The 115,343-nt window shown below is 68.9% G+C and carries 97 protein-coding genes and 1 pseudogene (2 of these 98 cut by a window edge); 37 read left to right on the forward strand and 61 right to left on the reverse strand.

Annotated features, from left to right (window positions below; genetic code table 11):
- Both ypfJ and DBV35_RS31330 read right to left on the reverse strand, forming a co-directional pair.
- Positions 1–670, reverse strand: the 5' portion of a protein-coding gene (gene ypfJ, locus DBV35_RS24315; protein WP_108662991.1) for a KPN_02809 family neutral zinc metallopeptidase. The gene continues 275 nt to the left of window position 1, outside the view; only the first 670 of its 945 coding nucleotides appear in the window; its start codon is at positions 668–670; its stop codon lies beyond the left edge, outside the window.
- A 90-nt stretch (positions 671–760) separates the two neighbouring features.
- The gene (locus DBV35_RS31330; RefSeq protein ID WP_281262244.1) at positions 761–883 is read right to left on the reverse strand and encodes a hypothetical protein; all 123 of its coding nucleotides are present in this window, start codon (positions 881–883) and stop codon (positions 761–763) included.
- 187 nt (positions 884–1,070) lie between these two features.
- On the opposite strand from DBV35_RS31330, the gene DBV35_RS24320 reads away from it, so the two are divergent.
- The 4 genes from DBV35_RS24320 (at position 1,071) to ettA (ending at position 7,371) form a co-directional block, all read left to right on the forward strand.
- The gene (locus tag DBV35_RS24320; RefSeq protein WP_108663449.1) at positions 1,071–1,337 is read left to right on the forward strand and encodes a helix-turn-helix domain-containing protein; all 267 of its coding nucleotides are present in this window, start codon (positions 1,071–1,073) and stop codon (positions 1,335–1,337) included.
- 92 nt (positions 1,338–1,429) lie between these two features.
- Positions 1,430–4,756 (forward strand): carbamoyl-phosphate synthase large subunit, encoded by a 3,327-nt coding sequence (carB, locus tag DBV35_RS24325; RefSeq protein ID WP_108662992.1) that lies wholly within the window; start codon positions 1,430–1,432, stop codon positions 4,754–4,756.
- 82 nt (positions 4,757–4,838) lie between these two features.
- Positions 4,839–5,312 carry a transcription elongation factor GreA gene (gene greA, locus DBV35_RS24330; RefSeq protein ID WP_108662993.1) on the forward strand — a complete coding sequence of 158 codons (474 nt, stop codon included), beginning with the start codon at positions 4,839–4,841 and terminating at the stop codon, positions 5,310–5,312.
- Positions 5,313–5,718: 406 nt separating this feature from the next.
- Entirely contained in the window at positions 5,719–7,371 is a 1,653-nt protein-coding gene (ettA, locus tag DBV35_RS24335; RefSeq protein WP_108662994.1) for an energy-dependent translational throttle protein EttA, read from the forward strand.
- Positions 7,372–7,431: 60 nt separating this feature from the next.
- Here the strand turns inward: ettA and DBV35_RS30735 are convergent, their stop codons facing one another.
- On the reverse strand, positions 7,432–8,220 hold the full coding sequence (locus DBV35_RS30735) for a cell division protein ZapA (RefSeq protein ID WP_108662995.1): 789 nt from the start codon (positions 8,218–8,220) through the stop codon (positions 7,432–7,434).
- The gene (locus tag DBV35_RS24345; protein WP_425428496.1) at positions 8,217–8,489 is read right to left on the reverse strand and encodes a DUF4164 family protein; all 273 of its coding nucleotides are present in this window, start codon (positions 8,487–8,489) and stop codon (positions 8,217–8,219) included. Before DBV35_RS24345 ends, DBV35_RS30735 begins: the two co-directional genes overlap by 4 nt.
- Before the next feature lie 124 nt (positions 8,490–8,613).
- Between DBV35_RS24345 and tkt the strand changes: the two genes are divergently transcribed.
- Entirely contained in the window at positions 8,614–10,626 is a 2,013-nt protein-coding gene (gene tkt, locus DBV35_RS24350) for a transketolase (protein WP_108662997.1), read from the forward strand.
- Positions 10,627–10,728: 102 nt separating this feature from the next.
- On the opposite strand, the gene leuD is transcribed toward tkt, so the two are convergent.
- The 3 genes from leuD to DBV35_RS24365 all read right to left on the reverse strand — a co-directional run bounded on the left by leuD (position 10,729) and on the right by DBV35_RS24365 (position 12,550).
- The gene (gene leuD, locus DBV35_RS24355) at positions 10,729–11,334 is read right to left on the reverse strand and encodes a 3-isopropylmalate dehydratase small subunit (protein ID WP_108662998.1); all 606 of its coding nucleotides are present in this window, start codon (positions 11,332–11,334) and stop codon (positions 10,729–10,731) included.
- 14 nt (positions 11,335–11,348) lie between these two features.
- A complete protein-coding gene (locus DBV35_RS24360) occupies positions 11,349–11,879 on the reverse strand; it encodes a hypothetical protein (RefSeq protein ID WP_108662999.1) in 531 nt (176 codons plus the stop codon).
- 89 nt (positions 11,880–11,968) lie between these two features.
- Positions 11,969–12,550 (reverse strand): peroxidase-related enzyme, encoded by a 582-nt coding sequence (locus tag DBV35_RS24365; protein ID WP_108663000.1) that lies wholly within the window; start codon positions 12,548–12,550, stop codon positions 11,969–11,971.
- Between the two features lie 88 nt (positions 12,551–12,638).
- On the opposite strand from DBV35_RS24365, the gene DBV35_RS24370 reads away from it, so the two are divergent.
- Both DBV35_RS24370 and DBV35_RS24375 read left to right on the forward strand, forming a co-directional pair.
- The gene (locus DBV35_RS24370) at positions 12,639–17,507 is read left to right on the forward strand and encodes an NAD-glutamate dehydrogenase (protein ID WP_108663001.1); all 4,869 of its coding nucleotides are present in this window, start codon (positions 12,639–12,641) and stop codon (positions 17,505–17,507) included.
- A 104-nt stretch (positions 17,508–17,611) separates the two neighbouring features.
- Positions 17,612–18,727: a site-specific DNA-methyltransferase gene (locus DBV35_RS24375; RefSeq protein ID WP_108663002.1), complete on the forward strand. Its 1,116-nt coding sequence runs from the start codon at positions 17,612–17,614 to the stop codon at positions 18,725–18,727.
- 6 nt (positions 18,728–18,733) lie between these two features.
- Here DBV35_RS24375 and DBV35_RS24380 read toward each other — a convergent pair whose 3' ends face one another.
- The 8 genes from DBV35_RS24380 to DBV35_RS24415 all read right to left on the reverse strand — a co-directional run bounded on the left by DBV35_RS24380 (position 18,734) and on the right by DBV35_RS24415 (position 26,768).
- Positions 18,734–19,243, reverse strand: a complete 510-nt coding sequence (locus tag DBV35_RS24380; protein WP_245944074.1) for a (2Fe-2S)-binding protein — start codon at positions 19,241–19,243, stop codon at positions 18,734–18,736.
- Positions 19,233–19,934: an ABC transporter ATP-binding protein gene (locus DBV35_RS24385; protein WP_108663004.1), complete on the reverse strand. Its 702-nt coding sequence runs from the start codon at positions 19,932–19,934 to the stop codon at positions 19,233–19,235. The genes DBV35_RS24380 and DBV35_RS24385 overlap by 11 nt, the downstream gene beginning before the upstream one ends.
- Positions 19,934–20,686 carry an ABC transporter ATP-binding protein gene (locus DBV35_RS24390; protein ID WP_108663005.1) on the reverse strand — a complete coding sequence of 251 codons (753 nt, stop codon included), beginning with the start codon at positions 20,684–20,686 and terminating at the stop codon, positions 19,934–19,936. The genes DBV35_RS24385 and DBV35_RS24390 overlap by 1 nt, the downstream gene beginning before the upstream one ends.
- The gene (locus DBV35_RS24395; protein ID WP_108663006.1) at positions 20,683–21,669 is read right to left on the reverse strand and encodes a branched-chain amino acid ABC transporter permease; all 987 of its coding nucleotides are present in this window, start codon (positions 21,667–21,669) and stop codon (positions 20,683–20,685) included. Before DBV35_RS24395 ends, DBV35_RS24390 begins: the two co-directional genes overlap by 4 nt.
- A 2-nt stretch (positions 21,670–21,671) precedes the next feature.
- Positions 21,672–22,586: a branched-chain amino acid ABC transporter permease gene (locus DBV35_RS24400; RefSeq protein WP_108663007.1), complete on the reverse strand. Its 915-nt coding sequence runs from the start codon at positions 22,584–22,586 to the stop codon at positions 21,672–21,674.
- A gap of 66 nt (positions 22,587–22,652) precedes the next feature.
- On the reverse strand, positions 22,653–23,825 hold the full coding sequence (locus DBV35_RS24405; protein WP_108663008.1) for an ABC transporter substrate-binding protein: 1,173 nt from the start codon (positions 23,823–23,825) through the stop codon (positions 22,653–22,655).
- Between the two features lie 89 nt (positions 23,826–23,914).
- On the reverse strand, positions 23,915–24,463 hold the full coding sequence (locus DBV35_RS24410) for a 3-hydroxyanthranilate 3,4-dioxygenase (RefSeq protein ID WP_108663009.1): 549 nt from the start codon (positions 24,461–24,463) through the stop codon (positions 23,915–23,917).
- Between the two features lie 70 nt (positions 24,464–24,533).
- The gene (locus tag DBV35_RS24415; protein ID WP_108663010.1) at positions 24,534–26,768 is read right to left on the reverse strand and encodes a xanthine dehydrogenase family protein molybdopterin-binding subunit; all 2,235 of its coding nucleotides are present in this window, start codon (positions 26,766–26,768) and stop codon (positions 24,534–24,536) included.
- A gap of 99 nt (positions 26,769–26,867) precedes the next feature.
- Between DBV35_RS24415 and DBV35_RS24420 the strand changes: the two genes are divergently transcribed.
- Positions 26,868–27,833, forward strand: a complete 966-nt coding sequence (locus DBV35_RS24420) for a LysR family transcriptional regulator (RefSeq protein WP_108663011.1) — start codon at positions 26,868–26,870, stop codon at positions 27,831–27,833.
- Between the two features lie 1,560 nt (positions 27,834–29,393).
- Here the strand turns inward: DBV35_RS24420 and DBV35_RS24425 are convergent.
- The gene (locus DBV35_RS24425) at positions 29,394–30,623 is read right to left on the reverse strand and encodes a glycosyltransferase (protein WP_108663012.1); all 1,230 of its coding nucleotides are present in this window, start codon (positions 30,621–30,623) and stop codon (positions 29,394–29,396) included.
- Between the two features lie 428 nt (positions 30,624–31,051).
- Here DBV35_RS24425 and DBV35_RS24430 point away from each other — a divergent pair, with 428 nt between their 5' ends.
- Positions 31,052–34,117: a Calx-beta domain-containing protein gene (locus tag DBV35_RS24430; RefSeq protein WP_108663013.1), complete on the forward strand. Its 3,066-nt coding sequence runs from the start codon at positions 31,052–31,054 to the stop codon at positions 34,115–34,117.
- 46 nt (positions 34,118–34,163) lie between these two features.
- On the opposite strand, the gene DBV35_RS24435 is transcribed toward DBV35_RS24430, so the two are convergent.
- The 8 genes from DBV35_RS24435 to DBV35_RS24470 all read right to left on the reverse strand — a co-directional run bounded on the left by DBV35_RS24435 (position 34,164) and on the right by DBV35_RS24470 (position 41,511).
- A complete protein-coding gene (locus tag DBV35_RS24435) occupies positions 34,164–34,673 on the reverse strand; it encodes an L-2-amino-thiazoline-4-carboxylic acid hydrolase (RefSeq protein WP_205648850.1) in 510 nt (169 codons plus the stop codon).
- Positions 34,670–35,374: an ABC transporter ATP-binding protein gene (locus DBV35_RS24440; protein WP_108663014.1), complete on the reverse strand. Its 705-nt coding sequence runs from the start codon at positions 35,372–35,374 to the stop codon at positions 34,670–34,672. The genes DBV35_RS24435 and DBV35_RS24440 overlap by 4 nt, the downstream gene beginning before the upstream one ends.
- Entirely contained in the window at positions 35,374–36,126 is a 753-nt protein-coding gene (locus DBV35_RS24445; RefSeq protein ID WP_108663015.1) for an ABC transporter ATP-binding protein, read from the reverse strand. Before DBV35_RS24445 ends, DBV35_RS24440 begins: the two co-directional genes overlap by 1 nt.
- A complete protein-coding gene (locus DBV35_RS24450) occupies positions 36,123–37,163 on the reverse strand; it encodes a branched-chain amino acid ABC transporter permease (RefSeq protein ID WP_245944076.1) in 1,041 nt (346 codons plus the stop codon). The genes DBV35_RS24445 and DBV35_RS24450 overlap by 4 nt, the downstream gene beginning before the upstream one ends.
- Positions 37,156–38,070, reverse strand: coding sequence for a branched-chain amino acid ABC transporter permease (locus DBV35_RS24455; protein WP_108663016.1), 915 nt, complete (start codon positions 38,068–38,070; stop codon positions 37,156–37,158). Before DBV35_RS24455 ends, DBV35_RS24450 begins: the two co-directional genes overlap by 8 nt.
- A 64-nt stretch (positions 38,071–38,134) precedes the next feature.
- Complete coding sequence (locus DBV35_RS24460; RefSeq protein ID WP_108663017.1) at positions 38,135–39,247, reverse strand: ABC transporter substrate-binding protein; 1,113 nt, start codon at positions 39,245–39,247, stop codon at positions 38,135–38,137.
- Between the two features lie 98 nt (positions 39,248–39,345).
- Positions 39,346–40,722 carry an NAD(P)/FAD-dependent oxidoreductase gene (locus DBV35_RS24465; RefSeq protein WP_205648851.1) on the reverse strand — a complete coding sequence of 459 codons (1,377 nt, stop codon included), beginning with the start codon at positions 40,720–40,722 and terminating at the stop codon, positions 39,346–39,348.
- Between the two features lie 39 nt (positions 40,723–40,761).
- On the reverse strand, positions 40,762–41,511 hold the full coding sequence (locus DBV35_RS24470) for an aspartate/glutamate racemase family protein (RefSeq protein WP_108663453.1): 750 nt from the start codon (positions 41,509–41,511) through the stop codon (positions 40,762–40,764).
- Between the two features lie 159 nt (positions 41,512–41,670).
- On the opposite strand from DBV35_RS24470, the gene DBV35_RS24475 reads away from it, so the two are divergent.
- Both DBV35_RS24475 and DBV35_RS24480 read left to right on the forward strand, forming a co-directional pair.
- Positions 41,671–42,150, forward strand: a complete 480-nt coding sequence (locus tag DBV35_RS24475) for an Lrp/AsnC family transcriptional regulator (RefSeq protein WP_108663018.1) — start codon at positions 41,671–41,673, stop codon at positions 42,148–42,150.
- Positions 42,147–42,878 (forward strand): aspartate dehydrogenase domain-containing protein, encoded by a 732-nt coding sequence (locus tag DBV35_RS24480; RefSeq protein ID WP_108663019.1) that lies wholly within the window; start codon positions 42,147–42,149, stop codon positions 42,876–42,878. The genes DBV35_RS24475 and DBV35_RS24480 overlap by 4 nt, the downstream gene beginning before the upstream one ends.
- 10 nt (positions 42,879–42,888) lie before the next feature.
- On the opposite strand, the gene DBV35_RS24485 is transcribed toward DBV35_RS24480, so the two are convergent.
- The 18 genes from DBV35_RS24485 to DBV35_RS24570 form a co-directional block, all read right to left on the reverse strand.
- Entirely contained in the window at positions 42,889–46,206 is a 3,318-nt protein-coding gene (locus DBV35_RS24485; RefSeq protein WP_108663454.1) for a molybdopterin-dependent oxidoreductase, read from the reverse strand.
- A 61-nt stretch (positions 46,207–46,267) separates the two neighbouring features.
- Positions 46,268–46,615: a TIGR04076 family protein gene (locus tag DBV35_RS24490; RefSeq protein ID WP_108663455.1), complete on the reverse strand. Its 348-nt coding sequence runs from the start codon at positions 46,613–46,615 to the stop codon at positions 46,268–46,270.
- Positions 46,616–46,631: 16 nt separating this feature from the next.
- Positions 46,632–47,696: an aldo/keto reductase gene (locus DBV35_RS24495; RefSeq protein WP_108663020.1), complete on the reverse strand. Its 1,065-nt coding sequence runs from the start codon at positions 47,694–47,696 to the stop codon at positions 46,632–46,634.
- Positions 47,697–47,698: 2 nt separating this feature from the next.
- The gene (locus tag DBV35_RS24500; protein ID WP_108663021.1) at positions 47,699–48,967 is read right to left on the reverse strand and encodes an ABC transporter substrate-binding protein; all 1,269 of its coding nucleotides are present in this window, start codon (positions 48,965–48,967) and stop codon (positions 47,699–47,701) included.
- Entirely contained in the window at positions 48,964–49,944 is a 981-nt protein-coding gene (locus DBV35_RS24505; RefSeq protein WP_108663022.1) for a branched-chain amino acid ABC transporter permease, read from the reverse strand. The genes DBV35_RS24500 and DBV35_RS24505 overlap by 4 nt, the downstream gene beginning before the upstream one ends.
- Positions 49,941–50,840, reverse strand: coding sequence for a branched-chain amino acid ABC transporter permease (locus DBV35_RS24510; protein ID WP_108663023.1), 900 nt, complete (start codon positions 50,838–50,840; stop codon positions 49,941–49,943). The genes DBV35_RS24505 and DBV35_RS24510 overlap by 4 nt, the downstream gene beginning before the upstream one ends.
- Entirely contained in the window at positions 50,837–51,562 is a 726-nt protein-coding gene (locus DBV35_RS24515) for an ABC transporter ATP-binding protein (protein WP_108663024.1), read from the reverse strand. The genes DBV35_RS24510 and DBV35_RS24515 overlap by 4 nt, the downstream gene beginning before the upstream one ends.
- Positions 51,559–52,314, reverse strand: coding sequence for an ABC transporter ATP-binding protein (locus tag DBV35_RS24520; RefSeq protein ID WP_108663025.1), 756 nt, complete (start codon positions 52,312–52,314; stop codon positions 51,559–51,561). Before DBV35_RS24520 ends, DBV35_RS24515 begins: the two co-directional genes overlap by 4 nt.
- A gap of 299 nt (positions 52,315–52,613) precedes the next feature.
- Positions 52,614–53,279 (reverse strand): GntR family transcriptional regulator, encoded by a 666-nt coding sequence (locus tag DBV35_RS24525; protein WP_157961955.1) that lies wholly within the window; start codon positions 53,277–53,279, stop codon positions 52,614–52,616.
- A gap of 150 nt (positions 53,280–53,429) precedes the next feature.
- Positions 53,430–54,254: a phosphodiesterase gene (locus DBV35_RS24530; protein WP_108663027.1), complete on the reverse strand. Its 825-nt coding sequence runs from the start codon at positions 54,252–54,254 to the stop codon at positions 53,430–53,432.
- Positions 54,254–55,294, reverse strand: coding sequence for an ABC transporter ATP-binding protein (locus DBV35_RS24535; RefSeq protein WP_108663028.1), 1,041 nt, complete (start codon positions 55,292–55,294; stop codon positions 54,254–54,256). The genes DBV35_RS24530 and DBV35_RS24535 overlap by 1 nt, the downstream gene beginning before the upstream one ends.
- Complete coding sequence (locus tag DBV35_RS24540) at positions 55,291–56,094, reverse strand: ABC transporter permease (protein ID WP_108663029.1); 804 nt, start codon at positions 56,092–56,094, stop codon at positions 55,291–55,293. Before DBV35_RS24540 ends, DBV35_RS24535 begins: the two co-directional genes overlap by 4 nt.
- A 2-nt stretch (positions 56,095–56,096) precedes the next feature.
- Entirely contained in the window at positions 56,097–56,918 is an 822-nt protein-coding gene (locus DBV35_RS24545) for an ABC transporter permease (protein ID WP_108663030.1), read from the reverse strand.
- Between the two features lie 88 nt (positions 56,919–57,006).
- Positions 57,007–58,017, reverse strand: a complete 1,011-nt coding sequence (locus DBV35_RS24550) for an ABC transporter substrate-binding protein (protein WP_108663031.1) — start codon at positions 58,015–58,017, stop codon at positions 57,007–57,009.
- Entirely contained in the window at positions 58,014–59,081 is a 1,068-nt protein-coding gene (locus DBV35_RS24555) for a LacI family DNA-binding transcriptional regulator (protein ID WP_170135029.1), read from the reverse strand. Before DBV35_RS24555 ends, DBV35_RS24550 begins: the two co-directional genes overlap by 4 nt.
- A 133-nt stretch (positions 59,082–59,214) precedes the next feature.
- Entirely contained in the window at positions 59,215–60,564 is a 1,350-nt protein-coding gene (locus DBV35_RS24560; RefSeq protein WP_108663033.1) for a glycoside hydrolase family 15 protein, read from the reverse strand.
- 1 nt (position 60,565) lies between these two features.
- Positions 60,566–61,816, reverse strand: coding sequence for a glucoamylase family protein (locus DBV35_RS24565; protein WP_108663034.1), 1,251 nt, complete (start codon positions 61,814–61,816; stop codon positions 60,566–60,568).
- Positions 61,813–63,645 (reverse strand): ABC transporter ATP-binding protein/permease, encoded by a 1,833-nt coding sequence (locus DBV35_RS24570; RefSeq protein ID WP_170135030.1) that lies wholly within the window; start codon positions 63,643–63,645, stop codon positions 61,813–61,815. Before DBV35_RS24570 ends, DBV35_RS24565 begins: the two co-directional genes overlap by 4 nt.
- Before the next feature lie 223 nt (positions 63,646–63,868).
- Here DBV35_RS24570 and DBV35_RS24575 point away from each other — a divergent pair, with 223 nt between their 5' ends.
- Positions 63,869–66,007: a glycoside hydrolase family 3 N-terminal domain-containing protein gene (locus tag DBV35_RS24575; protein WP_170135031.1), complete on the forward strand. Its 2,139-nt coding sequence runs from the start codon at positions 63,869–63,871 to the stop codon at positions 66,005–66,007.
- Between the two features lie 3 nt (positions 66,008–66,010).
- Here the strand turns inward: DBV35_RS24575 and DBV35_RS24580 are convergent, their stop codons facing one another.
- The 8 genes from DBV35_RS24580 to DBV35_RS24615 form a co-directional block, all read right to left on the reverse strand.
- The gene (locus DBV35_RS24580; protein ID WP_108663037.1) at positions 66,011–66,709 is read right to left on the reverse strand and encodes a CBS domain-containing protein; all 699 of its coding nucleotides are present in this window, start codon (positions 66,707–66,709) and stop codon (positions 66,011–66,013) included.
- Positions 66,710–66,829: 120 nt separating this feature from the next.
- A complete protein-coding gene (locus tag DBV35_RS24585) occupies positions 66,830–68,155 on the reverse strand; it encodes an NAD(P)/FAD-dependent oxidoreductase (RefSeq protein WP_157961956.1) in 1,326 nt (441 codons plus the stop codon).
- Positions 68,148–69,137 (reverse strand): amidoligase family protein, encoded by a 990-nt coding sequence (locus DBV35_RS24590; RefSeq protein WP_108663039.1) that lies wholly within the window; start codon positions 69,135–69,137, stop codon positions 68,148–68,150. Before DBV35_RS24590 ends, DBV35_RS24585 begins: the two co-directional genes overlap by 8 nt.
- Positions 69,138–69,225: 88 nt before the next feature.
- Positions 69,226–69,573: an iron chaperone gene (locus DBV35_RS24595; protein WP_108663040.1), complete on the reverse strand. Its 348-nt coding sequence runs from the start codon at positions 69,571–69,573 to the stop codon at positions 69,226–69,228.
- A gap of 11 nt (positions 69,574–69,584) precedes the next feature.
- Positions 69,585–70,352, reverse strand: coding sequence for an SDR family NAD(P)-dependent oxidoreductase (locus DBV35_RS24600; RefSeq protein WP_108663041.1), 768 nt, complete (start codon positions 70,350–70,352; stop codon positions 69,585–69,587).
- 42 nt (positions 70,353–70,394) lie between these two features.
- A complete protein-coding gene (locus tag DBV35_RS24605) occupies positions 70,395–72,017 on the reverse strand; it encodes an acyl-CoA synthetase (RefSeq protein WP_205648852.1) in 1,623 nt (540 codons plus the stop codon).
- A complete protein-coding gene (locus DBV35_RS24610) occupies positions 72,014–73,183 on the reverse strand; it encodes an acetyl-CoA acetyltransferase (protein WP_108663043.1) in 1,170 nt (389 codons plus the stop codon). The genes DBV35_RS24605 and DBV35_RS24610 overlap by 4 nt, the downstream gene beginning before the upstream one ends.
- A 5-nt stretch (positions 73,184–73,188) precedes the next feature.
- A complete protein-coding gene (locus tag DBV35_RS24615; RefSeq protein ID WP_108663044.1) occupies positions 73,189–74,052 on the reverse strand; it encodes an IclR family transcriptional regulator in 864 nt (287 codons plus the stop codon).
- 195 nt (positions 74,053–74,247) lie between these two features.
- Here DBV35_RS24615 and DBV35_RS24620 point away from each other — a divergent pair, with 195 nt between their 5' ends.
- The 13 genes and pseudogenes from DBV35_RS24620 (at position 74,248) to cysG (ending at position 91,524) form a co-directional block, all read left to right on the forward strand.
- Complete coding sequence (locus DBV35_RS24620; RefSeq protein WP_108663045.1) at positions 74,248–75,252, forward strand: DctP family TRAP transporter solute-binding subunit; 1,005 nt, start codon at positions 74,248–74,250, stop codon at positions 75,250–75,252.
- Between the two features lie 57 nt (positions 75,253–75,309).
- Positions 75,310–75,792, forward strand: coding sequence for a TRAP transporter small permease (locus DBV35_RS24625; protein ID WP_108663046.1), 483 nt, complete (start codon positions 75,310–75,312; stop codon positions 75,790–75,792).
- The gene (locus tag DBV35_RS24630) at positions 75,785–77,116 is read left to right on the forward strand and encodes a TRAP transporter large permease (RefSeq protein WP_108663047.1); all 1,332 of its coding nucleotides are present in this window, start codon (positions 75,785–75,787) and stop codon (positions 77,114–77,116) included. Before DBV35_RS24625 ends, DBV35_RS24630 begins: the two co-directional genes overlap by 8 nt.
- 300 nt (positions 77,117–77,416) lie before the next feature.
- Positions 77,417–78,553 carry a glycosyltransferase gene (locus tag DBV35_RS24635; RefSeq protein ID WP_170135032.1) on the forward strand — a complete coding sequence of 379 codons (1,137 nt, stop codon included), beginning with the start codon at positions 77,417–77,419 and terminating at the stop codon, positions 78,551–78,553.
- 110 nt (positions 78,554–78,663) lie between these two features.
- Positions 78,664–79,257, forward strand: a complete 594-nt coding sequence (locus DBV35_RS24640) for an ANTAR domain-containing response regulator (protein ID WP_108663049.1) — start codon at positions 78,664–78,666, stop codon at positions 79,255–79,257.
- Positions 79,254–80,513, forward strand: coding sequence for a CmpA/NrtA family ABC transporter substrate-binding protein (locus DBV35_RS24645; RefSeq protein WP_108663050.1), 1,260 nt, complete (start codon positions 79,254–79,256; stop codon positions 80,511–80,513). Before DBV35_RS24640 ends, DBV35_RS24645 begins: the two co-directional genes overlap by 4 nt.
- 251 nt (positions 80,514–80,764) lie before the next feature.
- On the forward strand, positions 80,765–82,144 hold the full coding sequence (locus DBV35_RS24650; protein ID WP_245944077.1) for a CmpA/NrtA family ABC transporter substrate-binding protein: 1,380 nt from the start codon (positions 80,765–80,767) through the stop codon (positions 82,142–82,144).
- 71 nt (positions 82,145–82,215) lie between these two features.
- Positions 82,216–83,304 (forward strand): ABC transporter permease, encoded by a 1,089-nt coding sequence (locus DBV35_RS24655; RefSeq protein ID WP_108663051.1) that lies wholly within the window; start codon positions 82,216–82,218, stop codon positions 83,302–83,304.
- A gap of 12 nt (positions 83,305–83,316) precedes the next feature.
- The gene (locus DBV35_RS24660; protein WP_108663052.1) at positions 83,317–85,053 is read left to right on the forward strand and encodes an ABC transporter ATP-binding protein; all 1,737 of its coding nucleotides are present in this window, start codon (positions 83,317–83,319) and stop codon (positions 85,051–85,053) included.
- A 35-nt stretch (positions 85,054–85,088) separates the two neighbouring features.
- Positions 85,089–86,051 carry a GAF domain-containing protein gene (locus DBV35_RS24665; RefSeq protein WP_108663053.1) on the forward strand — a complete coding sequence of 321 codons (963 nt, stop codon included), beginning with the start codon at positions 85,089–85,091 and terminating at the stop codon, positions 86,049–86,051.
- Between the two features lie 10 nt (positions 86,052–86,061).
- Positions 86,062–87,354, forward strand: a pseudogene (locus tag DBV35_RS24670) (NAD(P)/FAD-dependent oxidoreductase); the annotation flags it as partial.
- Between the two features lie 56 nt (positions 87,355–87,410).
- Positions 87,411–90,086 carry a nitrate reductase gene (locus DBV35_RS24675; protein WP_108663055.1) on the forward strand — a complete coding sequence of 892 codons (2,676 nt, stop codon included), beginning with the start codon at positions 87,411–87,413 and terminating at the stop codon, positions 90,084–90,086.
- On the forward strand, positions 90,055–91,524 hold the full coding sequence (gene cysG / locus DBV35_RS24680) for a siroheme synthase CysG (RefSeq protein ID WP_108663056.1): 1,470 nt from the start codon (positions 90,055–90,057) through the stop codon (positions 91,522–91,524). The genes DBV35_RS24675 and cysG overlap by 32 nt, the downstream gene beginning before the upstream one ends.
- A gap of 28 nt (positions 91,525–91,552) precedes the next feature.
- Here the strand turns inward: cysG and DBV35_RS24685 are convergent, their stop codons facing one another.
- Both DBV35_RS24685 and DBV35_RS24690 read right to left on the reverse strand, forming a co-directional pair.
- Positions 91,553–92,368 carry a peptidyl-prolyl cis-trans isomerase gene (locus DBV35_RS24685; RefSeq protein WP_157961957.1) on the reverse strand — a complete coding sequence of 272 codons (816 nt, stop codon included), beginning with the start codon at positions 92,366–92,368 and terminating at the stop codon, positions 91,553–91,555.
- A 78-nt stretch (positions 92,369–92,446) separates the two neighbouring features.
- Positions 92,447–93,028 (reverse strand): TetR family transcriptional regulator, encoded by a 582-nt coding sequence (locus DBV35_RS24690; RefSeq protein ID WP_245944112.1) that lies wholly within the window; start codon positions 93,026–93,028, stop codon positions 92,447–92,449.
- Between the two features lie 142 nt (positions 93,029–93,170).
- On the opposite strand from DBV35_RS24690, the gene DBV35_RS24695 reads away from it, so the two are divergent.
- Together DBV35_RS24695 and DBV35_RS24700 are read left to right on the forward strand one after the other, a co-directional pair.
- Positions 93,171–94,514 carry an efflux RND transporter periplasmic adaptor subunit gene (locus DBV35_RS24695; protein WP_108663059.1) on the forward strand — a complete coding sequence of 448 codons (1,344 nt, stop codon included), beginning with the start codon at positions 93,171–93,173 and terminating at the stop codon, positions 94,512–94,514.
- A gap of 8 nt (positions 94,515–94,522) precedes the next feature.
- Entirely contained in the window at positions 94,523–97,696 is a 3,174-nt protein-coding gene (locus tag DBV35_RS24700) for an efflux RND transporter permease subunit (RefSeq protein ID WP_108663060.1), read from the forward strand.
- A gap of 40 nt (positions 97,697–97,736) precedes the next feature.
- On the opposite strand, the gene DBV35_RS24705 is transcribed toward DBV35_RS24700, so the two are convergent.
- The 3 genes from DBV35_RS24705 to DBV35_RS24715 all read right to left on the reverse strand — a co-directional run bounded on the left by DBV35_RS24705 (position 97,737) and on the right by DBV35_RS24715 (position 100,935).
- The gene (locus DBV35_RS24705; RefSeq protein WP_108663061.1) at positions 97,737–98,849 is read right to left on the reverse strand and encodes an NADH:flavin oxidoreductase/NADH oxidase; all 1,113 of its coding nucleotides are present in this window, start codon (positions 98,847–98,849) and stop codon (positions 97,737–97,739) included.
- 169 nt (positions 98,850–99,018) lie between these two features.
- Positions 99,019–100,095 carry a linear amide C-N hydrolase gene (locus DBV35_RS24710; protein ID WP_108663062.1) on the reverse strand — a complete coding sequence of 359 codons (1,077 nt, stop codon included), beginning with the start codon at positions 100,093–100,095 and terminating at the stop codon, positions 99,019–99,021.
- A gap of 96 nt (positions 100,096–100,191) precedes the next feature.
- On the reverse strand, positions 100,192–100,935 hold the full coding sequence (locus tag DBV35_RS24715) for a GntR family transcriptional regulator (protein WP_108663063.1): 744 nt from the start codon (positions 100,933–100,935) through the stop codon (positions 100,192–100,194).
- A gap of 349 nt (positions 100,936–101,284) precedes the next feature.
- Here DBV35_RS24715 and DBV35_RS24720 point away from each other — a divergent pair, with 349 nt between their 5' ends.
- From DBV35_RS24720 to DBV35_RS24755, 8 genes are all read left to right on the forward strand, one after another.
- Positions 101,285–102,079 carry an SDR family NAD(P)-dependent oxidoreductase gene (locus tag DBV35_RS24720; RefSeq protein WP_108663064.1) on the forward strand — a complete coding sequence of 265 codons (795 nt, stop codon included), beginning with the start codon at positions 101,285–101,287 and terminating at the stop codon, positions 102,077–102,079.
- 11 nt (positions 102,080–102,090) lie between these two features.
- Positions 102,091–102,990 carry an NAD(P)-dependent oxidoreductase gene (locus DBV35_RS24725; RefSeq protein ID WP_108663065.1) on the forward strand — a complete coding sequence of 300 codons (900 nt, stop codon included), beginning with the start codon at positions 102,091–102,093 and terminating at the stop codon, positions 102,988–102,990.
- The gene (locus tag DBV35_RS24730; RefSeq protein ID WP_205648855.1) at positions 102,987–103,409 is read left to right on the forward strand and encodes a hypothetical protein; all 423 of its coding nucleotides are present in this window, start codon (positions 102,987–102,989) and stop codon (positions 103,407–103,409) included. The genes DBV35_RS24725 and DBV35_RS24730 overlap by 4 nt, the downstream gene beginning before the upstream one ends.
- Complete coding sequence (locus DBV35_RS24735; protein ID WP_108663066.1) at positions 103,409–103,828, forward strand: hypothetical protein; 420 nt, start codon at positions 103,409–103,411, stop codon at positions 103,826–103,828. Before DBV35_RS24730 ends, DBV35_RS24735 begins: the two co-directional genes overlap by 1 nt.
- 21 nt (positions 103,829–103,849) lie before the next feature.
- Positions 103,850–104,827: a TRAP transporter substrate-binding protein gene (locus tag DBV35_RS24740; RefSeq protein ID WP_108663067.1), complete on the forward strand. Its 978-nt coding sequence runs from the start codon at positions 103,850–103,852 to the stop codon at positions 104,825–104,827.
- Positions 104,828–104,990: 163 nt separating this feature from the next.
- Positions 104,991–105,497 (forward strand): TRAP transporter small permease, encoded by a 507-nt coding sequence (locus DBV35_RS24745; RefSeq protein WP_108663068.1) that lies wholly within the window; start codon positions 104,991–104,993, stop codon positions 105,495–105,497.
- Positions 105,494–106,780 carry a TRAP transporter large permease gene (locus DBV35_RS24750; protein ID WP_108663069.1) on the forward strand — a complete coding sequence of 429 codons (1,287 nt, stop codon included), beginning with the start codon at positions 105,494–105,496 and terminating at the stop codon, positions 106,778–106,780. The genes DBV35_RS24745 and DBV35_RS24750 overlap by 4 nt, the downstream gene beginning before the upstream one ends.
- A gap of 140 nt (positions 106,781–106,920) precedes the next feature.
- The gene (locus DBV35_RS24755) at positions 106,921–107,631 is read left to right on the forward strand and encodes a sulfotransferase family protein (protein ID WP_108663070.1); all 711 of its coding nucleotides are present in this window, start codon (positions 106,921–106,923) and stop codon (positions 107,629–107,631) included.
- Between the two features lie 57 nt (positions 107,632–107,688).
- On the opposite strand, the gene DBV35_RS24760 is transcribed toward DBV35_RS24755, so the two are convergent.
- From DBV35_RS24760 to DBV35_RS24770, 3 genes are all read right to left on the reverse strand, one after another.
- Positions 107,689–108,261, reverse strand: coding sequence for a dihydrofolate reductase family protein (locus DBV35_RS24760; RefSeq protein WP_108663458.1), 573 nt, complete (start codon positions 108,259–108,261; stop codon positions 107,689–107,691).
- Between the two features lie 94 nt (positions 108,262–108,355).
- Positions 108,356–109,756 carry an MFS transporter gene (locus DBV35_RS24765; RefSeq protein ID WP_157961959.1) on the reverse strand — a complete coding sequence of 467 codons (1,401 nt, stop codon included), beginning with the start codon at positions 109,754–109,756 and terminating at the stop codon, positions 108,356–108,358.
- Between the two features lie 256 nt (positions 109,757–110,012).
- Positions 110,013–111,197 (reverse strand): fasciclin domain-containing protein, encoded by a 1,185-nt coding sequence (locus tag DBV35_RS24770; protein ID WP_108663072.1) that lies wholly within the window; start codon positions 111,195–111,197, stop codon positions 110,013–110,015.
- Positions 111,198–111,370: 173 nt separating this feature from the next.
- On the opposite strand from DBV35_RS24770, the gene DBV35_RS24775 reads away from it, so the two are divergent.
- Positions 111,371–111,895, forward strand: coding sequence for a TetR/AcrR family transcriptional regulator (locus tag DBV35_RS24775; RefSeq protein WP_108663073.1), 525 nt, complete (start codon positions 111,371–111,373; stop codon positions 111,893–111,895).
- Complete coding sequence (locus DBV35_RS24780; RefSeq protein ID WP_108663074.1) at positions 111,892–113,085, forward strand: MFS transporter; 1,194 nt, start codon at positions 111,892–111,894, stop codon at positions 113,083–113,085. The genes DBV35_RS24775 and DBV35_RS24780 overlap by 4 nt, the downstream gene beginning before the upstream one ends.
- Here the strand turns inward: DBV35_RS24780 and DBV35_RS24785 are convergent.
- The 3 genes in view from DBV35_RS24785 to DBV35_RS24795 are tightly spaced (at most 32 nt apart) and all read right to left on the reverse strand, a layout consistent with a single transcriptional unit that may run on beyond the window.
- Positions 113,073–114,104, reverse strand: a complete 1,032-nt coding sequence (locus tag DBV35_RS24785; RefSeq protein ID WP_108663075.1) for a sensor histidine kinase — start codon at positions 114,102–114,104, stop codon at positions 113,073–113,075. The two genes, DBV35_RS24780 and DBV35_RS24785, sit on opposite strands and share 13 nt — an antisense overlap.
- Positions 114,101–114,520 (reverse strand): response regulator, encoded by a 420-nt coding sequence (locus DBV35_RS24790; protein WP_245944114.1) that lies wholly within the window; start codon positions 114,518–114,520, stop codon positions 114,101–114,103. Before DBV35_RS24790 ends, DBV35_RS24785 begins: the two co-directional genes overlap by 4 nt.
- 32 nt (positions 114,521–114,552) lie before the next feature.
- Positions 114,553–115,343 carry the 3' portion of a sensor histidine kinase gene (locus tag DBV35_RS24795; RefSeq protein WP_170135033.1) on the reverse strand. 655 nt of this gene lie beyond the right edge of the window, so only the last 791 of its 1,446 coding nucleotides appear in the window; the start codon falls outside the window, past its right edge; it ends in the stop codon at positions 114,553–114,555.

The following is a 115,343-nucleotide window of genomic DNA, read 5'->3' on the forward strand; positions in this document are numbered from 1 at the left end:
TCTGGTTGCCCTGCTCCTCGCTCATCGACTGGCGGTCGCGGTGATAGCGGGCGAGCACGCCGGTGAGGTTCTGGATGTGATGCCCGATCTCGTGGGCGAGCACGTACGCCTCGGCGAAGTCGCCCGGCGCGCCGAATCGCTCGGACAGCGTGTTGAAGAAGGCGGTGTCGATATAAACCTTGCGGTCGTTCGGGCAGTAGAACGGGCCGACGGCCGCGCTCGAGAAGCCACAGGCGGTGTTGGAATAGCCCGAATAGAGGACGAGGGTCGGCTCCGGATAATCCGCCCCCTCGGCCTTGAAGATGTTGCCCCAGGTGTCCTCCGTCTCGGCGAGGACGACGCTGAGGAAGGCCTTGTTCTCATCGTTGAGGCCGGCGCCCGCCGACCCGCCGGCGGAGCTGCCCTGCGGCTGGCCGCCGTCGGTCGTGATGGTGCCGTCACCACGGGTGACCATGTCGAGAAGCTGGAGCGGGTTGATGCCCGCGAACACCCACAGGCCCAGCGCAACGAGGACGATCAGGATCAGCGAGGGGCCGCCGATGCGGCCGCCCGACCGGCCGCTGCCACGGCCGGTCGGAAAGGGAAAACGCGCTTGTCTGGGAAAGGGCGACCCGCCGCCACCGCGACGGTCTTCGACGTTCTGGCTCTGGCGACGACCTTCCCAGCGCATATTCACATCTCCGGTATGCGTATGCGCATCGCATACGCTTCCGCAGATTAGCGCATAATCACCTTTTTTGGTTCCACTATTGCGTGCGCTCTAGCGAATGGGCCGCTGAAACAGCCAGGCGCGCAGGCGCGCCGCTGTGCTCTTGTCGACCTCAGCCCCGTCGAAAACGGGGGTGCGGATGAGGGCTTGCCCGAGAACGAGATGGTTCAACATCGTCTTCACTCCTCCATTGGGGGTTGGCATCAACAAGGCGGTCTTGAAAACGGCTGGCGCGAAGTTCAATTCCCCGCTACGTGTTCCGCAATCAGTGCGCCTCACCCCCTCTATATGCGCAACTCGTGCGCCTTTAAAAGGGGGGAGGCGCAAATTTTGCGCTAGAATGTTTCGGATGTATCTCTCAATGACCCCACAGCAGTTCCGAGCTTGGCGGAAGGCCAATGGATGGAAACAGCGGGAGCTGGCCGACAGGCTGGGACTGAAGCGACGAATGATCCAGTATTATGAGCGTGGCGACCGCGACGGAAAGACGGTAGAGATCCCCCGAACCGTGCGCCTCGCCTGCTACGCGATCGCCTGCGGTGTCGAAGAATTTGACGGGCGAACCGTGCAGTGGTCGACCCCCGCTGAACCCGGCTCGACCACGGTCGACGACGACGACGACGACTGAACGGCTTTGCGGCGAGGACCAGAGGCTATATAGCGGGCCGGGTTCCCACCCAGCACGAGCCATCTCCCACACGGGTCCCCTGACGGTCCTAAATGCCGAAACGTACCGATATCTCCACAATCCTGATCATTGGCGCCGGCCCGATTATCATCGGCCAGGCGTGCGAGTTCGACTATTCGGGCACGCAAGCCGTGAAAGCGCTCAAGGAGGAAGGGTACCGCGTCGTCCTGGTCAATTCGAACCCAGCGACGATCATGACGGACCCGGAACTCGCCGACGCGACGTACATCGAGCCGATCACGCCGGCGATCGTGGAGAAGATCATCCTCAAGGAGAAGCCGGACGCGCTTCTCCCCACGATGGGTGGTCAGACGGCGCTCAACTGCGCCCTCGCCCTCTTTGAGAGCGGCTTCCTGACCGAGCACGGCGTCGAGATGATCGGCGCCAACGCCGAGGCGATCGCCACGGCCGAGGATCGCGATCGCTTCAAGGAGGCGATGAACGAGATCGGCCTCGAATCGCCGCGCTCCGAGATCGCCCATTCGCTGCCCGAGGCGCTTGCCGCGCTCGACGTGATCGGCCTGCCCGCCATCATCCGCCCCTCCTTCACGCTCGCCGGCACCGGCGGCGGCATCGCCTACAACCGCGAGGAGTTCCTCAACATCGTCGAAGGCGGCCTCGACGCCTCGCCGACGACCGAGGTGCTCATCGAGGAATCGGTGCTCGGCTGGAAGGAGTTCGAGATGGAGGTGGTCCGCGACCGCGCGGACAACGCCATCATCATCTGCTCCATCGAGAACGTGGACCCGATGGGCGTCCACACCGGCGATTCGATCACCGTCGCCCCGGCGCTGACGCTGACCGACAAGGAATATCAGCGCATGCGGTCGGCCTCGATCGCGGTGCTGCGCAAGATCGGCGTCGAGACCGGCGGCTCCAACGTCCAGTTCGCGGTGAACCCGGACGACGGGCGCATGGTCGTCATCGAGATGAACCCGCGCGTGTCGCGCTCCTCCGCGCTCGCCTCAAAGGCGACGGGCTTCCCGATCGCCCGCGTCGCGGCCAAGCTCGCCGTCGGCTACACGCTCGACGAGTTAGAGAACGACATCACGAAGGGCGCGATGCCCGCCTCCTTCGAGCCGACCATCGACTATGTCGTGGTCAAGATGCCGCGCTTCACGTTCGAGAAATTCCCCGGCGCGGACACGACGCTCACCACCTCGATGCGCTCCGTCGGCGAGGTGATGGCGATCGGCCGCACCTTCCCCGAAGCGATGCAGAAGGCGCTGCGCGGCCTCGAGACCGGCCTCACCGGCTTCGACGATGTCGAGATCGAAGGTCTCGGCATGGGCGAGGACAACCAGGCGATCCGCGCCGCGATAACCGTCCCCCGGCCCGACCGTCTCCTGAAGGTCGCCGAGGCGATGCGGCGCGGCTTCACGATCGACGGGATCTACGACCAGACCAAGATCGACAAGTGGTTCCTGACCGAGATCGCCGGGATCATCGAGCTTGAAGAGCGCGTGCGCACCCATGGCCTGCCGAAAGACAAGGCCAACATGCGCATGCTGAAGGCCGCCGGCTTCTCCGACCAGCGCCTCGCCACGCTCGCCAATCTGGACGGTGCGCACGAGGTCCGCGCGATCCGTGCCAAGCTCGGCGTCCACCCGGTCTTCAAGCGCATCGACACGTGCGCGGCCGAGTTCGCCGCGCCGACCGCCTACATGTACTCGACCTACGAGACCGACGTGAACGGCGCGCCGCAGAACGAGGCGGCGCCCTCGAACCGGAACAAGGTCGTGATCCTCGGCGGTGGCCCGAACCGCATCGGCCAGGGCATCGAGTTCGACTATTGCTGCTGCCATGCCGCCTACGCGCTGAAAGAGGCCGGCATCGAGACCATCATGGTCAACTGCAACCCCGAGACGGTGTCGACCGACTTCGACACCTCCGACCGCCTCTATTTCGAGCCGCTCAGCCTCGAGGACGTCCTCGAGATCCTGCGCGTCGAGAAGTCGACCGGGCGGCTGATGGGCTGCATCGTCCAGTTCGGCGGCCAGACCCCGCTCGGCCTTGCCGAGGATCTCGTGAACGCCGGCTACATGATCCTCGGCACGCCGGTCGACGCGATCGACCTCGCCGAGGACCGCGACCGCTTCCAGAAGCTCCTCGTGAAGCTGCACCTCAAGCAGCCCGAGAACGGGATCGCCTACTCGGTCGAGCAGGCGCGCCTCATCACCGGCGAGGTCGGGATGCCCGTCGTGGTGCGGCCGTCATACGTGCTCGGCGGGCGCGCGATGGAGGTCCTGCGCACCGAAGAGGGGCTCGACAACTACCTCTTCGGCGCGCTGCAGAACCTCATCCCGCCGCACATCCGGGTGAAATATCCGAACGACAAGACCGGGCAGATCAACATGCTGCTCGGCAAGAATCCGCTCCTCTTCGACAGCTATCTGGAGAACGCGGTCGAGATCGACGTCGACGCACTGTCGGACGGCTCGGACGTGTTCGTCTGCGGCGTGATGGAGCACATCGAGGAGGCCGGCATCCACTCGGGCGACTCCGCCTGCTCGCTGCCGCCCCGCTCCCTCTCGCCCGAGATCGTGGAGCAGCTTCGCGCGCAGACCGCGGCGCTTGCGCTGGCGCTCGGCGTCGTCGGGCTGATGAACGTCCAGTTCGCGGTCAAGGACGACACGATCTACATCCTGGAAGTGAACCCCCGCGCCTCGCGCACGGTGCCGTTCGTCGCCAAGACGATCGGCGTGCCGATCGCGAAGATCGCCGCCCGCCTCATGGCCGGCGAGCGGCTGAAGACGTTCAACCTCAAGACCGTGACGCTCGACCATGTCGCGGTGAAGGAAGCCGTCTTCCCGTTCGCGCGCTTCCCCAATGTCGACACCGTGCTCGGCCCGGAGATGAAGTCGACGGGAGAAGTGATGGGCATCGACCGCACCTTCCCCCTCGCCTTCGCGAAGTCGCAGATCGCGGCCGGCAACGGGCTGCCGTCGTCGGGCACCGTGTTCCTCTCGGTGCGCGACAACGACAAGCCGGCGATCCGCTCCGCGGCGCGCACCCTCGTCGACCAGGGCTTCAGCCTGCTCGCCACCTCCGGCACGCAGCGCGACCTCGAGGCGAACGGCATTGCGTGCAAGCGCATCAACAAGGTCTCGGAAGGCCGGCCGCACATCGTCGACGCGATCAAGAACGGCGCCGTCCAGCTCGTCCTCAACACGGCGGAAGGGCCTCAATCCCTCACCGACTCCCGTGACATGAGGCGCGCTGCGCTCTCACATAAAGTGCCGTATTATACGACGCTCGCTGGAGCATTGGCGGCCGTCGAAGGAATTGCGCTGCAAGACTCGCAGGAGCTTGAGGTGCGGCCAATGCAGTCTTACGTGACGTCTTTGCCGACCAGCTGAGCGAATGCTTGCATTTCCATCATTGCTTGGTGGAGAGTAGCGCGATTCGCTCATTTGAGCGGCGTATAAGAAAGTTCGGACCATGGAAAAGATCCCGATGACGGCGCAGGGGTATGCGTCGTTGGAAAGTGAGCTCAAGCGCCGGACAGCGGAGGAGCGCCCGAAAATCATCGCGGCGATCTCCGAGGCGCGCGCCCACGGCGATCTGTCGGAGAACGCCGAGTATCACGCCGCCAAGGAAGCGCAGAGCCACAACGAAGGCCGCATCGCGGAGCTGGAAGACATGCTGTCCCGCGCCGAGGTGATCGATGTCAGAAAGCTGTCGGGCGACACCGTGAAGTTCGGCGCGCACGTGACGTTGGTCGACGAAGACACGGAACAGGAACGCAAATATCAAATCGTGGGCGACGTGGAAGCGGACGTGAAGGCCGGCCGCATCTCGATCTCCTCGCCGATCGCGCGCGCCCTCATCGGCAAATCCGTCGGCGATTCCGTCGAGGTGTCGGCCCCCGGCGGCGCCCGCGCCTACGAGATCACCGAGGTCCGGTTCAACTGACCCCCTCCGCCGCGTGCGACACCGGCGGCAGCGGGCCGCCGGCGCAGAACGCCGCGGCCCCATCCGCCGCTCCGCCCGCGATCGGAACGAACCCTCGGCCGTCTGCGGCCGCTCGCCCTAGAGGGCTTTCGCGCAACGCAGAAGTGTGATTGGAACCGCATCGCGCATGCGACGCCGTTCCCGCTCGATCGACGGCCCGCCTGCACAGACCGTAACGCGCTTTTGCCAACCGGCTCGCGCACCGTTCGCCGGACCTCAGGCCAGGTCGGCGGGGCGATGTGCCAGAAAATCGGATCCCGCGCGGTTTCTGCCCGCCCGATTGGTGCCAATCGGGCGCAAAGCGCGCTAGGACAGCCCGACGCCGCCGGCGCTCTTGCGCCAATGCATTTCTCGAAGGACCGCCCTCATGGCACGCCAATTCATCTACCACATGCAGGGTCTGTCGAAGACCTATGGATCGAAGAAGGTCCTCGACAACATCCACCTTCAATTCTACCCGGACGCCAAGATCGGCGTGCTCGGGCCGAACGGCTCGGGTAAGTCGACGCTGCTCAAGATCATGGCCGGGCGGGACAAGGAATATAACGGCGAGGCCTGGGTCGCCGACGGCGCGAAGGTCGGCTACCTGCCGCAGGAGCCCGAGCTCGATCCGAACAAGACCGTCCGCGAGAACGTGATGGATGGCGTCGCCGAGAAGAAGGCGAAGCTCGACCGCTACAACGAGCTCGCGATGGACTATTCCGACGAGACGGCCGACGAGATGGCCCGCCTCCAGGACGAGATCGACGCGCAGAATCTGTGGGACCTCGACAGCCAGATCGACCAGGCGATGGACGCGCTGCGCTGCCCGCCGGACGATGCGGACGTCACCACCCTGTCGGGCGGCGAGAAGCGCCGCGTCGCGCTCTGCCGTCTCCTCCTCGAGCAGCCGGAACTCATCCTCCTCGACGAGCCGACCAACCATCTCGACGCCGAGACGGTCGCCTGGCTTGAGAACCACCTGCGCGAATATCCGGGCGCGATCCTGATCGTCACCCACGACCGCTACTTCCTCGACAATGTCACCGGGTGGATCCTCGAGCTCGATCGCGGGCGCGGCATCCCCTACGAGGGCAACTACTCCGTCTATCTGGAGAAGAAGGCGAAGCGCATGCAGCAGGAGGGCCGCGAGGCCGCCGCTGAGGTGCGCGCCCTCTCCCGCGAGCGCGAGTGGATCCAGTCCTCCCCCAAGGCGCGCCAGACGAAGTCGAAGGCCCGTATCCAGGCCTACGAAGAGCTGCTCCAGCGCAACGAGGACCGCGTGCGATCCGGCGAGGCGCAGATCGTGATCCCGGCCGGGCCCCGCCTCGGCGGCACGGTCATCGATGTCGAGCATCTCAAGAAGTCGTTCGGCGACCGCCTCCTGATCGACGATCTCTCCTTCGCGCTGCCGCCGGGCGGCATCGTGGGCGTGATCGGGCCGAACGGCGCGGGCAAGACCACGCTCTTCAACATGATCACCGGCAAGGAGAACCCGGACGACGGGACCGTGAAGGTCGGCGAGACCGTGGTGCTCGGCTATGTCGACCAGTCGCGCGACTCCCTCGCCGGCAACAAGACCGTGTGGGAAGAGATCTCCGGCGGCAGCGACGTCATCGATCTCGGCAAGCGCGAGGTGAACAGCCGCGCCTATGTGGGCTCGTTCAACTTCAAGGGCGCGGACCAGCAGCAGAAGGTCGGCAACCTGTCGGGCGGACAGCGCAACCGCGTCCACCTCGCCAAGATGCTGAAGTCGGGCGCGAACGTCCTCCTCCTCGACGAGCCGACGAACGACCTCGACACCGAGACGCTCGCCGCGCTGGAAGACGCGCTGGAGGATTTCGCGGGCTGCGCCGTGGTCATCAGCCACGATCGCTTCTTCCTCGACCGCCTCGCGACCCACATCCTCTCCTTCGAGGGCGACAGCCACGTGGAGTGGTTCGAGGGCAACTTCCAGGCCTATGAGGAAGACAAGAAGCGCCGCCTCGGTCCCGACGCGATCGTCCCGCGCCGGGTCAAGTACAAGCGCCTGACGCGCTGAACCCCGGCCGCCCGGTCCGGATCGCCGCGCCCTTGAGGGACGGCGGCGATCCTGCCGGGATCAGGTCGGCTGCATGAAGGAGGGGACCATGGACCCATCCTCGTCATCATCGTCATCCTCGCCGCCGCCGAAATACGGCTCGATCCGCTCCTCCGCCTTGCCGGCGGGCTCGTGGGTCTCGCCGGTCGGTGCGGGCGGGTCCATGGCGTCCGCGGCCTCGGCGTCCGCCTCGGCCTTCGCCTCCGCGCTGGCGGCCGCCGTCGCGGCCGCTGCGGCCGCTGCAGCGGCTCCCGTTGCCGCCACGGGCGCTTCCGGCGCCGGGCGTGGCGCGGCCTGCGGGGCGGGCTTCGGCTGGGCGGGCGGCGCGGGCGGCATCTTCGGGGCCGCAGGCTTCGGCGCGGCGGGCGCCGGATCGGGCCGCGGCGCCGGCGCGCTCTGCGTGCGGAAGGCGGCCGCATTCGCGTGGCTCACCTCCTCGGTCGCCGCGCGGATCTGGTCGTTCAGCGTGTGCGTGATGCGCTCCACCGCCGCCGTCGCCGCGTCGAGCCGCTCGATCAGCGGCTCGTCCTCGCCGTCGGCCGCGAGCGCCGCGTCCTCGCGCGCCCTCTCGAGGGCGGCGACATGAGTGGCGAGCTCCGCATTCTTCAATTCGGCCGCCCGCAGGCGATCGAGCACAAGCAGCCCGGCCATCACCGTGATGCGCCGGTCGCCAATCTCGCCGACCCGCTCCTTGAGGCCGCGAATCGTGTCGTCGAGCTCGGTCGCGAGCGCGACCACGCGCTCCTCGTCCCCCGGCTCGCAGGCCATCCTGTAATTGTGGCCGTCGATCGTGACGCGAACCTGGCTCAGGTTTCGCCCTCCCCTTTGCCCGCGGCCGACGCTGGATCCATCCGCCGAACCCGCTCCATCACGGAAACCAGGCGGTGCGCAACCTCCTGGTTCGCCTCTCGCAAGCGGCGGGCGCGCGCCTCCGCGGCATCGAGCTTCGCGGCGAGCTCCGCACGGTCCCTTTCGAGCCGCGCGCGGTCGTCCCGCAGCGCCTCGATGGACCGCGACGCCTCGCCATTCAGCGCCAAAGCCGCCTCGAGTCGGTTCAGGGCCGCCTCGAGCCGCGACACCGCTTGCATCGTTCTATGCCCAGCGATTTGACCTCTCCTTGCACGCAGCACTTTGCGTGTTGCTCATCACGTGCGTTATGTGACGCCCGTTAACGATAAACACCAAGCCCTTCGAGTGTCTCAGATGGTGGATGTGGACAAGCTAAAACCGATGGCGAACGCCATCCGGATGCTGTCGGTTGATGCAGTGGAGGCCGCAAAGTCCGGCCATCCCGGTTTGCCGATGGGCGCCGCAGACCTCGTGACGACATTGTTCGTCCATCATATCAACGTCGATCCCGCTTACCCCGAGTGGCCGAACCGGGATCGCTTCGTGCTGTCGGCCGGCCACGGCTCGATGCTGCTCTACTCGCTCTATCACCTCCTCGGCTACGAGGACTTCACGATCGACGAGCTGAAGAACTTCCGGCAGCTTCACTCCAAGACCCCCGGCCACCCCGAATATATGCACGCGACCGGGATCGAGGGCGCGATGCACGGGCGCGGCATCGAGATCACCACCGGCCCGCTCGGCCAGGGTCTCGCCACGTCCGTCGGCATGGCGCTCGCCGAGCGCATCATGAACGCGGAGTTCGGTGACGGGATCATCAACTACCGCACCTTCGTCCTCGCCTCCGACGGCGACCTGATGGAGGGCATCAGCCACGAGGCGATCTCGCTCGCCGGCCACCTGAAGCTCAACAAGCTGACGGTGCTGTTCGACGACAACGGCATCTCCATCGACGGCCCGACCTCGCTGTCCGAATCGGGCGACGTCGTGATGCGCTTCCAGGCCGCCGGCTGGGCCGCCGAGCGGATCGACGGGCACGACCCGATCGCGATCGACGCCGCGCTGAAGCGCGCCGCCGCGAGCGACCGGCCGACCCTCATCGCCGCGAAGACGACGATCGGCTACGGCTCGCCCAACAAGGCCGGCACGTCCGGCGTCCACGGCTCGCCGCTCGGCACCGCCGAGGCGACCGCGACGCGCGCCGAGCTCGGCTGGACCGCCGGCCCGTTCGAGGTGCCGGAGGACATTCGCGACGCATGGCGCATCGCGGGCCTGCGCTCGGCCCAGGCCCACCAGGGCTGGCGCCAGCGCTATGACGCGATGGAGGCCGAGCTTCGCGCCCAGTTCGACCGGCGCCTGCGTGGCGACCTGCCGAGCGAGTTCGCCCCGGCGATGGTGGCGCTGCGCCACGACCTCCTCGAGGAGCGTCCCTCGGTCGCGACGCGCAAGGCCTCCGAGCGGGTGCTCGGCACGATCAACGCGGTGCTGCCCGAGACGATCGGCGGTTCGGCCGACCTCACCGGCTCGAACAACACAAAGACCGACCAGCTCGCCCCGATCAGCCCGGACAATTATCACGGCCGCTACGTCTATTACGGCATCCGTGAGCACGGGATGGCGGCGGCCATGAACGGCATGGCGCTCGCCGGGGGCCTCATCCCCTATGGCGGCACCTTCCTCACCTTCTCCGACTATTGCCGCCCGGCGATGCGCCTCTCGGCGCTGATGGGCACGCGCGTCGTCTATGTGATGACGCACGATTCCATCGGTCTCGGCGAGGACGGCCCGACCCACCAGCCGGTCGAGCATCTGGCGGCGCTGCGCGCGATGCCGAACCTCCTCGTCTTCCGCCCCTGCGACGCGGTGGAGACGGCCGAGGCGTGGGAGCTGGCGCTGGAGGCGAAGCGTCCCTCCGTCCTCGCCCTCACCCGGCAGAACCTCCCCGTCCTCGCCGCCCCCGGCGCGACGGAGAACCGGATGCGGCGTGGCGCCTACACGCTCGTCCAGCCGAGCGCCGAACCGATGGCGACGATCTTCGCCACCGGCTCCGAGGTCGAGATCGCGGTTGAGGCCGCGAAGCGCCTCGCCGCGCTCGACATCCCGACGAGCGTCGTCAGCGTGCCGTGCATGGAGCTCTTCGCCGAGGCGGACGCCGACTATCAGAGCGCGATCATCGGCAACGCGCCGGTGAAGGTCGCGATCGAGGCCGCGGTGCGCCAGGGCTGGGACTGGATCATCAACCGCGACGGCATCTTCATCGGCATGAGCGGATATGGCGCGTCCGGCCCCTACAAGGAGCTCTACGAGCACTTCGGCATCACGCCGGAACACACCGTCGAGGCGGTGCGCGAGCGTCTCGGCCGCTGAGCCCCCTGCCCCCCGCAACAAGCAAAAAGCCCCGGCTGGATCACCAGCCGGGGCTTTTTCGTGTCGGCGTCCTGGTCGCGCGCCCGCCTGGGCGCGGCGCAATCAGATCCAGGGGCGCGATTCGTTGAGGCGCGTCTCGTGGGCGGCGACGCTCGGGGCCTTCTGCATCGTCATGCCGATCTCGTCGAGGCCGTTCACGAGGCAGTGCTTCAGGCCCTGGTCGATGTCGAAATGGACCGGCTCGCCGTCGGCGCCCTGGATGGTCTGGCTCGGCAGGTCGACCGTCAGCGTCGCGTTGGCGCCGCGCTCGGCGTGGCGCATCAGCTCCTCGAGCTGCTCGGCCGTCACCTTCACCGGCAGAATGCCGTTCTTGAAGCAGTTCTGGTAGAAGATGTCGGCGAACGATGTCGAGATCACGCAGCGGATGCCGCGGTCGAGAAGCGCCCAGGGCGCGTGCTCACGCGAGGAGCCGCAGCCGAAATTGTCGCCCGCGACGAGGATCGCGGCGTTCTGGTAGGCCGGCTGGTTCAGCGGAAAGTTCGGATCGGGCGTCCCGTCCGACTTGCGCGAGATCTCCGCGAAGAGACCGCGGCCGAGGCCGGTCCGCTTGATCGTCTTCAGATAATCCTTCGGAATGATCATGTCGGTGTCGACATTGATCATCCTGAGGGGCGCCGCCACCGAAGTCAGCGTCGTGAACGGTTGCATGTCCTTGGTCCTCCTTAACGCGAGCCCGGCGCCCGATCGAGCTCCGCCTCTAGCGTCTGGATCTCCTCTTCGAGGCGCTGACGCAAGAGATTGGCGCGCGACAGCGACGAAATCGCCGAATCCAGCCGGTCTTCAATGTCGGTCAAGCTCTGGGTGAAGCGCGCGACCTCTTCCGTGGTGTCGGTGTCCTCCGGCGCGCGCAGGAGCGGGCCGAGCCCGTCGAGCGCGTTGCGAAGCGTGGCGATCACCCGCGAAATATCGAGCACGGCCTCGTTGTTGAGCGCGGCAAGCTCTGCCGCGCCCCGTGCGACGCTCGCGCTCGCCCGGTCGACCCGCGTGTCCTCGCGGTGCTGGAGCGCGTTCAACAGGATGGGCGACATCGACATCAGCCCACCGAACAAGATGGCGACGATGACGCCCGCCGTCATCCCCCGGAAGAGGCCGACCAGAAGCGAGACCACGATGACGGCAAGGCCACCGAGAACCGGGACGAACCACTGAAGGTCGACCGTTTGAAAATTATCGAACAGTTCTTTGACGTCCATGGTCGCTTCGTCTCCCTAACGGTCGAGCCGCGCGGCGGCGCGTTCCGGTGTGGCACACGCGCTCGGCCCGCCGCCACATCATCGCCCCGTCATGGGGCAATTTTCCGGCCCTGTCCGTAATATTCCGGATTGGGGCGCATCTTGGTGGCGCTCGCCACGCGGTTGGTCATGTTAAAAAATGCCGCGACCGAGGCGATATCCCAGATCGCCCGGTCGGAGAAGCCCGCCTTGCGCAGCGCTGCCTCGTCCGCGGGCCCCATCTCGGCAGGCCGCACGGTGAGCGCCCAGGCATAGTCGAGCATCGCCCGGTGGCGTGGCGTGAGGTCGGCCGCGCGGTAGTTTGTGACAATGGTGTCGCCGAACGCGGCGTCCTCGGCAAGCTCGCGCAGCGCCGCGCCGTGCGCGATCAGACAGTAGTGGCACCGATTCGCCGAGGAGACGACGACGGCGATCATCTCCCGCTCAAGCTTGGAGAGATCGGACTCGCCCAGCATCAGGTCGTTGTAGAGTTCGGTGAAGCAGCGCAACTTCTTCTCGTCGAAGGCGTAGGCGAGAAGAACATTGGGCACGAGACCGAGCTTCTCACGACATTTGTCAAAATAGGCTCGGGTCTCTGGGGACAGCTCGGCGGGAGCGAGCTTGAGTGAGATCACCGGTTCTTCATGTTCCATGGGTAGACCCCTCCCGTTCTTATCGGGCATCTCATTGGGACGCGCTATCGTGTGGGCGGGCCGTTCAGAGCCCGCGGGGAGGAGCAACATGCTGGAAGATTTCGAAGACACCAAGGACGCCAAGCTCAGCTCCCTAGCCGATGCCGTCCGCGAAGAGCACAGTGACGTCGGTTTCGCGACCTTCGCCGAGCTTCTTTTCCGCCACGCCGCGGCCGAGGATCTGGCGCGCTACAGCGTCGACGACCTCATGCGCCTCTCCCACGCCGCCTGGACCGCGCTCCAGCAGCGCAAGACCGGGACGCCCCGCGTCGTCGTCATGGCGCCGGAAGAGGTCGGCATCACCGAGGCCGAGAGCGGGCACACCATCTCGGTCGTGGAGGCGCTGAACGACGACAAGCCCTTCCTGTTCGGCTCGCTGAAGAATGAGCTGCACGCGCAGAATCTGGACCTCCACCTCGTCGTCCACCCGATCCTCGCGGTCGAGCGTGACCACACCGGTCGCCTCGTCGGCTTCCATGGCGAGGCGCGCGCCGGGGACGGGTATCGCCACGAGAGCTTCGTCCACGTCCATGTCGACCCGCTCGACCTGCCGGAGCAGCGCCAGGCGCTCACCGATTCGCTGATGCAGGTGCATCGCGAGGTCGACGCCGCCGTCGCCGACTGGCCGAAGATGCGCGGCCTCCTGCGCGAGGCGATCGAGCGCTACCGCCACCAGCCGCCCCCCGTCCCGCGCGACGTGCTCGACGAGGCGATCGACTTCCTGGAGACGATCGAGCAGCGCGCCTTCATCCTCACCGGCATGCGCGAGTACACGCTCGACGGCTCGCCGGACGAGGGCGAGCTCGTCGCGCCCGACAATGCCGGCCTCGGCATCCTGCGCGACCCGAACATCAAGGTGCTGCGCCGCGGCAACGAGCTCGTCACCATGACGCCCGAGGTGCGCGAGTTCCTGAAGCACGGCGAGCCGGTCTTCATCGCCAAGGCGAATGTGCAGAGCCACATCCACCGGCGGACCTATCTCGACTATGTCGGCGTCAAGCGCTTCGAATATGGCGCGCTCGCGGGCGAGTTGCGCATCGTCGGCCTCTTCACCTCGGAGGCCTACAACAAGTCGGTGCGCGAGATCCCGATGCTGCGCCGCAAGGTCAACAACGTCATCCAGAAGCTCGGCTTCGACCCGGACAGCCATTCCGGCAACGCCGTCATCAACATCCTGGAGACCTACCCGCGCGACGAGCTCTTCCAGATCGACGAGGCGCTCCTCACCCGCTTCGCGCTGGCGATCCTCCAGCTCTCCGAGCGCCCGCGCGTGCGCATCCTGCCCCGCATCGACCCGTTCGACCGCTTCGTCTCCCTCCTCATCTTCGTGCCGCGCGACCGCTTCACGACACAGGTGCGCGAGGCGATCGAGACGCTGATGGCGAAGGCCTATGACGGCCACGTCTCGGCCCGCTATCTCGCGATGCCGGAAGGGGTGCTGAACCGCCTCCACCTCATCATCGGCCGCCGCACGGGGCAGACGCCGCGCCCCGACCCGCGCGAACTGGAGGAGCGGATCTCCTCCATCATCCGCACCTGGGCCGACGAGTTGCTTCGCGCCTCGATCGCCGCGCCCAAGCTCGGCCTCGACCGCTTCAAGATCGCCGCCTGGTCCGAATCCTTCTCGGAGAGCTATCGCGGCACCTACTCGGCAGAGCGCGCCGTGCGCGACATCATGATCCTGGAGCGGATCAGCGAGGACACGCCGACCGCGATCCTCTTCTTCCGCCGCGACACGGACGAGCCGGACCATTGCTCGCTCAAGATCTACCACAAGGACGAGCCGATCCTCCTGTCGGCGCGCGTGCCGATCCTTGAGAATATGGGCTTCATCGTCGTCAACGAGCGCACCTTCCGCGTGGAGGTGCCGGGCGACAATGCCGAGGGCGTCTACATCCACGACATGACCCTCTCGGTCGCCTCCGGCGCGACGATCGACGTCGTGGCGAACGCGGAGAAGCTCCAGTCGCTCTTCATCGCCGTCTGGGAAGGGATGGCGGAGAGCGACGAGTACAACGCCCTCCTCCTCAATGCCGGGCTCGGCTGGCGCGACATCGCGATCCTGCGCGCCCTGTCGCGCTATCTGCGCCAGACCGGCATCCCCTACGGCCAGGACCTCATGGCCGAGACGTTGAACCGCTACCCGGCCATCGCGCGCGCCCTCGTCGACCTCTTCTATGCCCGCCTCGATCCGGAGCGGCACGAGGGGCTGCGCGAGGAGGCGATCGCCGCGCTCGTCGACGAGATCAACGAGCTCTGCAATGACGTGACGAGCCTCGCCGACGACACGATCGTCCACCGCTTCCAGAACCTCATCGAAGCGATCGTGCGCACCAACGTCTTCCAGACCGACGAAGACGGGATGGCGGTCGAGACCTTCGCCTTCAAGTTCGACCCGCACGCGATCATGGGCCTGCCCCGCCCGGCCCCGTTCCGCGAGATCTGGGTCTACTCGCCGCGCGTCGAGGGCGTTCACCTGCGCTTCGGCGCGGTCGCGCGCGGGGGCCTGCGCTGGTCCGACCGGCCGCAGGATTTCCGCACCGAGGTGCTCGGCCTCGTGAAGGCGCAGCAGGTGAAGAACGCGGTGATCGTGCCGGTCGGCGCGAAGGGCGGCTTCTTCCCGAAGAAGCTGCCGGACCGCTCCAACCGCGAAGGGTTCGCCGAGGAAGGGCGCGAGGCCTACAAGATCTTCGTCGACACCCTCCTCGACATCACCGACGATCTCGACGGCGACACGGTCAAGCATCCGCCCCAGGTGATCCGCCACGACGAGGACGATCCCTACCTCGTCGTCGCCGCCGACAAGGGGACGGCGACCTTCTCCGACACCGCCAACGCGATCAGCCAGGCGCACGGCTTCTGGCTCGACGACGCCTTCGCCTCGGGCGGCTCGGCCGGCTACGACCACAAGGCGATGGGCATCACCGCGCGCGGCGCGTGGGAGGCCGTGAAGCGGCACTTCCGCGAGCTTGACCACGACATCCAGAAGACGCCCTTCACCGTCATCGGCGTCGGCGACATGTCGGGCGACGTCTTCGGCAACGGGATGCTGCTCTCGCACCAGACGAAGCTCATCGCCGCGTTCGACCATCGCGACATCTTCATCGACCCGAACCCGGACGTCGAAGCGAGCTTTGCCGAGCGCGAGCGCCTCTTCGGCCTCCCCCGCTCGTCCTGGCAGGACTATGACCGCGCGGCGCTCTCGGCCGGCGGCGGCATCTACTCGCGCGCGGCGAAGTCGATCGACCTCTCGCCCGAGGCGCGCGTCGCGCTCGAGATCGGGCCGGGCCCCCTCACCCCGCAGGACGTGCTGCGCGCGATCCTGAAGGCCCCGGCGGACCTCCTCTGGTTCGGCGGCATCGGCACCTATGTGAAGGCGCCGAGCGAGACGAGCATGGACATCGGCGACCGTGCGAATGACGGCATCCGCATCGACGCCACCGAGGTGCGCGCCAAGGTCATCGGCGAGGGCGCCAATCTCGGCGTCAGCCCCAAGGGGCGCATCGCCTACGCCCTCTCGGGCGGCCGCATCAACTCCGACGCGATCGACAACTCGGCCGGCGTCAACACGTCCGACGTCGAGGTGAACATCAAGATCGCGCTCGCCGACGCGATGCGCACCGGCCGCCTCACCCGCGAGGACCGCAACGCCCTCCTCGTCACGATGACGGACGAGGTGGCCGCGCTCGTCCTGCGCAACAACTACCTCCAGACGCTCGCGATCTCCCTCTCCAAGCGCCAGAACACCGAGGCGGCGGGCTACCAGCGCCGCCTGATGGAGGTGCTGGAGCCGCGCGGGCTCGACCGTGAGATCGAGTATCTGCCGACCAACTCCCAGCTCGACGCGCGCGTCGCCAGCGGGGAAGGCCTCACCCGGCCGGAGATCGGCGTGCTCCTCGCCTACGCGAAGATCACCCTCTACGACGACATCCTCCAGTCGGACGTGCCGGATGACGAGTATCTCGGCCGCGAGATCATCCGCTACTTCCCGACCGAGATGGTGAGCGGCTACCGGGACGAGATCCAGCGCCACCGCCTGCGGCGCGAGATCATCTCCACGATGCTCGCGAACTCGATGATCAATCGCGGCGGGCCGACCTTCGTGGTGCGGATCGCGGATCAGACGGGGGCGACGGTCTCGGAAATCGCGCGGGCCTTCGCGGCGGCGCGCGACTCGTTCGACCTCCTCGCCATCAACGCGGTGGCGGACGCGCTCGACAACGAGATCCCCGGCGACACCCAGCTCGACCTCTACGCCAACGCCCGCCTCCTCCTCCTCGATGCGACGGTCTGGTTCCTCCGCAACGAGAATTTCGCGGACGGGCTCGCCTCGGTCGTGGAGCGCTTCCAGTCCGGCATCACGAAGCTGCGCGAGCATTTCGCCGAAATCCTGCCCGAGCAGGATGCGACGACCCTCGCCGCGCAGGCCCAGCGCTTCATCGATGACGGCGTGCCGGAGGAGACAGCGCTCATGTTCGCGCGCCTGCCGGTCGCCTCCGCCGCGCTCGACATCGTGGAGGTCGCCTCCTCGTGCGATGTCAGCCTTCTGGAGGCCGGCGCGGTCTGGTTCGCGGTGAACGACATCTTCAAGGTTGCCGAACTCGATCAAATCGCGCGCGATATCTCGGTGGAGGACTATTATGACGGTCTCGCCCTCGACCGGGCGCGCCGTTCCCTCGCCGACGCCCACCGCGGCCTCGCGATCGATGTCCTGCGCGACACGTTCTCGGGCAACGGGCAGGAACGGGTCGAGACATGGCTCTCTCAACAGGGCCGCTCGGTGCCGAGGATTCGCCGCGCCATCAACGATATTGTCGAGGGTGGGATGGTGACTATCAGCCGGATCGCCGTTGCTTCAGGATTGCTTACGGATCTCGCAAGTGAAGCCAAAGCAACCGGACCGAGTGCAGCTTTATAATTCATTAACAATGGTAAACTGAAATCTCTGAAAGGCTTTAACGACCTCTTCACCCACTCGCCTTACCTTAACGCTTGCGATTTGCGTGAGGGTATTGCGTCGCAATGAGCGAACACATGGCCGGGGCACGGGGCGTGTCCCGGCCCACCTTTCTTACTCAGGACATCCTCGTCGGAGATGCGCTCGACCGGCTCTCGGAGCTCGAGCCCGGTTCGGTGGACGCGGCCTTTGCCGATCCGCCCTACAATCTCCAGCTCGAGGGCAACCTGTTCCGTCCGAACCAGACTCGCGTCGACGGTGTCGACGACGCGTGGGACCAGTTCGACAGCTTCGCCGAATATGACGACTTCACGCGCCGCTGGCTCGCGCTGGTGCGGCGGGCGTTGAAGCCGAACGGCACGCTGTGGGTCATCGGCTCGTATCACAACATCTTCCGTGTCGGGACGGCCGTGCAGGATGTCGGGTTCTGGATCCTCAACGACGTCGTCTGGGTGAAGACGAACCCGATGCCGAATTTCCGCGGCCGGCGCTTCACCAACGCGCACGAGACGATGATCTGGGCCGTCGCCGACCGCAGCCGGACAGACTACACTTTCAACTACAAGTCCATGAAGGTGTTCAACGACGACCTCCAGCACCGCTCGGACTGGACGCTGCCGATCTGTTCCGGGCCGGAGCGGCTGCGCGACGCGGAGGGCACGAAGCTTCACCCGACGCAGAAGCCCGAGGCGCTGCTGAACCGCCTCCTCCTCGCCTCGACGCTTCCCGGCGACACCGTCCTCGACCCCTTCTTCGGCTCCGGCACCACCGGCGCCGTTGCCAAGCGCCTCGGACGCGGCTTCATCGGGATCGAACGGGAGGAGAGCTACGCGAAGATCGCGCGGCGGCGGATCGCGGACGTCGTCCCCTTGCGGGACGTGACGCAGATCGGCAGCGAGGGCCGGCCGAAGCGCATTCCCTTCGGCGCGCTGGTGGAGGCCGGGCACGTGAAGGTCGGCGACGAGCTGATCGGCGGCCGGGACGGGGTGCGCGCACGCGTCCACGTCGACGGCTCGATCCGCGCGGGCGACCACAAGGGCTCGATCCACAAGGTGGGCGCGGCGGTCCGCAACCAGGCCGCCTGCAACGGCTGGACCTACTGGCACATCGAGAGCGACGACGGCACGCTGGTGCCGATCGACGCCCTGCGCGAGACGCTCCGCCGCGCGATGTACGCCTGAGCGGGGCTAACCGCCCCCGCCACCCTCCCCATCGCGCGCCACCTCCAGGATGGCCGCGACGATCCCCTCATAGCCGGTGCAGCGGCACAGATTGCCGTCGAGTTCCTCGCGCACCGTCGCTGCGTCGAGCGCGGCTCCGTGGCGGGCGATGATGCCGAGCCCGGCCATGATCATCCCTGGCGTGCAGTAGCCGCACTGGAGAGCGTGGTGGCGGGAGAAGGCCGCCTGGAGGGGGTGGAGCGCCTCGGGCGTGCCGATCCCCTCGATCGTGGTGATCGCCTCGCCCGCCACCTGCGCGGCGAGCACCGTGCAGCTCTTCACCGGCCGCCCGTTCACATGCACCGTGCACGCGCCGCACTGGGACGTGTCGCACCCGACATGGGTGCCGGTGAGCCGCCGCTCCTCGCGCAACAGCTCCACGAGGAGCGTCGCGGGGTCGATCTCGGTGCGCACCGGCTCGCCGTTGATCGTGAGGGCGAGGTCGATAAGCGGCCGCGCGAGCGTCTCAGAGTCCAATGTAGCGGCTCGTCTGTTCGTGGTCGGCATCGAGCTCGGCGCTGGTGCCGGTCCACACCGTGCGCCCCTTCTCGATGATGAAATGCTTCGTCGCGAGCGGCTTCACGGCGTGGAGATTCTTGTCGATGAGGAGGATCGACTGGCCCTCGCCCTTCAGCCGCTCGATGCAGCTCCAGATCTCGGCCCGGATCAGCGGGGCGAGCCCCTCGGTCGCCTCGTCGAGGATGAGGAGGCGCGGGTTCGTCATCAGCGCGCGGCCGATGGCGAGCATCTGCTGCTCGCCGCCCGAGAGGGTACCCGCGCGCTGGTTGATGCGCTCACCGAGGCGGGGAAAGAGGTCGCAAACGCGCTTCAGCGTCCACGGCTCGGCGCGGCGCAGCCGGTTCGCCGAGGTCGCGACCAGATTTTCCCGCACCGTCAGCGTGCGGAAGACGCGCCGTCCCTCCGGCACGAGGCCGACGCCGAGCCGGGCGACGCGCTCGGGCGAGGCGCGGCTGATGTCCTCCTCGTCGAGGCGGATGGTGCCGGCGGTCGGGCGGATGAGGCCCATGATGGAGCGCACCGTCGTCGTCTTGCCCATCCCGTTGCGCCCCATGAGCGTGACGAGCTGGCCGTCGGCGACGGTGAGGTTGATGTCGAAGAGGACGCGGCTCTTGCCGTATCCGGCCTCGAGGCCGGTGACGATCAGCATCAGGCCTCCTCCTCGCCGAGATAGGCGCGCCGCACTTCGGGATCCGCGCGGATCTCGTCCACGGTCCCGTGCGCGATGATCCGGCCGTAGACGAGGACCGAGATGCGGTCGGCGAGATTGAAGACGGCGTCCATGTCGTGCTCGACGAGGAGGATGCCGTGCGTCTGGCGCAGCGTCGCGAGGGTCGCGATCATCTCCTGGCTTTCGCTGGCGCCGAGGCCGGCCATCGGCTCGTCGAGGAGGAGGAGGCGCGGCCGCGTCGCGCGCGCGACGACGAGCTCCAGCTGCTTGCGCTCCCCGTGCGAGAGGTCGGAGACGAGGATCCCGCCGCGATCGGCAAGGCCCGTCCCGTCGAGGAAGGTCGCGGCCTCGGCCGCGAGATCCCGCCGCCCGCGCGGCGAATCCCAGATGCGATAGGTGCGGTGGCGGCGGACCTGGACGGCGACACTCACGTTTTCGAGGACGCTCATGTCGTTGAGCAGCGAGGGCACCTGGAAGGCGCGGGCGAGGCCCAGCATCGCGCGCCGGGGGGCCGGCAGCGTGCTGATGTCGGCCCCGTCGAGGAGGATGCGCCCCTCGTCCTGCCGCATCTCCCCGCAGATCTGGTTGATGAGGGTGGACTTCCCCGCCCCGTTCGGGCCGATCAGCGCGTGGATCTCGCCCTCGCCGAGGTCGAAATCCACGTGGTCCGTCGCGGTGAGGCCGCCGAAGCGCTTCACCAGCCCCTCGATCTTGAGGATCGGCGCGCTCATGGGCGCGGCCCCCGCACGAGGTTGATGAGCGCCATCAACCCGCCGCGCGCCTGGAGCACGATCACGAGAAGGGCAAGGCCGATGATGAGCGGCCAGTTCTCGGTGAGCGAGGTCAGCGTGTCCTCCAGGAGGAGGAGCACGCCCGCCCCCAGGAACGGCCCCAGCACCGTGCCGACGCCGCCGAGGATCACCATGATCATCAGGTGGCCGGACGTGTTCCAGGACAGCATGTCCGGGCTCGTGAAGCGCATCACATTGGCGAGCATCGCCCCCGCGAGCCCCGTGCCGATCCCCGACAGGATGAAGGCGATGAGGCGGTAGCGGTAGGCCATGATGCCGAGCGCGGCCATGCGGCGCTCGTTCTGGCGCAGCCCGCTCACGATCGTGCCGAAGGAGGACATGGTGAGGCGGCGATAGATCAGGAAGAAGATCGCCGTGACGCCAAGCGTCACGTAATAGAGCGTCGCCCGGTCGCGCATGTTGAGGCCGAAGAGCTCGTTCGTGCGGCGAATGATGAGCCCGTCCTCCCCGCCATAGGCCGAGAGGCCGGAGAAGAAGAAGAACAGCATCTGCGCGAAGGCGAGCGTGATCATGATGAACTGCACGCCGCCGGTGCGCAGCGAGAGCGCGCCGATCGCGGCGGCGGCAAGACCGGCGACCAGCATCGCGACCGGCAGCGTGACGAGGAGCTGGTTCGTCCCCGGAATGAAGCCGAAGAGCAGCGTCTCGTCCGAATAGGCCGTGTAGAGGATGCCGACCACATAGCCGCCGAGCCCGAAGAAGGCCGCGTGGCCGAAGCTGATGAGCCCGCCATAGCCGAGCGCGAAATTGAGGCTCGCGGCGGCCATCCCGTAGATCAGGATGCGCGTCGCCATCGAGATCCAGGCGGTGTTGCCGGCATATTCGGCGATGAGCGGCAGCGCGACGAGGGCGAGGAGGCCGAGAAGGAGGGCGAGAAGCCGGGTGGCGGCGAGACGGTCCATGATCAGTGCGCCGCCGGGAAGAGGCCCTGGGGCCGGATAAGAAGGACGATGGCCATCAGGAGATAGATGCCCATGGCGGCGATGCCCGCGCCGAGGGCGTCCGCGTCCGGTCCCTCCATGAAGACGCGCAGGATGCCGGGCAGGAACGCCCGCAGGCACGTGTCGAGCACGCCGAGGATGACACCCGCGACGAGCGCCCCGCGGATCGAGCCGACCCCGCCGATGACGACGACCACGAAGGTGGTGAGAAGGATCTGCTCGCCCATCCCGACCTGCACGGCGAAGATCGGCCCGGCGAGATAGCCCGCGAGCCCCGCGAGGAGCGCCCCGAAGGCGAAGATCACCGTGTAGAGGAGCCGCACGTTGACGCCGAGCGCGCGCACCATCTCGCGGTCCGTCGCCCCGGCGCGCACCAGCATCCCGATCCGCGTCTTGGTGATGAGGAGATAGAGGAGCGCCGCAACGCCGAGCCCCGCCGCGATGATGATGAGGCGATAGGGCGGATATTGCAGCCCCGGCAGGAGCTGGATGGAGTCCTGCAGCCCCTCAGGCATCGCCACGAAGAAGGGTTGGCGGCCGAAGATGATGACGACGAGCTGGTTGAAGATGAGGATCAGCGCGAAGGTCGCGAGCACCTGGTCGAGGTGGTCGCGGTCATAGAGGCGGCGCACCACGATGGCCTCGATCAGCACCCCCGCGACCGCCGCCGCGAGGAGGCCGGCCGGCAGCCCCAGCCAGAAGGATCCCGTCTGCTGGGCGGTCCACGTCCCCGCATAGGCGCCGATCATGTAGAGCGAGCCGTGCGCGAGGTTGATGACCTGCATGATGCCGAAGATCAGCGTCAGCCCGGCGGCGAGCAGGAACAGCATCACGCCATACTGCACGCCGTTGAGGATCTGTTCGAAGATGAGGAGCACGTGGTCCGATCTCTCTCGAGGGGGCCGCAGGTTGCGGAGCGGCCGAGGGGCCGCTCCGCGTGTCGATTACATCTTGCAGTCTTGGACGTAGACGTCGCTGACGGCCTCGGCGACCTTGGCGTCGGTGCGCAGCTTCGGGCCGTTCTCACCCGCGACGACGGTCATCGCGTACCAGTCCTGGATCGGGTGCTGGTTGGTGTCGAAGGCGAAGCTGCCGCGCACGCTCTCGAAGTTCGCGGCGCGCGCGCCCTCGCGGAAGGTGTCGGCATCCTCCATGTCGCCACCATTGGCCTCGAGGCCCGAGCCGATCACGTGCGCCGTGTCGTAGCCCTGGCTCGCGTAGGTGGTGATCGGACGATCGCCGTACTTCTCGCGCCATGCAGCGACGAAGGCCTTGCTCGCCTCGTTGTCGAAGTCCTCGTTCCAGTGGGAGCCGACCTGCAGGCCGACGGCGGCGTCGCCGACCGCCTTCAGGATGACGGCATCACCCGTCGGCTCGCCGAGGACGAGCGGGATCTCGCCGAGGAGACCGGCCTGCTGGTACTGGCGCAGGAAGGCGATGCCGGCGCCGCCGGGGAAGAACTGGTAGACGACCTCGGGGTTCGCCGCGCGGATCTGGGCGAGCTCGGCCGAGAACTCGTTCTGCTCGATCGGGGTGTAGATCTCGCCGACGACCTCGCCGGAGAAGCGCCGCTTGAAGCCAGTGAGCGCGTCCTTGCCGGCCTGGTAGTTGGCGGCGAGGAGGAAGGCGGTCTTGTAGCCTGCATTCTCGGCGACGTAGCCGGCCGCCTCGTGCAGCGCGTCGTTCTGCCAGGCGACGGAGAAGTAGTTCGGGTTGCACTCCGCGCCGGCGAGGTTCGAGGGGGACGCGTTCGGGCTGATATAGAAGGCGCCCGCATCGACGACATCCGGAATCACCGCGTTGGCGATGTTGGAGAAGATGATGCCGGTCATGATCTTGATGTCGTCGTCGAAGACCATGCGCTCGGCGATCTGACGGGCCTGACCGGGGTTGCGGTTGTCGTCCTCGACGACGACCTCCACCGGAACGCCGCCGAGCTTGCCGCCGCCGAGCTCGACGGCGAGGTTGAAGCCGTCACGCACGTCCTGGCCGAGATAACCGGCGGGACCGGCGAGCGTCGTGATCATGCCGATCTTGACCGGGTCCTGCGCCATGGCCGCCGGCGCGGCGAACACCGTCGCGAGCAGGCCGGCGAGGAGAATTGAGCTGCGTTTCATCAATGCGTCCCTTGCTTGTTCGTCTTGTGCTTATCGTGCAGTGCGGGGCGGCGCCGCCGGACCTCGGTCCCGCGAGAGCGGTCGAGACATCAGAGGACGACCCAGCCGGCCGGCGGGGCCTTGCCCGGATGGATCGCGCCGCACTCGGGGCAGGTGCGGGCGGCCTCGTCCTCGTAGAAGGCTTTGTAGAGCGGCGGCAGGTCCCGCACGATGCTCTTCAGCGAAACCTCGACGCGGTGGACGAGGGCGCTGCACTCGAAACAATACCACTCGAACGCGTCGAGCTGGTCGGGTTGGCGCTTCGGCTCGATCACGAGGCCGATCGAGCCCTCCTGCGGGCGCTGCGGCGAGTGGCGCACGTGCGGCGGCAGAAGGAAGATCTCCCCCTCCCGGATCGGCACGTCGTAGAACGCGCCGTCATCGACCACCTTGAGAACCATGTCGCCCTTCAGCTGGTAGAAGAACTCCTCGACCGGGTCGTCATGATAGTCGGTCCGCGAGTTGGGTCCACCGACCACCGTCACCATCATGTCGGCGTCCTCCCAGATCTGCTGGTTGCCGACCGGCGGCTTCAGGAGGTGGGCGTGCTCGTCGATCCAGGCCTTGAAGTTGAACGCGTTCAGTCGCCCCGTTTTCATGACTTCATCCTCGTGTTGGGGACGAGACTGGCGCGGGTTGCGCCAGCGCGTCCAGGGGGTCGAGCGCCAATCATGGTGAAATGGTGTCCCGCCGGGCGAGAATTCTCCAGAGGGTCTCACGCATGATGGGCAGCGAAAGGTCGTCCTCGGTGCCGAGGGCGTCGTGGATCGCGTTGAGGAGCGCGGGCGGGATCGCGACGCACCCCGCCTCGCCGACGCCCTTGGCCCCCAGCGGGTTGGTGGCGGCCGGCGTCTCCAGCTTGGCGATGGTGATGGGCGGCACGTCGCCCGCGCGCGGGATCGCGTAGTCCATGAAGGAGCCGGTGAGGAGCTCGCCCTCCCCGTCATAGATTATGCGCTCCATGAAGACGGTGCCGACGGCCTGCGCCATGCCGCCGACGAGCTGGCCGCGCGCGAGCGTCGGGTTCACGATGCGGCCGGCATCGTCGATCCAGACGAGATCGTCGATCCGCGCCTCGCCCGTCTCCGGGTCGATGACGACGAGCGCCATCGCCGCCCCGCTCGCCCAGGTCTCGCCGGGCGTCGTGTAGCGCTCTGTGACGCTGAGGCCGGGGCCGGTCCCCTCCCCCGCCACCGTCGCGGCGAAGGCGTCCCAGGCAAGGCTCGCGCCGCCGGGCGCGGCCAATCCCGCCTCGGAGAGGGTGATCTCCTCCGCCGCGCATTGCATCAGCTTCGCCGCCGCCTCGCCGATCGCGGCGCGCATCGCCTCGGCGGCGCGCAGCATGGCGCTGCCGCCGATGGCCGTCGACCGGCTCGCGAGCGCCCCCGTCCCCTCCGGCACACGCGCCGTGTCCCCGCTCGCGACATCGACCCGGCCGGGGTCGATAGCGAGCACGTCAGCGACGATCTGGGCCATCGTCGTCTCGCGCCCCTGGCCTTGCGTGCTCGCCCCGGTCGCCGCCATGAAGCGCCCATCGCGCGACAGGCTGAGATAGGCCGTCTCCCATCCCGCCCCGCACGGCTCGATATAGAGGGCGTGGCCGACGCCCGCCGCCTCGCCCTTCGCGCGCCAGGCGTCGCGCCGCGCGGTGAGCTGGCGTTCGGCAGAGAGCGCCTCGGCCTTGTCGAGAAGGGCGGCGAAATCGGCGCTGTCATAGGTCTCGCCGGTCGCGCTCCGGTAGGGGAAGGCGGCGGCCGGGATGAGGTTGCGCCGGCGGATCTCGAACGGGTCGATCGCCAACGCACGCGCGGCTTTTGCGACGAGGCGCTCCATCAGGATCGCCGCCTCCGGCCGCCCCGCCCCGCGATAGATGCCGACGGGGGCGATGGTCTCCCCTGCCCCCGAAAGGGCGATGCGCACCGAGGAAATCGCGTAGGGGCCGGGCAGGACGCGCGCCGCGTTCCGGCCCGAGGCGAGCGCACTATAGGGGGTGCGGCTGCCGAGCGTGAAGTCGAGATCGCCGCGAAGGCCGGTGATGCGCCCCTCCGCGTCGAGGGCAATCTCGGCGCGGGTGCGCCCGCCGCGCCCGAGCGTTGCGGCGAGCATGTCCTCCGCCCGCGAGCCCGACCACTTGACCGGCGCGCCGACGAGCCGCGCCGCCGCCACCACGGCGAGGTCCTCCGGAAAGATCGAAGCCTTGCCGCCGAACGCACCACCGACATCGGGCGCGATCACGCGCACGGCGTCGGGCGGGATCGCGAAGATCGCGGCGATGTCGGCCCGCGCCCGGTTGGGGGTCTGCGTCGAGAGCCAGACGGTGAGGCGGCCGTCCGTCCAGTCGGCGAGCGCGGCGCGCGGCTCCATCGGAGCGGGTGCGACGAGGGCATGGTCGACCGAGGCCGACACCACGAGGTGCGCGGCCGCGAATGCCGCCGCCGCGTCCCCCGCCTCCCACAGATGGCCGATCCGGCCACCGGGCGGGATCTCAGGCGCATCCTCGTCGAAGACCACCGCCACCGCGTCGGCCGCATCGCGTGCCGTGCGTCGCGTGGTCGCGACGATCGCGGCGATCGGCTGACCGACATGGTGGACCGCGCGGGTGGCGAGGATCGGGCCGGGATTCGCCTCGAAATCCGGCAGGAGGCGGTTGACGGCGGCGACACCGAACGTCTCGATCGCCTCCCCGGTGAGGACCGCGCACACGCCCGGCATCGCGCGGGCCGCCTCGGTGTCGATCGTGCGGATGACGCCGCGCGCGACGGGGCTGCGTGCGAATTCCAGGAAGAGGCAGCCTTCGGGCCGCAGGTCGTCGACGAACTGGCCGCGCCCGCAGACGAGGCGGGTGTCCTCACGCCGCGCGAGCGGGGCGCCGATCCAACCGTGCGAGCGCGTCTCTGCCGTCAAGCGCCGGGCCCCTCTTGCGAACGGAAGCGCCGAGTAGAGCAGAGCTTTTTGATATGATAATCACCGATTGCGATATAAATTAAGAGGCACACCCTATTAATGACGTTGCGCAATATCAGCATCCGCCAGCTGGAAGCCTTCATGGCGGTGATGGAGACGGGCAACTTCACCCGCGCGGCCGAGCGCTGCGGGATCACCCAGCCGAGCCTCTCCCAGGCGATCCGCGAGCTCGAGGCCGAGCTCGGCCTGCCGCTCTTCAACCGCACCACGCGCCGTGTCGAGCCGACCGCCGCCGGGGTCGAGTTCGCCGAGGATGCCGCGAAGATCCTCGACGACCTGGAGCGCTCCGTCGCGAGCGTGCGCGACCTTGCCCTCCTGAAGCGCGGGCGGGTGCGGGTCGCGCTCCCGCCGCTCCTCGCCGCGTCCGTGCTGCCGGAGATCGTCGCCCGCTTCCAGCGCGACCATCCGGGGCTGACGGTGGACATCGCCGATGTCGGGACCGACCAGATCCTCGACCATGTGCGCCACGGGCGGGCCGATATCGGGATCGGCACCTTCGCGCCGGGCGAGGACGGGATCGCGAGCACGCACATCATGCGCGATCACCTCGTGCTCCTCTATCCGGCGGCGGGGCCGCTCGCGGGCATCACCTCCCTCCCATGGCAGGCGCTCGCCGAGCACCCGCTGATCGCGCTGCGCCGTGAGAGCGGCATCCGCCGCCTCGTCGAGGCCGGCCACGAGGAGGCGCGCATCCCCTTCCGCCCCGCCTTCGAGGTGCACCAGATCCTGAGCGCGATCGCGATGGTGGAGGCGGGGCTCGGCGTCGCCGTCCTGCCGACCTACGCGCTCCTGTCGGCCCGCGCCCGCACCGTCGGCAGCGCGGCTTTGATCGAGCCCGAGATCAGCCGCGAGGTGGTGCAGATCACCGCCGCCGGCCGCACCCTCACCCCCGCCGCCCACGCCTTCGCGGACCTGGTGCGCACGGTGCTGCGCCGCTCGACGCGGGGTGGCGGGACGGTGGGGCGCGCGGCTGGTGCGGGGACGGAGGGGTGGCGGGGAGACTAGAGGCGGCGTTGTGCGCTCGAGCGGGTGGAGGTCGGCCCCGGTGTCGCGCTCCTCTCGGAGCACACGATCCTCTCGGCCCGCCCATCTGCCGGCAGCCATGCGCTGATCCGGACCGGGACAAGCCGCGAGCTGGTGGCGATCCCGGAGGCTGACCGCCACTCACCCCCGCTGCCCACGCCTTCGCCGAGCTCGTCCGCGCGGTGCTCGGCCGCTCGACACAGAGTGGCGCGGGAATGCGGAACGAGCTGCGCGTTGCCGGCGCGGAAGCGGAAGGGACTTGAGAGTAGGGTGGCGTCGTGGGCAACCGCAATGGGAGGTCGGACCCGGCGTCGCGGCGTCCCCGGACTCCTCGCTCCTCTTGGCCCCCGCCCGTTCCCCGGTCGGTAGCGCGGCGCTGATCCGGCCCGAGGTCAGCCAAGGATGCGCAAATTGCAGCCGCCTGCCGCATCACCTCCCGTCGTCCATGCCTTCGCGGATCTCGTGCGTCCGGTGCCGTCGCTCGACGCGGGGTGGCGGCGCGGTGGAAAGCGAGGCGCGTGTGGCTGGCGCGAGGGCGGATGGGTGGCGGGAAGATTGGAGGCGGCGTTCTGCGCTCGAGAGGGTGGAGGCGGGCCCTGGCGTCGTGGTTTTCCAGGTCGTGCTCCCTTCGGCCCCCGCGCCTTTCCGCTGGCAACGATGCGCTGATCCGCACCGAGACAAACTGCGAGCCAACAAGGTCCCGGCGGCCGACCGCCCTCACCCCTGCGGCCCATCGCGTCGCTGGGTCCGTCCGCGCGGTGCTGCGCCTCTCAACGCAGGTTGGCGCGGGGAATTGGGAACGAGCTGGGCGTTGCCGGCGCAAAGTCGGAAGGGTCCGGGAAGTCGGGCAGTGCCGTGGCGATGGTGGAGGTCGGCTCCGGCGTCGCCGTTTTTCTCGGACGATGCGCTCCTCTCGGCCCGCGCCCGTCTCCGGTTGGTCGCGCTGCGCTGATCAGGTCCGAGATCGGCCGCAAACTGGCGCAGGTCACGGCGGCCGGCCGCCCCGTTGCCCCCGCCTCAGCGGACCTCGTCCGCGCAGTTCTGCGCCGTTCGACACGGGATGGAATTGTGCGCGGGAAAGACTCAGAGGGACTTGGCAAGCGCTGAGACGGATGGGGCGCCGAGGGGCAAGGGTGGCACGGTGCACCGCCGAGATGGTGGCCGCCTCGGCGTCGTCGGTGTCACGGAATACTCTATCATCTTGGCCCGCGCCCATCTGTTGGCAGCCATGCGCTGATCCGGGCCAAAGACGGCCGCGACGTCGTGCGGATCAGCGTTGCAGGCCGCGCTTACGGCGCCGAACTCTGGAGCCTTATTCCCATACGACCATCCCCTCGACGCATCAGGTCGGCAACACGCCGCGTCTCTCTAGGTCCACGGCGGCACTCTCACACAGTGAGGTCTCGCTTCACCCTGGCCCGCACCGACCGAGGTCTGTAGATCCGCTCACCCGAGCGCTCGCCCGGCCGAGCGCCGCAACACGACGCCTTTCCCCCGCGACGCCGCTCGTCCGCCAGCGTGCCGCGCGCGGTCTCCCCGCCCCTACTCCAGCGCCCGCCCTGCGGGCTGGGGGGTGGCGGCGGGGCGGCCTCGGACGGTGTGGGTCATCGTGCGCAGGAGGCGGCCGGCGTCGGTAAGGATCGTGGTCCAGGACTCGGTGGCCTCGCGCACGTCCGGGGCGGCGGCGAGGGTCGTGAGGGCCGTGGCGAGGTGGGGCCAGGAGGCCGCCGGGTCGCATGTCGCGCGCAGGGAGCGGGCGATGGTGGTGCGGGTCGCCTCGTTGGTCTCCAGCGTTGCGAGGATGCCTGTGGTGAGGGCGGCACGGTCGCCGAAGGGGGCGAGGCAGCCGCCTTTATGGGCGGTGACGAGCTCCCGCGTGGCGGTGTCGATATCCCACGCGGCGACGCTCGCGCCCATGCCGAGCGCATCCATCGCGGCAAGGCCCGGCCCGTCCGCCCGGTCGAGGGCGAGGAGCGTCTTCGAGGCGGCGAGCGCGTTGAGGACGCTCGCCCGGTCGGCCGGACCGCGCAGGACGATCCGGTCCCGCCCGTCGAGCGCGGTGATCGCCGCGCGCACCGGCGGGGCGACATTGCCGAACCAGTGGATGCGGCCGCGGAAGCCCGCGCGGGAGAGGTGCGGCCAGAGGGCGAGAAGCTCGAGCGCACCCTTCATCACATTGTCGCCGCCGAGGAAGACGAGATCGTCCCCCCGCTGGGTGTGGCTGAGCACGTCGACCGGGTGGGGGAAGCCGAGTCCGGGGCGCGCGAGGATGAGGCGCGCCGGATCGGTGAAGGCGGGCGCGAGGCGGCAGGCAAGCCCCTCGGACGTCGCGATCACACCGTCGAGGCAGGGGGCGAGGCGGACCGTCGCCGCGAAGGCGCGGGAGGTCGCCTCGCGCACCAGCGAGAGGACGCGGAGGCGGGCGGGAAGGCGCGCGATCGCACCCTCCAACTCGTCGATCCCGGCGAGAATCAGGACGTCCTGCGGAGTCTGCTTCAGCCAGTCGAGGAATTGGCGCTGGCGCTCGCTCGCGCCGTGGCGGCCCGGGAGCGCGGCGATCGGGACGGTGTCGCCCGCGGGTCCATGTGTGGCGGACTGATGGGTGGCTGGCCCGTGGATGGCGGACGGCTCCGCCGGTGCGGCGTGGAGGAGGAGGATGCGCGCATCGACCCCATTCTCCCGCGCCGCGCCGCATTGGGCGAGGGCGAGCGGCAGGTCAGCGGCGGCGCTGTCGGCGAGGACCCAGAGGAGGCGGACGGGTTCTGTCGGCATGGCGCTTCACCAGACTTCCAAGGGGCGATGTCCAGATGGAACGGCGAGGAGAGGTCCGCCGTTCCCGCGATCTTTGTGTTGATACCACACTTCCGCGCGTCAACAACTCAAAATTGCGCATCCCTGCTATTCCGTCCACAGCCCAGGATGTCGCGGGAGCCCGGCAGGGTCGGCGGCAGGATATTGCAAAGATGCGATATTCTGCACGACCAGCAACATAAATGATGTTGCGAGATTGTAAGATTTATTCGTCGGACGATTCGTGTAGAACCGAAAAAAGCCCACGGCGCGCGCTGATATTTCGCGCTTTCGATCAATTAACGAACCTTTGAATTGGGCATGAATGAGAAATTACGCGTCAAAAAATTGTTTCCTGCATCGAAGTCTTGTGCTTTATCGAATTCGTTCCGAGTCAGCAGGTCACAGATATGTTCGACGCGACGTACACTCAAATCAATAGCTGGACCTCAGGCTTTCAAGGAGAGTTTAAGCTAACAAATACAGGGAACGGCCCGGAACGGGGCTGGCAACTGTCGTTTAGTACTCCCGTGAACATCACACAGATTTGGGGCGCAAAGATCGTCTCCCATGTCGGCGATGTTTACGTGGTCGAGAATTTATCTTGGAACCGTACGCTTGCACCGGGGCAACAGGCGACCATCGGTTTCATCGCCAATCCCAGTGGTCCGACCGCTGTCTTTACCGACATCATGGTCAACGGCGAACCCGTCGGCGATCCGGGTGATCCGGCCTTGCCGATCCTCTCGATCGCCGACGCCGTCGTGAACGAGAAGGACGGGCACGCGAGCGTCACCGTCAGCCTCGACACCGCGTCCGACGCGCCGGTCACCGTCAGCGTCGCGACCGTCACGGGGAGCGCCACCAGCGCCGACTTCACGGCCGTCAACACGACCGTCACCTTCGCGCCCGGCGAGACGAGCGCCACCGTACACATCCCTGTGACCGACGACGAACTCGTTGAGGAAAACGAAATATTCCGCGTCCGCCTCTCAGGCGCGGATGGCGCCACGATCGGCGATGCGGAAGCGACGATCACCATCGTCAGCGACGATCTCCCCCCGCCCCCCACCATCTCGATCGGCGCCGCGCTCGGCATCGAGGAAGGCGACCCGACCGTCGGCGCCGCGGCCGGATGGTTCTCGACGCAAGGGTCCGACATCGTCGACAGCGCCGGCAATGTCGTGAAGCTCACCGGCGTCAACTGGTTCGGCGGCGAGACGGTGCGGATGGGGCCCGACGGGCTCTTCACCCGCAACTACAAGGACATGATGGATCAGATGGCCGATCTCGGCTTCAACACGATCCGCCTGCCCTTTTCCAACGACGCGCTGCGCGACGGCGCGATGCCGAACGACATCAACTATTCGATCAACCCCGAACTCCAGGGCCTGACCTCGCTCGAGGTGATCGACGCCGTCGTCGAGTATGCCGGCGAGATCGGCCTGCGCATCATCCTCGACAATCACCGCAACGCCGCGGGCGACGGCGCGTCGAGCAACGGCTACTGGTACGGCGAGGGCTACACCCACGAGGAGTGGGTCGCCGACTGGGAGATGCTCGCCGAGCGCTACAAGGACAACCCGACCGTCGTCGGCTTCGACCTCTCCAACGAGCCGCACGCGGCCGAGTGGGGCTCGGGCAACCCGGCGACCGACTGGCGCCTCGCCGCCGAGGACGCGATCGACGCGATCCACGCCATCAACCCGAACGTCCTCGTCCTCGTGGAAGGCACGGGCCAGAGCTACTGGTGGGGCGGCGACCTCAGCAAGGTCGGCGAATATCCGATCCGCCTCGAGCACACGGACAAGCTCGTCTACTCCCCGCACGCCTACCCGAACTCGATCTACAACCAGCCCTGGTTCTCCGACCCCGAATACCCGGACAATCTCACGGACAAGTGGGATTCGGTCTGGGGTTACATCGCACAGCAAGATATCGCCCCGGTCCTCGTCGGCGAATTCGGCTCGAAGCTCGAAGACGCCAAGGACATCCTGTGGATGAACGAGTTCATCCCCTACCTCCAGGAGAACAATCTCAGCTGGACCTTCTGGGCGTGGAACCCGAACTCGGGCGACACCGGCGGCATCCTCGCGAGCGACTGGTCGACGGTGCTGCAGAACAAGGTTGACCTGCTGACGCCGGCGCTGGGGGGCGACCTGTCGGGCACAGGCACCGGCGAGCCGGACCCCGCCTGGGAGATCATGGTCGACATCACCCTCTCCGCCCCCGCAGGCGAGACGGTGAGCGTCGCCTGGGAAACCGAGGACGGGACCGCCATCGCCGGCACCGACTATGAGGCGGCGAGCGGCTTCGTGACCTTCGCGCCGGGCCAGACCACGAAGACGGTGGCGATCACCATCCTCGCCGACACGCTGGAAGAGGCGCTGGAGAAGACCTTCGCGGTCAATCTCAGCGACGCCTCGGGCGGCGTTCTCGGCAACCAGACGATGATCGTTACCATCACGGACGACGATCAGGGCGCGCCGCCGGTCGTCCCCGCCGCCTCGATCGCCGACGCGACGGTCTCCGAGGGCGACGGATCGGTCTTCGTGACCGTCTCGCTCGACACCGCCCCCACCGAGGCCGTCAGCGTGGACGTCGCGGTCGCGGGAGGCAGCGCGGGCGCGGGCGACTACACGATCCCGAACGGCACGCTCGTCTTCGCCGCCGGCGAGACGCAGGCGCTCCTCGAGATCATCCTCAACGACGACGACATCGTGGAGAGCAGCGAGACGATCGCCCTCGCCCTCTCCTCACCCGATGTCGACATCGCCGACGGCAGCGCCACGGTCACGATCCTCGACAACGACATCGCCCCCGTCGTGCCCACGGTCTCGATCGCGGATCTCTCGGTCTACGAGGATGTCGGCACGGCGAACGTGGTCCTTAGCCTCGACGAGGCCGCGACCAGCGACATCACGGTCGTCGTCGCAACGAACGGCGGCACGGCGAGCGGGGCTGACTATTCGATCCCCGAGACGAGCGTCCACTTCGCCGCCGGCGAGACCCAGGCGACGCTTGCGATCGAGATCTCGGACGACACGCTCGACGAGGCGGACGAGACCATCGCGCTCAGGATCCTGTCGGCCGACGGCGCGGTGATCGGCGACGCGAACGCGACCGTCACCATCCGCGACGACGACGCCCCTTCGGGCGACGGGCCGGACTTCAACGGCGACGGGATTTACCCGGAGTTCACGCTGCGCGAGCAGTGGTCGACCGGCTACACGATCGACTCCTATGTGGTGAACGACAGCGCGAGCCGAATCACCAGCGGCTGGTCGGTGGAGGTCACGACCGACGGGACCATCGCCAACATCTGGAACGCGCGCATCATCAGCCAGACGGGCGACACGTATCTGATCGGCAATGTCAGCTACAACGCGACGGTGAACGCCGGGTCTGAGACCGCCTGGGGCTTCCGCGTCGACGGCGCCTATCACGGGGTGGAGTTCGGCGACATTCTTCTCTGAGGCGCCGCCCTCCGCCCGTCCGCCCCTCGCCGCGTGCGGGGGGCGCTCAGCCCTCGCGCATCCGGTAGCGGAAGTCGCAGTGGCTCGCACCGCCCATGATCGTCTGGGTCCGGTGGAACTCGATCCGCTTGTCGTAGCCTTCGCAGAAGGTCCCGTCGCGGTTGCACGACAGGATGTGGCCGATATGGCCGAGGCCCATCTCGCGATACATCTCCGCATAGCGGCAGCGCACCACGTCGAACTCCAGATGGTCGGGCCCCTTGTCCTTCTCTTCGATCTCGAGCGCGCCGCCGGCGGTCCAGCGCGGCAGGAGCGCGGCAAAGCCCGAAACGCCCTTGTCGCCGCCCTGAGCGGCCGCCATCGACTCGCCCTGCGCGATCGCGCTGGTGCGGATCACGCGGGTGAGGAGCGCGTCGGCCTCCGCCTCGCCGAGCCGTTCCTTCAGCTCGGCATAGATGGGCCGGATGATCTCCGCCTCGATGCGGCGGCGGGCGAGCATCGGCAGCGCGGCGATCGCCTCGGCCGCGACGTCTTCTTCGCTCTTCGTCTCGCTCATGCGACGTGTCCTCCGAGATAGGCCTCGATGATGCGCGGGTCGGACTGAAGCTCGGCCGAGGGGCCGGAGAGCACGATGCGCCCCGCGTCGATGACGTGGGCGTGGTCGGCGACCTTCAGCGCCGCGCGCGCATTCTGCTCCACGATGAGGATCGACACACCCTCCTCCCGGATGCGCGACACCAGTTCGAAGATCAGCGCGACGAGCTTCGGGGCGAGGCCGAGCGAGGGCTCATCGAGGAGGAGGAGCTTCGGGCGCGCCATCAGCGCGCGGGCGATGCACAGCATCTGCTGCTCGCCGCCGGACAGCGAGCCCGCCCCCTGCCCCATCCGCTCCTTGAGCACGGGGAAGAGCGTCAGCACCTTGTCGAGCTCGCCGAGCCCCTTCGTCCCGCCGCCGAGAACGAGGTTCTCGCGCACGGACATGTTGGAGAAGATCTGCCGCCCTTCCGGGGCCTGGCAGACGCCCTGCTCGACGATCTTGTGGCTCGCCATGTTGGTGATCGGCTGGCCGTCGAGGAGGATCTCCCCGGAGGCGACCTTGTAGACGCCGGAGATCGCCCGCATCAGCGTCGTCTTGCCGACGCCGTTCGCGCCGAGCACGGCGACGATCGCCCCCTTCGGCACGTCGAGCGAGACGCCGTGGAGGATCTCCTGGATCCCCATCTTCACCGAGACGTTGCGGATTTCAGCGAGACTCATCACTCGGTCCCCAGATAGGCTTCGAGGACGGCCGCATCGGCGCGCACCGTGTCGGGGTCCGCGTCGGCGATCTTGCGGCCGGACGCGAGGACCACGATGCGCTCGCACACGCTCATCACGAGGCCCATGTCGTGCTCCACGAGCATGATCGTCAGCCCGTCGGCGTGCAGCGAGCGGATGAAGGCGGCAAGCTCCAGCGTCTCCGAATCGTTGAGGCCGGCGGCCGGCTCGTCGAGGATCAGGAATTCCGGCTCCATCGCGAGCGCGCGCGCTATCTCCAGATATTTGCGCTTGCCGTAGGAGAGGTTCGCCGCGAGCTCGGTCGCGACGTCCGCGAGCGCGGACCGCTCCAGCGCCGCCCAGACCCGCTCCGAGATGATCTCGGCCCGCTTGCTGCCGGGGCGCAGCGCGTCGATCAGCGATTGCGGGTGCGTGCCGAAGGCGCCGACCGAGACGTTGTCGAACACGGTCATGTTCGGGAAGACGCGCAGATTCTGGAAGGTGCGCCCGATGCCGAGCCGCGCGATGCGGTTCGGTTTCAGCCCGTTGAGGCGCGTCTCCTTGAAATAGACATCGCCGGAGCTGAGCGGGGTGAAGCCGGAGATGAGGTTGAAGAGGGTCGTCTTGCCCGCCCCGTTCGGCCCGATGAGGCCGACGAGCTGACCCTTGTCGACGCGCGTCGTCACGTTGTCGACCGCGACGAGGCCGCCGAAACGGCGCGTCGCGTTCTGGATGGTGAGGAAGTCTCTCATCGCCAGCCGACCCCCTTGCCGCTCTCGTCGCGACGCCAGGCGTCGCCGAACTGGCGGCGGATCATCGAGAGGGCCGAAACCTCGCCGAAGAGGCCCTTCGGGAGGAGCAGGATCGACAGGAACATCACGATGCCGACCATGATGTTGCGCACGTCCCCGACCTCGCGCAGCACCTCCGGCAGGAGGATGAGGAGGAGCGCGCCGATCACCGCGCCCGGCAGGCTGCCGAGCCCGCCGACCACCACCATCGCGAGGATGAGGATCGACTCGGCGAAGTCGAAATCGCCCGGCGAGATGTAGCCCGTCGTGTGCGCCCAGAGCGCGCCCGCGATGCCGGCGAAGGCGGCCGAGATCACGAACGCCTCCATCTTGAGGCGCACGGTGCGCACGCCCATCGCGTCGGCGCACTGGTCGTCCTCGCGCAGGGAGCGGAGGGCATTGCCATAATAGGAGTGGCTGATGCGGTGGATGAGGAGGATCGAGAACGAGACGATCACCGCCACCACGAGATAGGTCGCGACCGGCGAGGAGAGGTCGAGCCCGAAGAGGTTGAGGCCGGAGAAGAGGATCACCCCGTTCGGCCCGTGGGTGAAGGACACCCAGTTGAGGAGCACGAGGTAGATCATCTGCCCGATCGCGAGCGTCGCGACGGCGAAATAGATCGAGACGAGCCGCATCGTGGGCAGCGCTACGAGGAAGGCGATCGAGGCGGTCACCACCGCCGCCGCCGGCACCGTGACGATGAAGGGCATGCCCTGCTCGCTGGCGAGGAGGCCGGCCGTGTAGGCCCCCACCCCGTAGAAGGCGGCGTGGCCGAGATGGAGGAGGCCCGCGACGCCCGTCACCACGTGGAGCGAGGCGGCGAGCAGGATGAAGATCAGCGCGATGTTCGCGATCTGCCAGAAATAGCCCCGCCCGAACGAGGACAGCACCAGCGGCACGACGACGAAGATCACGAGCGCGAGGAGCACCGGCAGGATGAGCGTGCGCACGCCGCCGCTGACGGACGACAGCGCGGGACGGGTCGGATCAGACACGTTCGCGCCTCGCGCCGAAGAGCCCCTGGGGGAAGAAGATGAGCGTCACGATGAGGAAGCCGTAGGCGACCATGTCGGCCCAGCCGGAGGAGATGAAGGTCACCGCCATCGATTCCGAAAGACCGAGGATGATCGCGCAGATGACCGCGCCGGGGATCGAGGTGAGCCCGCCCATCACCATCGCGACGAACGCCTTCACGCCCGGAATGAACCCCATCGCCGGGAAGATCACGCCATAATAGAGGCCGACGAGGATGCCCGCCGCCGCGCCCATCATGCCGCCGATGACGAAGGTCATGATGATGGTGCGGTCGACATTGATCCCGACATAGCGCGCGCCGAGCGGGTTGTTGGAGACGGCGCGGATCGAGAGGCCGACCTGGGTGCGCGTCAGGAGGAATTGGAGGCCGATCAGCATCAGCGCCGAGACGCCGAAGATGATGAGGTCGCCGGTGACGATCACCACCGGGCCGAGCCGGATCGGCTCGTTGATGAGATATTCGAACGGCACCGCCTGCTGCTGCGAGCCGAACACCAGTTCGATCGCCTCGCGGGCGATGATGGAGACCGCGAGCGAGGAGAGCAGCGTCGCCTCGCGCATCGCGCGCGATTTCAGCGAGGCCTCGTCGGTGAAGCGGCGGAACGGCTTGAAGGCGATGCGCTCCAGCGAGAAGCCGGCGAGCGCGCCGACCGCGAGCGCGAACACCACCACCGCGATGAAGGGCGGCGCGAGGGCCGTGATGAGCACGAGGCTCGCGAAGGCGCCGATCGTGTAGACCTCGCCATGGGCGAAGTTCACGACGTTCAGGACGCCGAAGATCAGCGTGAAGCCGATCGCCATCAGCGCGTAGGTCATGCCGAGCGACAGGCCGATCGCGAGCTGCTGGAGGTAGTAGGGGTCGATCATCGCCTGGCTTTCGCGTGAGGGGCCCTTGGTGGAGGGCAGGCGCGCGCGGCGCCTGCCCGGATGGTCACGGAAGGGCGACGAACGCGCCGTCCTTCACTTCCGCCTTGGCGAGTTCCTTCGCCGGCTCGCGGTTCTCGTCGAAGGTCGTGATGCCGGTGACGCCCGGATAGTCCTTCGTCGCGGCGAGCGCGTCGCGCATCGTGGCGCGCGTCGTGTCCGGATAGGTCTTCGCCACGGCGTCGAGCATGATGCCGACCGCGTCATAGGCCTGGGCCGGGAACTGGCCGGGGGCCTCGCCATAGCGCTCGGTATACTCGTCCACGAACGCCTTCACGTTGGGATCGTCGCTCGTCGGCAGGAAGGTCACGGTGAGGCGCAGGCCATTCACCGCGTCGCCGCCGAGATCGATGAGGGCGGGGTTGTAGGCCGCGGAGGTCGAGAAGATCGGGATATCGACGCCGAGCTGCTTGGCCTGGCGCAGGAAGTTGGCGCCGTCCTCATAGAAGAAGCCGGTGTAGATGGCGTCGGGCGCCGCGCGCTCGATCTTGGTGATGACCGAGCGGAAATCCTTGAGGCCGCGGTTGAAGAACTCGGAGAAGACGATCTCGCCGCCATTCTCCTCGAACTTCTTCACGAAGCCGTCCACCACCGACTGACCCCAGTCGGTCTGTTCCGCGATCACCGCGACCTTCTTGAAGCCGAGCTCGGTGAACCAGTCGGCGTTGTAGGGGCCTTCCTGGTTCTGCGTGGTGATGTTGCGGAACTGGTACTCGGAGATCTTCGTGTAGTCCGGGTGCGAGGCGGTTTGCGAGAGCTGGGGCATCCCGGCCTGGCGGTAGACCTGCGCGGCGGCCATCGACACCGTGGAGGTGAAGTCGCCGAGGACGGCGACGATCGCCGGGTCGTCCACGAACTTGCGGGCGATGGTCACGCCTTCCTTCGCGTCTGAGCGGCTGTCCTCGTAGACGATCTCCACGGGGACGGGGATGCGCCCGGAGGCGTTGAACTTCTCGAGCTGCATTTCCGCCGCGTTGCGGAAGCCCTGCCCGTACTGGGCCGTCTCGCCGGTGAGGGGGAGCTGGTAGCCGATCTTGACCGGATCCTGCGCGTGCGCCCCGGTCACGACGAGCGCGGCCGCGAGGGCGCCGAACAGTGCGGCGCCGGTTCTCTTCTTCATCGTGTAGCCTCCTGCCTTCGTGTCTCGTTCTCTTCTGCGTCCGCCGCCCCGCGGCCGGCCCGCCATACGGGTCCCGGATGCAAGGGCGCGGCCGAACCTCATGCCCCGATCTCGCGGCTGTCCTTGTAGCGGAAGCGGGCGAGCATCAGGGGCGCAACCTCGGTCGCGATCCGGTGCAGCGGGATCGGTGCCATCGGTTCGAAGGGAAGCGCAAGCGCGCCGCGATCCTCTCCGGCGATGAGACGGGCGAGCTCGCGGCCGAGCGAGATCGAGAGCGCGACGCCGCGCCCGTTGCACCCGACCCAGCCATAGGCGCCCTTCCCGAGCGCGTGAAGGCGCGGCGCGAAGTCCGGCGTCATGCCGATATAGCCGTTCCAGACATGGTCGAACGCCACGTCACCGATCTGTGGAAAGGTCTCCCTGAGGCGCGCGCCGACCATCGCCTTCAGCTTCCCCACCCCGTCGGCGGGGACGATGAGCGCCCCGCCCGCGACGAGGCGCCCGTCCGCCGTGTGGCGGAAGAAGCGCAGATCCCCCCGCGTGTCGGACGCGGCCTCGCGGCCCGGAATGATCGTGCGGCGGACGGCCGGATCGAGCGGCGTCGTGGACATCTGCCAGGACGCGACCGGCACCACCGAGCGGCGCAGCGGGTCGAAGATGTCGTGGGTGTAGGCGTTGGTCGCGACGATGAGGTTTTCGGCCGAGAGCGATCCGCCCGGCGTCGCGACGCGCCAGCCCGGCCCGCCCGCCTCAACCCCGGTCGCCGGGGCGCGGACGAAGATCCGCCCGCCGAGGCCGACGAGCGCGCGCGCCATCTCGCGCGCAAGGCCGAGCGGGTTGATGTGGCCGCCCGTCGCCATGCGGATGCCGCCATGATAGGCGGGGCTGCCGAGCGCCGCCGCCATCGCCGCGCGGTCGAGAAGGGCGACGTCCGCGCCGATCGCGTCCCATTCGCGGAAGCGCTTTTCGGCGAGCCGCATCCGCCCCGGCGTGTGGACCGGCTGGAGCCAGCCGGTCTGTTCCGCCTCGGCGGCGAGATCGTGCCTGCGGATGAGGTCGAACACGATCGAGGCGCTGTCGCGCACCAGCGCGGCGAGGCGCTCGCCGACCGGCTTGTCGTCCGCGCCGCGCACCGGAAAGCGCGCCGCCATGTCCGTCGGGTCGAGGCGTGAGAGGGTCGGGATCACCTGGCCGTTGTTGCGGCCGGAGGCGCCGAAGCCGACCTCCTCCCCCTCCACGACCGCGACGGAGACGCCGCGCTCGGCAAGGTGGATCGCGGTGGAAAGGCCTGTGAAGCCGGCGCCGATGATCGCGACGTCGGCGCGCTCATCGCCTTGGAGCGACGAGAGGACCGGCGCCGCGACGGCGGTGTCGGCCCAAAGCGAGGGGGCCGGCCGCCCCGGTTCAGGCGCGCGATCGCGCCCGGTGGTGGCGGCCCTATTGGTTCGATCGTGCGTCTTCTTCCGTTCCAGCAAAGACGGCTCGCCCCGACACCGGCATGGTCGGTCGGGACGCTAGCCGACCGCGCTCTCCAATGCAAAAGAGCGTTCCGCGCCGGCAGGCTCGGCCCGCGCCGCGCCCGTCGCGAAGTCGACGGCCGCATCCGCATGGATGAGCGTGGTGTCGAACACCTTCAGCGGCACGCAGGCCTGGTCGAGGAGAAGGCCGATCTCGGTGCAGCCGAGGATCACGCAGTCGATGTCGCCGCCGGCGCGGGCGATGATGTCGAGATAGGCCGCGCGCGAGGTCTCCTTCACGACGCCGCAGCACAATTCCTCGAAGATCACGTCATGGACGAGGCCGCGATCGGCCTCGGCCGGGACGACCGCCTCGATCCCGTATTTCTGGGCGAGCCGGTCGCGATAGAAAGCCTGCTCCATCGTGTAGCGCGTCGCGAGGAGAAGCGGCTTCTTCGCGCCGGCCGCGCGCAACGCCTCGCCGGTGGTGTCGGCGATATGGAGAAGCGGGATCGAGATCGCCGCCTGGATCGCGTCGGCGAGGATGTGCATCGTGTTGGTGCAGATGAGGATGCAGTCCGCCCCGGCATCCTCCAGCGCGCGCGCGTCGGCGGCGAGGATCTCGGCCGCCTTGTCCCACTGGCCCGCCTTCTGGAGGGCGACGATGTCCGCGAAATTGACCGACCGCATCAGGATGCTCGCCGACTGCAGGCCGCCGAAGCGATCCCGCACCACCTCGTTGAGGCGACGATAATAGACGGCCGTGCTTTCCCAGCTCATGCCGCCGAGCAACCCGATGCAACGCATGCCTTCACCCTCGATGTTGGAACGCTTCGAATCTACCAGCATCGGCCCGGTGGTTGGTTGCGATTTTCGGCGCAGCCGCGCCAGATTCTGCAATCTAGTTGCGCCATTCGGAATTTACGCGCAAATGGATTGCGTCACCGTGGCAAGGACACGAATCGGATGACCGAGACCCGACTCGACGAGATCGACCGCCGCATCCTCGACCTCCTGCAGGAGGACGCCTCGCTGCAGACGAACGAGATCGCCGAGAAGGTGGGCCTCTCCCCCTCCCCGTGCTGGCGCCGCGTGCGACGGCTCGAGCAGGACGGGATCATCCGCCGCCGCGTCGCCCTCCTCGACCGGGCGCAGGCGAACGTCGCGATGACGGTGTTCATGGCGATCCGCGCGCAGCATTCGCGCGAGTGGCTCGTCGCCTTCCGCAGCGTCATCGCCGACATTCCGGAGGTGGTGGAGGCCTATCGCCTGACGGGCGACACCGACTATCTTCTGCGCATCGTGGTGCCCGACGTCGCCAAGCTCGACGAGGTCTATAATCTCCTCATCACGAAGATCGACTTCGCCGGCATCTCCTCCTCGATCGCGATGGAAGAAATGAAATACACGACAGCCGTGCCCACCAAATATCTCGGCACGCGATGAGCCGGGAGCCACGGCGCATCCTCCTCATGGGGACCGGACGCATCGGCGCGCCGGTCGTCGCCCATGTCGACGCGAACCCGTCCTGGACGATCGCCGCGATTCTGACGCGGCGCGACCATGCCGACCCGCGCGCGACGACCGATCCGGACCGCTTCTTCGCAACGCCGGCCGATCTCGTCATCGACACCGCCGGCCCCGTCGCGCTGCGCACCTACGGCGCCCGCGCGCTGGAAGTCGCCGAGACCTGGACGATCAGCGCCTCCGCCCTCGTCGACACCGCCCTCTATGCGAGCCTCGCGGCCGCCGCCGAGGCGCACGGCCATCGCCTGCGCCTGATGTCCGGGGCGATCGGCGGGCTCGACGCGGTGGCGGCGGCCGCCGCCGACCCCGACGCGCGCCTCCTCGTCGAAGCCGCGCGGCCCGGCATTCCGGGCATGGAGGCGCCGTTCGAGGGAACGCTCGCCGAGGCGGTCGCGGCCTATCCGAACGAGATCAACATCGCCGCGACCTCCGCCCTCGCGGGGCCCGGCCCGGCGGCGACGCGGGTGCGCCTCTCCGACCCCGGCCCCGGCGGCGCGCACACGCTCTCCCTCACCGTCTCGGGGCGCGCAGGCCACTTCACCTCGCGCCTCACCGTGGAGCCCGATCCGGCGCGGCGCATCCAGCCGGTCTCCGCCTCGATCATCGCGGCGCTGCGGCAGGAGCTTCAGCCGATCCGGGTGGGCTGAGCCGCCCGCCTCACGCGTCGAGGACGATGTCCCCGGCGGGCACGGCGCAGCAGGAGAGGCAGACGCCGTCGTCGAGCTCGGCGACGGGCGCGACGTGGCGCACCTCCCCTTCGAGCAGGGTGACGGCGCAGCTTTCGCACTGGCCGACACGGCACCCGGACGGCAACGCCACCCCGTGGGCCTCGCCGAAGGCGAGGAGGTCGCCGTCCGCCGCGGTCCAGACGGCGCTGCGGCCCGTGCGGACGAAATGCACGCGGTGCGGCCCGGCGCTCGGCGGGGCGGCGAGCGCGCCGGAGGAGCGGAACACCTCGCTGAAGATCTCGAAGCGCGGCACGCCGCGGGCGATGAGTCCGGCCCGGATCTCCTCGATCATCGCGCCGGGGCCGCAGATGTAGAAGCGGGCCCGCCGGTCGATGAGATGCTGGTCGACCGACGCGGCGTCGAGGCGGCCTGCCCGCGCGTCCCCCATTGACGCGAGATCCGCCTCGCCCGGCCGCGACAGATGCTCGACGATCCGGAGCGAGGCAGTGGCGCGCGCGGCGTCGATCTCCGCCCCGAAGATGCGGTCGGCGGGCGTGCGGTAGCCATAATGGAGCACCGTCTCGGCCGGTCGCGGCGACCGGCGCAGCGCCTCCAGATGCGCGAGGAAGGGCGTGATGCCGATCCCGGCGGCGAGGAGCACCACCGGGAAGTCCGCCTCCACCGGTAGGAGAAAGCGCCCGGCGGGCGGCTTCGCGGCGAGCCGGTCGCCGACGGCCGCCCGCGTCGTCAGCCAGCGGGAGAGGCGCCCGTCCCCGACCCTGCGCACCGCGATCCGGTAGGTCGCGACCCCATCCGGCCCGCTCGCGCCCGCCAGCGAATAGCAGCGCTCGACGGCGCCCTCGCCGTCGATGTCCGCCGCGAGCGCGATATAGGCGCCGGGGCGGAAGGGCGGCAGCGGCGCGCCGTCGGGGCGGGCGAGATGGAGGCTCACCGTGTCGCCGTGCACCTCGCGCGCCGCGATGACGAGCGTCCCCGGCCACGGGGGCACGGTGGCAGGGATGCGGTGGATGTCGCACGGGAAGGATTTCAGCGCCGGCGCGCCGCTCACCGGATCGGCGCCCGCGCTGTCGACGAGGCGGTTGAAGTTGCTGCCCTCGTCGCGGATGGGGTCGTAGCCGGAGAGGCCGAGATCGGGGTCGGCCTGCCACCAGCCGAACTCGGCGATCGCCGCGCCCGCCGCCATGCGCGGCTCGATCCGCGCCGTGAAGCGGGCCTTGCCCGTGCGCGTCGCGACCTCCACCGCGTCACCGTCCGCGATCCCGCGCGCGGCGGCGATGTCGGCCGCGAGGGTGATCGCGGGCTCCGGCGCGCGGCGGCGCAGCGAGGCGACGTGCCGGTGCTGGCTCTGGCAGTAGTAGCCGCTCTTCGCGCTGCCGAGCACGAAGGGTCCGTCCCCCTCGGGCGGGGTGAAGACCGGCAACGGGTCTTCGCCGTGGCGCAGAAAGAGCTCCGAGTAGATCTCCACCCGGCCGCTCTCGGTCGCGAAGCCGCGCACCGCGCCGCCCGCGTCGCGCTCGGCATATTTCCGCGCCCGGCGCGGGGCGGGAATGGCGATCCCTTCCGGCACGGCGCGCAAGGCGTCCAGCGAGAGGCCGAGGGGGGCGAGCTGGTGGCGCCAGCCCGCCTCGATGTCGCCGCCGAACATCTCTCCCCCGAAGCCGAGCCGGTCGGCGAGCGCGAGGACGATCTCGGCGTCCGACCGCGCCTCGCCCTGGCGCGGGATCATCGCCTGGCGAAGCTGCACCCATTCGGTGCCGGGCGCGGCGAAGTCGAACCCGATCCGCAGCCCCTCCCGCTCCCAGGGCGAGGAGACCGGCAGCAGGATGTCCGCCTCGCGCCCCGTCGGCGTCTCGAAGAGGTCGCAATGGACGGCGAAGTCTAGGGCACGGAGCGCGTCGAGACCACGATCGACGTCGGCGCGGGACAGGAGGAGGTTCGCGCCGAAGGTCACCAGCGCGCGCACCTTGTAGGGCCGCGCGTCGAGGACGGCATCGTAGATCTCGCGCGCCGTCACCATGCCGAGCGCGGCCGGGCCGATCGGCCGTGTCCCCGCGCCGAGCGCCTTCGCGCGCTGGGCCTCGGAGAGGAGGCCCGGCCCCGCGATCGCGCCCGCCGGGACGCCCTCCGCGACGCGGTTGCCGCCCGGCCGGTCGAAATGGCCGGTGAGCGCATAGAGGGTCGCGATCGCCCGCGCGGTCTGTGTGGAATTGCCGTGCTGGCCGACCCCCGTCCACGCATATTGGGAGACCGACCGCGCGCTGGCGATCGCGTCGGCGACGGCGCGGACCGAGGCCGCCGGGATGCCGGTGATCGCCTCGACGCGCTCGGGCGGGAACGACGCGGCGCGGCGGGCGAAGAGCGCGAAGGCCGGCTCGCAGCGCACCCCGTCGACGGTCGCCTCGCCGAAGAGCGCGGCGTCGGTGCCGGTCGGATCGGCGGCGGGGTCGAGCGGCTCAGGGATGCCGTCGCGCAGGACGAGGAGCCGGCCCTCGGGGTCACGCGCGAACGCGCCGGTGTCGGCGCGTACGAGGGCGGGACCGTTCGTCCATTCGCGCACGAAGGCCGCGTCGAAGCGGCCGGATTCGATGAGGAGATGGGCAAGGCCGAGGGCGAGCGCGGCGTCGGTCCCCGGCCGGACGGCGAGCCAGTGGGCGGCCTCGCGCGTGTGGGCCGTCGGGCGCGGGTCGACGACGACGAGACGCGCCCCGCACCGCAGCGCCTCACCGAGCGCGCCCGCCTCGGCGAGCCACACGCTCCCAGGATTGTGGCCCCACAGGATGACGAGATCGGTCTCTTCATAGTCCGGCAGCGGCATCGGCACGCCGAAGGTGAAGGCGTGCGCGACATCCTTCTGCCAGTTGCAGATCTCCGTCGCGGTGCAAAGGTTCGGGCTGCCGAAGAGGTGGACGAAGCGCATCACCCAGTCGACGCTGTCGACGATGGGGGTGGCGCTCGGCGAGGTCACGGCGAAGGCGACCGCCTCAGCCCCGTCCTTCTCGCGGATCGCGCCGATGCGCTCGGCGATCGTCGCGAGCGCCTCGTCCCAGGAGATCGCAATCCAGCCGGGATCGGCCGCGCCCTTGGGGTTGGTGCGGCGGAGCGGCCGCGTCAGGCGGCGCGAGGAATGGGCGATCTCCGGGGCCGCCCGCCCCTTGGCGCAGAGCGCGCTGCCGGTCGGGTGGCCGGGGAGCGGCCGCACCGCGACGAGGCGTCCATCCTCGACGTCGTTCAGCGTGCCGCAGCGCGAGCGGCACAGCGTGCAATAGCCGGCAAATTCCTCGGTCATCGCCATGGCCCCGGTGGTGGCGCGCGGCGGGCGGCTCGCCGGCCGCCGCGCGGGCGGATCGCTACGCGGGCGGCAGCGCCTCCTTGGTGTACTCGCTGTGGCGGTAGGTCTGCTTGTCGAGCCGGGTGATGCGGAAGGCACCGCCGCAATTGGGGTCGGTGCAGCCGATCTCGGCGTCCGTCGACATCCAGTCCGTCCGCTGCGTCGGGCGCTGCTTCGCCATCAGGAAGGGCAGCACCGCGAGCATCGCATAGTAGCCGAAGCGGGGCCGCTCGACGGGGAATTCGAGGTTCCCGCCGCGCAGGTAGAAATGGTCGCCCACCTGGTGGCGGCACACCATCGGGCGCGAGGTGTCGCGATGCACCACCTCGACCTTGAGGTCGTAGAGCTCGAAGGAATCGTCTTCCATCGTCATCTCCGGCGCCCTAGCGGGCACCGACTCCCTTGAGGTTCTGGTTGGTCCACATGATGGTCGTGTGGCGTCCGCCCGGCACCCGCTCGAGCGCGTAGCAGTCGCCCTCCGGCCCCGCCCCCTTGGCGATCACCGCCTCGATGGCGGCGCGGTCGTCGGCGTCGAGCTTGAGGCTCGCCACCGCCTTCAGCGCCTCGAGGTGCTCGGCCGTCTTCGCGCCGACGATCGCGGTCGCGACCTGCGGCTTGTCGAGCACGTAGCGGATCGCAACGTTCGAGAGGTTGGTGCCGTGCTTCTCGCCGACCGCGGCGAGCACCGTGAGCATCTCCTGGAAGAGCGACCACGGGCCGAACTCGTCGAGGATCAGCCGGTACTTCACCAGCGAGCGGTTCGCGAGCGGGGCCGCGGGATCCGCGGCGCCCAGATATTTCGGCGACAGGAAGCCCCCCGCCACCACGCCATAGCATTGCAGCCCGAAGCCGTGCTTCTCGGCGAGCGCCACCATGCCGTGCTCCGGCCGCCGGTCGATGACCGAATATTGGAGCTGATGGCTCGTGATCTCGACGCCGGACTCGATGATCTCGCTCATCCGCTGGCAGTCGAAATTGGTCGTGCCGACGTAGCGGAGCTTGCCCTCCTTCTTGAGGTCCTGCATCCAGCCCATCGCCTCGACATAGCCGGGCACGTCATAGTCCCACCAGTGGAACTGGGCGAGGTCGAGCACCTCGACGCCGAGCCGCTTGATCGCGCGGTCGACGACGAACTCGATGTCGGCCTTCTTGATGCGCGGCAGCACGTCCCGGTCGGGGACGACCTTCGTCTGCACCGTCAGCTGCTTGGCAAGGTCCGGGTAGCGGGTGCGGAACTCGCCGATCAGCTCCTCCACCTGCACATAGTGGTCCGCGCAGTCGAAGTTGGTGAAGCCCGCCTCGACGAAGCGGCGCATGTCCTCGATCGCGACCTCGCGCTCGACCTCGGGGCCGTGCCGCTGCGCGAGCTGCCAGTTGCCCTTGGTGATGCGCGAGACGCTGAGGTCCGGAGCGAGATCGACCCGCTCCGCGTTGGTGTTCGCCGCCATGGTCAGAACCCGATCTCCTTGAAGAGCGCGTCCATCTCTTCAAGCGTGATCACCTTCTGCGTCACGAGCGCGCCGTCCTTGATCTCCCAGATGAGGGCGGGGCCGGAGACGTCGCCATTCTTGTCGAACTGGAAGGGGCCGGTCGCGCCGGTATAGCGGATCGTCTTGCCCTCCTTCAGAAGCTCGAGCGCCTTCTTGAGGCCCTCGGGACCCGGCACGACGACTTCGCCGTCGGCGCTCGTCACGACGCGCAGATTGTCCCGGATGGCGGTGCCGTCGATCGTGTCGGCCGCTTCCATCGCGAGCGCGGTGACGACCACCGAGTCGTAGACCGTGTGAAGGCCGGGGCCGACCGGCGGCTTGCCGAACTTCGCCTCATAGGCGGCGTTGAAGGCGTCGACCGAGGCGCCCTCGACCTGGGCGTTGTCGATGCCGGCGGCGTTCGCGAGATAGCGCGGGCCGATCGCGTCGATGAAGTCCTGCGAGCGGAGCGTGTTGTGGAGGACGAGATTCTGCGTGCCGCCGAGCGAGATCCACTCGCGCGCGATCGTGGCGCCGTCCTGGGAGAGGGCGAGGAGGACGAGCGCGTCCGGCTCCAGCGCCATCGCCTCCTGCACCTCGGCGCGATAGGAGGGCTGGTTCTCGTTGTAGGCGAAGGTGCCGAGCACCTCGCCGCCCATCGCCTCGAACGCCTTCTTGAAGTCGTCGGTGAGGGTGAGGCCGAAATCGTTGTTCACGTAGATCACGGCGACCTTCTTGTAGCCGCGGTCGGTGGCCGCCACGGCGTGGGCGACGCCCATCACGCGCGAGGTCGGGATCGTGCGGAAGAAGTAGCCGTCGGTCTCGCCCTTCTCGGCCATCTTGGTGAGGGTCGGCGTCACCGCGCAGCACGACACCATCGGCACCTTCGCCGCGGTGGTGACCGAGCTCACGATCGGGAGCGCGATGCCGGAGCCGACGACGCCGACGATCGCGGGCACCTTCTGCACGTCGACGAGATAGCGCGCGGCGTCGAGGCCGACGGTCGGCTGGCCGGTGTCGTCACGCAGGATCAGTTCGACCGGGCAGCCCTTGATGCCGCCGGCTTCGTTGATGTGCTCGACGGCGAGCTGGGCGGTGTCCGCGATCGGCTTGCCGATCGGGCCCTGCGGGCCGGTCAGCGGGATGATCGAGCCGAGGCGCACGGGGCAGGACACATCCTGCGCGCTGGCCGATCCCGGAGCGGCGGCGAGCGCCGCGAGGGCCAAGAGGCCCAGACCGAATGTCTTCATGGCGTCTGTCTCCCGAACAGTTTGCGTGGGTTTGAGGGTCTGCGCCGCATGGAAGCGGACTTGCGGTAGGTGCCGACGAGGCCCATCGGGCGCCCGATCAGCATGAGAATGAGAAGCGTGCCGATGAGGATGGCCTGGATCGCGCCGCCTTGCGTCTGGAGCGCGGTCGGCAGGATCGAGACGACGGCGACGCCGCTGAGGCTCCACAGCCCCCACACGACGTAGGCGCCGAGCACCGCCCCCTTGTTGCTCCCCGACCCGCCGACGATGAGCATCGCCCAGATCTGGAACGTCATGATGGGGAGGAAATCGAACGGGCTCACATAGCCGACGAAGGAGGCGTAGAGCGCCCCGGCGAGCCCCATGAAGGACGCGCCGATGACGAAGGCCGTGACGCGGATGCGCGCGACCGGCTTGCCGAGCGAGGCGGCCGCGACCTCGTCGTCTCGGATCGCACGCAGGAGGCGGCCATAGGGCGAGGCGACGAGGCGGCCGAGCAGGAACACCGAGACGAGCACCAGCCCCACCGTGATCGCGCAGAAGGCGAGCGCGAACTGGATCGGCGGCAGGCCCGAGAAGGGGCGCGGGATCGAGGGGATGCCGCGCGCCCCGCCCGTCAGCGGGTCGAGGTTCATGAGGAGGAGCTGGATCGTCGCCGCGATGCCGAATGTCGCGAGGGCGAGATAGTCGCTGCGCAGGCGGATCGTGAGGAGCCCGATGAGGAGGGCGACGACCGCCGTGATGGCGATGCTCGCGACGAGGGCGAGCGGGAACGGCAGGCCGATCCCGCTGATGAACTCGGGATTGGCGCCGACCGTCAGTATCGCCTGCGTGTAGGCCCCCACCGCCACGAAGCCGACGACGCCGGCATTGAACTGGCCGCACTGCCCCCATTGCAGGTTCAGCCCGAGCGTCGCGATCGCGAAGATCGAGGCGATCGTGACGAAGAAGAGGGCGTAGGAGAACACACCTATCATTGGCTTTTCCCGAAGAGGCCCTGCGGGCGGATCAGGAAGCACCCGATGAGGATGAGAAAGGGCACGATCGAGCGGTAGGCCGTGGGGAGCACGAGCGGCGACAGGCTCTCGGCGATGCCGACCACGAGGCCGCCGATGACCGCGCCCGGTATGCTGCCGACCCCGCCGAGGACGGCGGCGGTGAAGAGCGGCAGGAGGAGGCTCGCCCCCATCTCCGGCCGGAGCTGGACGGTGAGGCCGAAGAGCGTGCCGCCGACCGCGCCGAGGACGCCGATCACGCACCACGTCACCCAGATCGCCGTCTTCGGGCTGATGGCGCAGACCTGCGCGAGCGCGGTGTTCTCTGACACCGCCCGCATCGCGAGCCCGTAGCGTGTGCGGTGGAGGAACCACCACAGGATGGCGAGCGCGGCGAAGGCGGTCGCGAGCACCACCACCTGGTCCGGCATGATGCGGATGCCGCCCGGCAGGCGCATCGCGATCTGCAGCTCGCGGCTATAATATTCAGGCTGCGGGCCGAAGAAGAGCAGCACGAGGTTGCGCACGACGAGCGCGAGCCCGAACGAGGCGAAGACCAGCACCAGCGAGTTGGCGTTGTTGCGCCGGAGCGGCGCGAAGACGAGACTTTCGCCGAGAAGCGCCGCGAGCGCGGTGATCGCGATCGAGACGAGCACGGCGAGGCCGAGATAGATGCCGAACGAGAACGGCCCGATCGGCAACCCCGTCCCCCCGATCGCGAACACGACGGCGAGCGAGGCGTAGGCGCCGACCGTCAGAAGCTCGGCATAGGCGAAGTTCGCGAAGCGCAGGACCGAGAGGCACAGCGTGATGCCGATCGCCCCGAGGGCGAGGATCGCGCCGGTGAGCACGCCGTCGACGAGGAGCTGACCGATCATGCCGCCACCTCGCCGCCGAGAAAGATCGTCTTGAGGCGCGGGTCCTCGTTGAGGCCGGCGGCCGGTCCCGCAAGCGCCACCCTCCCCTCGGCGAGCACCACGGCGCGGTCCGCCGCGGAAAGACCCGCCCGCACATTCTGCTCCACCATCAGGATCGCGACGCCGGATGCCGCGATCTCGCGCACCGAGGCGAAGATCTGCTGCGCCATCTTTGGCGAGAGGCCCGCGCTCGGCTCGTCGAGGAGGAGGATGCGCGGTGTCAGGATGAGGGCGCGCGCGACGGCGAGCATCTGGCGCTGCCCGCCCGAGAGCTGGCCGCCGAGATTGCGCCGCCGCACGGCAAGGTCCGGGAAGCGCTCGTACGCCTCGCGGATCCGCTTGCGGGCGGTGGCGCGCGGCAGGCTGTATGCGCCGGCGCGCAGATTGTCGTCGACGGTGAGGGTCACGAACACGTTCTGGAGCTGGGGGACGAAGCCGAGGCCGGCGGCGGTGAGCGCCTCGGCCGACTGGCCTTCCACCGAGCGCCCGTCGAGCGAGACGGTGCCGGAGAAGGTCGGCGTGAGGCCGGCGACGGCCTTCATGAGGGTCGACTTGCCCGCCCCGTTCGGCCCGAGGAGCACTACCACCTCGCCGGGCGCGACGTCGAGCGAGGCGCCATGCACGATCGGAAGGTCGCGGTGATAGCCCGCGACGAGGTTGTCGATGGCGAGGATTGCGCTCATGGCGCGTCACCGAGATAGGCGTCGATGACGCGCGGGTCGTTACGCACCGTCTCGGCGCTGCCCTCCACGAGCACGCGCCCCTCCGCCATCACCACGATCGGGTCGCAGATGCGCGTCACGAGGTCGATATTGTGCTCGATGATGACGAAGCCGATGCCGCGCGCGTGGATCTTCTCGATCCGCTCCACGATCACCTGGAGGAGCGCCGGGTTCACGCCCGCCGCCGGCTCGTCGAGCAGGATCATGCGCGGCTCCTTCATGAGGATGCGCGCGAGCTCCAGGAGCTTCTGCTGGCCGCCCGAGAGGGTGCGGGCCGGCTCGTCGGCGAGATGGTCGAGCGTCACGAAATCGAGGAGCTCGCGCGCCCGCTCGGTAAGCTGGCGCTCGCGCCGCTTCACCGCGCCGCCGCGCAGCCAGCCGTCATAGAAGCGCTCGCCCGGCGTCTCGTCCGCCGCGACGAGGAGATTTTCGAGGACGGAGAGCTGGCCGAAGGGGCGCGGGATCTGGAAGGTGCGGGCGAGGCCGCGCTGGAAGATCGCGTGCGGCGGCAGCGGGGTGAGCGCTTCGCCCGCAAGCAGGATCTCGCCCGATTGCGGCTTCAGCGCCCCGGCCAGCAGGTTGAAAAGCGTCGTCTTCCCCGCCCCGTTCGGACCGATCAGCGCCGTGATCCGGTCGAACGCGAAGGCGAGCGAGACGTCGTCCACCGCCTTCAGCGCGTCGTAGCCGAAGCTGATATGGCGGGCCTCAAGCAAGGGTCAGCACTGCCTGGCGCGGGGCCGGCCGGTCGACGGCACGCTCGGATGGCACGCGGATCGCTCCACTCGGGTCCCTCGTCTCGCTGAATTTGATCAAATCATGACAGCAGTTCGGCTGGGCTTCAATCACCCTTTGCGCCTCCGATGGCAGCATCATCGCCCCGTCTTCAAGTTCCACTCTACCCGCCGAAACCACCCAGCATTCTCAGCGAGTTACACGAAATGACACCCGCCCGTGCGCGCGCGAGCGCGCCACTCGGCGATCACGGTAGCCCGTCCCGCCGCTGAATCTTTGATCAAAGAATCCGCGATCCCTGGTTGCCCGTCATCGCCCGCACGATGTCGAACGAGCGGCGGATGTCGCGCTCCAGCGCGTCGCGGACGGCGGCCGGATCGCCCGCCTTCAGCCCCTCGATCACGGCGCGGTGGAAGTCGCTGCCGTCGTTCACGGTGTAGAAGGCCTCCGCGGCGAGGCGGATATAGGGGCCGAACTGGAGCCACAGGCTCTCGATGATCGGCGGCAGCACGCGCGAGCCGGAGATCCGGTAGAGCGTCGCGTGGAATTCCAGATTCTTCGCGACCGACGCCTCGATGCCGGACGCCTTCAGCTCCCGCCGCTCCGCCTTCACGATCGCGGCCAGCGCCGTGATGTCGGCGCGGGTGACGCGCGGGACGGCAAGCTCGGCCGCGAGGCCTTCGTTGACGATGCGCGCCCGCTCCAGATCGTCGAGCTTTTCCTTGTCGGCGACGGGGACGCGGGCACTGCGGTTCGGCACCGCCTCCAGCGCGCGTTCGCTGACGAGCTGGCGCACGGCCTCGCGCACCGGCTGCGGGCTCGTCCCGAGAGCATCGGCGATGTCGTGCAGCTTGAGGGCCTGGCCGGGCCGGTAGTGGCCAAGCATGACGAGGCGGCGCAGATGCGCGTGGACCTGGGTCTGCACCGTGCCCCGATCGAAACTCACGATCGGGGACGGGCCGGCGAGGTGGGATAGCGCTTTCAGATCCGCCTCCGCGACGATGGCCGCCTATGAGGCGCAGACACTAGCGCGCTTTCCGCGCGATTGGCGACTGCCGCGCAATCGCAAAGCGCATCCCGCCCTATGGGCGCCGGATCAGACCAGCGCGCCGTCCGTCTGGAAGAAGGGGAAGGGTCCGCGATAGTCGCCGATGAAGGATTGGTGGGAGACGTGCGTCCACCCTCTTTCCGTCCGCGTCACGCGGTGGACGAGGATCGCGGGCGGCTCCAGGTGGAAGGTCGCGGGCGAATTTTCGCGCAGGTCGAGGCTCACCGCATGGGCGGGCGACGGGGCGATCATCGCCCGCCGGCCGCCGACCGTCGCGGTGATCATGCGGTGGATGTGGCCGCACCCGATCGCGAGCAGCCCGGAGGCGGGCGCGACCGTCGCCGCGAGCCGCTCCGCCTCCCAGCAATTGTTGCGGTCCATGTGGCCGATGCCGGTGAGGAAGGGCGGATGGTGGAGGAAGAGGAGCGAGGGCCCGTCCGTCGCGGCAAGCGCGTCGGCGAGCCAGGCGCAGCGCGCCTCGCTCGCATGGCCGTGGTGCTCGCCCTCGACGGTGCTGTCGAACATGAGGAGCGAGAGCGGCCCGACCTCCACCTTGTAGCCGAGCCCTTCCCCGCCGCGCAGCGCGCCGGCCTCCGGAAAGGCGTGCCAGATGCGCGCCGAATCGTGGTTGCCGGGGATCACCCAGAGCGGCGCCTTCAGGGGCGCGATCAGGGAGCGGAAATAGGCGTATTCCGCATCGGTCCCATAGTCGACGAGATCGCCGGAGAGAACCACGGCGTCAGGCTGGGGGTCGAGCGCGTTGAGGTGCGCGACCGCCTGCTCGAGGAAGGATTTGGTGTCCACCGCGCCATAGGCGAAGGCGCCGCCTTCACGGATGTGGGTGTCGCTCAGCTGGGCAATGAGAAGGGTCATCAGAAGGTCTTGATCGTTTCGGGACGCAGATGGATCGACACGCGGTCGCCCGCTTCGAGGTTGTGATGGGCCGGGACGACGAGCCGGAGAGGCCGCGCCTCGGTGCCGACGGCGAGGAGCTGGCTCGCGCCGAGGAAGGTGACGCTCGCGACATCGAGGTGCAGCCCGCCCTCCCCCGTCGGCGCGATCTCGGCCTCGTCGGGGCGGAAATGGATGGTCGCGGGACCGTCCGCCAGCGGCACCTTCACCGCGCCGAACTCGCAGTGGAAGACCCCGTCGGTGACATGGCCCGCGATCTGGTTCGCGACGCCGAGGAAGGCGGCGACGAACGGTGTCGCCGGGCGGCCATAGATCTCGCGCGGGGTGCCGATCTGGGCGATCCGCCCTTTGTCGAGCACGGCGATCCGGTCACCGAGCATCATCGCCTCGGCCTGATCGTGGGTGACGTAGACCGAGGTGATCGCGAGCGCCCGCAGGAGGTCGTTGATCTCGGCCCGCAGCGCCTCGCGCAGGTTCGCGTCGAGCGCGGTCAGCGGCTCGTCGAGGAGGAGGATGCGCGGCTTCACGACGAGCGCGCGGGCAAGCGCCACGCGCTGGCGCTGGCCGCCCGAGAGGTCGGTGATCGCCCGCCCGGCGAGGTCGCCGATGCGGCAGAGGTCCAGGTGGGCCTGCGCCTCCTTCAGCCGCTCCACCTTCGCGACGCCGCGCACCCTCAGGCCATAGGCGACGTTCTCGATGACGTTCATGTTCGGGAAGAGCGCGTAGGACTGGAACACCATCCCGACGCCGCGCGCCTCGATGGGCTTCGGTGTCACGTCCTCCCCGTCGAAGAGGATCGCGCCGCCCGTGTCGGGCGTCTCGAGGCCGGCGATGAGGCGCAGGAGCGTCGTCTTCCCGCAGCCGGACGGGCCGAGGAGGACGAGCGTCTCGCCGGTCTCGATGTGGAGGTCGGTCGGCTGGAGGGCCTTCGTGCCGTCGGGAAAGGTCTTCGCCGCGCCGCGCACGTCGACGGCGGCGCCATGGCGCGTCTGGGTGGTCATCGTGTCCCTTTCCGGCTTCCGCCGAAACGGCCGCCGCCCATGAGCTGGATCGCGACGAGGAGTGGAATGATCATGATGAAGAAGACGAGCGTGTAGGCGGACGCGATCTCGAGGCGCATCGAGGCGTAGGAGTCGGCAAGGCCCACGGGCAGCGTCTTCGTCATCGGGGTGTGAAGCATCCAGGTGAGGTTGAACTCGCCGAGCGAGAGCGTCACCACCATCAGCGCGCCGGCGAGGATGCCGGGCCGTGCGTTCGGCACGATCACCGTGAGGAAGCGCTTCAGCGGCGAGGCGCCGAGCGAGGCCGCCCCCTCCTCCAGCGTGCGCGCGTCGATCGCCTGGAGCACGGCCATCACCGAGCGCACCATGAAGGGCAGCGTGTAGAGGACGTGGCCGACGAGGATGAAGAGCCACGAGGCGCGGAAGTCGCGCACGCCGCCATAGATGAGGATCAGCGCGAGGGCGATGGCGAGGCCGGGGATCGCGACCGGCAGCGTGATGACCTCCTCGAACATGCGCGACAGGCGCGAGGGATGGCGCACCAGGAACCAGGCCGCCGGCACCCCGATGAGGAGCGTCACGACGAGCGTCGCGAGCGCCACCTGGAGGGAGAGGAAGATGGTGCCCTGGTAGAGGCCCCACACCTCGCCCGCCCATTTCAGCGTCAGCCCCGAGGAGAGGCCGCGCATGTAGTTGGCTGTGACGCCGGCGAGCATCGACAGGATCACCGGCACGATGAGGAAGGCCGCCACGAACACCGTGAAGGCGAGCTGCAGCCAGAAGGAGAGCGGGCGCGCCATGGTCAGCCCGCCGCCGCGACGGTGGTGCCCGCGAAGGAGCGCGCGACCACGAGAACGAGCCAGGTGACGAGGCCGAGCACGATCGAGAGCGCCGCCGCCGTGGCGAAGTTCGCCTGGAGGGTGAACTCTGTGTAGATCAGCATCGGCAGGACATCGATGTCGGTCGCCAGCGTGAAGGCGGTGCCGAAGGCCCCCATCGCGGTCGCGAAGGCGACGGCGCCCGAGGCGATCAGCGCCGGCTTCAGCGCCGGAAGCGTCACGTCGCGCAGGACCTGGAAGGGGCTTGCGCCAAGCGAGCGCGCCGCCTCCACCACCTGCGGATCGAGCTTCTCGACACCGGCCATCACCGTGAGGAGCACGCGCGGGATCGAGAAATAGAGATAGCCGAGAAAGAGCCCCACCATCGAATAGGCGAAGACGACGCGGCCGCCGCCGACGGCCTGGCTCATGGTGTTGAGGAGCCCCTGGCGCCCGGCAAGGATGATGATGAGGAAGCCGACGACGACGCCCGGAAAGGCGAGCGGCAAAGTCAGCATCGACAGAAGCACAGCGCGGCCGGGGAAGACGTTGCGGGCAAGGAAGAGCCCCACCGTCGTCGCAATCGCGAGCGTCGCGAGCGTGACGAGGATCGACAGGACGAGCGTCGCCACCATCACGCGGAAATGGCGCGGGTTGGTCGCGAGGGTGAAATATTCGGCGATCCCGTTCGCCCCGCTGCCGCCGACGATCGCAAGCTCGACCATCGGAACGAGGAAGAAGGCGAGGAGGAAGGCCAGCGCCGGCAGCGCGAGGCCGAGGTCGAAGATGAGGGCGTGCCGCTTCATGAGAGCTCCGCAGTCGGCGTCGAAATCCGGCCGGGCGCATGGCCCGGCCGGATGGCATCAGTCCCTTTCGGGACGGCGGTTCGTGACGTCAGCGCACGTCGTTCAGGTAGCGCTCGCCGAAGGCCTGCTGGACGCTTTCCATCTTGGCGTAGTCGACCGGCACCGCGCGCTCATATTCGGACGCCGGGAGGAACTTGGAGGCGACCTCCTCGGGCAGCTCGATGTCGCGCGCGGGGCGCAGATAGGCGTTCGTCCAGATCGCCTGCCCTTCGTCGGACATGATGAAGTCGAGCACCTTCTTGCCGACTTCCGGGTGCGGCGCGTTGGCGACGAGGCTCATCACGTAGGGGACGACGACGGTCTTCTCGCAGGGCAGCACGAACTCGAAATTGCCGTCCTCGTTGTACTTCGCGCGATAGGCGTTGAAGTCGTAGTCGAAGAGGATGGGGATCTCGCCGGAGACGACGCGCGCATAGGCGGTCTGCTTCGGCACGATCGGGCTGTTCTCGGCGAGCTTCTGGAAATACTCGATCGCCGGGTCGAAATTGTCGAGGTCACCGCCGAAGGCGAGGTTGACCGCGACGGCGCCGGCATAGCCGACGAACGCGCTCGACGGGTCGAGATAGCCGACCATGCCGTCATATTCCGGCTTCAGGAGGTCGGCGAAGCATTGCGGCACCGGCGCGCCGCCCAGCGCGTCGACATTGACGAAGAGGCCGAGCGTGCCGGAGTGGACGGTGAACCACTTGCCGTCCGGATCCTTGAGGCCGTCGGCAACGTCGTCGAAGCCGGCGGGCTTGTAGGCCGTGACGACGCCCTCGTTCGCCGCCTTGATGCCGGTCGTCACGCCATAATAGACGACGTCGGCGACGGGGCTCGCCCGCTCCGCGAGGAGCTGGGACAGCGACTGGCCCGAATTCTTGTTGTCGTGAGGCAACTCAACGCCGAGATTCGACTTGATCGCCTCAAGCATCGACGCCCAGTCCGCCCATTGGGGCGGGCAGTTGTAGCAGATGGCGTCCTGCGCGAACGCGCGCGGCGCCGGGACGAGTGTGGCGAGCGCGAGGCCCGCGAGCATGAGTCTGGCGGTCAGCTTCATCGGTTCTGTTTCCCGTTTATTGGCGCCCGCGCGTCTCGCCTCGCGTCGGGCTGGTCTTCACCCCGGTGGGCAGCGAGCGAACCGCCGGGGCGAAATCGGTGCGCCATCAGCACGGTCTCGGGATCGCGCGAGCCGTTCATGAGGGCGAAAAGGAGGTCGACCGCGGTGCGGCCCATGGCCGTCGCGGGCTGCTCGATCGTTGCGAGCGAAGGGGCGATCATCCGGCCGATATCGATGCCGTCGAAACCGGCGACGGAGAGGTCGTCGGGCACGGAGAGGCCGAGCGTGCGCGCGGCGCCGATGACGCGGATCGCCAGGAGATCGTTGGAGCAGAGGAGCGCCGTCGGCGGGTCCTTCACCTCGACGAGGGCGGACACGGCGGCGAGGAAGTCGATGTCGCGCCCGACGAACGGCACCTCACGCGCGAAGAGCGGCTCGAGCCCCGCCTCCTCCATCGCCGCGCAATATCCCTCGTAGCGAATGCGGGCGCGGTCGGACGAGCCGAAGGCGCCGGAGATGTAGCCGATGCGGCGGTGGCCGAGCCGGATCGCCTCGCGCGCAAGGTCGAGCGTCGCGCGGCGATTGTCGACCGTGACGGCCGCGACGCCCTTCTCCACCGGCTGGTTGTAGAGGAGGACGCAGGGGACTTCCGTGTCGCGCAGGAAGGCGCGGATCTCGGCCTCGGCCGGGTCGGTCACGGTGAGGAGCACGCCCTCCACCCCGCGCGAGGAGAGCGCGCCGATGGCCGCGCTGTCGCGCTCGGGCGCGTAGTTCGAGGTGGTGACGATGATGTCGAAGCCACGCTTGCGCGCCGCCTCCTCGATGCCGGCGAGGGAGGAGGCGAAGACGGGGTTGGTGACGGACGGAATGAGGACGCCGAGCGCGCGGGTCTGCTTCGTCTTCAGGCTGCGGCCGAGCGTGTTCACGCGGTAGCCGAGGTCCGCGACGGCCTGGAGCACGCGCTCGCGCGTCGCCTCGCTCGTGTGGGGCGAGCCGTTGAGGACGCGCGACACCGTCGAGATCGCGCACCCCGCCCGGTCGGCTACATCCTGGATCGTCGTCACAACCACCCTCGATGGAAACGTTTCCACACGCTACACCAATAGTGGGCGAAGATCTCAGAATAATGACGTCTGCAATGCGATTTCGTGACATCTCGCGCCGTCCACTAGCGGCGCGGTGGGGCGTCAGGCGGCGCTAAAAGCTCAGCGCACGCGCGGCTTTTTCGCGATGATCGGTGGCCGTCAGGAGGGCCGCGTGGCTCCAGGCGAGATCTTTTGCAGACGACGGTGCGCCGGTCGTCTGGTCGAACTGCTCGGCCATCGTCCCGTCGGCGGGCGTGTGGCGCCGCACGGTCGCGAGGATCCCGTCTCCCCAGGCGAAGAGCGCGCGGGGATCGTCCCAGAGGGAGGCGCCATCGGGAGCGCCCGCAAGAGGGAGAGCGGCCGCGCGGCGGTAGGCGTATTCGGCGGCGGCGAGCGTCGTCATGAAGAAGGCGCCGCCGCTATAGTAGATATCGTCCCGGTAGCGGCCGAAGGCGACGCCCTCCCCGGTCGGCCGGTCGCGGTTGATCGCGTAGCGCTCCGCGAAGAGGGTTTCGAGGACGGCGGCGGTCTGCGCGCCATGCGGGTCGAGCACGGAATGCGGCCCTGCCGCGCGCCCGGCATGGATGATCGCGAGGAGCACGGCGGCATCGGCCCGCGCCTCGGCAGGCCCCTCCCCGTCGAGCCGGGCGAGGATGATGCCCAGCGCGGGCGACCAGTGGTCCGCGAGGCGCGCGTCGAGCCGCGCCGCGGCCGCGTCCCACCCCGCGGCGTTGGGATGATCGGGCAGGCACGCGGCGGCCGCCACGAACGCCGCCGATTGGGCAAGGCGCGTGTAGTAGTGCGCCCCCGCGACCTCCTCCCAGATGTCGAAGGAGGGCGTGTCGAGGTGGGCGAGCACCGCGCCGAGATAGGCCGCGATCACCCGCACCGCGGCCTCGCGGACCGGACCGTCCGGACCGCGGGGACCCTCCAGCCAACGCGCGAGCGACAGGGCGCGCAGCGCCGGCCCGTCATATTGCGGCCGGCCCCAGCGCTTGATGTCGAGCGTCGCGTCCGGGTTGAAGCGCACGTCGCCCGGCACGCGCGTACCGGTGATTGCGGCGAGATCCTCCGCATCGCGCACGTGCTGGACCATGTCGGCCCGCACCCCCGCCCGCCAGGCGCCTTGCGCGACGCGCCGCCCATCGAGCGCCAGCAGCGCCTCGTCGAAGGCGACCGCATCAGCGAGCATCGCGCCCCAGTCGGCAGCGCCGTCCCCCGCCTCGTCGAGGATGCGGACGCAGTCGAGGACGATCCCGGCGTCGCGCAGCCAGTGGAAGAAATAGTCGGGCTCCGGGTCGTAGTCGCCGAGGACCGGCGAGGCGACGACCGAGCCCCGGACCGGCCGTATCCGGTCGCCGAGCGCGGGCCGCTCACGCAGAATGTCCGTCGCGGAGATCGCGCGCAGGAGGCCGGCCTTCGCGTGGACGCGCTGCGCCGCGATCCAGTCGGCGAGCGTCATCTCAGGCGATCGCCAGCGCGAGCGCGCTGAAGCCGAGCCGCTCCAGCGCCGAGCGCACCTCCGGGCACCCCATCACGAGGCGCCAGATGAGGCCGCTGCGATAGTTCTCGATCATCACGATCATCGGCCCCTGGTCGATCGCGAGGAAGGACGGGGCGCGCCATCCGGTGGTGAGGTTGAAGGCGTCGATGAAGCCATACTCGCCCCAGACGCCGTCGATCTCGCGGAAGCGGCGGATCGCTTCCATGGCCGCCTCCGGCGCGTAGGGGATCGAGCTCACCGCCGCTGTCGGCGAGATCACGCCGCGATCGTTGGTGGGGGCGTGGGCGTGGTAGCCGTCATCGCTGTCGCTCGCGGTGAGGCCCCAGCAGTCGGCCCCGTAGCCGGTGAAGCCGTTGGGGTTCTCGATGCAATGGCGCCGGTTCACCTCAACGTGGGCGACATTCTGGGCGAAATAGTCGGCATACCGGTCGACGAGGCCGCGCGGGTCGATGCCGAGGAAGGTGTAGTGGGCGAAGAAGAGCGGCCCGCCGAAGGGCGGCCCCAGCGGCAGCTCCACCCCGTAATAGGCGTGGCCGTTGCGGAACTCCCGCCCCTCCGCCCAGCCGCGATGATAGAGCGCCGGGCTCACCCCGTGCTCGTCCGAGCCGACCGCGAGGATGTAGGCGAGAAGGCACTCGTTCCAGCCCCGCACCTCCATGTTCATGCCGAACCCGTGGTTCGGGCTCCAGTGCCACATGAGGACGTTGCCGCCCGGCTTCTGGTGCGCGTCCCACTCCACTTCGCGCGCGAGGTAGGCCGCCTTCTCCCGCACCAGCCGCTCGCCCGGACTGTCGCCACGAAAATATTCGCGCACGGCGAGGAAGCCCGCGACGAGATAGGACGTCTCGATGAGGTCCGCCGCGTCGTCCTTGCGGCTGAAGCGGATGGCGGCGCCCGTCTTCCCGTTGAGGAAGTGCGGGAAGACGCCGTGAAAATGGTCCGACCGCTCCAGAAAGCCCAGCATCGTGGCGATCCGCTCCACCACCGCCGCGCGCGGCAGGAAGCCCCGCTCCGCCCCGACGATCAGCGCCATCAGCGCGAAGCCGGTGCCGCCGATAGTGATGGTGTCGTTGTCCGGATCGTGGGCCGGCGCGTTCGAGCGGTCGCGCGCGAGGCCGGAGATCGGGTGGCCGAAGTCCCAGAAATAGCGGAGCGTCCGGCGCTGGACCTCGTCGAGAAGGTCCGCGTCGGCCGGGGCGAGCGGCGTCATGATGAGGACGTACCAATCGTTTCGGGATGGGTGCCAGCGACGCGCACGGGGGTCGTCGTCCCCGGCGGGGGCTGGTTGGCGGTGCCGGAGGTGGTCTCCGGCGCGTTGAGGCCGCGCGCCCCGTCGCCCTTGCGGCGAAGGACCATCTTCGGCGCGGCCTCACGGCGCAGGTGCACCATGCGGTCGTAGAGGCCGTCGGCGTTCGGATCGCGCGCGAGGCCGACGATCGCGGCGTCGGAGAGCTCGTCCTTCAGGATCGAGACGAGCGCGACTCGGTGCATCTCGGCGCACTCGCTCGCCGCCTCGTCGAAGAAGATCCAGCGCGGGCGGTGGATGAGGACGCGCCCGAAGGCAAGGCGCTGCTGCTCCTCCATCGACAGGTCCCGGTCCCAGCGCTTCACCACGCCGAGCGAAGGGATGAAGGCGTCGAGATGAACCCGCCTCAACGCCGCCTCATACTGCTCCTGCGTCCAGTTCGAAGCGGGCGAGGGATAGGCGAGCGCACCCTTGAGGTCGCCGAGCGGCAGGTAGGGGCGCGGCGTCAGGAACATCATCGTCTCGGCGGGCGGGATCAGGATCGTCCCCGTCCCCCACGGCCAAAGGCCCGCCGTCGCGCGCAGAAGCATGCTCTTGCCGACGCCTGCCTCGCCGACGATCAGCACCCGCTCGCCGGGCTCGATCGTGACCGGATCCTCGTCGAAGCTCGCCGTCCCCGCGAGGAGCTTGATGCGCACATGCTCGAAGCGGAGATTGCCCTCCGGGTTGGGCAGGACGGTGATGCGGGGCGTGTCGTCGCCGAGCGTGTCGACGAGGTTCACCGCGTCGCGGAACTCCTTGACGCGCGCCCGCGTCGCCCGCCAGTCGGCGATGACGGGGTAGTTGTCGACGAACCAGCGCAGCGACTGCTGCACCTGGTAGAAGGCCTGCACCACCATCATCAGCCCGCCGAAGGTGAGGCTCCCGGCGAAGTAGGCGGGCGAGGCGACCACGACCGGCGCCACGATAGCGAGCCAGCCATAGCCCGAGGTCACCCACGTCACCCGCGCGACCGCGTTCGCGAGCTGCAGCATGACCTCGGTGATGCTGCCGAACACGCCGCCGATCGAGCGGCGCTCCTGTTCCTCGCCGCGATAGAAGGCGATCTCCTGCGCGGACTCCGCGACGCGCACCAGCGCAAAGCGGAACTCCGCCTCGCGGGCATAGCGCGTGCGGTGGAGGCGCACGAGGGGGGCGCCGATCCAGTAGGTGAGGAGCGAGCCGGCGACCGAGAAGGCGAGCGTGCCCCACAGCATCAGCCCGTGGACGACGATCGTGGTGCCGAAGATCGTGACCGGCACGGCCGTCGACAGCGTCCACAGGAGGCCGACGAAGGTGAGGAGGAGCGCGGTCGATTGCAGGCACCCGACCGCGAGGCTGACAGAGAGCTCGGAGAGGTGCCGCACGTCCTCCTGGAGGCGCTGGTCCGGATTGACGCCGATATCGCCCGCAAGGTTCATCTCGAACGCGCGGCGCGGGGCGAGCCAGCGCTCCACGAGATCGTCGGTGAGCTGCTCGCGCAGGCGCACCTTCGAGACCTCCTGCAGCCACGTCTGCATGACGACGAGGACGAGCAGGATCCCCGCGATGACGAGGAACACCCAAAGTTGTTGAATGAAGGCCGCGTAGTTCCGCGCCTCGAGCGCGCCATAGAAGGCGCCGTTCCAGGTGTTGAGGCGGAGCTGCATCAGCGTGTTCGCGCCGATGACCGCCACGATCGCGCCGGCGAGGACCATGAGTGTGCGCACCCCGAGCATGGCGGCGATGCGGTTCGGAAGGGCAGCGAGACTCACGAGCATCGCACTCCACACATGCAGCGTCGACGTCAGCGACGACCCTCGCACACTGCACTCGAGCAGCCGCGACGGCGAGGCGTTCGCGGCTCCGCTCCCCGCCCTGCCGATCGACTTTGAGCGACATGGCGGCACGTCCATCTTCCGCTGCCGCCAGTGAGTCGTCTATAGGTTCGATGCAAGTCATCAGCGAACAGTTGGACGCATGGCCGCCGCCCCTTCCATGATCGCGGCTCTTGTCGCCGAGATGAACCTCGCCGAGAAAATCGGCCAGCTCACCATGACGAGCGCCGGAATGGCCATCACCGGCCCGGTTCCCGGCCACGCCTGGCTCGAGGAGATCGAAGCCGGCACGGTGGGAAATCTCCTCAACCTCTGGGGGAAGGCGAAGACCGACGAGGCGCAGCGCGTTGCGGTGGAAAAGTCGCGACTCAAGATCCCCCTCCTCCTCGGCTTCGACGTGATCCACGGCCACCGCACCCTGGTCCCGATCCCGCCCGGCGAGGCGGCCGCCTTCGACCCCGACCTTTGGGCCCGCACCGCCCGCGACGCCGCGCGCGAGGCGACCGCCGACGGCATCTCGATGACCTTCGCCCCGATGCTCGACATCGCGCGCGACCCGCGCTGGGGGCGGATGGCGGAGAGTTTCGGCGAGGACCCGCTGCTCGGCGCCCGCTTCGCACAGGCGAAAGTGGCGGGCTTCCAGGGTGCCGCGCTCGCCGACGCCGCCGCGCTCGCGGCCTGCGCCAAGCACTATGTCGGCTATGGCGCGGTGACGGCGGGGCGCGAGTACGCCTCGGTGGACCTGTCCGACCGCACCCTACTCGAGGTCCACATGCCGCCCTTCGCGGCGGCGGTGGAGGCGGGCGTCGCCTCGCTGATGCCGGGCTTCCACGACCTTGCCGGGGTGCCGATGACGGCGCACGGCTCGCTCCTGCGCGCGCACCTGCGCGGCCGGCTCGGCTTCGAGGGGGTGATCGTCAGCGACTACAACGCGATCCGCGAATTGATCGCCCACGGCGTCGCGGCCGACATCGAGGAGGCCGCCGCCCTCGCCCTCAATGCCGGCGTCGACATCGACATGATGGGCTTTGCCTACATCGAGGGGCTGCCGGGCGCTCTCGCCCGCGGCCTCGTGGAGATGGGCGACGTCGACGCGGCCGTCACGCGCGTCCTCACCCTCAAGGCCGCGCTCGGCCTGTTCGCGGACCCGTTCGCGCGTGGCGCCACCCCGCTGCCGGAGTCGGAGCGCGCGGCGATCCGCGCCACCGCGCGCGAGGCGGCGACGCGCAGCATCGTCCTCCTCCAGAATGACGGGGTTCTGCCTTTTTCGCCCGACGTGCGGCGGGTCGCCCTGATCGGCCCGCTCGCGGACGATGCGCGCGCGATGCACGGCGCGTGGGCGGCCGCCGCCGACGCCGGCGAGGCCGTCAGCTACGCAAAGGGGCTCGCGGCCGGGTCCGGTCTCGAGGTCCGGACCATCCCCGGCGTCTCCGTGGAGGGAATGGACGAGAGCGGCATCGCGGAGGCGGTGCGGCTTGCGGAGTGGGCGGACATCGTGGTCCTTGCGCTGGGCGAAGCGCCGGAGATGAGCGGCGAAGGCGGGAGCCGGATGCATCCGGGCCTGCCAGGCGCGCAGGAGGCGCTCTTCGCCGCCATCGCCGCGACGGGGCGCAAGATCGTGACGATCCTCAATGCGGGTCGCCCGCTCGTGGTCCCGCGCGTCCTCGCCCATTCGAACGCCGTGCTGATGGCCTTCGCGGCGGGGACGCAATCGGGCGCGGCGATGGCCGATCTCCTGACCGGGCGGGAGAGCCCCTCGGGCCGCCTGCCGATCACGTGGCCCGCTGCGGTCGGGCAGATCCCGATCATCTCCACCGAGCGGCCGACGGGCCGGCCGGAGGAGGCCGAGAACCGCTACACGACGCGCTATCTCGACGGGCCGAACGCGCCCGCCTTCCCCTTCGGGCACGGCCTCGGCTACACGCGCTTCACCATCGGTGAACCGGTCGCGGACCGCACGGTCCTGCGTCCCGGCGAGCGCGTCTCGGTGCGCGTCCCGGTCACGAACGAGGGCGCGCGTGCCGGCCGCCTCACCCTCTTCCTCTTCAGCCGCGATCCGGTCGCGCGGCTCGCGCGGCCGCTCCTGGAATTGCGCGACTTCGCCTCGCTCGCGCTGGAGCCCGGCGCGAGCGGGACGCTCACTCTCTCCCTCGCGGCGGACGATCTCGCCTATCTCGACGAGGCGCTGGAGCCCCTCCTGGAGGACGGCGACATCGTCCTCCTCGTCGGGACCGAGGCGGACCGCGCGCGGCTCGCCGCGATCACGATCCGCCTCGAGACCGGCGCGCCGGTCGCCTGAGCGTCAGACCGCCCAGCCGAAGGCCGGCGTCGCGGAGATGTTCATCTCCACCGACTTCACGCCCGGTACCTCCTCGGCGGCGACCTTCATCGCGCGCGCCAGCTCCGGATCGTCGACGAAGCCCCAGAAGCTCACCACCCCGTCCGTGACGACGATGTTGATGCGCGTCAGCGGCGCCCAGGCCATGCCGCGCAATTTCGTCAGCACCGCTTCGCGGATGGTCTCGTCGTCCGCAGAGACGGGGATCCCCGGGCTCGTGCGGCGGGCGGCGACGGCGCGCAGAAGGTCGGCGCGGCTGACGATCCCCACCACCTTTCCGTCGCGCACCACCGGCACGCGCTTGATGCGCTTGGCCTCCAGCGTGTGCGCGATGTCGGGGACCGAGGTGTCCTCACCCACGGTGACGACCTTCTCCGTCATCACGTCGGCGACGGTGCGGCCGTGCGCCTTCACATAGTGCGCGGCCTCCTGGCCCGGATCGGCGAGCGCCATCAGCCACCAGGAGCCGTGGGTCTTGCCCTCGCTCTCCTCGATCCGGCGCAGGAAGTCGCCCTCGCTCACGATGCCGACGAGCTTGCCCGCCGCGTCCACAACCGGGAGCGCGCTGATGTGATGCTCGGTCAGCACGCGGGCGGCGTCGGCGATCCCGCTCGTCGGCGATATCGTGACGACCGCAGTATTCATGATGTCCTTGGCCTGCATCTCGCTCTCCCCTTCCACTGTCTTTTGCTTGTTCGGACAGAAGTGGTCCAAAGTGCGCCGCTGTAAAGCGTGGCCGATTTCATCGTCTCTCGTGCGTCTTCGCCTTGACGAGTATCAAACTCAGCGCCCGAGAGTGCGCTCGGCACGGTCGAGGACGCCCATGAACGCTTCGCCGACCGCGAGCGCGGGCTCGCTGAGGCCGTGGAGCGGGATCGGGCGGATCTCGGACAGCGGGAGCGGCAAGTCCTCCGCCGGCCGCCCGCCGATCCGCTCCGCCGCGAGCTTGCCGAGCGCCGTCGCGAGCGCGATGCCGCGCCCATTATAGCCGAGCGCGGCGAGAAGGCCGGGGCGTGGCTCGTGGAGGTGGGGGATGAAATCGCGCGTCAGCGCGATCTGGCCCGACCAGCCGTAGTCCCAGCTAAGGCGCCGCCCGTGCTCGCCGAAGAGCCCTTCCGCCGCCGCGGCCGCGTTCCGGAGCAGCGCCTCGCCGGTCGCCTCGCGCGTGCCGCCGGGGCCGCCGAGGATCAGGCGTCCGTCGTGCGAGAGGCGGAAGGAGATGAGGAGCCGCCGCCGGTCCGAGGCGACGTGGCCGGCCGGCAGGATCGCCTCCGCCGCCGCAGTGTCGAGCGGTGCGGACACGGCCTGCGAGGCACGCATCGGGATGAGGGTGCGGCGAAGGCCCGGCACGAGGTCGCCGGTGTAGCCGTTGGTCGCGACGATCACCGCGTCCGCCGCGACGGTCCCGCCGTCGCATTCCACGCGCCACGCCCCGTCCGCCTCGACGAGGCGGCGGGCGAGCGTCTTCTCGAAGAGGCGCGCGCCCACCTTCGCCGCGGCGCACGCGAGGCCGCGCGTGTAGTCGAGCGGGTGGATGCCGCCGCCCCGCCCGTCGAGCCACGCGCCAACATAGAGCGAGGGCGGCGTGCCGAGCCGCTTCGCCGTCTCCTCGCGGTCGAGGATCTCGACCGGCGCGCCTCGCGCCTGCCACTGTCTGCAACGCGCCTCCAGCGTCTTCATCTCGCCGTTGGTGTAGGCGGCCTGGAGCCAGCCCGTCCGGCGCGCGTGGCAGTCGATGCCGTGCCGCGCGACGAGGTCGAAGACGAGGTCGGTCGTCGCCCCCGCCCATGCGGCGAGCCGCTCGCCGCGCGCCTCTCCGAAGCGGCGGACCATGCCTTCCGGATCGAGCTTCAGGCCCGGCAGCACCTCGCCGCCGGCCCGCCCGCTCGCGCCCCAGGCGATGGCTTCCGCGTCGACGACGGCGACGCTCGCCCCCGCCTCGGCAAGGTGCAGCGCGGCCGACAGCCCGGTGATGCCCCCGCCAATGACCGCGACGTCGACCGCGAGATCGCCGTGGAGGCGCGCCGCGCTCACCGTGCCGGTGGCGGTCGCGTGCCAGAAGGAGGCGTCCGCCCCGGTGTCGCCGTGGGTCTCGATCGGGTCAGCCAAGGGCGATGCGCTCCGCTTGCCGGGGCCAGACGGACTTGTCACCGGTGGCGAGGTAGGCCTTGCAGAGGGCGTCCAGCGTCTGGCAGTCGTCGGCGACGCGCTCGACCACCACCCACTTGTTCCACACCGTCGCGACGGACCAGCCCGGATCGCCGATGCGAGAATCCGGCAGGCGGTAGTGCGAAGTCGGGCGGCAGCCGATCTTCTCGTCCGGCAACTGGGAGACCACGCGGTCCTCGTCGAGGAAGCGCAGGAGCGGCAGCATGTCGAGGTCGCGGTCGCGCGTCGGGTTGGCGGCGATATAGTCGTCGATGAGGGTGTCCATCGCCGGCCAGTAGGCAGGGTCGGCGATCTTCGCGACATAGTCGTCCGGATAGGGCCGGAAATAGTTCATCATCTCGCGCACGCGGTCGGGTTCGGCCTGTTCGCGCAGCCACCCGTCCATCATCGCGAAGGCCTTGATCAGCGCCATCACCGTCTCGGGCGAGGTGTCGGGGATCTCCGGATTGAGATGGAGGGCGAGCGGGCGATAATTGTCCTTGGAGACGCCCTCGGCCCCCGCGTCGCGCAGCGCATCCGTCACCTTGTCGATCCGCGGCAGGTCCTCGACCGGGATCGGGCCGGTCACGATCTCGCCCGGAATGATCGGCTCGGCGACGAAGGCGAACCACTCGCCGATGGCCTCGCCGATCGCGGAGAGGGCCCCCGCCTTGCGTGGCTCGCCGTCCTTGTGGGCAAGGCGGCTGTCGAGCTTGATCTTGATCTCGCCGAGGTCCGACTTCTTCAGCGTGTAGGCGAAGGAGTCCTTTTGGACGAGATGGCCCCCGAGCGCGTTGTTCAGCGCCTCGGACGCCTCTTCCACGCTCAGCCCGGAAAACTCGATCTCGACGCCGACGCCCCTTTGTTCCCCCGTCGCGTTGGTGCGGCGCGGGGGCATGTCGTAGGTGCTCGTCATCAACATGGCCGTGTCTGACAGTGTCATGATGGAACGCCAACGCCGGAGGCGGCGCGTGGGTTTCCGATCAGGCCGTCAGAGGCGCGGATCGCATCGAAAATGGCGGCAATCGCGCCTAAAATCCCTTCGCGCGGCGCGAACTGATGGCCAACTTCGCAACGAGCGCATCGGAGATGGGCCTGCTCGCCGAGAACGTGACGCCCGTCTTGGTCGCCTTCAGCTTCAGCGACGCGATCTCGTCGGCATGGGCGGCGATCGCGCCCGGATCGACGTAGAGCCCGCACTGCTTGCTGAAGGCCGCATAGCCCGCGACGATCGCGTCTCCGATCTGGAAGCCGGGCATGTCGTATTTCATCACTTCCACCGCATCGGGAAGCGCCCGCGCGAGCTGATCGCGCAGGTGGCCCAGCATGGCGCGGAACGGCTCCGGTGCGGCGGCGATGTAGGCGTCGTGGCTGTCCATCACCGCCGGGCCTAGGAAGCGCCGCGGCTGCCGAAGAGGCCGGCGACGACGAAACCGCCGTCGACCGCGATGGTCTGGCCGGTGATGTAGCCGGACTGGGCGCCATCGAGGAGGAAGAGCGCGGTGGTCGCCACCTCCTCCGGCGTGCCGTAGCGGGCCTGCGGCACCGTGCGGTGCCAGGTCTCGCGCACCGCAGGGGTGTGGATCGCGGCGGCGAGCGGCGTCTCGATCGGCCCTGGCGCGATGGCGTTCACGCGGATGCCGTGCTGGGCAAGCTCCACCGCCATCACCATCGTCATCGTGACGACGCCGCCCTTGGACGCGCCATAGGCGACGCGCCCCTCGTTGCCGATGATGCCGGACACCGACGCGATGTTGACGATCGAGCCGCCGCCGGTCGGGATCATCGCCTTCGCCACCTCGCGCGAGACGGCGAAGCTGCCGAGGAGGTTGATCTCCAGGATCTGGCGGAAGAGGGCGACGCTCGTCTCGAGCGCCGGCACGTCGCGGCCGATCCCCGCCGAGTTCACAAGCCCGCCGATGGGGCCGACGCGGCCCGCGAGATCGGCGACCACCGCGACGACGCTCTCCTCGTCCGTCACATCCATGGTGACAAAGGTCGCCCGGTCGCCCGCGCCAAGCTCGGCTTCCGCGCGCGCGAGGCTTGCTTCGTCACGGTCGGCGATCGCGACGCGCCAGCCCCGGCCGAGCACGGCCTTCGCGACCGACAGGCCGATCCCCGACGCGCCGCCGGTCACGATGATCGTCGGTTCCGCCATGTCTTTCCTCCCCGCGCGCGGCTGCCCGCGCCGTGCCTGTCGTCAGGCGTTCTCTTTTGTCGTTTCGAGCGGCAGGTGGCCGCGCGCCTCGAGTTCGGCCCGCACCGCCTTCTTGGTGATCTTGCCGTAGCCGGATTTCGGCAGGGCATCCCAGAAGAAGACCCGCTTCGGCATCTTGTAGCGGGCGACCTTCGGCGCGAGATATTCGAGGAGGTCGGCCTCGGCGACGCTCTCCCCCTCGCGCGCGACGCACACAGCGACGCCCACTTCGCCCCAGCGCGGATCCGGCACGCCGACGATCGCGACCTCGCTGATCGCCGGATGGAGGAGCAGCTTCTCCTCCACCTCGCGCGGATAGACGTTCGAGCCGCCGGAGATGTACATGTCCGACGCGCGACCGGTGATGTAGAGGAAGCCCTCCTCGTCGAGGTGGCCGAGGTCGCCGGTCAGGAACCAGCCGTCCCGGAAGGCTTTCCGGTTCGCCTCCTCGTTGTTGTAGTAGCCGGCGAAGACGGCCGGGCCGCACACCGCGATCTCGCCGGTCTCGCCGGGGCCAAGCGCCTTGCCGGTCGCGTCCTGGATGGAGACCTCCATCCCGGTCCGCTCCCACCCGCACGAGCCCACCTTCATCGCCCCGTCGTCGGCCGAGTGCAGCTCGGGGACGAGGACGGTGATGTTGCCGGTCACCTCGCCGAGGCCGAAATATTGGACGAGTACGGGGCCGAGCGCCTGGAGCGCGCGGATCTGGTCCGCCCGGTACATCGGCGCGCCCGCATAGATGACGTGGCGCAGCGAGGAATGGTCGTAGCGCTCCACCGCCGGATGCTCGACGAGCATCTTCACGATGGTCGGCACGGTGAACATGTTGGAGACCGACCACTCCTCGACGAGGCGCCAGGCCTCGTCGACATCGAAGCGCTCGGTCGACAGGAGGATCGACTTCACGCCGCGCGCGGTCTGGGCGAGCTGGTGGACGCCCGCCCCGTGCGAGAGGGGCGCGACGACGAGCGAGGCGTCGTGATGGTTCGTCCCCGGCATCAGGTCGCACAGATGGTTGTTGACGACGAAGGCCATCTGGCCGTGTGTCAGCACCGCCGCCTTCGGCCGCCCGGTGGTGCCGGAGGTGAAGAAGAACCAGCACGGGTCGTCATACTCGACGGAGACGGCCGGGAACGCCTCGCCGCGATGGGCGGCGACGAGGCTCTCATAATCCTCCCCGAACTCGCTGGCGCCGATCGAGACCACCGGCGCGATGGCGGGCGCGGCCGCCATCACCGCCGCCGCGTGCGCCGGAAAATCGGCGTGGCAGATGAGGGCGCGCGCGCCGCTCGCCTCGGCCAGAAAAGCAACGTCCTCCGGGGTCTGCCGGTAGTTGGTCGGCACCCAGACCGCGCCGAGGCGGAAGGCGGCGAACATCGATTCGAAGAGGGCGAGGCAGTTCTTCGACTGCACGAGGATGCGGTCGCCCTTCACGACGCCGCGCGCGGCGAGCGCGGCCGCCATCGCCTCGACCCGCGTCTCCATCTCGCGCCACGTCCAGGTGTTCTCGCCCTGCACGAAGCCGATCCCGGCGCCGTGGCGCCGCGCATTCTGAGTGAGGAAATGCGACAGGTTCATCACCCGCCGCGTGCATGGGGCGACACCGCCCCGCGGCGCGTCCGTCACGACCGGCGCTCCAGGATCGAGACGTAGTTCGCGACCGCCGCGCCGCCCATGTTGAAGACGCCCGCGAGCTTGGCGTCCGGCACCTGCATGTCGCCCGCCTCGCCCATGAGCTGGAGGCAGGCCATGACGTGCATCGAGACGCCCGTCGCCCCGACCGGATGGCCCTTCGATTTCAGCCCGCCCGAGGGGTTGATCGGCAGCTTGCCGCCCTTCTCGGCGATGCCCTCGCGCACGATTTTGTAGCCGTCGCCGGGGGCGGCGAGGCCCATCGCCTCGTATTCGATCAGTTCGGCGATGGTGAAGCAGTCGTGCGTCTCGACGAAGGAGAGATCGTACATGTCGATGCCGGCCTCCTCGCGCGCCCGCTCCCAGGCCCGCCGCGCGCCGGCGAAGGCGGTCGGATCGCGCCGCGAGAGGGGGAGGATGTCGTTGGCGTGCTGGCGGGCGCGGAAGCCGATGGCGCGGTCGAGACCGGCCGCGACCTCCGGGTCGGCGATGACGATCGCCGCCGCCCCGTCGCTGATCAGCGAGCAGTCGGTCCGCCGCAGCGGCGCCGCGACGTAGGGGTTCTTGTCGGAGATGGTGTTGCAGAACTCGTAGCCGAGATCCTTGCGCATCTGGGCGTAGGGGTTCGCGACGCCGTTCTTGTGGTTCTTCGCCGCGATCCTGGCGAGCTCCTCCGACCGGTCACCATAGCGCTGGAAGTAGCCCTGCGCGATGCGGCCGAAGACGCCCGCGAAGCCCGCCTCGATGCCGGCCTCTTCCTTGCGGTAGGAGGCGTTGAGGAGAATATCGGAGGTCTGCGCGAGCGGCGTCGCGGTCATCTTCTCCGCGCCGACGACGAGGGCGACGCGCCCCCGCCCCGCCTCGACGAAATCGAGCGCGGCATAGAGCGCGGCCGACCCGGTGGCGCAGGCATTCTCCAGGTGCACCGACGGCGTGTGCGCGAGCTCCGGCATCGTGAGGGCGACCTGCGCCCCCTCGAAGCCCTGCGGGGAGAAGCCCGCGTTCATCACGCCGACGAAGATGCCGTCGACCTCGGCCGCGCCGACCCCGGCATGGGCGAGCGCCTCGCCCGTCACGCGCGACATCAGCGCCTCGACGTCAGGATCCTCGAGCTTCCCGAACGGCGTGTGGCTCCAGCCCACGATGGCCGCCTTGGTCATGATCCTCACTCCATGGTCTGGGCCGGCGCAGGGGTCTGGCTCTTCGCGCCCCGCTCCTGGCCGGCTGTGAACATTCTGGCGAGCTTGCGCTCCACCTTGCGTGTCTCGGTTGTCAGAAGCGCGGCGATGTCGCGCTGGCGTTCAGGTGTCATCCGCGAGTCGATCGCGGCGATCGAGAGCGCGCCGGCGACGCGCCCGTCGGGAAAAGTGATGGTCGCGCCGATGCCCCACGAGCTCGGCACGATGAGGCCGGGGTTCAGCGAATGGCCCTGCTCGCGCGTGATCGCGATGTCGGCGCGGAGCCGCGCGTCGGTGTGGTTCGGGTAGGCCTCGGCGCGGATTTCGGCGGTGTCGGCGAGAACGCGATCGATTTCCTCGTCACTCATAGAGGCGAGCATCGCGAGCGATCCGGCGCCGACACCGAGCGGATGCTGGTATCCGGCCATCAGCGCGTGGGTGCGGACCGGATAGGCCCCCTCCTCGCGGTGGAGGCAGACGGCGTAATTCTCGCGCCGGGCGGAAACGAAGGCGGTATCGGCTGTGAGCTCGGCGAGGCGCTTCAGGCTCTCCATCGCGACTTCGAGGAGGTTGTACCGGCGCGAGGCGAGCGTGCCGAGCACGTAGGCCCCCTCGCCCAGGAAATAGCGCCGGCTCGCGACGTCCTGCTCCACGAGCCCGGCGCGCATCAGCGCCATCAGCAGGCGCCGCGCGGTGGGCTTGTTGAGCCGGCTCTCGTCGACGATGGCGCCGAGGGCGACACCGTGATCGCAATGACGGCCGATGAGCGACAGAAGGCGCAACGCGCGATCGACGCTTTGCGCGCCGATCCCGTCAGCAGGCTTCGCCGGCGCCACGGTCTCGACCTTCATCCTCCCCACAGATCCATATTATGGACTCTCTTTGCTTCCCCGAATACTAGAGGTTGGCAGAAACTCTTGCAACAAAGAGTCCGATATGAGAACGGTCGCCAGTTCCGATGGATCTGGATGATCCATCATATGGACCAACCCGGCGCAAACGACTGGGGCCGACCCGTCAGGATCGGCAACACATGGAGGAAACCTATGCGCTTCTCGCTCAAGGCCTTGGCGGCTGCCGTCTCCTTGGCCGCCCTCGCAGTCAGCGGCACCGTCTCGGCCGAAACGCTGCGCCTGACCCACAACACCAGCGACACGACCACCTGGCAGAAGGGCGCCGACCGCTTCGCCGAGCTCGTGAAGGACAAGACCGGCGGCGACACGACCGTCCGCATCTTCCCGAACGCGCAGCTCACCGGCGGCGACCAGATGAAGCAGTCCGAGATGGTCGGCCGCGGGGCGCTCGATTTCGTGCTGACCTCGGCGATCAACGTGACGCCGCTGGTGCCGGAGATGGCCGTCTTCTCGCTGCCCTACCTCTATGGCAGCTACGAGGAAGTCGACGCCACGACGGGCGGCGAGCCGGGCGAGAAGATGGCCGAGATCATGGCCGGGCACGGCATCAAGGTGCTGGCCTGGGGCGAGAACGGCTTCCGTGAGGTCACGAACTCCAAGCACCCGATCAAGTCGCCGGACGACCTCAAGGGCCTCAAGATGCGCGTCGCGGGTCCGATGTATATCGACGTGATGAACGCGCTCGGCGCCAACCCGCAGCAGATGCAGTGGACCGAGACCTTCTCCGCCCTCCAGCAGGGCGTGGTCGACGGGCAGGAAAACCCGATCGGCGCGGTGATCATCCCGCAGCGCGTCTATGAAGTGCAGAAGTTCATCACCCCCTGGCACTACTCCTATGACCCGCTCTTCCTCGGCGTCAGCCAGAAGCTCTGGGACAGCTGGTCGCCGGAGAAGCAGGCCGCCATGCAGGAGGCCGCCACCGAGGCGATGGCCTACCAGATCCAGGTGAGCCGCGAGGACACCGCGAAGGGCATCGACTTCCTCAAGGAAAAGGGCATGGAGGTCTACATGCCGTCGCCGGAGGACATCGAGGCGTTCCGCACCGCGACCAAGCCCGCCTTCGACACCTGGGCGGCCAAGGTCGGCCCGGACCTCGTCTCGGTCTTCCAGACGACGATCGAGAAGACGTCCAACTGATCCCCGCACGGGCCGCCTTCGCGCGGCCCGCACCCTCTTGACCAAAAAGGCCCCGCTATGAGGCTTCTGGCGAACGCCGAGAAGATTCTATGCGCCGTCATCCTCGCCGCGATGACGGGGCTCGGCTTCGCGAACGTCCTCGTGCGCTACCTGACGGACCGCTCCTTCGCCGCGACCGAGGAGATCCTCGTCAACGGCTTCCTTCTCCTCACCATCCTCGGCGCGGCGATCGCGGCGCGCCGAGGCGAGCACCTGGCGGTCACGGTCGTCTTCGACCTCCTGCCGCCGCGCGTGCGCATCTACGCGCTGCACCTCACCACCGTGCTCGCGGCGATGCTTCTCTTCCTGTCGGCCTGGTTCACCTGGGGCCTCGTCGCCAACCAGATGCGCTCCGGCACCGTGTCCTACGCGCTCCTCGTCCCCGCCTGGTGGTACACGATCGGCCTACCCTTCGGCTTCCTCCTCGTCTTGGTGCGCTATCTCCAGCACGCCTGGACGGTCCACCAGAGCCTCGCCAAGGAGATCGCGGACGATGTTTGAGATGACCGCCGGGACGCAGATGGTCATCCTCTTCTTCGTCCTCCTGGCGCTCCAGGTGCCGGTCGCCTTCGCGCTCGGCCTGTCGGCCATGTTCGCGATGTGGCAGCTCGGCTTCGGGCTCGACCTCATCGGCGACCTGATCTCCACCGGCATCGCGAAATACACCCTCCTCGCGATCCCATTTTTCATCCTCGCCGGCAACCTGATGGGCACGGTCGGCATCGCCGAGCGGCTGATCCGCTTCTTCCGCGTCCTCGTCGGCGCGCTGCCGGGCGGGATGGGCGTCGTCGGCACCGTGGTCTGCCTCTTCTGGGGCGCGGTCTCTGGCTCGGGGCCCGCCTCCGTCGCCGCGATCGGCCCCCTCATCATCAAGGGCATGGCGGACGACGGGTACAGCCGCTCCTTCGCCGCCGGCCTCGTGTGCACGGGCGCGGCGCTCTCCATCGTGATCCCGCCCTCGATAGGCCTCGTGATCTACGGCGTCATCGCCGAGACCTCGATCTCCGAGCTCTTCATCGCCGCGATCATCCCCGGCCTCATCTGCGGTGCGCTGATGCTCCTCGCCCTCCCGCTCGCCGGGATGTTCGGCGACGCGCGCTTCACCAACACCAGCGCCGCGATCGCCTCGCTGGACACGGCCGAGGACGAGACGCTCCCCTACGGCGTCCGCCTCCGCCGCGCGTTCGTGCGCTCCTTCTGGGGGCTCCTGACGCCGGTCGTCATCCTCGGCGGCATCTATTCGGGCGCCTTCACGCCGACCGAGGCGGCCATCGTCGCGGCCGTCTACGCGCTCTTCGTGGGCGTCTTCATCTATCGCACGCTGACCTTCGACAAGCTGTTCGACGCGCTCGTGGAATCCTCCGCCGCGTCGGCGGTCGTGATGCTCGTCGTCGCCTATGCGAGCCTCTTCGGCTGGGTCGTCACCGTCGACGACATCGTCGGCCAGTACTCGTCCGGCCTGCTGTCGATCAGCGACAACCAGTGGGTGATCCTCTTCGTCATCCTGGTGGTGGTGCTGATCGCCGGCATGTTCATGGACGCGATCACCATCATGTTCATCGCGCTGCCGATCTTCCTGCCGGTCGCGCGCGAGCTCGGGTGGGACCTCACCTGGTTCGGCGTCACGATGATGATCGGCCTCGCGATCGGCCTCTTCACCCCGCCGGTCGGCATCAACCTCTTCGTCGCCGCCTTCATCACGCGCCTGCCGCTCCACCGGATCTCGGCCGGCGCGCTCCCCTTCCTCGTCACGAGCCTCATCGGCCTCGCCATCGTCGCGGCCGCGCCGAAACTGTCGCTGGGGCTCGTCGAACTCCTGCGCTGACGCGGCGGGGGCGCCCGCCCCCCCTGCGGCGGATCGCCTTATGGACTCCGTCTTGCATTTAGACTCGCCTGAAAGGCCGTGCCAGAATGCGCAGCCGCGCATGGAACCTTCTGTTCGCTGGCACGTCCTCTTTCGAACGGGGCGGCATGATCTCAGCCCGCCCCGGTTGACGCTCAGGAAGGTCCCTTGTGCCGAGCCGCACATGTCCAATCGCCCGCGACCTGACCGGCCCCATGTCCCATGCGGCCCGATAGGCTGACCGCGCCGGCCCGCGCGCACCGCCGCCTGCGGCGCGTGCTGATGACCACCGAATGCACCGGCGGCACCTGGACCTATGCGATGGACCTCGCCGAGGGGCTCGCCGCCTACGACGTCGAGGTGACGCTGTTCGTCTCCGGCGGCCCCCTCACCCTGCAGCGCATGGTCGAGGCTGGGCTCCATCCGAACCTGCGCCTCGTTCGCAGCGAATTGAAGCTCGAATGGATGAATGCGCCCGAGGCGGACCTTGCCGAGACGGACGCCATCCTGCGCGACCTCGCCGCCGAGATCCGACCGGACATCATCCACATCAACGGCTACGCCAATGCCGCCGCGGGCTTCGACGCGCCGGTCGTCAGCGTCGCCCATTCCTGCGTCGCGACGCGCTGGCGCGCCGTGCACGGCGCCGCGGCCCCCTGGGAGTGGGACGCCTATCGCACGCGCCTGCGCCGTGGGGTCGCCGCCGCCGACTGCCTCGTCGCCCCAACCGCCGCGCACCTCAAGGCCTTCTGCGCCGAGCACGGCGAGCCGCGCAACGCGCGCGTCATCCACAATGGCCGCAGCGATTCCTTCCAGCCGGAAGGCGAGAAGGTGCCCTTCGCGCTGGCCGCCGGCCGCTTCTGGGACGAGGGCAAGAATCTCTCGATCCTGCGCGAGGTCGCGCCGCTGACGCGCTACCCGATCGCCCTCATCGGCGAGATGATGTCGGAGCAGGAGCAGGCCGCCTCCCTCCCCTCCGAGAGCGGGATCACCCCGCCCACCGCGCGCGGCCTCACCACCTTCGGCCGGGTCGACGCGCCGCAGCTCGAGCACACGATGGCGCAGGCCTCCGTCTTCGTCGCCCCCGCACGCTACGAGCCCTTCGGCCTCGCCGTCCTCGAAGCCGCGCGGGCGAAGATGGCCCTCGTGCTCGGCGACATCCCGACCATGCGCGAATTGTGGGACGGGGTCGCCCGCTTCGCCCCGCCGAACGACGCGGAGGCCTTCGCCGCCGCGATCGACGCCCTCCTCGACGATCCGGCCGCCGCCGCGTCCGAGGGCGCCGCCGCCCGTGATCGCGCCATCGCCTATTCGATGGTGGCGACGACGCGCGCCTACATGGACCTCTACACCGACCTCTCCGGCGTCCTCATGAAGGCGGACGCGACCGATACGAGCCCCTTCGGCCTCGTTCCCTGACCGTCGTCCCCGGCGCGCCGGCGCCGGCTGACGCTGGCTACAAAACCGTCAGCGGTTGCCCATTTTTTGCCGTCCTCAACTTTATGAAGAGTGGGTAGGTTTCGGCGGACATGGGCGAAACGCTGCACATCCTCGTCATCGATGAGAACTCCCTGCGCGCGGCCATCCTCGAGGAGGGGCTGCGCGAGGCCGGCTACACGCGCGTCACCGTCCTCCACACGATGCAGAACCTGATGCGCCAGATCGTCGAGGCGAATCCGGACGTCATCCTGATCGACCTCGAGAACCCGAACCGCGACGTGCTGGAGCACATGTTCCAGGTCTCCCAGAGCGTCGAGCGGCCGATCGGCATGTTCGTCGACCAGTCCGAACCGGGGATGATCGAGCGCGCCGTCGAGGCGGGCGTCTCCACCTACATCGTCGACGGGCTGAAGAAGGAGCGGGTGAAGCCGATCCTCGACATGACGCTGTCGCGCTTCAACGCGTTCCATCGCCTGCGCCGCGAATTGGAGGACACCAAGCGCGCGCTGGAGGACCGCAAGGCCATCGACCGGGCGAAGGCCATGCTCATGTCGCGCCGGGGCCTCAGCGAGCCCGACGCCTATAAACTGCTCCGCCGCACCGCGATGGACGAGAACCGGACGATCGCCGATGTCGCCCGCGCGGTCTCGATGGCGGCCAATCTCCTGGAGGGAGGACGTTGAGGGAACTGCGCGCCGGATTCATCCCGCTCGTCGACTGCGCGGTGCTCGCCGTCGCGGCACGGCGCGGGTTCGCCGAAGAACAGGGCATCGCCCTCACCCTGGAGCGCGAGGCCTCCTGGGCGACGCTGCGCGACAAGCTCACCGTCGGCGTGGTGGATTGCGCGCACCTCCTCGCCCCGATCCCCGTCGCCTCGCAGCTCCAGATCGGGAGCCCGAAGGCGCGCATGGTCGCGCCCTACACCCTCTCCCAGAACGGCAACGCGATCGCGGTCTCGAACGATCTCTTCGACGCGATGGAGGCGACCGGCCGCCTCGGCGCCCCGCGCGACCCGGCCGCGAAGGCCGAGGCGCTCGCCGAGGTGATCCGCGCACGCCAGGCGAAGGGCGAGCCGAAGCTGACCCTCGGCATGGTCCACGCCTACTCCACCCACAATTATGAGCTGCGCTACTGGCTCGCCTCCGCCGGCATCCACCCGGACCGCGACGTGGAGCTCGTGGTGATCCCGCCCCCCTTCATCGTCGACTATATGAGCCAGGGGCTCATTGACGGGTTCTGCGTCGGTGCGCCGTGGACGAATGTCGGCGTGCGGCGCGGCCTTGCCAAGGTCGTGGTGGTGAAGCCCGACATCTGGCGCGTCGGGCCGGAGAAGGTGCTCGCCGTGCGCGAGGATTTCGCCGAAACCGAGCCGGAAACGCTGGTGCTCCTCCTGCGCGCCCTCAAGGCCGCCGCGGTGTGGGCGGACGCGCCGCAGAACCGGGCCGAGCTCGCCGCGATCCTCGCCGACGAGGCGCTCCTCGGCCTCGACGCCGAGATGCTGGAGGCGACGCTCCACGGCGAGATCGCCATCGGCCGCGGGCCGGCCGAGCCGATCGAGGACTATTTCGTCTTCGACCGCGGCGCGGCGAGCTTCCCGTGGCGCTCCCACGCCCTGTGGTTCTACTCGCAGATGGTGCGCTGGGGGCAGGCGCTCTATTCGCCGGAGAACAGCATGATCGCCGGCCGCGCCTTCCGGCCGGACATCTATCGCAGCGCCTTCGCGGGGACCGGGATCACCCTCCCCGCCGCGAACGCCAAGATCGAGGGCTCGCTCGCCGCCGATATCGCCGCCGGCTCGACGACGGGCCGCCTCATCCTGAAACGCGACGGATTCTTCGACGGCGGCGTCTTCGATCCGGCCGACATCGAGACTTATATCCGCTCCTTCGCGATCCGCACTGAATTGCCTCTCCGAACGAATTCACGGGCCGGTGAATAACGCTGCATTGCACAATCGGAAGGCAAAAAGGCACTGTTTTGTTGGAAATTTAGGCTTTCCATCGGACGATTTCCTGGTAGATACTCCAGTCATCGGATTGGACCGATAGAAATTCTAGCCTGACCGTTCAGGGACAGGTTTCGGCAACGTCGCCGGCTCAAGAACCATGCGCTGTACTAGCGCGGTTCCGAAAGCCTGCGGCGTTTTTTCGTTTTCACTGGCCTTCGATGGCAATGAGGGACCGAAAACCCATGACACGCTTTGCGACGACCAGAACTCTTCTCGGCCTCCTCCTTGCCGGGACCATCATCACCACCGCCCACGCCGAGATGCTCGACGTGGAGAAGGACGAGCTGAAGTTCGGCTTCATCAAGCTGACCGACATGGCCCCGCTCGCGATCGCCTACGAGAAGGGCTATTTCGAGGATGAAGGCCTCTACGTCACGCTGGAGGCGCAGGCGAACTGGAAGGTTCTCCTCGACGGCGTGATCACCGGCGAGCTCGACGGTGCGCACATGCTGGCCGGCCAGCCGCTCGCGGCGACCATCGGCTACGGCACCGAGGCGCACATCATCACCCCCTTCTCGATGGACCTCAACGGCAACGGCATCACCGTGTCGAACGAGGTGTGGGAGATGATGAAGCCGCACCTCGAGACCGACGCCGACGGCAAGCCGGTCCACCCGGTGAAGGCCGACGCGCTGAAGCCGGTGATCGAGCAGTTCCGCGCCGAGGGCAAGCGCTTCAACATGGGCATGGTCTTCCCCGTGTCGACGCACAATTATGAGCTCCGCTACTGGCTCGCCGCCGGCGGCATCCACCCCGGCTACTATTCGCCGAGCGACATCTCCGGCCAGATCAAGGCCGACGCCTTCCTCTCCGTGACCCCGCCGCCGCAGATGCCCGCGACCCTCGAGGCCGGCACCATCCACGGCTATTGCGTGGGCGAGCCGTGGAACCAGCAGGCCGTCTTCAAGGGCATCGGCGTGCCGGTCGTGACGGACTACGAGATCTGGAAGAACAACCCGGAGAAGGTCTTCGGCATCACCGCCGAGTTCGCCGAGGAGAACCCCAACACCACGCTCGCCATCGTGAAGGCGCTGATCCGCGCCGCGAAGTGGCTCGACGAGAACGACAACGCCAACCGCATGGAAGCGGTCGAGATCCTGTCGCGCTCCGAATATGTCGGCGCGGATGAGGAAGTCATCGCCAATTCGATGACCGGCACCTTCGAATACGAGAAGGGCGACAAGCGCGACGTTCCGGACTTCAACGTCTTCTACCGTTACTACGCGACCTATCCCTATTATTCCGACGCCGTCTGGTACCTCACCCAGATGCGCCGCTGGGGCCAGATCGCCGAATCCCATCCCGACTCCTGGTACGACGAGGTCGCGAAGTCGGTCTACCGCCCGGAGATCTACGAGCAGGCCGCGCGGATGCTGATCGAAGAGGGTCTCGTCGACGAGGCGGACTTCCCCTTCGGCACCGACGGCTACCGCGAAGTCCAGACCGAGTTCATCGACAACGTCCCCTATGACGGGCGCAAGCCGAACGAATATCTCGGCAACTTCCCGATCGGCCTGAAGGGCGAGGAGCGGGTCGAAGGCAGCGAGGTCGTCGGCGGCTGAGCCCCGACGGACGGACCACAGGGCGGCGCCCGACGCCGCCCCATCCCCACTCCATCAGCAACGAGGCGACGATGTCTGTGACCACGCACGGTGCCGACCCCGAACTGCTGCGCGTCAAGGAACAGCGCAAGGAACGGCGTCTGACCTTCATCAACAAGTCCAGCGGCTGGTTCGGCGCGGTCGGTCTCGCCTTCGTCGTCCCGCTGATGCGGATCGCGGCGGGCGACGCACCGCGCGAACAGCTGAAGGAGATCTGGCAGAGCCTCGGCCTGCCGCTCCTCGGCATCGCGGTCTTCCTTCTCGGCTGGGCCGCCCTCGCCCCGCAGGTGCAGACCTCGCTCGGCGCGATCCCCGGCCCCGCCGCCGTCTTCTCGCAGGCCGGCTCCCTCCTCGAGGACCACGCCCGCGAGCGGGAAAAGGCGGCCGCCTTCTACGAACGGCAGGACGAGCGTAACGCCAAGCTCGAGGCCGAAGGCAAGAGCGACCGCGTCAAGTGGCGTGACTATACCGGCAAGGCGACCTTCCTCGACCAGATCGTCACCTCGCTGAAGACCGTCGCGCTCGGCTTCGTGTTCGCGACCCTCGTCGCCGTGCCGCTCGGCATCGCCTCGGGCCTCTCCCGCTCGGTCGGCGGCGCGATCAATCCGCTGGTGCAGATCTTCAAGCCGGTCTCCCCGCTCGCCTGGCTCCCGATCGTCACCATGGTCGTCTCGGCGACCTACGTGGACGCCTCGGACGCGCTGCCGAAATCCATGCTGATCTCGGCGATCGTGGTGACGCTCTGCTCGCTCTGGCCGACGCTCATCAACACCGCCCTCGGCGTCGCCTCGGTCGACAAGGACCTCACCAACGTCGCGAAAGTGCTCCAGCTCCCGACGCACAAGATGATCACCAAGATCATCCTCCCGTCGGCGCTGCCGCTCATCTTCACGGGACTCCGCCTGTCGCTGGGCGTGGGCTGGATGGTGCTGATCGCGGCAGAGATGCTGTCGCAGAACCCCGGCCTCGGGAAGTTCGTCTGGGACGAGTTCCAGAACGGCTCCTCGTCCTCGCTCGCCAACATCATGGTCGCGGTCCTGGCCATCGGCCTCATCGGCTTCCTGCTCGACCGGCTGATGTTCGCCCTGCAGGCCGCCTTCACCTTCTCCGCCAAGCGCTAGGGAGACGCCGCGATGTCGATGCTTTGCCTGAAGAATGTCTCGAAGTCCTACGGCGAGGGCGATCTTCGCACGGACGTCCTCTCGAACATCAATCTGACGGTCGAGAAGGGTGAGTTCATCGCCATCGTCGGCTTCTCCGGCTCGGGGAAGACCACGCTGATCAACACGATCGCCGGCCTCATCGCCCCCGACAGCGGCAGCGTCACCGTCAACGGCGCGCCGGTGACGGGGCCGGGGCCGGACCGCGGGGTGGTCTTCCAGTCCTACTCGCTGATGCCCTGGCTCTCCGTCACCTCGAACATCGCGCTCGCGGTCGACCAGGTGTTCGCCGACGAGAGCCGCGCCGCGCGGCGCAAGCGGGTCGACGACGCGGTCGCCCTCGTCGGGCTCAGCCACGCGCGGGACCGCAAGCCGGCCGAGCTGTCGGGCGGGATGCGCCAGCGCGTCGCCGTCGCCCGCGCGCTCGCCATGCGGCCCGACATCCTCCTCCTCGACGAGCCCCTCTCCGCACTCGACGCGCTGACCCGCGCCAAGCTCCAGGACGAGATCGAGGCGATCTGGGAGAACGACAAGAAGACGGTGATCCTCATCACCAACGACGTCGACGAGGCGATCCTGCTCGCCGACCGGATCATCCCCCTCACTCCCGGTCCGCGCGCGACGCTCGGCCCCGAATTCCGCGTCGACATCCCCCGTCCGCGCGACCGGACCGCCATGAATTCGAGCGACGCCTTCAAGGCGCTGCGCGCGAAGGTGACGGGCTATCTGATGGCGGCGGGCCTCGAACGGGCCGCCGGCGATGCCGAGATGGCCGCGCCCACCATCACCCCGATCCTGAAGGGTGCCCGTCCGCCCCGCGCCTATCTGGAGGCGGCGAAGTCGCCGGTGGAGGCGCGCTATGTCGAGTTCTCGGCGGTGCGCAAGGTGTACCCGACGCCGAAGGGCCCCCTCACCGTGGTCGACGGGTTCGACCTCAAGATGGACAAGGGCGAGTTCATCACCCTCATCGGCCACTCCGGCTGCGGCAAGTCGACGGTCCTGTCGATGGCCGCCGGGCTCGCCGACATCTCGGGTGGCGGCATCGTCCTCGACAATCGCGAGGTGGCGGGCGCGGGGCCGGAGCGGGCCGTCGTCTTCCAGGCCCCCTCGCTGCTCCCCTGGATGAGCGCACGCGAGAATGTCGCGCTCGGCGTCGAGGAGGTCTACCCGAAGGCGAGCGCCAAGGAGCGGCGCGAGGTCGTCGACTACTACCTCTCCCGCGTCGGCCTCACCGACGCCGCCGACAAGAAGGCGGACGCGTTGTCGAACGGCATGAAGCAGCGCGTCGGCATCGCCCGCGCCTTCGCCCTGTCGCCGAAGCTCCTCCTCCTCGACGAGCCGTTCGGGATGCTCGACTCGCTGACGCGCTGGGAGCTGCAGGAGGTCCTGATGGACGTCTGGAAGCGCACCCGCGTCACCGCGATCTGCGTGACCCACGACGTCGACGAGGCGATCCTCCTCGCCGACAAGGTCGTGATGATGACGAACGGGCCGAACGCCCGCATCGGCCACGTCATGAAGGTCGACCTGCCGCGTCCGCGCAGCCGCAAGGCGCTGCTCGAGCACCCGGACTATTACCGCTACCGCCAGACCCTCCTCGACTTCCTGGAGGCCTATGAGGGTGGCGCGACGCCCGAGCCCGAGCGTCTCGCCGCGCTGAAGCGCACTGCCGGCACGCTGTCCGCCGGCTCCGAGGCCGAGGCCGCCTGACGGCGTCCGGCTCCACTCACGAAGGATCATCGACCATGACCCTGACTTCGAGCCATACGAGCGCGCGTGAGAAGCGGTCCTTCATCCGGGCCGCGGAGATCTGGCTGCCGGACGAGGACGGCACCACCCTGACGCTCGGCACAGGCCTCTACGGGCCGCTGACGGGCTTCGCCGAGGTCGCGGCCTCGACCCGGTTCGCCTTCGACGAGGGGCTGCCCGGCAAGGCCTGGGCATCCGGCCAGCCGATCGTCCTCAAGAACCTCACGAACTCCTATTTCGTCCGCGCCGCCGCGGCGATCGAGGCGAACCTCACCTGCGGCGTGGCATTGCCGATCTTCGACGGCGAGGCGCTGCGCGCGGTCATCGTCTTCTTCTGCGGCGACGACCGCGACCATGTCGGCGCGATCGAGGTCTGGCACGCGGACGCCGATGACGTCGAGATGAGCCTCGTCGACGGCTATTATGGCACCGCCGAGGTGTTCGAATGGACCGCCCGGCACATCAGCTTCATGAAGGGCAGCGGTCTTCCCGGCCAGGTCTGGGCGAGCGGGATGCCGGTCATCATGGAGGCGCTGAGGGGCCCGCGCTTCGTGCGCTGGGAGGAGGCGGCGCGCGCCGGGATCAGCCGCGGCGTCGGCATCCCCTGCGCCACCAAGACCGACGGCGTGTGGGTGATGACCTTCCTGTCCGCCCTCCACACCCCGATCGCGACCCGCTTTGAGGTCTGGGTGCCGGACGCCGGCGAACTCATCCTCCACGCCGGCTTCTGCGAGCGCTCCGGCGATCTCGCGGCCGACTATGCCGAAGTGCGCATTCCCCGCGATCTCGGCGCGCTCGGCACCGCGCTCGACACCGAGGCGCCGGCGCTGACCCTCGCCCTCGAGGCCGAGCATCCGGCGATCGCGCTGTCGACGAACACGCACGGCCTCTCGAACATGCTCGTGATCCCGCTCTTCGGCGAGACCGGCCTCTCCGCCGTCATGGCCTGGTACAACTGAGATGGGGCCCATGCGAACGCATCACGCGGATCCCCCCCGGCGCAAACGGCTGGTGGTAATCGGCAACGGCATGGCGCCGGGGCGCGCACTGGAGCGCCTCTTCGCCGCCGCGCCCGACGCCTATGACGTGACGATCTTCAACGCCGAGCCGCGCGAGAATTACGACCGGATCATGCTCTCGCCCGTCCTCGCGGGGGAGAAGGCCTATGCCGACATCATCATCCACGATGATGCGTGGTACGCCGCGCGCGGCATCGTCCTCCATCGCGGCAAGCGCGTCGTCGCGATCGACCGGACGCAGAAGCGCGTCACGGCCGCCGACGGGACCGTCGCCGACTACGACACGCTCCTGATCGCGACCGGCTCCACGCCCTCGATCATCAAGGTGCCCGGCCACGATCTGCCGGGCGTCGTGACCTATCGCGATCTCGACGATGTCGAGACGATGATCGCGCGGGCCGAGCAAGGCGGTCGCGCCGTGGTGATCGGCGGCGGCGTCCTCGGCCTCGAGGCGGCGGCCGGGCTGAAGCTGAGAGGGATGGACGTCACCGTCCTCCACATCGGCGGCAGCCTGATGGAGCGCCAGCTCGACCCCGCCGCGAGCCGCCTCCTCACCGATGCGATCCGCGCGCGCGGCATCGACGTCGTGACCCGCGCCAACACCCACGCGATCGTCGGCGACACGCGCGTCGAGGCCGTCCGCCTCGATGACGGGCGGGAGATCGGATGCGACATGGTCGTGATGGCCGTCGGCATCCGCCCCTCGGTGGCGCTCGCCGAGGCGGCGGGGCTCGCGGTGAGCCGGGGCATCCTCGTCGATGACGCAATGGCGACGAGTGATCCGGACATCCTCGCCGTCGGCGAGTGCGTCGAGCATCGCGGCCTCACGTACGGCCTCGTCGCCCCGCTCTACGAGATGGCGGCCGTCGTCGCCGACCGCCTCACCGGCGGCAGCGCGGTCTATGAAGGCACCGCCACCTCGATGAAGCTCAAGGTCACGGGGATCGACCTCTTCGCCGCCGGCGAGTTCGGCGAGGGGGACGGGCGCGAGGACATCGTCCTGCGCGACGTTCTCGGCGGGGTCTACAGGCGCATCGTCCTTGGCGACGGCCGCATCCGGGGCGTCGTCCTCTTCGGCGACGTCACGGACAGTGCCTGGTTCTTCCAGATGATGCGCGACGGGACGGACGTGTCGGCGCTGCGCGAGGCGCTGATCTTCGGCCCCACCTTCGCAGGGGCGCACCCGCTGGACCCTATGGTGGCCGTTGCAGCCTCGCCGGTTGAGGCGACCGGCTGCAACGGCCAACTCCACACCCCGCGCCCCACCGCCCGCCCCCGCACAGAGGAGCGCCGAGCCTGATGGACGCCGAGCGCTTTCCCCCCGTCGCCACGACCTGCCCCTATTGCGGCGTCGGCTGCGGCGTGATCGCGCGCCCGGAGGCGGATGGCGCGGTGGCGATCTCGGGCGATGCGAACCATCCGGCGAATTTCGGCCGACTCTGCTCGAAGGGCTCCGCGCTCGGCGAGACGATCGGGCTCGAAGACCGCCTCCTCACCCCGATCGTCGACGGCGCGCGCGCCTCCTGGGACGCCGCGCTCGACCGCGTGGCGGCGACCTTCGCGCGCACGATCGCGGAGCACGGTCCGGATTCGGTGGCGCTCTACGTCTCCGGCCAGCTCCTCACCGAAGACTATTATGTCGCCAACAAGTGGATGAAGGGCTTCGTCGGCAGCGCCAACATCGACACCAATTCGCGCCTGTGCATGGCCTCCTCGGTCGCCGGCCACCGCCGCGCCTTCGGGGCCGACACCGTTCCCGGCACCTATACCGACATCGAGTGCGCCGACCTCGTGGTCCTCGTCGGCTCGAACCTTGCCTGGTGCCACCCCGTCCTCTTCCAGCGCCTGCTGGCCGCGAAGGCGGAGCGGCCAGCGATGCGCATCGTCGTGATCGACCCGCGCCAGACGGCGACGACCGCCGCCGCCGACCTCCACCTCGCGATCCGCGCCGAGACCGACGTCACCCTCTTCGCCGGCCTCCTCGGCGCGCTCGCCGAGGCGGGGGCCGCCGACGCGCAATACGTCTCTCGCCACACGCGCGGGCTCGACGACGCGCTCGCGGCCGTCGCCGGGCTCTCGGTCGCCACCATCGCCGCCCGCTGCGGCCTCGCCGAGGCGGACGTGCGCACCTTCTACGAATGGGTGCGCGCGACGGAGCGCACGGTCACGATCTACAGCCAGGGCGTGAACCAGTCGGCGCGCGGCACCGACAAGGTGAACGCGATCATCAACACGCACCTCCTGACCGGCCGGATCGGCAAGGAGGGGGCGGGTCCGTTCTCGGTGACCGGGCAGCCGAACGCGATGGGCGGGCGCGAGGTTGGCGGCCTCGCCAACATGCTCGCATGCCACATGGACCTCGAGAATGCGGGCCATCGCGACATCGTGCGCGCCCACTGGCAGGCCCCGCGCATGGCCGAGAAGCCGGGCCTCAAGGCGGTCGACCTCTTCGAGGCGGTGCATGACGGGCGCGTGAAGGCGCTCTGGGTGATGGCGACCAACCCGGCCGCCTCGATGCCCGAGGCGGCGCGGATCGACGAGGCGCTCGCCCGGATCCCCTTCCTCGTCGTCTCCGACGTCGTCGCCTCGACCGACACGCTGCGCCACGCGCACGTGAAGCTGCCGGCCGCCGCATGGGGCGAGAAGGACGGCACCGTCACCAACTCCGAGCGCCGCATCTCGCGCCAGCGCCCCTTCCTGCCGATGCCGGGCGAGGCGCGGGCGGACTGGGCGATCATCAGCGAGGTCGCGACGCGGATGGGCTTTGCCGGGTTCGACTATGCGAGCCCCGCCGAGATCTTCGACGAATATGCCCGCCTCTCGGCCGCCGAGAATAACGGCACGCGCGACTTCGACATCGGCGGCCTCGCCGGGCTCGGCGCGGACGGATATGACCGCCTCGCCCCGCTCCAGTGGCCGAAACCCGCCGGGGGCGAGGGACGCCCGCGCTTCTTCGCCAACGGGCGCTTCTACACGCCCGACCAGCGCGCCCGCTTCGTCGCGACGCCGTCCACCGACCCGGAGCGCCGCGCGCCGCGCCACCCCTTCACGCTGAACACCGGGCGCGTGCGCGACCACTGGCACACGATGACGCGCACGGGCCGCTCGGCGCGCCTGTCGAGCCACCTCGCCGAACCCTTCGCCGAGATCCACCCGGACGACGCCGCGCGCCTCGGGATCGCGCCCGCGACCATCGTCGCCCTCGCGAACCCACACGGGCGGGCGCTCGTGCGCGCGCTCATCACCGACCGCCAGCAAACGGGCTCGGTCTTCGTGCCGATGCACTGGAACGACGAGACGAGCGCGTCCGGGCGTGTCGACCGCCTCGTCACCGCCCGCACGGACGCCGTGTCCGGCCAGCCCGCGCTGAAGTCGGCGCGCGTCAGCCTCGCCCCCTTCGCCGCCGGCCTCTACGGCTTCGCGGTGAGCCGGGAGGCGATCGCTGCCGACGGGCTCGCCTATTGGGCGAAGGCCACCATCAAGAGCGGCCTCGCCTTCGAGATCGCCGACGCCGCCTTCCCCGACGACCCGGCCCTCTTCGCCGAGCGCCTTCTCGGCCATCGCGACCTCGTCGGCGTCGTCGACGCGGCGGCGGGCTCGGCCCGTTTCGCCGCCTTCGACGGGGAAAGGCTCCTCGGCGCGATCTTCCTCGCCCGTGAGCCGGTGCCGGTCTCGCGCACCTGGGCGAACGGTCTCCTCGCCGCGCCGGCCGCCCGGCGGATCGACATCCTCGCCGGCCGGCCGGGCGCCGACCGGCCGGACCCCGGCCCCATCATCTGCGCCTGCTTCCAGGTCGGGGCCAACGACATCATCGCCGCCGCCAAGGACGGCGCCGCCACGGTCGAAGCCATCGGCGCCCGCCTCCACGCGGGCACCAATTGCGGGTCGTGCCGGTCGGAAATCGCCCGGCTCCTCGCCCCACCGCCATGCAAAGGGACGGATCATGATCACGACGAACGTGCGCACTCCCTCTGAGGTCGCGCCGACGCGCCTTTCCGCGCTCGCGACGCTCCCGGTGTTCATGATTCTCACGGGCAAGCGGGCGGTCATTGCCGGCGGAACGGCGGCGGCGGCGTGGAAGGCGGAGCTTCTCGCGGCCGCGGGCGCCGACGTCGCAATCCATGCCACCGACCCGTCCGAGGACATGGTGCTGCTCGTCGCGCGCGGGGCGGCAGCGGGCTCCCTCAGCCTCCACGCGGCCCCGTGGTGCGCCGCCGATCTCGACGGGGCCGCCATCGCCATCTGCGACGCGGAGAGCGACGAAGAGGCCGCCGCCTTCGCCGCCGCCGCGCGCGCGGCCGGAATCCCGGTGAACGTCATCGACAAGCCGGCCTTTTGCACCTTCCAGTTCGGCTCGATCATCAACCGCTCGCCGGTGGTGGTGGGCGTCTCGACCGACGGGGCGGCCCCGATCCTCGGCCAGGCGATCCGCCGCCGCATCGAGACGCTGCTGCCAGCCGCGCTCGCCGACTGGGCGCGGCTGGCGGCCGGCGTGCGCTCGCGCGTGATGGACCGCTTCGCGCCCGGCCGCCCGCGCCGCGCCTTCTGGGAGGCGTTCGCCGAGCGCGCCTTCCGCGAGGCCGCACCCGAGACCGTCGACGACCTTCTCGGCGCGGGCGCTTCGGACGACACGCGCGGCAAGGTCACGCTCGTCGGCGCGGGTCCGGGCGATTCCGGCCTCCTGACGCTGAACGCCGTGCGCGCCCTCCAGGCCTCCGACGTGATCCTCTTCGACGATCTCGTCTCCGACGACGTGCTGGAGCTCGCGCGGCGCGAGGCGAAGCGGATCTGCGTCGGCAAGCGCGGCGCACGCGCCTCCTGCAAGCAGGAGGACATCACCGCCCTCATGATCTCGCTCGCCCGTTCCGGGCGCAATGTGGTGCGCCTCAAGTGCGGCGACCCGATGGTGTTCGGCCGTGCGGGTGAGGAGATCGACGCCGTGCGCGCGGCAGGCCTCGAGGTCTCGGTCGTCCCCGGCATCACCACCGCCTCGGCGATGGCCTCGGCCTTCCAGACCTCCCTCACCCACCGCGATCACGCCCAGGTGGTGAGCTTCGCGACCGGCCATTCGCGCGACGGCGTGCTCCCGCCGGGGCTCGACATTCAAGCGATTGTCGGCGAAGGGCGGACCGGCGTCTTCTACATGGGCGCGCGCACGGCGGACGCGATCGTGGCGCGGGCCATCGCGGGCGGCCTCGACCCGACGACGCCCGCCGTCGTGATCGCCTCGGTGAGCCGGCCGGAGGAGCGCCGCTGGGCCGGCCCCGTCGCCGCCCTCCCCGCGACGATCGCCGCCTGGGGCACCGACGCCCCCATCGCGCTCGCGATCGGCACCGTCTTCGCCAATGCCGAGACGGGCGCACTCACCCTCGCCGATCCCGCCCCCGCCCGGCGCGCCGCGGTCCGCGCCTAGCGGTCCCGCGCCGGCGGCTCGCCCGCGCTCATCGCGTCGGCGCGTCGCCCGGCAGCACCACCTCGTAGCGGGCGGCGAGGTCGCGATAGGCGGCCTCGCTCGCCGCGACCGCCGCGTCATCCCGCCAGTCCGCCTCGACCGCCTCGCGCACCGCCTCGAATGGCGCGTCGGCGGCCGGCTCCACCTTGAGGCGGCGCACCAGATGCGCGCCATAGCGCGAGGCGACCGGCCCGCTCCACGCCCCGTCCGCCGCCGCCTCGATGGCGGCGAAGAAGCCGGGGCCGAATATATCGTCCACCTTCGCCGCCTCCGCGCCGTCCATCGCGGCCGGCAGCGGCGAGCCCTTGGCGAAATCCGCTGCCGCCGCGCCGGCCCCGATCGCGGCGAGCGCGTCAGGCGCCGCCGTCTCGCCGAGGAGGATCTGCTCGAACGTGACGCTTGCCTTCCGGCGATAGCGGTCCCGGTGGGCCGCGTGATAGGCGCGCAGATCCGCTTCGTTCGGCTCCGGCGGCGGGCTGACGGTCGCGAGCACCGCCTCCATCTTTCGGCCGAGATGGCCCCGGATCAGCGCATCGTCCCGGTCGAGGCCGAGGGCGAGCGCCTCGCGATAGAGGATCTCCTCGCGCACGAAGTCGCCGACGAAGGCGTCGAACTCCGCATCGCTCGGCGCGCGGTCCCAGACGGCGGTGAACTGCGCCCGGAGCTGGTCGAGATCGCCCGCGCCGACGGTGACGACCCGCTCCGCCTCCGGCGTCTCGCTTGCGCCAAACGCGCCCGACAGCGCGAACAGCGCCGCGCCGATGCACAGGAACTGCACGATGGGTTCGCCCAGAAGTCGGCGCAATCGGCGCATCCTCTCCCCTCCGCCCGGAGAGAATGAAGCAGGAATGACGGCCGGTCGCGAGGACCGATCCGCGCGGACTCAGGCGGCCGCGCGCAACTCCACCTCGATCGCCTCGCGCAGGACCGCGACGCGCCCCGCATGGTCGGACGCGCCGAAGCCGATATCGGCGAAGACATCGAGCCCCAGCGCCAGCGCCATCAGGCGCGCGGCGACCCTCTCGTCCTCGATCGCGGCCGGAAAGACGCCCTCGGCGCGCCCGGCCGCCAGCACCTCGACGATCGAATGCCGCCAGTCGCCGAGCGCCTCGCACACCGCGAGGCGGACGGTCTCGCTCATCCGGGCAGCGGCGAGCGCGTCCTTCCACAGGTGGCCGATCGTCGCGATGTGCGCGTCTTCCGGACCCACGATGAGCCCGTCGAGGCGGGTGCGGAGGTCCGCGCCGCGCTGGGTTTCGAGATAGTCGGCGACGATGCGCCGCCACGCCTCGCGGAAGGCCTCGGCACGCAGATCGTCCGCCGAGGCGAAATGGTGGTGGATCTGGCCGGGCGAAGCGCCGAGCGCCGCCGCCACGGCCCGCACAGTCGCCGCCGCGAGGCCCTTCTCGGTGACCAGCGCCACGGCGGCATTCACGATCGCGGCGCGCCGCTCGTCCTTTGTCATGTAGCTCACGGGACCGACCTCCCTTTCGGCCGCAACGGGTCGTTTTTCACTCTCGTACACGTGAACTGGACATGGGTCCAACTTGTACATATGTCCAGGAAAATGTCCGGTCGTGATTTCCACGATGTGATGGGTGAATTTGATGCCGCGTATCGCCGTTCTTGCCTTGCTCCTCCCGCTCGCCGCCGGCCTTGCCGCCTGCAACCAGGAGAGTGAGGGCGCGGCCGCCCCTGCCGCGCAGAGCGCGCCGCCGCCCGAAGTCGGCATCGTGGAGGTGCGGACCGAGGAGGTGCCGATCACGGCCGAGCTTCCGGGCCGCATCAACCCGACCCGCATCGCCGAGGTGCGCCCGCGCGTCGGCGGCATCATCCTGGAGCGCGTCTTCGAGCAGGGCACGACGGTCGCCGAGGGCGACGTCCTCTTCCGCGTCGACCCGATCACCTATGAGGTCGCGGTCGAGGCCGCGCGCGCCGGTGTCGCCCGCGCCGAGGCCTCGCTCCTCGATGCGCAGCAGAACGAGGCCCGCGTCGCGCAGCTCCAGCAGCGCAACGTGTCGAGCGCGGCCGAACTCGACCGGGCGAAGGCGACGCGCCTCCAGGCGGATGCCGACCTCGCCCTCGCGAAGGCGGAGCTGCGCGCGGCCGAGATCGATCTCGGCTTCACCGAGGTGAAGGCGCCGATCGGCGGGCGCGTCGGCCGCGCCAACACCACCGAGGGCGCGCTGGTCTCGGCCGGCGGCACCGAGATCCTGACGACGATCCAGGCGCTCGACCCGATCTATGCCGACATCCTCCAGCCCGTCTCCGAGCTCCTGCGCCTGCGCCGCGCGCTCGACAGCGGGGCGCTGCGCCAGATCGAGCCCGGCGTCGCCGAGGTGCATCTCTATCTGGACGACGGCAGCCGCTATGGCGAACCCGGTCGCCTCCTCTTCTCCGAGGCGGCGGTGGAGCGCACCAGCGGCCAGGTCGCGATCCGCGCCGAGTTTCCGAACCCGGACGATATCCTCCTCCCCGGCATGTACGTGCGCGTGACGGTCGAGCAGGCCCGCCAGTCCGACGCGATCGTGGTCCCCGCCCAGGCCGTGCAGCGGGACGCGTCGGGCCGGCCGCAGCTCTACCTCGTCACCGCGGAGAACACGGCGGCGCTGCGTCAGGTCACCCTCGGGCGCGCCGTCGGCAACCGCGTCATCGTGAATGACGGCCTCGCGGACGGCGACCGCGTCATCGCGGACGGCTTCCAGCGGATCGCGCCCGGCGCGCCGGTGACGCCCGTCGCCTGGACGGATCCGTCCACCCCCGCCACGGCGAACGCCTCCGCCGAGGCGACCCCGACCGCCGCCCCGCCCACCGAAGCCGAGGAGGCGGCCGCGCCGCCGGTCGAGGGCGAGGCGGCCGCCGCGCCGCCTGCTGAGGCCGAAGAAGCGACCGAGGCGGACGCGGAAACAAACACCGGCGCCGCGGGCGCGACGGCGACAGCCACGAACTGAGGCCCGGCATGGCGCGCTTTTTCATCGACCACCCGGTTCTGGCCTGGGTCATCGCGATCTTCATCACGCTCGCCGGCGCGCTCGCGCTGCCGCAGCTCCCCATCTCGCAATATCCGAACGTCGCCCCGCCGCAGATCTCCATCTCGACGAACTTCCCCGGCGCCTCGCCGGAGGACCTCTATCGCCAGGTCACGCAGCCGATCGAGGAGGAACTGAACGGCATCGAGGGGATGCTCTATTTCGAGTCCACCTCCGACGCGACCGGCGCCATCTCGATCAACGTCACCTTCGCCTCCGGCACCGACGTCGCACAGGCCGTGGTCGACACGCAGAACCGGCTGAAGCGGGTCGAGGCCGGCCTTCCCCAGCAGGTGCAGCAGCAGGGCGTCCTCGTGGAGGAGGCCGGCACCAGCTTCCTCATGATGGTCGCCCTCACCGCCGATCCCGATGCCGGGCTCGACGCGGTCGCCCTCGGCGACTACGCGGCGCGCAACGTCATCAACGAGATCCGCCGCGTGCCGGGCGTCGGCCGCGCGCAGCTCTTCGCCGCCGAGCGCGCGATGCGCGTCTGGGTCGACCCGGACAAGCTCGTCGGGCTCGGCCTCTCCATCACCGACGTGACGGACGCGATCACCGAGCAGAACGCGCAGGTCGCCGCCGGCTCGGTCGGCGCGAACCCGAACCCGGTGAGCCAGCAGACGCAGGCGACCCTCCTCGTCACCGGCCAGCTCGCGACCCCCGAGGCGTTCGGCTCCATCGTGCTGCGCGCCGAGGACAACGGCGCCCTCGTGCGCCTCTCCGACGTCGCGCGCCTCGAGATCGACGCCGAGACCTACGCCTTCAACACCTATCTCAACGGCGCGCCGGTCGCCGGCGTCGGCGTCCAGCTCTCGCCCACCGGCAATGCGCTCGCGACGGCGGAGGGCGTGCGCGAGGCGCTCGATCGGCTCGAGCCCCTTTTCCCCGAGGGCGTCACCTACGTGATCCCCTACGACACCACCCCCTTCGTCGAGGCGTCCATCGAGAAGGTGCTCCACACGCTGCTCGAAGCGGTCGCGCTCGTCTTCGTGGTGATGTTCGTCTTCCTCCAGAATTTCCGCTACACGATCATCCCGACGCTCGTCGTCCCCATCGCCCTCGCCGGCACCGTCGCGGTGATGCTCGCGGCGGGCTTCTCCATCAACGTCTTGACGATGTTCGCGATGGTGCTCGCCATCGGCATCCTCGTCGACGACGCGATCGTCGTGGTGGAGAATGTCGAGCGCATCATGGCCGAGGAGGGATTGCCGCCGAAGGAGGCCTCCAAGAAGGCGATGGGGCAGATCTCGGGCGCAATCGTCGGCATCACGCTCGCGCTGATGGCGGTGTTCGTTCCGCTCGCCTTCTTCCCCGGATCGGTCGGCATCATCTACCAGCAATTCTCGCTGACGATGGTCGTCTCGATCTTCTTCTCCGCCTTCCTGGCGCTGTCGCTCACCCCGGCTCTCTGCGCGACCTTCCTGAAGCCGATCCCCAAGGGTCACGCCCACGCCAAACGCGGGCCGTTCGGCTGGTTCAACCGCAATTTCGACCGTGCCTCGCGCGGCTATGCGGGCGCGGTCGGCGGGCTGATCGCGCGCGCCGGGCGGATGATGATCATCTATGTCGCCCTCCTCGTCGGGCTCGGCTGGTTCGCCATGCAGATCCCGTCCGCCTTCCTGCCGCAGGAGGACCAGGGCTTCCTGATCGCGGACCTCCAGGCCCCGACGGGCGCGACCTCCAATCGCCTGCGCGAGGTGACGAAGTCGGCCGAGGATTCCGCCCTCTCGCTGGAGGGCGTCGACAGCATCTTCATCATCCAGGGCTTCTCCTTCTCCGGCCAGGGGCCGAATTCGGGCCTCGCCTTCGTCACCCTCGACGACTGGAGCGAGCGCGACGACACGCAGTCCGCCGCCGCCCTCTCCGGCCAGCTCACCGGGATGCTCTCCACGATCCGCGACGCGATCGCCTACGCCCTCTCGCCGCCTCCGATCCAGGGTCTCGGCAACAGCTCCGGCTTCGCCTTCCGCCTCCAGGACCGCGCGAACCGGGGCGACGCGGCTTTGCGCGAGGCGGCACAGCAGCTCGTCGCCGGCGCGAATGCGAGCCCGATCATCGGCCAGATCTACACCGAGGGCCTGCCGCCCGGCCCGCAGCTCCGCCTCAATGTCGACCGCGAGAAGGCGAACGCGTTCGGCGTCGGCTTCGGCGAGGTGAACCGCACGATCTCGGCCGCGCTCGGCTCGGCCTACGTGAACGACTTCCCGAACGAGGGGCGGATGCAGCGCGTCATCGTCCAGGCCGAGGCGCGCTCGCGGATGCAGGTGGAGGACGTCCTCAACCTCAATGTCCGCAACACGCAGGGCGGGATGGTGCCGCTGTCGGCGTTCGCGACGGCCGAGTGGTCGTACGGGCCGACCCAGCTCGTCGGCTATAACGGCTACCCCTCGATCCGCATCGGCGGCGCGGCGGGCCCCGGCTTCTCCTCCGGCGACGCCATCGCCGAGATGGAGCGGCTCGCGGGCTCCCTGCCCCCCGGCTTCAGCTTCGAGTGGACGGGCCAGTCGATGCAGGAGATCGAGTCGGGCTCACAGGCGCCGTTCCTCATCGGCCTCTCGATCGTCTTCGTCTTCCTGTGCCTCGCCGGCCTCTATGGGAGCTGGTCGATCCCGCTCTCGGTCATGATGATCGTGCCGATGGGGGCGATCGGATCCGTCGCGGCGGTGACGCTCGCGGGGCTCTCGAACGACGTCTATTTCACCGTCGGCCTCATCACGATCGTGGGCCTATCGGCGAAGAACGCGATCCTCATCGTGGAGGTCGCGAAGGATCTGATGGCCGAGGGCCAATCGATGCGCGAGGCGACGATCACCGCCTGCCGCCTGCGCTTCCGGCCGATCCTGATGACCTCGCTCGCCTTCACGATGGGCGTCGTGCCGATGGCGATCGCGACGGGGGCGAGCGCGGCGAGCCAGAACGCGATCGGCATCAACGTCGTCGGCGGCATGATCGCGGCGACGGTGCTCGGCCTCCTCTTCGTGCCGGTCTTCTTCGCCTTCGTCATGCGGGTGAGCGGCGGGGAGAAGAAGTTCGTCGGCACCAAGGCGACGGCGGAAGCGGAGATCGTTCCGCCGGCTGACGGCGCCGCCGCGCCCGCGCACTGACGAGAGGGGACGCGGCGCTTGGCCCGCGTCCCCTCTCGCCTCAGCGCCCGGAGGGCGGCTCGAAGAGGTGCTTGTAGCGGTGCGGCTGGGAGCGCAGATACTGGTCCGGCGCCCGCACCGTCGCCCCGAAATGGGCCGCCGCATGCCAGGGCCAGCGCGGGTTGTAGAGGAGCGCGCGGGCGAGCGCGACGAGGTCCGCGTCGCCCGTCGCGACGATGGCCTCAGCCTGCTCGAACTCGGTGATGAGGCCGACCGCGACGACCGGGATCGAAACGGCGCCCTTCACCGCGCGCGCGAGCGGCACCTGGTAGTTCGGCCCGATCGGGATCTTCTGGCGCGCGTCGACGCCGCCGCTCGACACGTGGACCGCACTGCACCCGCGCGCCTCCAGCGCCTGCGAGAACGCGATCGCATCCTCGATGCCCCAGCCGCCCGGCACCCAGTCCGTTCCGGTGATGCGCACCGTCACCGGCTTGTCGGCCGGGAAGGCCTCGCGCACGGCATCGAACACCTCCAGCGGAAAGCGCATCCGGTTTTCGAGGCTGCCGCCATATTCGTCCGTGCGCTGGTTCGCGAGCGGGGAGAGGAACTGGTGGAGCAGATAGCCGTGCGCGCCGTGGATCTGCACCGCGTCGAGGCCGAGGCGGGCGGCCCGCTTGGCGGCCTCCGCAAACCCCGTCCGGATGCGGGCGAGACCGGGGGCATCGAGTGCCGTCGGCGGCACGTCCTGCGGCTCGGACGGCAGCGCGGACGGAGAGACGGTCTGCCACTGGCGCGCGTCGTCGGTGGCGAGCTGGTGGCCGCCCTTCCACGGCACCTCGCGCGAGGCCTTGCGCCCGGCATGGCCGAGCTGGATCGCGATCGGCATGTCCGACCAGTGGCGCACCCCGTCGAGCACACGCCCCATCGCGGTCTCGGTCGCGTCGTCCCACAGGCCGACATCGGCGTGGCTGATCCGCCCCTCCGGCACCACCGCCGTCGCCTCGATCGTCAGCACCGCCGCGCCGGAGAGGGCGAGCTGGCCGAGATGGATGAGGTGCCAATCGTTCATCAGCCCGTCGACGGACGAATATTGGCACATCGGCGCGACGACGATGCGGTTCGCGAGGGACATCGACCCGATCTGGAACGGACTGAAGAGAACGGACGGCATGGAGGCTCCTGTCTTGCCGGACGGCTTGGTCCGGACGACCCATAGCGCGAATGGACGGGTGGATCATAGAAAAGCGTGCACCACCACGCATCTGCGATCGCGTCCCCGCGCCAGGCGGTGACGCTGTGTCGCGAGCCTGCCGCCGCGGAGCGCCGTGCCGAGGCGCGCGCTACTTCCCGAGGAACTCGAACGGCGCGGTCGGCACGAAGGCGGCGCTCGCCTCGCCCGAATAGGTGTGGGTCTGGTTCTGGCCGAGATCGAGGCGCAGCGTCGTGCCGGTCTCGGCCGAGAAATCGAACTTCTTGAGGTCCACCCAGAAGGTGTTCGGCGTGAGCGCCGACTCGAAGAAGTAGAGCTTGCGCGCCTGGTCGGCCAACGTGCGCCAGCGCGTGGAGGAGATGTTCGGCTGGTCCGGCGTCGAGATGCCGAAGGGCACGGACACGTTGCGGATCACGGAGAAGACGCCGGCGATCGCGAGGTTCGGATCGTCGAATTTCGGGATCGCGTCGACATAGAAGGAGGCGCGCGCGAAGCGGTCCGCCGCGCGGTTCGTCCCCGGCAGGAACACCGTGCCGCCGATCTGCTGCCAGTAGGCGTCGAGGGCGAGCTGCTCCTCGAAGGGCGGCGAGTTGGTCATCACCTGGTAGGCGCGGCTGTGATGGATCACCTGCTTGCCGTCGATATATTGGATGATGGCGCTGTCGCCCGTCGCGTCCGACAGCGACAGGTGCAACGTCGCGAGCCGACCCTCGCCCGGCACCTCGTCCGTCACGATCACGAACGGCTCGTCGCGGAGCGTCTCCACGGCGTCCGCGACGGTCGCGAAATTGTCGAGCACATATTGCGCCCAGGCGGCGATGGTGAGGCCCGGCTTGTCGCTCGTCTCTTCGGGATATTCGGATTCGACGAGCCAGAGGACGTTGGCGACGAGGCCCTCCTCGTTCATCCCGTCGGTTGTCGCGATGTCGTAGGCCGAGGCGATCACGCTGCCATATTTGGAGGTCCAGCGGATCGAGTTCGGGCCGACATTGCCGCTGCGCTCCATGCCGCGCGGGAAGACCCACAGGTTCGTCCCGATGTCGCTCTTCCAGTCCATCGAGCGCGCGGTGAGCACCGATTCGTGCGCGCCGAGATAGACGAGGCGGGTGCAGGCGGCGGCGGGCGAGAGCGCCGTCGCGAGGGCGAGTGTCGCCGCCAACGCGGTGCGGGCGATCGAGCGAACGGGGGTCAGGGGAGCGGCGCGCATAATGCCTCGCGGTCGTGTGCGTTTGGATATCGACAAGTCCTCATCGTCGATTGCGCCCGGCAAGGCAATTCGTCCGGCGCGCGGCGGAACGCGCCTCTATCCTTTCCCGGACGCCTTCGGCCGGGGACGGGCGGGCGTCTCCGGAACGTCGTCGTCAGTCCCCTCGCGGACCATCTGGTCGAACGCGGCGAGGACGTGGTTCTCCAAAATCGTCCGGATCGCGGGCTTGTCGCCGGCTTCGAGCGCGGTGAGGATCGCCTCATGCTCGGCGATCGCGCTTCCCCAGCGCTCGGTCTTGAGGTTGCTGACATAGCGCAGGCGATAGGCCCGCACGTTCACCTGCGCGTGCTGCATCGCGAGGACCGCGTTGCCGGTCAGCGCGACGATACGCTGATGGATCGCCTGATTGTGATGGAAATAAGCGAGGCGGTCTCCCTCCCCGATCGAAGCGACCATCGCCTCGTGCATGGCACGCAATTGCGCAAGATCGGCGGGCGTGACGGTGTCGCAGGCGAGGACGCCCGCGAACCCCTCGATCGCCCCCAGGAACTGGAGAAGCTCGCGCTGCTCCTCGCGCGAGGGGGCGGCCACCGTCGCCCCGCGCCGGGGCGAGATCTCCACGAGCCCCTCGACCGCGAGGATCTTCAGCGCCTCGCGCAGCGGCGTGCGGGAGACGCCGAGCGCTTCGGCGAGCACGCGCTCGCGCACCGGCATCCCCGGCCGCAGCCGGTCCTCGAGGATGCGCTCGCGGATGCGCATCGCGACCTGTTCGGGCTTTTGCGACGCCGCGTCGTCAGGGGTCGGATCGTCCGAGGCTTGGCGGTCGGCAGTCGCGGTCATCGTCCTTCGCACCTGATCGTGGCGCGGTACCTGCCACAATGATAGCGCCACCGCCCGCCACCGGCACCTTCACCAGCAGCAAAGAACTGGCATACCATATCGCAAGTTCTTGTCCGACCGAAAAATTCAAGAATAGGCAATGCCTGCATACGAACCAATCAGCCTCAGGATTTCCGGGCGATTTTAGCGCTCGTTTCTCACTTTGGTGCGCATCAATTGCACAGGCATGCGTTGACAGCGCGCTGGCATAGGAACAGACTTGGCATACAAGAAAGGTTGAGCTGGAAGAACCGGCCAACCACCGGCCTCGCCTCGACGCGGGGAGCGGACAACAAGACAGGGAGGAAACGTGGCTCGACGTCTCGAGAACAGGGTCGCTGTCGTCTTCGGCGCAGGATCCGTCGGGGAAGGCTGGGGCAACGGCAAGGCCGCCGCGGTGCTGTACGCACGCGAGGGCGCGAAGGTCGCTTGCATCGATCTGAAGGCCGCCGCCGCGGAAGCGACGCGTGACATCATCGAGTCGGAGGGAGGCACCGCCCTCGCCCTCACCGCCAACGTCACCAGCTTCGACGACATCACCGCCGTGGTCGACCGCGTGGTCGACGAGTGGGGTCAGATCGACGTGCTGCACAACAATGTGGGCACGAACTCCGAAGGCGGACCTGTCGACACATCCGAGGCCGAGTGGGACCGGGTGATGAACATCAACCTCAAGAGCATGTTCCTCACCTGCAAGGCGATCCTCCCGATCATGGAGGCCCAGCGGCGCGGTTCGATCGTGAACATCTCCTCGCTCGCCTCGATCCGCTACCTGAACTTCAACTACATCTCCTACTACGCGTCGAAGGCAGCGGTGAATCACTTCACTCGCGCCGTCGCGTTGCAATATGCCGACAAGGGAATACGCGCGAACACCGTGCTTCCCGGCCTGATGGACACGCCGCACATCTACGAGGCGATGAAGGCCCACTATTCCGACTTCACCGCCATGCGCGAGCAGCGCGCCGCCACGCCCCCGATGAAGCGCATGGGCGACGGCTGGGACATCGCCCACGCCGCCCTCTTCCTCGCCTCGGACGAAGCGAAATACATCACCGGCATCGACCTTCCCGTCGATGGCGGCCTCCACTGCAAGACCCACTAGGACGCCGATCGATGAGCGAACAACAGACCGTAGGCTTTGTCGGCCTCGGCGTGATGGGCCGCCACATGGCCCGCAACCTCGTGAAGGCGGGCTTCACCCTGCTCGTCCACGACCTCAACCGCGCCGCGGTCGATGATCTCGTCGCGGCCGGTGCGCGCGACGCCGGCTCCCTCGCCGGCATCGGCGCGGCCGACATCGTGATCCTCATGCTGCCCGACACGGGCGACGTCGAGACGGTGCTCTTCGGCGAAGGCGGCCTCGCCCCCTCGCTGCGCGCCGGCGCGACGCTCGTCGACATGAGCTCCATCTCCCCGGTCGCGACGCGCGACTTCGCGGCGCGCCTCGGCGCAGCCGGCGTCGACATGCTGGACGCGCCGGTCAGCGGCGGCTTCCAGGGCGCTGAGCAGGGAACGCTATCAATCATGGTCGGCGGCGCGGCGGACGCGCTGGAGCGCGTGCGCCCGGTGCTCTCGGCCATGGGCAAGACGATCAACCATATCGGCGATTCCGGCGCCGGCCAGGTCTGCAAGGCGTGCAACCAGGTGGCCGTCGCGATCTCGATCCAGGCGGTCGCCGAATCCCTCACCCTCGCGCGCAAGAACGGGGTCGACCCGGCGCGCGTGCGCGACGCCCTCCTCGGCGGCTTCGCCCACAGCCGCGCGCTCGACCTCCACGGCCAGCGCGTGCTCGACCACAATTACGCCGCCGGCTTCCGCGTCGCGCTCCAGATCAAGGATCTGCGCATTGCGCTCGAGACGGGCGCCGCCTCGAACACGCCGCTCCCCGCGACCGCCCTCATCCGCGAGCTCTACAACACGCTCGCCGCGACCGGCCGCGCGAACCTCGACAACTCCTCCCTCGCGCTCCTCCTGCAAGAGATGGCGGGCATCGCCACGCCTTCCGCGTCATGAGCGACCTTGCCGACCTCGTGATGGTGCGTGAGGTGGTGGCGACCTACCCCAATCGGACGGTCGTCGCCCTCGACACGATCGCCCATGTCGCGCCGCAGGATGCGGGGCAGATCATCACGACCGGCTCGCACGGCGGCCTCAGCTCCGGCGAATACGCGGCGCGCGTGCCGATCGCCGCGGTCTTCTTCAACGACGCGGGTCGCGGCAAGGAGGATGCGGGCATCGCCGGCCTCACCCTGCTGCAGGAGGCCGGCATTGCCGCCGGCGCCGTCTCGCACGAGAGCGCGGTGATCGGGATCGGCGGCGAGACCTACCATCACGGCGTCATCAGCGCCCTCAACGCGATCGCCGAGGCCGACGGCTTCCGCGTCGGCGAACCGCTCGCCGCGGCGCTCGCCCGCATTCACGGGGTCGTGTGATGCTGAACACCACCATCGCCGAACTTCACGGCCGCCGCCTCGTCCTGATGGACTCCATCTCCCTCATCAAGGCCGAGGACGAGGGGACGATCATCATCTCCGCCTCCCATGGCGGGCGCATCTCGGCGGGCTTCGCCGCGAAGGGGCGGCCGGCCTTCGTGCTCTTCAACGACGCGGGCGGCGGCAAGTCCGACGCGGGACGCGCGGCGATCGCGCTGCTCGACGAGGTCGGCATCGCGTGTGCCTGCGTCGACCATCGCACCGCGCGCATCGGCGACGCCCGCGACCACTACCATGAGGGCCGCCTCAGCGCCCTCAACTCTCACGCCGGGCGAGCAGGGATCGCGCCCGGCGACACCGTCCGCGATGCGGTGGAGCGGTTCGCCGTCTTCGCCGCCAGCGATCACGCTCCCGAATAAAAAGACCACAGAGGAAACCCCATGAAGCTCAAAGCACTCGCTCTCTCGACCGTCCTTCTCGGATCGGTCTTCGCCGCCACCTCCGCCAGCGCCATCGATATCGGCTTCGCCCTCCACACCTCGCCGCCGGGCCCCGAATTCGAGGCCGTCGACAAGTTCAAGGAGCTCGTCGAGGAGCGCTCCAACGGCGAGATCCGTGTGCGCACCTATCCGTCCGCCGTCCTCGGCGGCGAGCGCGACAATGTCGAGCAGCTCACCGTCAACGAAGTGCAGATGACGCTGAACGGCGACCTGCTCGTCAGCGTGATCGCGCCCGAATATGCCGCCGTCGTGACCCCGTTCGTCTTCCCCGGACCCGAAGAGGTCTACGCCTTCTGGGACAGCGAGATCGGCGCCAAGGCGAAGGCCGCCATCAAGGAGAAGGCCGGCATCGACGTCGTCGCCTTCCACCGCCGCGGTGACCGTCACCTGACCGCCAACAAGGCGATCCCGACTCCTGCGGACATCAAGGGCCTGAAGCTGCGCGTGCCGGAGATCCCGTCCTGGGTGCAGGCCTGGACCGCCGTCGGCGCGAGCCCGACCCCGGTCGCCTATCCCGAGCTCTTCTCCGCGCTCCAGATGGGCGTCGTCGAGGGGCAGGAGAATCCCTGCTTCAACATCAACCAGGCGAAGATGTACGAGGTGCAGTCGCACATCATGCTGACCGCGCACGTCCCGGCGGTCTTCCACTGGTCGATCTCCTCGAAGTTCCTCGACTCCCTGTCGCCCGAGCTGCGCGACATCGTCGTGAACTCGGCGGTCGAAGCCGCCGCCTATGGCGACAAGGTCGCGCAGGAGCAGATCGAGGCGACCTGCGAGGGCCTTTCGAAGGAGCACGGCATGGAGGTGGTCGAGGTGGACCGCGCCGCCTATGTCGCCGCCGCCCGCCCCGCGATCGAGAAGCTGGCCGAAGGCTGGGCGCCCGGCGTCATGGAGGCCGTCTCCCAGTATCTCGACTAGGCCATCTGGCCTCGCGGCGATCGGCCCGGGGGCGCTTCAGCGCCCTCGCGGCGGATCGGCCGCGCACGCCGGGGCGCTCGCTCCCTTCGCGGCTCATGTGATCCGCGTAATGGGAGCCGGGCGTCCCGACACCCTTTTTCCGCCTGGCTGAAACGGAGCTCCCATGCGCCAGATCACGGCGATGCGCCGCGCCATCTATCGCCTGTTCGAGGCGGTGGCGATCGCGTTCTTCCTCATCATGCTGCTGTCCTCGCTCGTCCAGGTCTTCTGCCGCTACGTCCTCAACGAGCCGCTGATGTGGACCGAGGAGCTGGCGCGGCTGATGGCCGTCGGCACGACCTATTTCGGCGGCGTCGTCGTCCTCATCGCCCGTGAGCATATCCGGGTGGACGTGATCGAGACGCTCGTCGGCCCGCGCACGATGGCCGTCATCGCCATCTTCGCGGACATCCTGATCGCCCTCTTCCTCGCCGCCCTCGCCTGGGGGTGCGTGCTGATGGTGAGCGCGACCTGGACCACCTACACGGCCACGATGGATTGGTTCCGCATGGGCTATGTCTACGGCGCCGTCGCCTTCGCCGTCGCGATGATGCTCTTCATCGTCCTTCTCGACATCGTGTCCCGCCTCGCCGTGCTCACCAACGGCGAAAGCGCGCAGGAGCCGGCATGATCCTCGCCATCTTCATCGGCGCGCTGATCGCGCTGTTCGTCATCGGCGTGCCGGCCGCGTTCGCGCTCGGCCTCACCTCGCTGATCGTCACCGTCGTCGACCGCGGGATCGACGCGATCCCGTACACGATCATCGCCCAGCGCATGGTCTACGGCGTCAACTCCTTCCCGCTCCTCGCCATCCCCTTCTTCATCCTCGCCGGCAAGATCATGAACACCGGCGGCGTGACGGACCGGATCTTCCTCTTCGCGCGCCGCCTCGTCGGCCACTGGCGCGGCGGGCTCGGCCAGGTGAACATCGCCGCCTCGGTGATCTTCTCCGGCATGTCGGGCTCGGCCGTCGCGGACGCGGTGGGCATCGGCCAGGTCGAGATCAACGCGATGCGCAAGGCCGGTTACCCGGACGACTTCTCCGTCGCCGTGACCGCCGCCTCCGCCACCATCGGCCCGATCATCCCACCCTCGATCCCGCTCATCGTCTACGCGGTCATCGCGAACGCCTCGGCGACATCGCTCCTGATCGCGGGCCTCCTGCCGGGCCTCGTCCTCGCGGGGATCCTGATGATCGTGGTCGCGATCCGCTCGCGCAAGCTCGGCGTCCCGACCGAGAATTGGCAGGGCCTGCGCGCGCTCACCGTCAGCTTCTTCGCCGCGCTCCCGGCCATCATCACCCCGGTGATCATCATCGGCGGCATGTGGACGGGCGTCTTCACGCCGACCGAGGCGGCGGCGATCGCGGCGGTCTACGCGCTCATCATCTCGCTCCTCGTCTATCGCGAGATGACGCTCGCGCGTCTCTGGGTCGTCCTCAAGGAGACGATGCGCGAGACGGCGATCATCCTGATCATCATCGCGGCGGCCGCGCTCTATGCCTGGCTCCTCGTCTTCAGCCAGATCCCGCAGGAGCTGGTGTCGCTGGTGGACGGGTGGAATCTCGATCCCATCATGCTGCTCCTCCTCGTGAACGTGTTCCTGCTCGTCATCGGCCTCTTCATGGAGACGAACGCGGCGATCACGATCTTCACGCCGATGCTCCTGCCGCTCGCCGTCTCGGTCGGCGTCGACCCGGTGCATTTCGGCGTGGTGATGGTGCTGAACCTGATGATCGGCCTTCTCACCCCGCCGGTCGGCATGGTGCTCTTCGCCGTGGCGAAGGTGGGGGACGTCTCGATCAACCGGGCGGTGACGGCGCTAGCCCCGTTCTATCTGCCGCTGATCATCGCGCTGCTGATCGTGACCTACGTGCCGCAGATCTCGCTGTTCCTTCCCTCGCTCATGCGCTGAGGGACTTCCGCCGCCCCGTCCGACCCCCGTCGGACCGGGCGGCGGCTCTTTGCGGCCCGCCGATCCGCCCTCCGGGGCCAGTTGCGCGGCAAGGCCGGCACAACCTACTATCCGGGAATCGCAACCACTTCGGGTGAGTCATGGCGCCGCGATTCGGCCAAGTTCTGCCCTACATCCCCTGCGTGAGCTGGCCGAGGAGCGGACATCACCTCCTCACCCGCCTGCTCCGCTCCTCGCTCGGCAACCGCTTCAAATATTGCGAGTTCTATGGGGCCCGCAATCGGCTCGGCAGCGAGTGCTGCGGGATCTTCCCGTGCCGCAAGCCCGGCGTCTCGATGAGCAAGCAGCACGATCTGCGGCTCCACGAGCAGCTTGCGCTCGACCATCCGGTGATCGTGCAATACCGGGATTTCGAGCACTCGGTCGCCTCCCACTACGAGCTCTTCATCGGCAAGCAGGCCGGCCTCACCGACACGCGGGACGAGTTCGTCCAGTTCGCGAAGACGAAGGCCGCCGACTATGCCGGCTTCACGGCCAAGTGGGTGCACTCGGACCGGCCGAACCGGCTGACGATCGAGTATGACGACCTGATGGCCGACCCGGTCGGCTATGTCGTGAAGATCTACGGCCTCTACGGGCTCCGGGCCGATCTTCCGCTGATCGAGCACGTCGTCGCGACGGTGGACCATGTCACGAAGCGCGACGGATCGACCGCGATCACCTCGCGCACGGGCGTGAAGTCCCTGCGCAATCTCGAAGACTTCAAATGGTACGACCCCGACCTCTTCGACGAGCTGCGGGCGATCGCGAACCCGGCGAGGGAGACTGCGGACCAGGCCGCACACTCGTAAGGCCGTCGCCGAGGAGTATACCGGCCCACGCGCGTGAAGCGCCGTCTACGCGCCGTTTCACGCCTTGGGCTTCGCCGGAGCGCGGCGGTAGTGCATGGCGACGACGCCGTTGGAGAGCGGCGCCGCCGTGATCAATTCGAGGTGTCGCGCGCCTGGCAGGCCTCTCTCATAAAGGGTGGGGCCGTGGCCGACGATCCTCGGGTGAACGAGGAACTTGTACTCGTCGATCAGCTCCAGCCGATCCAGCGCCGCCGCGAGCTTTACGCTGCCGAGGAGCACGCCCGCCGGGGTCGCATCCTTGAGGTTCTGCACGCCCGTGCGCAGATCACCCGCGATGTGGTGGCTGTTGGTCCACGGAAAGTCGCTTCGCTTCGACGACACGACGTATTTCGGCTTGGCCTCCAATTTGACCGCCCACTCGCGGATGGCGGGAGGCGCCTCCCCCTCGCCGCGCGCGACCGCCGGCCAGAAGTCCTCCATCATCTCGTAGGTGACGCGGCCCCACAGCATCGCACCGGCCTCGTCCATGAGGCGGGTGAAGAAGGCGTGCGTCTCCTCGTCGGCGATACCCGCCCGGTGGTCGACGCATCCGTCCAACGTGACGTTGGTGCTGAAGATCAGAAGTCCCATGAGGCTCGCCTGCAAGCGTCCGATATCGTCATGCGGGCCCAGATATAGCAGCGGCTGACATCGCTGAAAGCGGACGCCTCGCGCCCCGGCCGCTTCAGGAGGCCGACGCCTCCGTCTGCGGCGCGGCGTCTGGCGCCTCGACGGCCTTTGCGGCGCCCATCGTCAGCGCCGCGACCGGGAGCATCGCGAGCACGAGAGCGGCGGTCATCACGAAGATCAGCGCGAAGCTCGCACCTGCGGCGAGGAGCGCGGTGCACATGGCGAGGCCGATCGTCCCGCCCGTCATCTGGACGGTGAGGTTGACCCCGCTCGCCTGCCCCTGGAGGGCGGGCGGGACCGCGCTCATCAGCGCGCGGCGGGGGACGACCGCGAGGAAGGGCAGCACCGCGCCCCAGGCGATCAGCGCGCCGACGATGGTCGGGTAGTGGCCGCGCATCGTGCCGAGGCCGAGGACGAGGAGCGCCGCCCCGTTCACCGCGAGGCCGAAGAGGATGAGGCGCCGCGCGCCGAGCGTATCGGCGAGCTTGCCGGCGAGAAGCGAGGTCACGAGCGTCGGCAGGATGGAGATGAGGAGCGGCAGGCCGGAATCGATCGGCGAGAAGCCGAGCCCCTTCTGCAGGTAGAGCGGGAGGAAGATGAACACGACGATCTTGTCGAACTGGAACATGAAGAAGACGAGTACGCCCCCGGTGAAGGCCGGAATGCGCATGAGGTCGAGCTCGATGAGGGGCGCGTCACGGCGCAGTTCGATCGCGACGAAGATGCCGAGCACCGCCACCCCGCCGAGGAGCGGGGCGAGCGTCGCGGCGCTCCGCCAGCCCCAGTCGCCCCCTTCCATCAGCGCGATGGTCGCGGCGGTGAGGCCGATGACGAGGGTCGCGAGACCCGCATAGTCGAACCGCCTCGCTCCCCGCTTGTCGGGCGCGACGCGGTGGTCGAGCGCCGGAAGCCAGGCGAGGATCACCGTCGCCGTGATGATCGCGACCGCCGGCAGGTTCACCCAGAAGATCCAGCGCCACGACACCGTCTCGGCGAAGAAGCCTCCGACGACCGGGCCGCTTGCCATGAAGACCGCCGCGACGGTCGTCTGAAGGCCGAAGGCGACGCCGCGCTCGTGCGGCTCGAAGAGGCTCGTGGTGATCGCGAAGCCGGCGGGGAAGACGAGCGCCGCGCCGAGCCCCTCGACGGCGCGGGCGGCAAGCAGGATCGCCCCCGTCGGCGCGAAGCCCGCCGCGAGCGAGCCGATCCCGACGAGGCCGATCCCGGCGAGGAAGAGCCGGCCGCGGCCGAACATGTCACCGAGGCGGCCCCCCACCGCGACGAAGCAGGTGAAGCTGAGGAGGTAAGCGTTGACGACCCAGTGCGAGCCGGTTTGCGTTAGGCTGAGATCCGTCTGGATCGTCGGCAGCGCGACGCCCACCACCGTCTCGTCGAGCACGACGAGGCCGAGGACGAGGCTCGTCGCGAGAAGGATCCACCATCGCGAATGCGCCATTGCGAACCTCGCTCCGCGGGCCCCGACAGATGGATGGCGCATCCGGCGCGCTCGGCCAGATCAGGCGCAGGGACCGGTACGGTTTATGAAGTCGATCTCAATCGAACGCGGTTGGAATGACTTGGCCGTATCTTTCGTACGATCCCACTCATAAATCCGCGTCGGCGAGATCGCAAACCGGTCCGCCGCCTCTACAGGCCTCCTCTCGCTAACACTGATGTTAGGGCTGCCGGCCGGAGCCGGCAGCCGTTCTGGTTCAGACGTTGAAGGGCAGGAGCACCTCGTCGATCACCTGGATGATGCCGTTGTCGGTCTGGATATCGGCCGCGAGCACGCGCGGGTTGGAGAAATCCGGGTCCGCATCACCGATCCGGTTGCCGAGGAAGGTGAGGTCCTCGTCGCCATAGAGCGGCGTCACCACGCGCTCGGACTGGAGCTCGCCGAGCGTCATCGCGCCGCCGACGACGTGATAGGTGAGCACGTCCGTCAACAGCGGGGCCGGGTCCCCGCCGCCGAGCACCGTCAGCGTGTCGAGGATGAAGTCGAGCGAACCCGCCTCGTCATCGCCGCCATAGCCGAGCCGCTGGGCGAGCGAGATGAACGCCGCGTCGGTCGGCGCGAGCACGGAGAAACGCGCATCCGGGTCGGCGAGCACATCGGTGAGGCCGGTGAAGTTCAGCGCCGTCAGGAGGAGGTCGAAGTCGCTGTTGTCATCGTCCGGCGTGCCCCCGCTCGGGGCGACGACGGCGGCGATCGACTCAGGCCGCCCGTCGACCGGAAGGCCGGTCAGCACCTCGCCGAGCCCCTCGACCGCGATCGCGCCGGATAGGTCGCCGAAGCCGGAGACGGCCGAGGCCGGGATGCCCTTCAAGACAATCGAGCCGGTCGGGTGGAAGATCTCCAGATTGTTGCCCGCCGATCCGAGATCCCAGAAGGCGCTCTCGTCGAGCGCGGCGAAGGTGGCCGCCGCGTCGCCGCCGTTGGCGATGATGAGCTCGGCAAGGTCGGGCGAGGAGGCGAGAACCGAGTCGACATCGAGGACGATCTTGTCGAGCTTCAGCTCCAGATCGCGGACGATGTCGCGCCCTTCACCGAGGCGGTTGGGGTCGAAATAGAAGCGGTCGGTGCCCTGGCCGCCGGAGAGGGCATCATCCCCGATGCCGCCTTCCAGCCAGTCGAACCCGCGGCCGCCGAGGATATTGTCGTGACCCCGGCCGCCGAACAGTTGGTCGAAGCCGTCGCCACCGGAAAGAAAGTCGTTGCCGCCACCGCCCCCGATGCGGTCGCCGCCTTCCTGCCCGTAAACGATATCAGCGTCGGCGCCAGCAAATATGCGATCGTTGCCAGCATAACCGATGATGATGTCCGGAAACTTCGATCCATTCAGCTTTTCCGACTGGTCCGATCCCTCGAAAAGACGATAGTTCGGAGCGAAATTCATGATGTTCCTCTCCCAGTTTCTCTCACATGCCGTTGCGGCGAGGGGATGTACGGAGGGAGCGGCGCAATGGATTTCGCTATCACGGGAACGTGAAAGCGGTTGATCCAGACGCGTGGGGAAGCCGCCGATCCGGGCCCGTTGACATGTAAAACGATCGTTTTACATGTTGCTCCATGGACATCCGCACAAAGCTGATCGCCGCCGCCGAGCGCGTGTTCGACCGGCACGGCTTCACCGCGACGGGGATGGATCGCCTCACCGAGGCGGCGGGCCTGTCGAGCCGCACCCTCTACAAGCACGCCGGCAGCAAGACCGCCCTCATCGCCGCCGTCCTCACCGAGCGCGACCGTCGCTTCATGCAGCGCCTCGAGGTGGAGAGCGTCGACGCCCTCTTCGCCGCGCTCGAGGACTGGATCGCCGCCGAGGGCGCGCGCGGCTGCCTCTTCCTGCGGGCCGCGGGCGAGACGGGCGGCGACACGCCCGAGATCGCCGAGAGGGTGGCGGCGCACAAGGAGGCGTTCCGCGCACGGATCGCCGCGATCGTCGCCCGCGAGACGGGGCGTGAGGATGCGGCGCTCGCCGAGCAGATCCTCGTGCTTTTCGAGGGCGCGACGGCGGCCGCCTCCTATCGCGGCGCGGCGGCGGTGAAGGCGGCGCGGACGGCAGCCGCGGTCCTCGTCGCGGGCGCACGGCGATGAACCCGACCCTCCGGTTCGGCGCCGTGGGGTTCGGCCTGATCGCGGTCACCTACGGCTTCGCGCGCTTCGCCTTCGGACTGTTTTTGCCGCAGATCAGCGCCGACCTCGCGCTCGGCCCGGCGCTCGCCGGATTGATCTCGGGCGGCGCCTTCCTCGCGTACTGCGTCGCGATCCTCGCCTCGGCCGCGCTCACCGAGCGCATCGGGCCGCGCGCGGTCGCGGTGACGGCAGCGCTCGTGGCAGGCATCGGCATGGTCGGGATCGCGGCAGCGCCGGGAGCCATCCCGCTCGCGGGCGCGGTGATGCTCGCGGGGTCGAGCACCGGCCTTGCCTCGCCGCCGATGGCCGCCGCCGTCGCCCGCCGCGTCGCCCCCGCCGGCCGGGACGCCACCAACACATGGATCAATGCCGGGACGAGCGCCGGCGTCGCACTGTCAGGGCCGATCGCGCTCGCGCTGGGGGCGGAGTGGCGTTTCGCCTTCCTCGGCTTCGCCCTCGCCGCCTTCGCCCTCGCGCTCGCGGCGGCGCGCGTCGTCCCCGCCGGCGGCGGCCGGATGGCCGAGACTGCCGGGCTCACGGGCATCCTGAATGGCGGCATCGCCCGCCTCGTCGCCGCGTCCTTCCTGACGGGGGCCGCGAGCACGGCAATCTGGTCCTTCGGGGGAGAACTCGCCGCGATCCGGCTCGGCTGGGGCACGGAGGGGACCGGCGCGCTCTGGGTCGGCATCGGCGCGGCGGGGATCGCGGGCGCGTTCGCCGGGCGGCTCGTGGCGCGGTTCGGCATCGACCCCGTGCACCGCGCCTTCCTCGCCTTGATGGCGGCGGGGATCCTCGGGGTCGGCGCAGAGTTCGCGAGCCCCGCGACGGCGATCGCGGGCGGTGCGCTCTTCGGCGCGGCCTACGTGATGCTGACCGGGATCTACCTCGTCTGGGGCGTCACCGCCCTCCCCGACCGGCCCGCAACGGGGCTCACGGTCGCCTTCCTGACGCTCGCCATCGGCCAGACGGTCGGCGCGCCGCTCTTCGGCCTCATCCTCGAAAGTCTCGGCCCGGACACGGCGGTCGCCGCGTTCGCCGCGCTCGGTCTCGGCGGGGCGCTCGCGCGGGCGGACCGGAGCGCACCCGCCGTGCGCCGGCGGTCAGCGCGCTTCAACCCCCGCGCGACACCGTGCGGAAATCAATCGCCGTAGGGCACCGTCAAAAGGACGCGGGCGCCGCCGTCGGTCGTGTAGCTCACCGTCGCCGAGAGGCTGCGCGCCATCGCGTCGACGAGCTTGGTGCCGACGCCCGTCCCCTTCGGGGCGGTGCCGCCGGAGAAGCCGACGCCGTCATCCTCGATCGCGACGTGGAACGCGTCCGCCCCGCGCGTCATCGACACGCGGATCTCGCCCGGCTGATCCTCGCGATAGGCGTATTTGCAGGCGTTCGAGACGAGCTCGTTCACGACAACGCCGACCGACACGGCCTGATCGGTCGGCAGCCGCAGCGTCTCGGCGGAGAAACGGATCGCGCGGGGGGCGAGCTCGGTCGACCAGGCGTCCTCGATGTCGGAGAGGACGGTCGCGAGATATTCCTTCAGCTCGACGGTCTGGATGTCGTCGGAGGTGTAGAGGCGGCGGTGGAGGCGGCTGATGGTCTGGACGCGCTGGCGCGTGTCCTTGAGCGCGGTCCGCGCCTCGGGCGTCGTCACCGCGTTCGCCTGGATCTGGATGAAGGAGGAGACGATCTGGAGGCTGTTCGCGACCCGGTGGTTCGCCTCCAGCACCAGCGCGGCGAGGCGCTCGTTGCTCGCCCGCAGCTCCTCCTCCGCGCTGAGGCGGGCCGCGATCAGCCCCTGCCGTTCCAGCGCATGGCCGAGGCTCGAGGCGAGAAGGTCGAAGAACTCCTCCCCGATCGCCTTCAAGACATAGTCCGACGCACCGGCCTTCAGCGCGGCGACGGCGATGCGGCTGTCGTCCGAGCCGGTCACGTAGACGACCGGTGGGGGGTGCGGCAGCGCCATCAATTCGGCGAGCGTGTCGAGCCCGTCCCGTCCCGGCATCGTGTGGTCGAGGGTCACGACGTCGAACGGCTCGGCCGCGAGCAGGGCGAGGCCTGCGTCCGCCGAGGCGGCGCCCGTCACCTCGAACCCGCGGCGCTTCAGGGCCTTTTGGGCCAGCCGGATCAGCGCCTCGTCGTCGTCGATATAGAGGACGCGCGGCACGGTCACTCGTCCGGTTCTGCCTCCGGCAGCTGAATGACTGACAGGAACAGGCCGAGCTGCCGGATCGCCTGTGCGAAATTCTCGTAGTTCACCGGCTTGGTGATGTAGACGTTGGCACCGAGATCGTAACACCGCTCGATTTCCACCTTGTCGTCCGTCGTGGTCAGCACGACGACGGGCGTGCGCTTCAGCGGACTGTCGTCCGACTTCATCCGGATCAGGATGTCGGTCCCGCTCATATCGGGCAGATTGAGGTCGAGGAGCACGAGGGCGGGGCCGTTCAGCGCCGGACCCGAATCGCCTTTGAACAGGTACTGCAGCGCGCTCGTACCGTCGGCGAAATGGCGGATCTCGTTGCTGACTCCGGCGCGGCGGATGTTCTTTTCGATCAACCGCGCATGGCCCTCGTCATCCTCGATCATGATGATGGTGACCGACTGATGTGATTTCACGTCTACGCCCCGGAACGCATGGTCATCGGCAGGGATACACGAAACGTCGCCCCTTCGCCGAGCGTCGACTCGCATTCGACGACGCCGCCCAAGCGGTATGCGAGCGCACGCACATGTGCAAGACCGATGCCTTCTCCGGGACGGTCCTGAGAGCCTGATCGACGAAATAGGTCAAAAATTCGCTGATGGTCCTTCGGATCGATGCCGCGTCCGTTGTCGGCGACCTCATAAACGAGGCGCCCGGCGCGGCGATGGCCTGACACAACAATCCGTCCGGGCCGTCCGGGTTTCAGATATTTCACGCTATTTTCGATGAGATTGGAAAAAATCTGCTCGATGGCGACGCGGTCGCTGTCGATCGGCGGCAGCGTGTCCACCTCGATCTCGGTCCCCGTCTCGGTAAGCTGGTGCTGGATCGATTCCACGATCGAACCGACCACCACGTTCATGTCGAGCCGCTCGGGCGCGAGGACGCGCCGGCCCTCGCGCGAGAGGCGCAGGATCGCGTTGATGAGCCGGTCCATCTTCTGCGTCGAGGAGCGGATGAAGCCGATCGCCTCGGGCAGCTCCTCGTCGACCGCGAGGCGGACCTCATCGTCGACGAGTTCCGGTGCGGCGTCGGCGACGCGGCGGACCATCTCGCGCAGCGGAATCGTCGCCGCGTCGAGCTCGGAGGTGAAGCCCATCACGTTGACGAGCGGCGAGCGCAGGTCGTGGCTGATGATGTAGGCGAAGCGCTGGATCTCCTCGTTCGCCTGGCGCAGCTCGTGCGTGCGCTCGGCGACGGCGGTCT

The organism is Acuticoccus kandeliae (assembly GCF_003073115.1).

Excerpts from the sequence above, each read along its gene's own strand:
- DBV35_RS24530 (WP_108663027.1), bottom strand. The coding sequence starts at position 54,254 with ATGACCCTTCTCATTGCCCAGCTGAGCGACACCCACATCCGTGAAGGC.
- DBV35_RS24485 (WP_108663454.1), bottom strand. The coding sequence starts at position 46,206 with ATGACCGAGGAATTTGCCGGCTATTGCACGCTGTGCCGCTCGCGCTGC.
- DBV35_RS24600 (WP_108663041.1), bottom strand. The coding sequence starts at position 70,352 with ATGGCGGAACCGACGATCATCGTGACCGGCGGCGCGTCGGGGATCGGC.
- DBV35_RS24650 (WP_245944077.1), top strand. The coding sequence starts at position 80,765 with ATGACACGCTTTGCGACGACCAGAACTCTTCTCGGCCTCCTCCTTGCC.
- DBV35_RS24360 (WP_108662999.1), bottom strand. The coding sequence starts at position 11,879 with ATGGACGTCAAAGAACTGTTCGATAATTTTCAAACGGTCGACCTTCAG.
- DBV35_RS24615 (WP_108663044.1), bottom strand. The coding sequence starts at position 74,052 with ATGAAGGTCGAGACCGTGGCGCCGGCGAAGCCTGCTGACGGGATCGGC.
- DBV35_RS24535 (WP_108663028.1), bottom strand. The coding sequence starts at position 55,294 with ATGACCACCCAGACGCGCCATGGCGCCGCCGTCGACGTGCGCGGCGCG.
- DBV35_RS24790 (WP_245944114.1), bottom strand. The coding sequence starts at position 114,520 with ATGATCGAGGATGACGAGGGCCATGCGCGGTTGATCGAAAAGAACATC.
- DBV35_RS24635 (WP_170135032.1), top strand. The coding sequence starts at position 77,417 with ATGACCACCGAATGCACCGGCGGCACCTGGACCTATGCGATGGACCTC.
- DBV35_RS24780 (WP_108663074.1), top strand. The coding sequence starts at position 111,892 with ATGAACCCGACCCTCCGGTTCGGCGCCGTGGGGTTCGGCCTGATCGCG.
- DBV35_RS24440 (WP_108663014.1), bottom strand. The coding sequence starts at position 35,374 with ATGAGTCTCGCTGAAATCCGCAACGTCTCGGTGAAGATGGGGATCCAG.
- DBV35_RS24770 (WP_108663072.1), bottom strand. The coding sequence starts at position 111,197 with ATGAATTTCGCTCCGAACTATCGTCTTTTCGAGGGATCGGACCAGTCG.
- ettA (WP_108662994.1), top strand. The coding sequence starts at position 5,719 with ATGGCACGCCAATTCATCTACCACATGCAGGGTCTGTCGAAGACCTAT.
- DBV35_RS24710 (WP_108663062.1), bottom strand. The coding sequence starts at position 100,095 with ATGCGCGCCGCTCCCCTGACCCCCGTTCGCTCGATCGCCCGCACCGCG.
- DBV35_RS24545 (WP_108663030.1), bottom strand. The coding sequence starts at position 56,918 with ATGAAGCGGCACGCCCTCATCTTCGACCTCGGCCTCGCGCTGCCGGCG.
- DBV35_RS24750 (WP_108663069.1), top strand. The coding sequence starts at position 105,494 with ATGATCCTCGCCATCTTCATCGGCGCGCTGATCGCGCTGTTCGTCATC.
- DBV35_RS24395 (WP_108663006.1), bottom strand. The coding sequence starts at position 21,669 with ATGGACCGTCTCGCCGCCACCCGGCTTCTCGCCCTCCTTCTCGGCCTC.
- DBV35_RS24435 (WP_205648850.1), bottom strand. The coding sequence starts at position 34,673 with ATGAGCGAGACGAAGAGCGAAGAAGACGTCGCGGCCGAGGCGATCGCC.
- DBV35_RS24655 (WP_108663051.1), top strand. The coding sequence starts at position 82,216 with ATGTCTGTGACCACGCACGGTGCCGACCCCGAACTGCTGCGCGTCAAG.
- tkt (WP_108662997.1), top strand. The coding sequence starts at position 8,614 with ATGGTGGATGTGGACAAGCTAAAACCGATGGCGAACGCCATCCGGATG.
- DBV35_RS24640 (WP_108663049.1), top strand. The coding sequence starts at position 78,664 with ATGGGCGAAACGCTGCACATCCTCGTCATCGATGAGAACTCCCTGCGC.
- DBV35_RS24540 (WP_108663029.1), bottom strand. The coding sequence starts at position 56,094 with ATGGCGCGCCCGCTCTCCTTCTGGCTGCAGCTCGCCTTCACGGTGTTC.
- DBV35_RS24385 (WP_108663004.1), bottom strand. The coding sequence starts at position 19,934 with ATGCTGATCGTCACCGGCCTCGAGGCCGGATACGGCAAGAGCCGCGTC.
- DBV35_RS24765 (WP_157961959.1), bottom strand. The coding sequence starts at position 109,756 with ATGGCGCATTCGCGATGGTGGATCCTTCTCGCGACGAGCCTCGTCCTC.
- DBV35_RS24475 (WP_108663018.1), top strand. The coding sequence starts at position 41,671 with ATGACCGAGACCCGACTCGACGAGATCGACCGCCGCATCCTCGACCTC.
- DBV35_RS24480 (WP_108663019.1), top strand. The coding sequence starts at position 42,147 with ATGAGCCGGGAGCCACGGCGCATCCTCCTCATGGGGACCGGACGCATC.
- DBV35_RS24775 (WP_108663073.1), top strand. The coding sequence starts at position 111,371 with ATGGACATCCGCACAAAGCTGATCGCCGCCGCCGAGCGCGTGTTCGAC.
- DBV35_RS24575 (WP_170135031.1), top strand. The coding sequence starts at position 63,869 with ATGATCGCGGCTCTTGTCGCCGAGATGAACCTCGCCGAGAAAATCGGC.
- DBV35_RS31330 (WP_281262244.1), bottom strand. The coding sequence starts at position 883 with ATGTTGAACCATCTCGTTCTCGGGCAAGCCCTCATCCGCACCCCCGTT.
- DBV35_RS24620 (WP_108663045.1), top strand. The coding sequence starts at position 74,248 with ATGCGCTTCTCGCTCAAGGCCTTGGCGGCTGCCGTCTCCTTGGCCGCC.
- DBV35_RS24320 (WP_108663449.1), top strand. The coding sequence starts at position 1,071 with ATGACCCCACAGCAGTTCCGAGCTTGGCGGAAGGCCAATGGATGGAAA.
- DBV35_RS24495 (WP_108663020.1), bottom strand. The coding sequence starts at position 47,696 with ATGGCGGCGAACACCAACGCGGAGCGGGTCGATCTCGCTCCGGACCTC.
- DBV35_RS24560 (WP_108663033.1), bottom strand. The coding sequence starts at position 60,564 with ATGACGCTCGCCGACTGGATCGCGGCGCAGCGCGTCCACGCGAAGGCC.
- DBV35_RS24550 (WP_108663031.1), bottom strand. The coding sequence starts at position 58,017 with ATGAAGCTGACCGCCAGACTCATGCTCGCGGGCCTCGCGCTCGCCACA.
- DBV35_RS24365 (WP_108663000.1), bottom strand. The coding sequence starts at position 12,550 with ATGGAACATGAAGAACCGGTGATCTCACTCAAGCTCGCTCCCGCCGAG.
- DBV35_RS24735 (WP_108663066.1), top strand. The coding sequence starts at position 103,409 with ATGCTGAACACCACCATCGCCGAACTTCACGGCCGCCGCCTCGTCCTG.
- DBV35_RS24390 (WP_108663005.1), bottom strand. The coding sequence starts at position 20,686 with ATGAGCGCGCCGATCCTCAAGATCGAGGGGCTGGTGAAGCGCTTCGGC.
- DBV35_RS24500 (WP_108663021.1), bottom strand. The coding sequence starts at position 48,967 with ATGAAGACATTCGGTCTGGGCCTCTTGGCCCTCGCGGCGCTCGCCGCC.
- DBV35_RS24505 (WP_108663022.1), bottom strand. The coding sequence starts at position 49,944 with ATGATAGGTGTGTTCTCCTACGCCCTCTTCTTCGTCACGATCGCCTCG.
- DBV35_RS24675 (WP_108663055.1), top strand. The coding sequence starts at position 87,411 with ATGGACGCCGAGCGCTTTCCCCCCGTCGCCACGACCTGCCCCTATTGC.
- DBV35_RS24740 (WP_108663067.1), top strand. The coding sequence starts at position 103,850 with ATGAAGCTCAAAGCACTCGCTCTCTCGACCGTCCTTCTCGGATCGGTC.
- greA (WP_108662993.1), top strand. The coding sequence starts at position 4,839 with ATGGAAAAGATCCCGATGACGGCGCAGGGGTATGCGTCGTTGGAAAGT.
- DBV35_RS24595 (WP_108663040.1), bottom strand. The coding sequence starts at position 69,573 with ATGGACAGCCACGACGCCTACATCGCCGCCGCACCGGAGCCGTTCCGC.
- DBV35_RS24445 (WP_108663015.1), bottom strand. The coding sequence starts at position 36,126 with ATGAGAGACTTCCTCACCATCCAGAACGCGACGCGCCGTTTCGGCGGC.
- DBV35_RS24715 (WP_108663063.1), bottom strand. The coding sequence starts at position 100,935 with ATGACCGCGACTGCCGACCGCCAAGCCTCGGACGATCCGACCCCTGAC.
- DBV35_RS24610 (WP_108663043.1), bottom strand. The coding sequence starts at position 73,183 with ATGACCAAGGCGGCCATCGTGGGCTGGAGCCACACGCCGTTCGGGAAG.
- DBV35_RS24510 (WP_108663023.1), bottom strand. The coding sequence starts at position 50,840 with ATGATCGGTCAGCTCCTCGTCGACGGCGTGCTCACCGGCGCGATCCTC.
- DBV35_RS24690 (WP_245944112.1), bottom strand. The coding sequence starts at position 93,028 with ATGACAAAGGACGAGCGGCGCGCCGCGATCGTGAATGCCGCCGTGGCG.
- DBV35_RS24425 (WP_108663012.1), bottom strand. The coding sequence starts at position 30,623 with ATGCCGACAGAACCCGTCCGCCTCCTCTGGGTCCTCGCCGACAGCGCC.
- DBV35_RS24460 (WP_108663017.1), bottom strand. The coding sequence starts at position 39,247 with ATGAAGAAGAGAACCGGCGCCGCACTGTTCGGCGCCCTCGCGGCCGCG.
- DBV35_RS24625 (WP_108663046.1), top strand. The coding sequence starts at position 75,310 with ATGAGGCTTCTGGCGAACGCCGAGAAGATTCTATGCGCCGTCATCCTC.
- DBV35_RS24490 (WP_108663455.1), bottom strand. The coding sequence starts at position 46,615 with ATGGAAGACGATTCCTTCGAGCTCTACGACCTCAAGGTCGAGGTGGTG.
- DBV35_RS24590 (WP_108663039.1), bottom strand. The coding sequence starts at position 69,137 with ATGACACTGTCAGACACGGCCATGTTGATGACGAGCACCTACGACATG.
- DBV35_RS24580 (WP_108663037.1), bottom strand. The coding sequence starts at position 66,709 with ATGCAGGCCAAGGACATCATGAATACTGCGGTCGTCACGATATCGCCG.
- DBV35_RS24755 (WP_108663070.1), top strand. The coding sequence starts at position 106,921 with ATGGCGCCGCGATTCGGCCAAGTTCTGCCCTACATCCCCTGCGTGAGC.
- DBV35_RS24760 (WP_108663458.1), bottom strand. The coding sequence starts at position 108,261 with ATGGGACTTCTGATCTTCAGCACCAACGTCACGTTGGACGGATGCGTC.
- DBV35_RS24565 (WP_108663034.1), bottom strand. The coding sequence starts at position 61,816 with ATGACGCCGCTCGCCCCGGCCGACGCGGACCTTCTCGACGAGGTCCAG.
- DBV35_RS24515 (WP_108663024.1), bottom strand. The coding sequence starts at position 51,562 with ATGAGCGCAATCCTCGCCATCGACAACCTCGTCGCGGGCTATCACCGC.
- DBV35_RS24455 (WP_108663016.1), bottom strand. The coding sequence starts at position 38,070 with ATGATCGACCCCTACTACCTCCAGCAGCTCGCGATCGGCCTGTCGCTC.
- DBV35_RS24630 (WP_108663047.1), top strand. The coding sequence starts at position 75,785 with ATGTTTGAGATGACCGCCGGGACGCAGATGGTCATCCTCTTCTTCGTC.
- DBV35_RS24405 (WP_108663008.1), bottom strand. The coding sequence starts at position 23,825 with ATGAAACGCAGCTCAATTCTCCTCGCCGGCCTGCTCGCGACGGTGTTC.
- carB (WP_108662992.1), top strand. The coding sequence starts at position 1,430 with ATGCCGAAACGTACCGATATCTCCACAATCCTGATCATTGGCGCCGGC.
- leuD (WP_108662998.1), bottom strand. The coding sequence starts at position 11,334 with ATGCAACCGTTCACGACGCTGACTTCGGTGGCGGCGCCCCTCAGGATG.
- DBV35_RS24705 (WP_108663061.1), bottom strand. The coding sequence starts at position 98,849 with ATGCCGTCCGTTCTCTTCAGTCCGTTCCAGATCGGGTCGATGTCCCTC.
- DBV35_RS24660 (WP_108663052.1), top strand. The coding sequence starts at position 83,317 with ATGTCGATGCTTTGCCTGAAGAATGTCTCGAAGTCCTACGGCGAGGGC.
- DBV35_RS24430 (WP_108663013.1), top strand. The coding sequence starts at position 31,052 with ATGTTCGACGCGACGTACACTCAAATCAATAGCTGGACCTCAGGCTTT.
- cysG (WP_108663056.1), top strand. The coding sequence starts at position 90,055 with ATGATCACGACGAACGTGCGCACTCCCTCTGAGGTCGCGCCGACGCGC.
- DBV35_RS24370 (WP_108663001.1), top strand. The coding sequence starts at position 12,639 with ATGCTGGAAGATTTCGAAGACACCAAGGACGCCAAGCTCAGCTCCCTA.
- DBV35_RS24470 (WP_108663453.1), bottom strand. The coding sequence starts at position 41,511 with ATGCGTTGCATCGGGTTGCTCGGCGGCATGAGCTGGGAAAGCACGGCC.
- DBV35_RS24730 (WP_205648855.1), top strand. The coding sequence starts at position 102,987 with ATGAGCGACCTTGCCGACCTCGTGATGGTGCGTGAGGTGGTGGCGACC.
- DBV35_RS24695 (WP_108663059.1), top strand. The coding sequence starts at position 93,171 with ATGCCGCGTATCGCCGTTCTTGCCTTGCTCCTCCCGCTCGCCGCCGGC.
- DBV35_RS24700 (WP_108663060.1), top strand. The coding sequence starts at position 94,523 with ATGGCGCGCTTTTTCATCGACCACCCGGTTCTGGCCTGGGTCATCGCG.
- DBV35_RS24665 (WP_108663053.1), top strand. The coding sequence starts at position 85,089 with ATGACCCTGACTTCGAGCCATACGAGCGCGCGTGAGAAGCGGTCCTTC.
- DBV35_RS24745 (WP_108663068.1), top strand. The coding sequence starts at position 104,991 with ATGCGCCAGATCACGGCGATGCGCCGCGCCATCTATCGCCTGTTCGAG.
- DBV35_RS24375 (WP_108663002.1), top strand. The coding sequence starts at position 17,612 with ATGAGCGAACACATGGCCGGGGCACGGGGCGTGTCCCGGCCCACCTTT.
- DBV35_RS24410 (WP_108663009.1), bottom strand. The coding sequence starts at position 24,463 with ATGAAAACGGGGCGACTGAACGCGTTCAACTTCAAGGCCTGGATCGAC.
- DBV35_RS24725 (WP_108663065.1), top strand. The coding sequence starts at position 102,091 with ATGAGCGAACAACAGACCGTAGGCTTTGTCGGCCTCGGCGTGATGGGC.
- DBV35_RS24420 (WP_108663011.1), top strand. The coding sequence starts at position 26,868 with ATGACGTTGCGCAATATCAGCATCCGCCAGCTGGAAGCCTTCATGGCG.